This is a genomic window from Chryseobacterium lathyri, assembly GCF_003290185.1.
Lineage (GTDB): Bacteria > Bacteroidota > Bacteroidia > Flavobacteriales > Weeksellaceae > Chryseobacterium > Chryseobacterium lathyri.
The window spans coordinates 230,687-346,029 of the sequence record NZ_QNFY01000002.1; the positions used below are offsets into that span (position 1 = coordinate 230,687).

Consider the following 115,343-nt stretch of genomic DNA (forward strand, 5'->3'; position numbering starts at 1 on the left):
AAAAACATCAGAAAAATACAATTTGATGTAGAAGCCAGCCAATATGATATAGAAACCATTAAAAATGATATTTCTCTGCAGATTGCACAGCAGTATCTTACTGTCCTCCTGAACAAGGAAATTGTTAAAATCTCCCAGAGTGCGGTCGAGAATGCTCAGAAACAATATGACAGAGCCAAAATAACAACCCAGGTAGGAACAACTGCACAAACTATCCTGGCAGAGGCAGAAGCAGCCTTGGCGAGAGAAAAGCAGAATCTTAAAACAGCGGAAATAAATGTAGGAAGAGCTTTGTTTGCCATTGTTCAGCTTTTACAGCTTCCCGAATATAAAGGCTTTGATGTGGAAGATGTAACTGTTTCTGATACACTGCCGTCCCAGCTTACCTCTGTGGATGACGTTCTTACTACCGCCTATGAAAACCAACCGCAGATAAAAGCTGCCGAAAGCAGAATCAGGTCTGCTGAAGCACAGACGGAAGTAACCAAAACAGGGTTTTGGCCAACACTGACCGCGAATGCCGGTGTTTCTTCGTTCTATAATAATATGTTAAGTAAAAACTACGACCAGCTTGGAAATCTTGTTAATGATCCTTCTTTTTTCCAGCAGTATAAAGATAATTTCGGTCAGAATATAGGACTTTCTCTGAATATTCCTATTTTCAACAAAGGAATTACCAGGCTGCAGGTAGAGCAGTCTGTAATTAACCAGAGTATCGCTAAAAATACCCTGGAACAACAGAAGCAGACGGTAAGACAGAATGTGCAGAAGGCTCAGTTTGATGTGGATGCCAATTACGAAACTTTCCTTTCGGCAGTGGAAACGGAGAAAAGTACAAAGCTGGCTTTAGAATTTGCAGATAAAAGTTATGCGGCAGGAAGATCGACAATTTATGATGTGAATGTAGCCAGGAATAACTATGCCAATGCCCAGGGATCTGTTGCCCAGGCAAAATATAATTATCTTTTCAGTCTTAAACTGCTGAATTTCTATTCAGGAATTCCATTAACTTTGTAAAATGTCTATTCAGTCATTAGAAAAATATTTACCTCAAAACACCCATAAATATTTAAGAGTCTGGTTTTCGGATTATTATATTCATATAAAAGTGACGCGAGGCAGAAACTCTAAGTTGGGAGATTACAGAAAGCTTCCTGATAACTCCCATGAAATAACTGTCAATTCAACACTAACGCCACCGCTTTTTTTCTTTGTCCTTACCCACGAGCTGGCTCATCTGATTGCCTTTGAAAAATACGGACGAAGAATATCGCCGCATGGTAACGAATGGAAAGAAACATTTAGAAATATGCTTCTTGAAAGTCTTGAGATTTATGACGAAGATCTTAGGCCTATTATCATAAGATTTTCAAAATCCCCAAAGGCCAATTTCATGGCCAGCCCGGATCTTGTAAGATATTTTCATACTGAGAAACAGGATGATAGATTGCATTTCATTGAAGAGCTTCAAAAAGGAGAATTTTTTATATATCGCAACGAAAAGTATTTATTAGAAGGTCTGATTAAAAAAAACTATCTTTGTAAGAATCTGGCTACAGGAAGAAAGTATTCTTTCAAGCCTCTGGCTAGGGTTGAAAAATGTAGGCAAGAATGTTAAAATCAGATAGATACTGTGTCATCATGGCGGGAGGAATCGGGAGCCGGTTCTGGCCAATGAGTACACAGAAATTTCCAAAGCAGTTTCAGGATATTTTAGGAACAGGGCGTACCATGATTCAGCAGACTTATGACAGAATCAGCCGGATCATCCCTAAAGAACAGATATTCGTGATAACGAATAAAGAATACGTTACGCTTTCCCATCAGCAGCTTCCGGAGATTCCTGAAGAAAATATTGTGGGCGAACCCCTGATGAAAAATACAGCGGCCTGTAATCTGTACATGGCCAACAAGATTGCTGAAATTAATCCGGATGCAACCATGATTGTTCTTCCGGCAGATCACCTGATCTTAAAAGAAGATATATTTCTGGAGAAAGTGGAGCTTGCTTTTGATCTTGCTGCCCAACATGATTATTTGGTAACCTTGGGTATTACCCCTACAAGACCGGATACCGGATACGGATATATCCAGTTTGTAGAAAAGAAAGGTTCAGATTATTTTAAAGTAAAAACCTTTACGGAAAAGCCTATTCTTGAAATTGCACAGAGCTTTTTAGAAAGCGGCGATTTCCTGTGGAATGCAGGGATTTTTATCTGGAATGTAAAGAGCATTCATCATGCATTTGAGCTGTATCTTCCTGAAATGATGCAGCATTTCATGGCGTGTGAATATAATTCTGCGAAGGAAAACGGGTGTATTGAAACCATTTATCCGAAAGTTCAAAAAATTTCCATTGATAACGGAATCCTTGAAAAAGCAAAGAACGTGTATGTTATCCCTTCAGATCTTGGATGGAGCGATCTGGGCACATGGACTTCCGTATATGAAAACACTGAAAAGGATGAGAATGGAAATGCAGTAAAACTAAGGCATTTCCTGAACTATAATTCAAAGGGAAACATTATTCGTCTTAAGAACAATAATAAAGCTGTGATCATTGACGGTCTTGAAGATTTTATTGTTGTAGACACAGACAAGGCGCTGCTGATCTGCCCCAGAGACAATGACCAGCTGATCAAAGACTATGTTCTTGATCTTAAAAGTTTTAAGAAAGGAGATAAATTCATGTAATATTGCTATCTTTCTGCTGATTTTTAAAATTATGATGAAAACTGCAATACGATCAATAGTTCTTATATTTCTGCTTTTGGGATTTCTAGGATATTCCCAAAACAAGAAAAACTTTTCAGGTATTCCCAATATTTTACAACAAATTATTCCAAATGACAGGATAGATTCCTGGGTGCTGGTTTATAACAGTTACGGAAAGAACCAGGAGATCAGAACATCTGGTGGAAAAACAGACTATACACCACAGTTTACCGGTTTTAATCTATTCCCTGAAGAAGACAGCTTTTATTATATTGCATACTCAGCAGGTGGAAAAATGAATTACATTACAGATCTTGAAGGGCTGAAAAAGTTTGTTGGGAAAATTGATAATGCTGAAGAAGCCGCCATTGTTCTGACAGCTGACGGGTATATGGTGGATGAGGAGTTTAAAGATGTTGCCGGCAATTATTATGAAGATGCCGCCCATTATTATCTGGATCTTGGAAAGCTGACTTCAAAAGAATGTCCTTATCAAAAAACACATTATACGGTGACTGTCAATAAATCAACAGGTGCTGTGAGTAATGTAAAGGATAATGGAACTTATATTGAACTCTACAATAAAAAATGTGCTAATAACCCGAGACTTTTAAAAATCGAAAAAAAAGAAGAACCAAAGAAAGATGAGCCTAGAAAAACACCCAAACGCAAATAATACTTATGAGACCGAACGATTAATACTTCGTCCTATGTCTCGTGAAGACAAAGATTTTGTCTTTGAGCTTTATAACAGACCAAAATTTATTCAACATATCGGCAACCGCAATGTGAATACCATTGAAGATGCAGAAAATTATATCCTGAACAGATTTGCTCCACAGATTGAAAGACTGGGATATGGAAACTATCTTTTAGTAACTAAAGAAGGAAACGAAAAAGTAGGAGCAGTAGGAATTTTCGAAAGAGAAGGTCTTGATATTGTGGATATCGGGTATTCTCTACTGGAAGAATTTGAAGGAAAAGGATATGCCTTTGAAGCTGCTCAGAAGGTAAAATCTATCGGGATGGATGAATTTGGGTTAACAAAAATATCTGCTATCATTTCAAAAGATAATATTTCTTCCCAAAAACTGATCGAAAAATTGGGATTAAAATTCAAAAAACATGTCATTCTTCCTGGAGAAACCGAAGAATTAAACTATTACGAAACCGAATAATAAATCCATAAAAAATATTTTCACAAATAATACAGAGATGTAAATTGTATTATTTGTGAAAATAGTAGTGATATCTTTGTTTCAAAAGAAAATTATCCTTCCAGAATCTGCTCAGCAGCAGTCTTTGACGTTACTTTTTCAATCACTCTTGTACAAACGCCATTTTCATCAAAAATAAAAGTGGTTCTTACAATTCCCATATATGTTTTCCCAAACGTTTTTTTCTCCTGCCAAACCCCGAATTTTTCGATGACATCATGGTTTTCATCAGCAATAAGATCATATGGAAAAGCGAATTTACTGTGGAAATTCTTTTGCTTTTTTACCGTATCGCCGCTCACGCCCAGAAGTTGGTATCCGGCTTTTTCAAGCTTCGAATAATTGTCGCTCAGGTTACAGGCTTCCACAGTACATGTAGGAGTGTTGGCCTGAGGATAAAAGAAAAGGACTAATTTCTTTCCAAGCAATTTGGATGAGGTTATTGTTTCGCCATCCTGATTTGTTCCTTCAAATTCAGGTAATTTATCTCCTACTTTCAACATAATGAATTAATTTTGTTCAAATTTAATGGTTACATGACAAAAAAGCAAAGAGCTGAGCTTGTTCAGAGAGAACTGGATAAATTATATCCCACAACACCGATTCCTTTAGATCACACCGATCCTTATACCCTGATGGTTGCTGTAGCGCTTTCTGCACAGACGACGGATAAAAAAGTAAATCAGGTAACGCCCCATCTTTTTGAAGTCGCCGGAACTCCGCAAAGGATGGCTAAACTGGAAGAATATCAGATCAAGGAACTGATCAAAGAAATAGGACTATCCAATACCAAAGCCAAAAACCTTAAAAGAATGGCGGAACTTTTACTGGAAAGACACAACGGTATCGTTCCCCAAACCTACGAAGAACTGGAAGCACTTCCCGGAGTAGGCCATAAAACCGCCTCTGTAGTCATGAGCCAGGCCTTCGGATTCCCGGCTTTTCCGGTTGATACCCATATCCACAGACTGATGACGCAATGGAAGCTTACCTCAGGGAAAAATGTAGTGGAAACTGAAAAAGATGCCAAGGCAATATTTCCGGAAGAGGTATGGAACAAGCTTCATCTGCAGATTATTTACTACGGAAGAGAATATTCCCCAGCCAGAGGAAAAGGGGAGAAGGATTTCATTACAAAAATGATGTTCGAAAAATAGAATTTATTTCTTTTATAGAATTTTTTGTATAAAATCCCGGTTTTTGATTTGTATAGACAGCTCTCTGTAGAGCACAGAAGCCAGGTCTATGCTAATATCTGTAAAAGGATCTTCATACATCATAGAAAGAGATCCGGTGCCATTTACTGAAATAACAACATGGCAGAAATCATCCTGCATAAAATTTTGAACTTCAATATTGAATTCCTGACAAAGATTAATGAAGCCGGCATAAATATCAGTATTCTTAATTTTCTCATCAATGGTACTGATAACCAGGGTGCTGTTTCCTTCGTTTCCCTGTTTTTTCAAAATCAGTTCTTCAAAGCTTGAAGTATTAATGACAGGAGTAAATACTTTCTTCATATTTTATATATCCAGTAATCTTCTGTGATAATTGATCTGCCCCAAATGATAATCCAGATGGGTGAGCAAATGAATTAAAAAGTAGCCTGTAGTCATTGTATCTTCGAAAACAACAAGAGGATATTCCTTTTCAAGATCTTCAGCTGTTAATTTGCTGAGCACGTCATTTACCATTGTTATAGTTGCCGTTAATTTCTCAATAAGTTCAGCTTTCGGAACATCCTTTAATGAAAATTCCAGTTCCCTGTTCCTGATATAGCCGGTTTTACCAAGCTCTGCACCTATATAATTATTGAGGTTGCCCACCAGGTGAAGGCAGAGATTTCCTGCAGAATTTGAAATGTTTTTATCGGTTTTCCAAATTACGTTTTCATTCTGGTAGGACTCTATTTCTGTTTTTAATTTGTTTAAATCTCTGTTGTAGAGAGATCTTAGGTTTTCTGTGATCATGGTAATTTTTATTTACTGACTCGTTAAACTTTTTCTCAAAAAAAGATGGGACATTAAAATTAATCATCCCATCTTAATATGATATGTTTAAGGCAATTTATTTCTGTTTCTTCGCCCAAAGTTCCATCTTTCTGTTTAGTACATCAAGGGGCAGGCATCCCTGGCTTAAGATCTCATCATGGAAGCTGGCCAGATTGAATTTACTTCCAAGTTCTTTCTGATACTTTTCTCTAAGCTCCCGGATACGAAGAGAACCAATCTTGTATCCTAATGCCTGGCCCGGCATCGCCATATATCTTTCCACTTCTGCAGTTGCGCTGGCTTCATCATAAGAAATATTACTCAGGAAATATTTAATAGCTTCCTCTCTTTTCATAGTTCCCGTATGAAGTCCCGTATCCACTACCAGTCTTACCGCTCTCAGCATCTGATCGCTCAGATAGCCCATTTTCTGGTAAGGATCCGTATACAGTCCGAATTCAGGACCCAGTGTTTCGCAATAGTGTGCCCAGCCTTCGCCATAAGCGCCGAACCATCCGAATCTCATAAACTTAGGAAGCTTGGTGTTCTCCTGCTGAAGAGAAACCTGATAATGGTGCCCAGGAATAGCTTCGTGAAGGAAAAGAGATTCCATTCCAGATGTTACATTGAATTTGGCAGGATCAGGAAGCGGTATATAAAATATTCCCGGCCTTTTTCCGTCCGGAGTCCCCTGGATATATTCTGCACTGGCACTTGCTTCCCTGAATTTTTCCGTTTGTCTGATTTCAAACTTTGTTTTAGGTGTTACACCGAACATAGTCTTCAGCTTAGGTGTAATCTTCGCTAAAATACCGTTAAACCCATCCAAAACCTCTTTGGAAGTCTTATAAGGCATGGCTTTAGGATCTGTTTTTACAAAGTTGATAAACTCCTCCAGTGTTCCGGTAAAGCCTACCTGTTGCTTTACTTTTTCCATTTCTGCACGGAGCATTGCCACCTGCTGCAATCCTATTTTATTGATCTCTTCAGGAGTTTTCTTTGTCGTTGTCCAGCTTTTAGCATAATATCTGTAAATCTCATTCCCGTTCGGAAGGCTGTTGTAGCCATCTGTATCCCGTGCTTTCGGGAGATACTCCTTTTCCAGAAATGCTCCCATTTTGGTATAGGCAGGAATAATTTTTTTGGTAATAGCATCAGCATAAAGAGCCGAATACTTGTCTTTTTGAGCTTTTGTAAAGTTTTTCGGGAATTTTTTAACAGGTCCGTAGAAAATATTTTTTTCCATATCGGCTGTAGTGATTTCCTCAGCCTTCATCTGGGGAATCATTTTGACCACCAGTTTTTTAGGAAGAACAATCTTATTGTTGATTCCTTCACGGAAATTTTCTGCAGCAGCATTCATCCAGTCCGGGAATTTTTCCATTCTTTTCAGCCAGTCATCATAATCTTTTTCTGTTTTGAAAGGCTGGCTTCCCTCTCCGCTTCCATACAAAGGAAAATTCAGGGGAAGGCCCCCAAACTGTGTGAATGGAATATATTCCGGATGATAGGCATATGCTTCTATTTTATCTTTTAAAGTATAATCCAGAACATCATAAACAACCTTTTCCTCATCCGAAAGGCCTTTATAATCAACGTTTTCCAATTGCTTCTGAACAGAATTGTAAAAAGCGATCTCTCCGGAAATAAAATCCCTGTCAATATTAATGGGAAGCTGGTCATTATATCTCGTATCTCCCTGGGAAGTTGCTTCTAAAGGATACAATTTAAGATACTGCTCATAATAATTGGATGCAATAGAATCCATATTGGTAGGTGTTACTTTCGTCAGCGGAGAATCAGATTTTTTGCAGGCTGCCAGGCTGATCACCAGTCCCAGTCCCAAAATACCTTTTGATAAAATGTTTTTCATTTTCAGAATCTTTATGAAGCAAAAGTAAGTATTATTGGCATATACGGAATAATTAATCATAATGATTTAAAAAAATAATTTTCAAAATATTTTCAACTTTGAATCAATTTTTTATCTTTGTCTAAAACGTTTTAACAATCATATTATTACAGCTCTTTTTTAAGAAATAATGAAAGGGATTTTAAAAATTTACCATCCGGAGGAGACCCTAAAATACAATATTAGAAACACTTATTGTAAAGCAGTCTACAGCAACCAACAACATTTATTAGAGGTTGAAATTATAACGGATGACAGTTTGGATCATGTAGATGATGATTCATTACAGTACAACTTTCCGCAGCTTTCACTTGAAATTTTTGATTTTCCGATCGAATCGAAGGAGATTGAAGGGAAAACCATTAAAATCAATGATTCTGATGAAGAAACTTATACAGAAGTGGATTTATTTGATGATGAAGATGCATTTATCTATGATAATGAACTTCAGTTTGAAAAAAATGAAGAGGGTGAGCTTCAGGTGATCTGGAAAGGAACTATTGACGATTTCTATACAGGATCCGATACACCAATCCCATTCCGTCTAAAATGCGAATTTAAGCAGGACGGTATTGTTATAGACGAGGACTAACCGTTTTCTCATCATTTTTACAGCAGATTTCTTTTCAAAATTTTCTTTTGGAAAGAAATTTGCTGTCTTTTAATCATAACAAATTTTAAGTTGTTTTTAAACAATTTTTAAGAGAGCAATTCATAATATTCCACTACATTTGTCGTTAAAATTTTATAAAAATTCACATTAATGCTGTTAACGGAACTTACTCAGATTTTATTTGCACAGATTACTGCTCCTGCAGTTGCAACAGACGATTTAGAATTTTCATTTTGGAAGATCATGTTCCACGGAGGGGCTTTCGCTAAAATTGTAATGTTTATCGTTCTGGCTTTAGGTGTATTTTCACTCTATCTGTTCTTTGAACGTTTTTTCTTTATTAAAAGGCTGACTTCAAAGACAGATGCCAACTTCATGGAGAATATTGAAGATTTTATCAAAGAAGGGAAAATTGAATCGGCTGCGGATTACTGTAAAAGACAGAATTCTCCGGAAGGCAGAATTTTGGAAAAGGGGATTTCAAGATTGGGACGCCCTGTTTCCGATATTGTAAGCGCCATGGAATCGCAGGCTCAGGTAGAAGTAGCGAATATGGAGAAGAATCTGAATCTTTTGGCTGTGGTACCGAGTATTGCACCGATGTTGGGGCTTTTAGGAACGGTTATCGGGATGATCATCGCTTTCTTTAACCTTTCTCATGCTACAGGATCTTTCTCGCCTAAAACATTGTCTGAAGGTATTTATACGGCATTGGGACAAACGGCAGTAGGTTTGGCTGTAGCTATTCCTGCTAACTTTTTTTACAATATACTTTTAACGAGAATTGATAAGTTTGTATTGAAAGCGCAGAATATGTCGGGAGAGTTTTTAGACCTTATCAACAAACCTTTATAAATCTTTCTTATGAAATTGCTTACAAAACATCTATCTTTAAAATAATAATGTATTAAGCGATTCCATCTGACCATTAAAAAAGTAAAAAGAAACAGATGAAAATTCAGAGAAGAAATAAAGCGAACCCCGAATTCAGTTTGGCAGCGATGACAGATGTTATCTTGCTGATGCTGATATTCTTTATGATAACTTCGTCAGCCGCCAATCAAAGCGCGATTGATGTAAAGTTACCAAAAGCGGGTGCGGTAGAAGATAATATTCCTAATCCTTTAACGGTAAGTATTAAACCGGACGGCTCTTATTTTGTTGATGATAATCCCGTTACAAGGGAACAACTGGAATCAGTAATTGTCAGTAAATTAACGGGGCAGGCGAATAAATCATTTACCATTCGTGCAGATGAAAATACCATGCATAAAGATGTTGTTTTTGTGATGGAAATTGCTGAAAAGAATAAATTTAATATTGCTATTGCAACCGTTAAAGATAAATAATACCTCCGGAAAGCCGGAAAGATCATTTAAAATGAGAAGTTACATTGTAAACAAAAACGAGCAAAACAGAGACAGGATAAAGAGTGCTATACTTTCCATCCTTATCTGGTCTGCGATTTTGCTTTTTGTTTTTCTTTATAAACTGAAGCCGGAGTTGGATAAACAACCGGATGAGGTGATGACAACAATGCTTGTTAATTTCGGAGACAACAGGAATGGAAACGGAATTGAAGAGCCTGCCGATCAGCCGGGAAGTTTGGCTGCGGCCACAGAAGAAGTAACTCCCGAGCCTGCTGAAACGCCCGTACCGGAAACAAAAACGGTCATAAAGCCAGAACCTGCACCTGAATCTAAAAAAACGGAGGTAAAGGAAAAGGTAATTACAGGAAACAATTCTAAGGTGAGCATTCCAAAAAAAGAAGAATCAAAAAAGACAGATAAAAAGACGTCAACAAGTTCAAGCGCCTCAAAGAATACTAAAAAGACGGGAGCAACAACGGCGAATTCCAAAACCGGAAGCGGTGACGGAAAAGGAAATGCAGCCATCGGAAACCTGATCAGGGGGAGAGGAACAAAAGCCGGAAGCCAGGGTACAGGCAGCGGAATAGGAAATGCGGGAGATCCTTTAGGCGGTGACGGAAACGGAGACAGCAAAGTGGGGATTGACAGAAAACTAATCGGATACATCCCCGGAACTATGGGAAGGGGTGGAGAACAGCCTGCAAACAGCTGTAAAGCAAGTGGAACCATTACAGTTGCTTATACTGTGGATAAAGCCGGGAATGTGGTTTCAGCAAAAAGATCAGGCGGAACATCCGATCCCTGCATTACATCGAACGCGGTGGCATGGGTTAAGAAATATGTCAAAGCTGAAAAAGCAAGTACTTCCTCTACCGGAACTTATAAAATCACATTCTAAAATACAAAAGCACTTTATTCAAGTGCTTTTTTTATTTCATTGATCCTGTTTATCACAGGAAGGGCGAAAATTCCACTGGTCTGGAGATAAAGTTCATAAAATGTTTTTGACTTGTCTAAAAAGTCTTTATTATTCTCCTGTTTACCTTTAAAGTAAAAAAGATTCCCCAGCATTTCATAATAATCTTTATGGTCTCTTTCCTGTCTTTCATTGACAATTGCAATGATGTCTTCTTTTGTTTTTGAAGAAATTTCCGTAAAATCTATCTTGAAAATATCTTTCATCAAAGAATCAAAGTCTAATTCTTTCTGCATTAAGCTTTCTTCAGGTTTATCCAGAATCAGTTTTTCCAACGCTTGAGTTAACTGACGTATTAATCTTAATGTGAATTCTTTATCTGTGATCATAATGAATTTAAAATTTATAATTTAAAGTTATTGGTGGTTCAACCACCATTGCCTATTACGCAAAAAACAAATATGCCAGTGCAATTGCAGTAATTACCCCAACCAAATCTGCCAGAAGCATCGCAATTACCGTATATCTCGTATTCTTTACAGCTACGGCTCCAAAATAAACAGCAATGACGTAAAACGTCGTATCTGAGCTTCCCTGAAGAACCGCTGCCAATTTCCCCTGGAAGCTGTCTGCTCCGAACGTGGCCATAGTGTCTACCATCATTCCTCTGGCTCCTGATCCGGAAAGAGGTTTGATCAGTGCAGTCGGGAGTCCGTCCACAAATCTTGGATCAAAGCCGGCTGTGTTAGCTACCCATTTCATTCCGTCTATTATGACATCAAAAACGCCTGAAGTTCTTAAAAGTGAAATTGCGATCAACATTCCAACTAAATAAGGAATGATCTTGACGCAGGTCGTGAAGCCTTCTTTCGCACCCTCGATAAATGCATCAAAAACATTAATTTTTTTATAAACAGCCCCAAGAACAATTGCCAGGAAAATGAAGAGAATCAGCCCGTTACTTAATACTTTACTGAACGTATCCAATTCGTCTTTACTTAATTGAACCAAATAAACAACCAGAAGTGCAATAAGAGCTGAAATTCCACCTACATAAGCAAGAACGACTGGTTTTAATAAATTGATTTTCTGATATAAAGAAACAATAATCATCGCTGCCAATGTTGCTGCAAAAGTGGCGATCATGCAGGGAAGGAAAATATCAGTTGGAGTTTTCGATCCCATTGATGCTCTGATTGCGATGATAGAGACAGGGATAAGCGTCATTCCACCTGCGTGGAGACACAGAAACATAATCTGCGAATTGCTGGCGGTGTCTTTATTAGGATTTAAGGTCTGGAGGCTTTCCATCGCTTTTAAACCAAATGGGGTAGCGGCGTTATCCAGTCCGAGAAGGTTGGCGCTGAAATTCATCAGCATATGTCCGAAAGCCGGATGGTTTTTAGGAATATCAGGAAATAGTTTCGAGAAAAAAGGCTGGATAAAACGGCTTAAAAGATTAATTCCGCCTGCTTTTTCAGCAATACTCATGAATCCCATGAACAGGGTCATGATCCCAATCAGGCCAATGCAGATCTTTACTGCGGTTTCAGAAGTTCCGATAACGCCGTCTGCTTCCTGAACTCTGTAAACTTTTACGTCCTGTTTTAGAGAGTCTGTCTTATAATGGATCCTGCTGTCTGCAAAATCATTTTTTTTCATCAGGCTGTCTCTGACAATCGGGGTGAGCGTATTCATTGGCTGTGAGGCAATCTGAACCGTGTCACCGCCTTTTCCTACCACCATATCATTGAAGATGGTTTTGTAGTGGCTAGACGAAACGTATTTTATACTGGCAATGGCAATGGCAATGATAATGAAAGCCGACCAAATTCTGCTGAGGACCATTTTAGTTTATTTTGGTCTTAAATGTAGCGAAAATTTGAGAAAAATGAATAAATCTAAAATGAAGCGGTTGGTTCACATTAATATACTGATCCGTAAACATATATGCAAAACTACGGAAGGCAATGTATTAAAAGAATAATACATATGCGGAATATAGTATTGATAATAAGCCCAGTAAGCAAATTACAAACCCCACTAATGTTAAGATTTTGGGAATATCACCTAATGTTTCACTTTTTTGCTTTTCCATGTTATTCTCCTAATTCTAGCTGATTTTTAATTAAAGAAAAATATTTTCCTTTTAAATTGATTAGTTCATCATGAGAGCCTGCCTCAATGATCGTTCCATTATCCAGAACGATTATTTGATCTGCATTTATAACGGTAGACAATCGGTGAGCAACCACTATCATTGTCCTGTTCCTGAAGAAACTATTTATATTATCTACAATTATTCTTTCATTTTCCGCATCCAGGGAATTGGTGGCTTCATCAAAAAAAATATAGTCGGGGTTTTTATAAATCGTTCTTGCAATTAATAAGCGCTGGCGTTGCCCGTGGCTGATGCCGATCCCCTCGGCTCCAATAATTGTGTTTTCTTTTAGTAATAAAGAATTGACAAAGGTTTTTATATTGGCGAGTTCTAAAGCCTTATCCAGCATTTCAATATTGGGGTTATCCTCCAATGATACATTGTACTTGATGGTGTCTGAAAAAATTACACTATCCTGTAATATAACACCACATTTATTTCTCCATAACTGATTGTTAATAGTATCAATCTGATGATCCCCAACCTCAATAGTTCCCATTTGAGGAGTGTAAAATTTTAAAATCAATTTTAATAAAGATGTTTTACCGCTTCCGCTTACTCCTACAATTGCGGTGGTCTTATTTTTAGGGATGAGCAAATCAATATTTTTTAGAACGAAATTTTTATGATCATAAGAAAAACTTACGTTATTGAATTTGATATTCTCAGTTTCATGAAGACTATTAACGGTGCTTATGTTATCCTCATCTTTTTTGTTATGAATTTCGTTTAATCTTTCAAAACTGATTTTAACCAGTTGGTATTGCATCACAAAACTGATCAGTTGATTGATAGGCGCACTGATGCCGCCCAGAATAAACATTACGGATAACATTCCCCCAATTGTCATTTTAGAGTCTATAACCGCCATAGATGCAAAAAATATAACTAATATTGTCTGAAAGAAGCTTACAAAACGATAACTCTGATATTTCTGATCTATTTTAAGTTTTTCCAGTCTGTTATAATATATGTTTTTCTGGATAGATTGCCATTGTCTTGTTTTTGATTCTTCAAGATTATTTAATTTTATTTCCTGAATGGAGTTGATCATTTCGTACATCTTGTTCTGATCCTTCGAAAGAAGTGAAAAATCCTTGTGATCATTTACTCTTATTTTTTCCAGGAAGCTAAAGATCCAGAGGAGTTCAACGATGGAGCATATGAGTACGGTTAAGAAAATATTAAGACTGAAATAAAGCAGTATTGCCGAGTATACAACGACACTGAAAATGGCAAATACAGTTTGAATCAATTGCTGAGACAGAAAACCTTCGACTCTTTTATGATCGTTAATCCGTTGTGTAAGATCACCGATGTTCTTGGAATTAAAATACTGAAAAGGCAACCTTGTCAGTTTTATCAGAAAATCTGAAATGATGGAAAAGCTGATCCGGCTGCTTATATGCATGAACAACCAGGAGCGGTAATATTCCAGCGATATTTTGCTTAAGAAAAGGATGATTTGTGCACTCAGTACAAGATATATGAAATTAATGTTTTTATGGATAATTCCTTTATCAACCACTTTTTGGGTGAAAAAAGGAAAAATAAGTTCTATAAAGGAAGACAATAAAAGGGTTAAAGCAATAAGAAAAAACTGTATTTTATGTTTTTTGAGGTACTGGGTAACATAATTCAGATTAATTGTTTTTGCCTTACCGTTATTTTTTTTAACTGACATTAATGATTCTGTCGGCTCCAAAACAAGTATAATTCCATCGTCTCCATTTTGTGTCCATCCTTTTATGAACTCTTCTTTTTTATATACTGTTTTTCCGAATCCGGGGTCTGCAACAAAAATTTTGGATTTTGTGATTTTGTATACAACAACATAATGATTTTGATTCCAAAAAAAAATAGAAGGCAGTTGAACATTCTTTATCATTTTTTGGAAATCCAATTTTACGGGAATAGGATTGAATCCCACTTCCTTTGAAATGGTTTTCAGGTCAGAAATAGATAAACCCTGTCTTGAAATATTGGAGTTGGTAATGATTTCATTTTCAAGATAAAAATTGTCATTGTAATATTTACCGATCATCCTCAAACAAGCGAAACCACAATCCTGACTGTCTAATTGCTTTATAAATGGAAAGTTTTTTTTAAGCATATTCAGTTTTTCGGAAGCTTTCTAAAAATTCTGTGTATTCAGGTTCCTGAATGGTAGGCAGGGTTTCATTGATGATTTCTAAGGCGTGCTCATAAGTCAGTTTCTGGACATTAGATCTTTCTCTTATTTCCGGAATCATGGCATCGACGACTTTATTCTGAAGATGGGTAATGAACTTTAGCATGTCATTGCAATATATGGTAGGATTATTAAATCCATTTTCTGCACTGTATCTATGGGGTATATATCCGCCTCCGCATATATCCTGAACCGGACATGCAAGACATTTTTTAGGAAGAAAAAAATTGGAATGATAGTAGAGCCTGATCAGTTCTGAATCAAAAATATCATCAAGATCATTATCTATGATATTAAGGTTGTTTTTAGTGAAGCTTTCTCCACAGATCTTTAGTACATCCAGCGTTTCAATACTTCCGTTTGTTTCAATAATAATAGTTTTGTTATATCCTTTTCCATAAGCATCGGATTTTATATCTAATCCATAAATGCCATTAAGCATATTTACAAAGTAATTGATTGCGATGCCTTCCTTATTCGGATACCATTCATCAAAAATACTGATCAGCCAGTCGGCGGTTTCGAATTCTGCAGAATCATGGGCATCATGGTTTTTATCTAATAGCAATAAATCGTATCCCAAGATGCCAAGACTAGAGAAATGTTTATAAGACTCTATTGGATTCAGTTTTGAATTGACAACGGACAGAATACCAAAATCCACAGAATGTTCAAGACATTTATTAACGCCATGAATTACTTTGTCGTAAGTCCCTTTTCCTTTAAAATCTATTCTGTTTTGATCATTAATTTCTTTTACTCCATCAAGGCTTATTCCAATGCCCATTTTATATTTATTGAAAATCTCGCACCATTCATCATCTATTAATATGGCATTCGTCTGCAGACCTATAACGATTTTAAGGTTGTCATTCTCTATAGATTTTAGAATTTCTATGATCCGGATCATTTTAGCTTTCCCATAGAGTAAAGGTTCTCCTCCATGAAAAGTAATACTGAATTTTCTGAGATCATGCTGAATACAGTGCTTTTTTATTCTCTCCGCCAGAATTTGTACATTTTCAATACTTATAAACTTAGGCTGATGAATATATGAACTATCTCCCATGTTGTACATGTAACAGTAGGTACAGTTGATATTACATCTGCTGCAAATTTTTAATACTATTTGATCAATATTTCTCATGCTTTAATGGTTTTTATGGTTATTTACTACAAATGAAGCAGAACTGTTTTAAGCATCAGTTGAAAGCGTGTAATAAAGAGACTGTTTAAAAGTCTGATGGTAATTTTATAAGAGACTGTCTTTTAAAGACAGTCTCTTAATGAGATTTTACAAATGTGTTAAGGTAACATCAATTTGTCTGGAGTATGACTGTCCGTAGTGTTCAGTATAGGATTGCGAATAAGACTGAGCATAGCCTATTGTACCTGTTCCACCAACAACATCCTCATTTAAGATGTTCTCTAATAAAACTGCTTTTGAAGATAATTCTTCGTTCTCAGATGATTTGCAGATGTCTAGCAATTCGTCTTTTTTTAGAAAAAACTTTTCCATTGTTTTTAGTTTTTAAAATATTAAACAAGTAAATCATAGTTTAAAGAGATTAATTTTTTATTTGCTCTTTGCTTGCAAGCGTTTATCTAAAAACTGTTCCTGCTGATAATTGCGAAAATTATAAGCATAGAAAGCTGTTAAATCTTAATTTATTCTTTGTTTTTCCTCGGTATTTACCTCCTTTTTTCTGTATAGATCCAGTTTCTGCCCGAAGCCATAAACCAGAGTGAGGTTTATCCGTCTAATGTCTGCATAGTCATAATTACTCTGTCTGATATTATTGACGGTTTGGGTAAAAGTTTGTTTGTTGGTTTTTAAAACATCAACAGCTTCAATAGTTACATTGAGTCTCTGTTTAAATAAACTTGCTTTAAACCCAAGATTTAATTGGCTAAAACTTGATAGCTCATAACTTCCTGCCAAAGAAGGCAATCTATATAAGAAAGAAGCCTCTGCCCGGTATTTTTTATCCTTATCCAGAATCACAGAGTTAACTGTTTTAAAACTGCCGGAGAAGGCACTGCTGCTCTTCAATTCCGGAATATTAGAACGGGATCTTGTATAATAAACCGAAAGATTATTATTACTTTCCCATCGGTTCAGGCTAAAACTATAACCTTGGTAAATCCCTACATTATACTGGTTATAGGCGTTGGTAGGAATCACACGCTGGATGGGAGACTCCGGACTTACAAACGTAACCTGGTCTATCGCATCATTAATAAAACTTGCATACAGCATGGTATACGAATTCTTATACAAATAAGAGAGTTCTATATTATCGGTTGTATAGGCATTTAGAAACGGATTACCCTCAGCATAGTTAAAAGATGTACTATAAAATCTGAAAGGATTCAGGTTATTATATGTAGGTCTGTTAATTCTCCTGTTATAATTGAGGCCAACAGACTTATCCTCTTTAAAAGAATAACTTATGTTGAATGTGGGAAACAGCATAAAATATTTATTTTTATTTTTTTGAGAGAGAGTAACCGAATTTCCCTCTGTTTGCGTATTCTCTCCACGGAATCCCAGCTGAACTTCTACTTTGTCATTGAGCTTTTTTGACCCGGATATATACAATGCCTGTGTATTTTCTTTGTATTCAAAACTATTGGATTTTAAAGGATCTGGTTCAGAAATGCCACGCGTGGTATTGAAAAAAGAAACATTACTTTCGTTATTAATAAAAGTGAGTTTTGCTCCAAAATTCAGCTTGACCCATTGCGTCGGGTAATCAAAATCCAATCTGGATGTAATGATATTTACATCAAGGTTACTGCTGTTCCTGGCTGAAAAATAGTTTTCCGGCTTCAATGTATTATCTGAGAAGTAAGAATTACTACTGAAATTATTCAATGAACTTGTGCTAAAATCCAGGTAATCAAAATCATAACTTATTTTACGGCCTATTGTATCCAATTTGATAACAGAATATAGATTAAATGCATTTGAATGTCGATTAATCTCGATTCTTGAATTGTTTTGAATCAAAGAGTCCAATATCTGAGAATTATTAAAGATGGACGAATTGTTTTGTGATTTAATCAGTGGATTACTGATAGAACCTGAATATTCGCCTCCTATTCTTATTTTATTATTGATCTTATAATCAATTGTAAATCGGCCGCCAAAATTATTTATATAATTTCTTTTAGTGTTTTCTTCTTTCCATGTATAGTTTGGATATTCAAGAGTGTACCTTTGATAGGGCTCCTGGCTGCCGTTTCCATAGTTCACACTTGATGTAAATGTAAGCTTGCCTCTGTTATAATTAAATCCCGTCCCTATATTTGAACTTAACCTTTTAGATTGTGTTAATGTGAATCTTACATTCCCATTATAAGAATCTGTCTTTACATTTTTTGTAATAATATTAATAAGTCCGCTGTTTCCCTGTGCATCATACTTAGAGGGTGGGCTTGTTATTACTTCTATTGATTTGATATCTTCGGTCCGGATATTTTTCAGGAAATTGGCAAGATCATCACCCGAAAGATTAAGCATTCGGTCATTAACCATTATAGACATACTGCTTTTTCCAATCATTGAAATCTGATTATTTTGAACAAACAAGCCGGGGGTTATGTTTAAAGCATCCATGGCGTCTCCACCTGTAGCCGAAATTGAATTTTCTACATTGAAAACAAGTCTGTCAACTTTTCTTTCAATCAGTTTTTTCTTTTTCAAAATGTTAATTTCCTGGATCGAAATCTCTTTATTGTCAATTGTTATTTTTTCTTTAGTATCATTTATAATTTCCAGGTTTTTTTCATAGATTAATTTTCCATCTTTCAACACGGATAGTTTATAATTTCCATTTTGAGGAACTTTAATGAAGAAATTTCCTTTCTCATCACTAATAGCGGAGAATCGTGTTTTTTCTTGGCTCACAGAAACTTCAGCATAATCAATGCCGGTCTGTTGAGAACTCATCAGCCTTCCCGTTATACTTTGCCCATTTATAATTATTCCAGTAAAGAGAATAATGATCTTAAAAAGAATTGATATATTTTTCATCCTTAAAACCAAAGATAAAAAGCCGTTTTTTTTTTGATGCTACACAAAAGTGTAGTATTGTTGGTGATTAACTAAAACTACACCTTGGTGTAGTTGTTGGCTCTTACTGCATAAAAGATGTCTGTGTTTATCAAGGAAATTTTTTAATCCCCCATAAGGAAGAATTACCGGCACTGTTTCAGAGCCTAAATAATGGATAGATTCAGTAATAGCAAAAGCCTCAATACCCAATATTTTAAGAGTTCTTAATAGTTTTATGTCACATTCTGCGACTGCAACAACATTACTGTGCATGCAGACCTCGTTAATGGCACAAGCCATCAATGTTTTGAACAAACGAATGCCTGTCTCGTTGGGATTTTTTTTTATGGCAAATCTTCCAATATGCCAGACCTTATATTGGTTAATATCAATGAGCTCCTTAAGGTTTATGGAAAACATTCTTTCAATAGGAAGTTTATCACGATAGTTCCATCGTAGAGTTCTTATAGATCCAATGATTTCGTCGTCATAATTTTTTGCAACCAGAATCTTCGAATTGGAAAAACATAATTCTTCATCATGAATGTACTTTATTTCTTTATCCATAATGTTTTGAATATCAGGTGTTTTTTCATCGTGGTGTGAAAAATTTTCTTCTACAACAAACTTCGCAAGCTCCTCTAAATCAGTCTTTTTTAAAACAGATAGTTTAATGTTTTTCATGGTTTTAGTTATTTTAAACTAAATTTATTTTGAATTTAATAGGATGTTGCTACACTTTTGTGTAGATTTGTTATTAAATGTTTAAAACTACACTTTTGTGTAGTGGGACGTTTTTTTACTAATAAACATGGATGATATTGATAAATTTTTTTCCGAAAAAAATACTGTACACAAATTATCACAAAACGAACTGTTGCAGGCTTTTGATTATCTCGAGCCTGTAAAGACATTTGCAAGAATAACCTATAAAAGCATTTATATTATAGATTATCAGAAAAAAACATTTGAGTATGTTTCAGATAATCCTCTATTCTTGTGTGGACATTCCCCAAGTGAAGTTCAACAGCTGGGGTATGCTTTTTATTTTAAACATGTGAAACCTGACGATTTGGAACTGCTGCTCAAAATAAACGAGGTAGGGTTTAATTTTTATGAGAATATCCCTGTTGAAGAAAGAAAGCAATACATTATTTCGTATGATTTTCATTTGGTAAAAGACAATAAAAAAAACATTTTGATCAATCACAAACTTACCCCCCTTTTTTTAACAAACGAAGGGAAAATCTGGAAAGCAATGTGTATTGTATCTCTTTCTCAAAATAATAAATCCGGAAATATTGAAATATTGAAAGATGGGAGTGATGAGATATGGAAATTTAACCTTTCACAAAATGAATGGGTAAAGAGTGCCAAAATAAAGCTTACAGACAGAGAAAAAGAAATTTTATTTCTGTATGCCCAAGGCCTAACGATTAATGAAATAGCAGAAAAGATATATTTGACTCCAGATACTGTTAAATTTCATAGGAGAAAACTCTTTGATAAGATCAGTGTTCAGAACATAACAGAAGCACTGGCATATGCCACCAATAACAAATTACTGTAAACTATTCCATAATAGATGTGAAATAAAATTCAGGGAATTGTCTGAAACTTTTACCTGTAGCAATTTTATATAAAAGAGTAGTGCATATTCCAGCGACAAGCCACGAGCCAATAGCAAGCTGTGGAGGAGGTAGAAGCTCTTCTTCCTCTTTGTAACTCATTATTATTTTATCAAGCCAGTCCACATTTTGACCAGTTTTTTTTAAGTATTGAGAGGCGAATATAACAACATTCAATTCATTCATGCTGTTTTCGTCTCCCAGAGTTTCTAAATTTTGGCTATCTGGTGTTATTGTCGTAACCAAACCGGCCCATCCTAAATTATAAGGGTGTAAAACTGTGATTTTCTTTTCCTGGCAGGCCCTATCAAATAAAACAGGAATAGTGGAAGTAAAATCGAGCGCATTAAAAGCAACAGAAACATTTTCAAGAATCCGGTCTAAGTTTTCTTTAGTTATAAACTCATTAATGTATCGGATACTAGCTTCAGGATTAATGTTTTTAAGACGATTATATAAAGACTCAGCCTTATACATAGAAACCTCCTGATCAGTATAATTTTGCCGATTAAGGTTCGAAACGTCTATAATATCACCATCTATAAGGGTAATATTTTCAAATCCGAAACGTAAAGCACATTCGGCAATATTACTTCCGATTCCATTTCCAGCCAATAGTATAGGGTAATTTTTGATAATATGTTGCTCTTCAGGACTTACGTAAATCCTGTTTCTTGAATATCTATCGTTCATGATGTATTAGTTTTATGCAAATTATGATCCGGCAGCTCTATTTTTCACTCTCGGAATTACAAAATACACTCACAATATAATCATATCAATCCAAATAAACCAGATATCCCTCAAAATCATCATCCAGGCTTTTCAAAACTTTTGCATCAGCCATCTTCTTTTCCAGACTATCAATAAAAAAGCCTTTCTCAAAAAACTGCCGGTGGATTCCCGGAAGCAGCTCCATGAAATAATCCATCCCGATTTTATTGTTATGAAGGTCCATTTTGGTTTCCAAAGGTTCATTGGGGAAAAGTTCCTCATGCATATCCGTTAATCTTTTGCAGAAATCCAATGCTTTTTGGGGTGAGGAGACCTTGCAGCAGTACATCATGATGAAACAGCACCATAATGCATGTCTGTAGGCATTTCCAATGCCATTGTTGGAGGCTGTTTCCGGGAATTTTTTCTGAGCAATGCTAAATGTTTGTACCGTTGCATGAAAGCTTAATAAGGCAAAAAGAGGATGGGGAAGAAGGAGCGCTAAAAGCCGCATGACCTTTTTCAGGCTCATGCTGCGGATGGCATTAAAAAATATCTTAAAAGTCCTCATAAATAAAAATCTCTCCCTAATTAGAGAGAGATTGTATAGTGTTTGTTACAGATCTTAAGCATTCACAGCTAATAAATTGACTGTTTTAGCTACCGTGTCTTTAATTTCTGTTCTTTTTACGATAAAATCTACAAATCCTTTTTCCTGTAAGAATTCAGAAGTCTGGAAACCTTCAGGAAGATCTCTTCCGATCGTCTCACGGATTACTCTAGGACCGGCAAAACCAATCAGTGCTCCCGGTTCAGCCATGATAATATCTGCTGTCATAGCGAAAGAAGCCGTAATTCCTCCAAAAGTAGGGTCACAAAGGTAAGCGATGTATAAAAGTCCTGCTTCAGAAAGCTGCGCAAGTTTGGCCTGTACTTTGGCAAGCTGCATCAGTGAGTAAGTAGCTTCCTGCATTCTTGCTCCCCCGGACTGGCAGATGATCATGTATGGAAGTTTGTTGGCGATACAGTAATCTACCGCTCTTCTGATCTTTTCACCCATTACAGAACCTAAAGATCCGCCGATAAAAGCAAAATCCATACAGGAAACTACCATTTCAGTTCCTTTTACGGTTCCTACTGCATTTCTGATGGAATCTGTAAGCTTTGTTTTTGCTTTTACTTCTTTTAAACGGTCTTTATAAGGTTTTGTATCCTTGAAATTTAAGATGTCAATACTTTCAACATTGGCATCCAGTTCAGTGAACTTACCTTCGTCAAAAAGGATCTCAAAAAATTCTGCACTTCCTATTCTTACATGAAATCCGTCTTCAGGAGAAACATAGTTATTTCTTCTCAGTTCATCATGCTCCACTACTTTTCCTGATGGAGTCTGATGCCAAAGGCCTTTGGGAACGTCCTTTTTTTCATCAGTAGAGGTGGTAATGTTTTTTGCTTTTCTTTTAAACCAGTCGAATGCCATTTTGATTGTATTAATGTATCATGTAAAAGGTAAAATGTATAAAGACAAAAGCATTAAATCTACTTTGTACTTTATACATCCTACTTTTACAAAAAATTATTTTAAAGTATTTACGTTATTTAAGTCTTCAAACGCTTTAACCAGTCTTGTTGAGAAAGTTTCTTCACCTTTTCTTACCCAAACTCTTGGGTCATAGAATTTCTTATTAGGTTTTTCTTCTCCTTCAGGATTTCCAATTTGAGATCTTAAATAATCAATATTGTTAACCATATAGTCTCTAACCCCTTCCGTGTAAGCGAACTGAAGGTCAGTGTCGATATTCATTTTGATAACTCCGTAGTCGATAGCTTCTCTGATTTCTTCTAAAGTAGACCCTGAACCTCCGTGGAATACAAAATTAACAGGTTTGGCAGCTGTTCCGAATTTCTCCTGAACATATTTCTGAGAGTTATCAAGGATTTTAGGCGTAAGAACCACGTTTCCTGGCTTGTAAACTCCGTGTACGTTACCAAAAGCAGCAGCAATGGTAAAGTTGTCAGAAATCGCTTTTAATTTTTCATAAGTATACGCTATATCTTCAGGTTGAGTATATAATTTAGAGTTGTCTACATCAGAATTGTCTACACCATCTTCCTCACCACCTGTAACACCGATCTCAACTTCTAAAGTCATCTGCATTTTAGCCATTCTTTCGAAATATTTAGCAGAGATTTCCAAGTTTTCCTCTAAAGGTTCTTCAGACAGATCCAGCATGTGAGAAGAATAAAGAGACTTTCCTGTCTGCTTGTAATGCTCTTCACTTGCATCTAATAATCCGTCGATCCAAGGCAATAATTTCTTTGCACAGTGGTCTGTATGTAAAATTACAGTAGCTCCGTAAGCTTCTGCAAGAGTATGAATATGTTTGGCGCCGGCAATAGATCCTAAAATTGCAGCTCTCTGACCGTCATTGTTTAGTCCTTTTCCTGCGTTGAACGCAGCTCCGCCGTTTGAAAACTGGATAATTACAGGAGAGTTTAATTTCGCTGCAGTTTCCATAACAGCATTTACATTGCTTGAACCAATTACGTTTACTGCAGGCAGTGCAAATTTGTTTTCTTTGGCATACTGAAAAATATCAGTAACTAATTGACCTGTGGCAACTCCTGCCGGAAAAATTCTGCTCATGTTTTACTTTTTATTTTAAATTATTAGGCGTTTTTAAAATTCCTGTAAAGGTAATCATTTTTGAGGAATTACTAATTTCTTTTGTCCCTGCCCCAAAGCAGCTTCTGACGGATTGTTTCGTAGAAACTTAAATGGTTCGGCTGTACCAGAAGGATTTGAAAATCTGCCTTTTTGATGATGATTTCTTTGTCGGTTTCTATATGGACCAGTCTGGAGTCCAGAGAAAGGGAATACTGTGGCACTCTGCTTTCCACTTTAAATTTTATTTCCACTCTGTCATTTACAACCAAAGGTCTTACGTTGAGATTGTGCGGAGCGATAGGGGTAATGACAAAATTTTCGTTATTGGGAGAGATAATCGGCCCTCCGCAGCTTAAAGAATAAGCGGTAGATCCTGTAGGAGTGGAAACAATGACTCCATCACCCCAGAATACATTCAAAAACTCGTCATTGATATAAGAATCTACCGTAATCATGGAGGTGGTTTCTTTTCTGGACACGGTAACGTCATTCAGTGCATATGGGAAAAAATCACCGGATTTTGGGGAAACAACCTCAATTACAGCACGGCGGCTTGTCTTCACATCACCTTTCAAGATGGCATCAAGTTCTTTAAAAGCCTCTTCTTTTGTAAAGCTGGCTAAAAACCCTAATCTTCCGGTATTCACCCCAACAATCGGGATCTCCAGGTCTTCAATAAAGGTGAGGGAGTTCACAATAGTTCCGTCACCTCCGAAAGTAAAGAAAAGGTCTACTTCTTTGTCCAGAAGGTCCTGCTTGCTGTTAAATGTTTCAAATATCTTTGAGAACTGAAGTGCTTCAGCCATTTCGTCATACAGAACAGATTTTACGCCTCTGGTTTCAAGTTCTGAAATAAACTTGCTTAAATATAAAAAAGTATCGAGGTCTTTTTTCTGAGAATATATGGCTGCCTTCATGTTATATTTCTATGAATTTTTGGAAAAACCCGAATCTGTCCTTAAACAGGTCCGATTTTTCATCAGAATAGTATTTTTCAACAATTCTATAATCGTACCGGTCAAAAGTAGCGTCTATCGAAGACAGGTTTTCGTTGCTGATTTTAATGGTTACCTGGATTACTTCATCAGACATAAAAGAGATGAATCCGCCATAGAATTTTGAGTTGTTGCTTTCCACAATGTTGGCGATCTCCGTCATCGAATACTTTCTGGCCGGCGTTTCTATGGTAAGAATAGCTCCTGTTTCTGAAAACAGCGGATAGCGGGAAAGATTCTGGAAAATATCTTCACAGGTGATATACCCAAGATATTTTTCATTTTTATTGATCACAGGAATCACATTGGCACTGAACGTATAGAAAAGACGGATGCTGTCCATGATATTATTGTCTTCCAGGATGGCAAAGCGCTCGATCTGATGTTCGAGGTCCTTCAATATCCCGTCATCTTCATAAAGAAAGTCTTCCGCAATAGCTCCGTAGAAATGATGGGATTTTTTAATGAAAATGTGGGAATATCCAAAATCCTCTAACATATTTCTTGCTGATTCTATTGAGTCAGTAAGGCTAAAACACGGAAAGTCTTTTGAGATATAATCCTTGATAAACATTGTGCTAATTTATAAAAAATTAAATGAAACTTTTTCTCAAAACATCACTTTTTTTCTGGGAAAATTAAAAAAATGATGTTAAAATTTGTTCGTAAAGAAAAAAAAAGTATCTTTGTCGCCTTTCATTTTTACTTTTTATTAGATTTATTTCAAACTGCACTGTCTTTTAAGGACATATGCAGTTTTTTTATTTAAGGGCTTTTGCAAACTCCCACATCACAATTCCGCCGCATACACTTACATTCAGAGAGTGCTTGGTTCCGAGCTGTGGAATTTCAAGAAATGTATCAATATTGGGGAGTGCTTCATCACTTATTCCTTCCACTTCGTTTCCTAAGATCAACGCGTATTTTTTTGATTTATCGATGCTGAAATCGGTGATCATAACGCTGTCTGTTGTCTGTTCGATCCCTATAATTTGATATCCACGACTTTTATAATCGTTTATCGCTGTGTTAATGTCACTTTCGTGGGCCCAGTCCACACTTTCCGTAGCTCCAAGTGCGGCTTTGTGGATCTCACGGTGTGGCGGCTGCGGAGTAATACCACAAAGGATTATTTTTTCGATCAGAAAAGCATCTGCTGTTCTGAAAGATGCCCCTACATTATGCATGCTCCTCAGGTTGTCTAAAATAATGACCAATGGAATTTTCTCAACCTTCTTAAATGTTTCTACATCTATTCTGTTAAGTTCTTCCAGTTTTAATTTCTGTACCAATTGTTTTATTTTGTTGAGATTAATTTTCCTTCTCTGTATATTTCTGTTTTTTCAACGCTTCCGTCTTCACGGTAATGAACCCGGCTTCCATTCCATTTATCGTTGGCAAATTCTGTTTCACGTTGCAGTTTGCCTGATGGATAAAATGATTTCCATTTTCCGACAGCAAGCCCGTTCTCATACTGACCGATCTGTTTTACAGATTTTCCGTTTTCGTAGAAAACTTTGCTTTCACCGTGTAATTTAGCAAATTTATAATTGGAAATTTCCGCCACGACTCCCGAAGGGGTGTAAAAAGTAGCCGTAAAGCTGTTATCATAAATGTTTTTATCACCATTCCTAAAAACTTCTTTTGAAGTAAGAACACCATTTTTATCGTAATAAGCCCATTCTTTTACTTTATAGTCTTTCTTGTATTCTCCTTTAGCCTGAACTTTTCCGTTGTCATGATAATAAATGGCATCGCCTTCCACTTTTCCCTTCTTCCATTCAAGAATCTGTTTTACCTGTCCGTTATCATAGAAAGCTTTGCACGATCCCTCCTGAAGTCCGTCTTTGAATCCGCATGGTTTTTGTGCTATTGCCCACGATGATGCGGCCATTAACAGCAGAAAAAAGTATTTCATAGATATTTTTATTTCAAAAATAGCAAAATACTTATATTTGATTTAAAATATTAACATGAAAAAAATATCCACTTTACTGCTGTTGGTATTCGCTTTTCTATTTTCACAGGCACAGAACACCTATTATCCTCAGGCTTTTTTTGATAAAAAGCTAGCCAGGGAGATGCTTAGCTTTGGAAATTCTACGATAGAAGGAGTGGCTTCCACGAAACAGAAAAACAACTGGGGAATTAAACCCCTGCTTGGGGCAAAGCACTATGCTCCTAAAGGAACCGTAGTGATGCTTTTTCCTGTGACTCCTTATTTTGATGAGTTTTACAGCATGAGAAGAAAGTACGAGAGCAAGAAAACAACAGTCTACATGTCCGAAGATGCATTTAAATATAGGCTGGAAGCATTAACGGACGATCACGGGCGATTTAAGTTTGAAAAGTTAAAACCCGGAAAATATTACCTGGAAACGATTGTTAATTTTACAGCTACTGCAAGCTATCAGGAGCAGACAGGAAGATCAGATGCTTATAATGCCTATGGGGGTTATCTGTATTCTACTCCCATATACCAGACCTTTTTTTATGGTTATTCTGCAGCGAACCGCGAAAGTAAATTCGTAGAGATAAAAGCAGACGGAGAAATCAAAGAAATCAACCTTTAAGGTTGATTTTTAATTTTTAAGCCCCATAATCTGGTGTACACTCCTCTCAATATTTTGTGCCAATGCTTCCATAGGAATATCATTTTCATCATTATTGAAAGGGTCTTCAATTTCCTCAGCAATCAGTTCCAGACTCATCAGAACATAATAGACGAACACGGTAAGCGGGATCATCAGAAGTCCGATCGTTATTACATAGGCAACAGGCAACGCAAGGACATATAAGATGATAAATTTCTTAACAAACGAAGAATAAGAGTAGGGAATAGGGGTGTTTTTAATTCTCTCACAGCCTCCACAGACATCCAGAAATCCGGAAAGCTGGGTGTCAAGATACAACATCTCGATATCTGATATCTTTCCTTCTTTTTTCAGTTGATTCAGTTTATAGGTCAAAAGAATGACAATTTCACTGGGCCCATGATGTTTAAGGGATTTTTCAATTTCTGTATAATCTTCGTCTAAAGCCAGTCTTGTAGATTCTTGTGAAAGATGCTTGGCCAGAAAATGCGGAAAGTACTTTAAATATCTTGAAATTTGCTCTGCGTCTTGCCGGTTGTCACCCAAAATAGCATTAATCTTTACGGCGAAATTCCGGGTATCATTCACCAGCTTACCCCAAAGTTTCCTGCCTTCCCACCATCTGTCATAAGCCGTATTCGTTCTGAAAACCAGCAATAGCGATAATACAAAACCCAGCAGAGAATGGATCATTCCAACATTGCTTACCCCTGATTTTGCAGTAAGATGAAGGTATTCCACCTCCAGATACTGGATCCCCCACGAATAAAGCCCCACAAGAATCATCGTCGGAAAAAGAATCTTCATGGTATCGCTTTTATGCATACTGAAAAGGATCTTCAGGAAATGTTTGGTGTTGTAGGCTCTCATAAATATGCTTAGTCTTACAAAGATAATTTTTTCATTTTATCCCTGCTTTATCATGAAGCTTAAAATAATTTTAAAAATAAAGCAAAAGGGCAAAAGACAGATTGACCACAGATTTCTCAGATTTTCACAGATGATTGCGCATAGTTTTTTTAACATTAAGATTTGTGAAGGAGATAAGGGCAGCTAGGAGAAAATCTTAGATTTTTTTAGCTCTGGTTCTTAAAGTGAAGCTCAGCTTGATGATTTTAAAATCTTCAAAGATCTTAATGTTTTAAATCCTGTTTATAAAAATCTCTGATTTTTAAACTTATGTGTACTTCTTATTCTCAATACTTTAAACTAAAAAATAACTAAAGTGTTTAAAAACTTTTGTCCTTTTGTTGTTTAAATCAGGGCCCAGAATTCCCGATACCATTTTTTAATTTTCACAGATTTCAAAAAAACACTATTTTTATTTCGCATTAAATAACAAACAAGATGATCCTCGAAAACGTAGATGTAGTCAACGATATCAGTAAAGAAGATTTTCAGAAGAATTATTTCAAAAAACATAAGCCGCTTTTGATCAAAAATTTTGCGGCCAGATGGGATGCCTTCGACAAATGGAATCTTGCCTATATCCGTGAGAAAGCAGGTGATCAGATCGTGCCGTTGTATGATAATAAACCGGCTGATGCTTCCAAAAGCTCAGATGCTCCTGTCACGAATATGAAAATGAAGGATTATATCGACCGGATTAAAAGCGGACCATCAGATCTGCGGATCTTTTTCTATATCATTACAGACCGGCTTCCGGAACTGCTGAAAAATTTCACGTATCCCGACCTGGGGATTAAGTTTTTTAAGCGGCTGCCAACTCTTTTCTTTGGGGGAAGTGAGGCCCATGTTCTGATGCATTATGATGTAGATCTGGGAGATTTTCTTCATATTCATTTCGAGGGTAAGAAAAGAATCCTGCTATTTGATCAAAAACAATCTGCCTTTTTATATAAAGTGCCGCTCTCTGTTCATACGGTTTATGATATAGATTATGAAAATCCTGATTATGAGAAGTTTCCGGCCTTACAGTATGCCAAAGGCTATGAAATTTTTATGGAGCATGGTGATGCGCTTTTCATTCCCGGGGCATTCTGGCATTTTAACAGATATCTGGAACCGGGATTTTCCATGTCGCTCAGGGCTCTTCCCAACAAACCGAATGTTTTTGCCAATATGATGTACCATGTTTTTATCATGAGGTATACAGATAAGCTTCTTCGTAAGCTGTTTAAGGCTAAGTGGGTGAATTACAAGCAGAAATGGGCTTATGAAAAAGGGACGGAAGCTTTTGAAAAGAAAAGGAAATAGTCTTGAAGGTTGAAGAGGGAAGCTGGAGGTTAATGTATCTCCTTATAATATTTCCTGTGACGGTTATAATTGAAAGTCAATTAGGAAAGTCAGAATGTTTTAAAAAATTAATTAAAAAATATTCAGTGGTTCTGTAGAGCTTCAGAAACTTCTATCTTCCGGCATCCATCTTCCCTCTTATTCATTAATAAGACCGAAGATTTTGGCATCTACAAACCTTCCTTTTTCAAAAAAATAATCACGCAGAGTGCCCTCATCTTTAAAGTTTAAAGAGTTCAAAAGCTTTTCGGAAGAAATATTGGAAGGGTCTATGAATGCGTCTACCCGGTGAAGTTTCATACTTTCAAAGCCAAAAGTAAGAATAGAAAGAATAGCTTCTTTCATATAGGCGTTTCTCCAGAATTTAGGATTCAGTTCATAGCCGATCTCAGCACGGAAATGCTCCGGGAACCAGTTATGGTAGCCGCATGTTCCAATAACTTTCTTGTCGGATTTTAATTCCAGTGCCCATCGGAATCCTTTTCCTTTTTCAAATTCATTATTAAAATGTTGGATGATTTTTTGAGCATCTTCCTGTGTTTTAAAGGTTTCCAGATCATAATATTCCATGACTTCATCCAGAGAAAAATATTCGAAGAGGTCTTCTGCATCATCAATAGTCAGCTGTCTTAAAAGAAGTCTTTCAGTTTCTAAAACAGGGTAGATCATAGAGTTTATATTTACTGAAAAATACAACAAATATTTTATTCTGAACATATAATACAGCTTTTGATCCCCATAGCGAGATTAATTTCATCACAATTTCCAACCCTGAATTTATTTTATTTAAATTTGGGGCTCATTTTTTATTATGGCAAAAACGAAGAAGGAAACCCCGTTAATGACGCAGTATAATACCATCAAGGCGAAATACCCTGATGCACTGCTGTTATTCAGGGTTGGAGACTTTTATGAAACGTTCGGGCAGGATGCTGTGAGAACCTCCCAGATTCTGGGTATTGTTCTTACCAAAAGAGCTAATGGAGAAGGACATATAGAGCTGGCAGGATTTCCACACCATTCAGTAGACTCCTATCTTCCAAAATTGGTAAGAGCCGGAATGAGAGTTGCCATCTGTGATCAGCTGGAAGACCCAAAAATGGTCAAAGGAATTGTAAAAAGAGGCGTTACAGAGCTTGTGACACCAGGTGTTACCTTTAACGATCAGGTATTAAATTCAAAAAAGAATAATTTCCTTCTTTCTCTGCATAAAGAAAAAGAGAAGTACGGAATTGCCATGGTGGATGTTTCTACCGGCGAGTTTTTGGTGAGCGAAGGAAATCTGGAAAAGATCCTGCATATCATCAATACTTTTGATCCCAGCGAAATTGTGTACCAAAGAAGTGTTCAATTGCCGGAACAGCTCAAAAATAAAAGCGCCTTTAAGCTTGAAGACTGGGCTTTCCAGTATAATTTTGCCTACGAAAAACTGACCTCGCATTTTAAAACGAATTCTTTAAAAGGGTTTGGTACAGAAAACCTTCCACTGGCTATTACAGCAGCGGGAGCCATTTTCGCTTACCTGGTAGAAGATACACACCACAATCTGCTGGCACATATCACAAAGCTTCAGATCATTCCACAGGAAGATTACCTGATGATGGACAACTTTACCCTGAGAAATCTTGAAATTGTTTATCCAAGTAATCCACAGGGAAAATCGCTCCTGGATATTATTGACAAAACATCTACCCCGATGGGTGGAAGGTTATTGAGAAGAAGAATCATTCTTCCGTTAAAATCGGTGGACGAAATTATGAGGAGACTTTCTCTGATTGATTTTCTGAACGAAAATGATCAACTGAAATACGAGATTTGTCAGTTGTTGAAATCGATCTCGGACCTTGACAGGCTGATGGGGAAACTGGCTGCAGAAAAGATATCTCCGAAAGAACTTGGCTATCTGCGCCAGAGTCTGATCAACATTCATCAGATTAAAGCGTTGCTTCATCCTCATGCAGATGTTCTGGCCTGGCTGGAGCCGTTATTTGATATGGATGAACTGATCAAATTTTTGCAGAATCATCTCAATGAAGAGCTTCCGGTGAATATCTCCAAAGGAAATATTATCAAAGAAAGCATCTCGGAAGAGCTTGACCGATTGAGAAATCTACAAAGTAAAGGCCGTGGTTTCCTGGATGAGATGTGCCAGAGAGAAATAGAAAGAACGGGAATTTCAAGCCTTAAAATCGATTTTAATAATGTTTTCGGATATTATATAGAAGTAAGGAATGCCCATAAAGATAAAGTTCCCGCTGATTGGTTGAGAAAACAAACGCTTGTCAATGCAGAGCGTTACATCACCGAAGAGCTGAAAGAATATGAAAGCCAGATTCTTGGTGCCGAAGAAAAAATAGGGGTGTTAGAAAATGAGCTGTATAGAAATGTGTGTGCCGAAACAATGGTCTATATGGATCAGATCCAGGGAAATTCCAATATTATTGCACAGCTTGATGTAGCGGTGGGACTTTCGGAACTGGCTGTTTCTGAAAGCTATACGAAGCCCGTTCTTAATCAGGGATATGCCATTGACCTTAAAGAGGCAAGACACCCGATTATTGAAAATGCACTTCCTTTGGGAGAAAAGTACATTCCGAATGATATATTTTTAGACAAAGATTCCCAGCAGATCATCATGGTGACCGGACCTAACATGGCCGGTAAATCAGCGATCCTGCGTCAGACAGCAATTGTATGCCTTTTGGCTCAGATTGGAAGTTTTGTTCCCGCAAAACATGCTGAAATTGGGGTTTTGGATAAAATTTTTACAAGGGTAGGAGCGACCGATAATATCTCTGCCGGTGAATCTACTTTTATGGTAGAAATGAACGAAGCCGCCAATATCCTGAACAATATTTCGGAACGCAGTCTTATCCTGCTGGACGAAATAGGACGTGGAACATCTACCTACGACGGAGTTTCTATCGCATGGGCTATTGCAGAATACCTTCATCAGCATCCTACGCAGGCAAAAACTTTATTTGCAACCCATTATCATGAATTGAATGAAATGACGGTGAATTTTGAAAGAGTGAAGAACTTCCACGTTTCCATCCAGGAAAATAAAGGAAATATCATTTTCTTAAGAAAGCTGATTCCGGGAGGCAGTGAGCACAGTTTCGGTATCCATGTGGCTAAACTGGCGGGAATGCCGGCAAAAGTGGTCAACAGAGCCAATGAAATCCTTAAAACCCTTGAAGCGAGCCGTACACAAAACACCAGCACTTCTGAAAGCATCAAAAGAGTAACAGAAGAAAATATGCAGCTCTCGTTCTTCCAGCTGGATGATCCGGTTCTGGAAAATATCCGTGAGGAACTCACAAAAATAGATATCAATACCTTGACACCTATTGAAGCTTTAATGAAGCTTAATTCAATAAAAAAAATGATTGGAGGCTAATCCAATCATTTTTTTATTTGTATTGATTAGCAACAAACTCCCTTTGTATCACATGCCCCTATGTACAACTCTCCATCATTGTTACAAAAACAGGTTGTAACACAGGTAGGTCCGTTACCACCATTAATTTCTTTTAATTCATTTTTCGTTAATTTTCTTTTTTGAAGATTTGTTTTCATGTTAAATATTTTAGTTAGGTTTTAAAATGGTCTTTTGTAAAGTTCTGTCAATTAGCAGCAGTATCCGTCACTGCCTCTTGGTCCAATGATCATGAAATGGCTGGGTACACCTCTGAGCTTGCACAGGCCTTCAGCACATGAAGCTCCTCCGTTGATCTCTTTTAACTCTTTTTTTGAAAGTTTTCTGCTTTGAAAGTTTGATTTTTTCATACCAATTATTTTGTAGTTAACTTAAATCCTTAACAGCAGTATCCGTCCTGAATACCATAAACGCCATACAATTCTACTCCGGTCACCGGATCAATACAGCTCACGACTCTTGGACATACAGGTCTGAAGCCTCCACTGATTTCTTTCAATTCTTTTTTTGAAAGCTTTCTTGGTTGAAGATTTGATTTTTTCATAATAATTTTAATTTAGGTATAGCTAATTTACATTTTATTTTATATAATTCTATAGTTGGTGATAAAAAATAAATATCATTAACAAAGTTTAACAGATTGATACTTAAAGAAAAGGATAGCATTCGTTAACTTTAAGCATGAAGAATTTATTAAGTATACTCCTCCTTTTTTTATCCTTTGCTGGTTTGAGTGCTCAGCAGAAAGAAGTTTCCATTATGAAATACGAAGATTTTGAAAAACGTATTCAGAAGGATAATGATAAGTTGTTGGTTGTCAATTTCTGGGCGACTACCTGCGCTCCTTGTGTGAAAGAACTTCCTCATTTTATGGAGATTAATAATAAATTTAAGGATCACTCAAACTTTAAAATGATTTTGGTTTCGCTGGACAGGCTTGTAGATAAAGAAAGAGTATTGAAATTTATCAAAAATAAAAACCTTACTGCTGAAGTGATTCTACTGGATGATATTAAAAGAATGAATACCTGGATTCCAAGGTTTGAAAAAGACTGGGACGGAAATATTCCGGTGACAATCTTCTATAAAAATGGTGAAAAAGTGTATTTCAACGATGGCGAAATGAGCAAAGAAGACCTGGAAAAGACCATCAACAATAATTTAAAATAAAAAAATATCATATGAAAAATCTGAAAATTTTAATGGCTGCATTTATTGTTGGGTTTGGAGTGCTGAGCTTTACAACAACAGATCATAAAGCTGACGCTTCTCAAAATACATCTGTAAATTCTGCTGTAAAAGGGTATGAAGTTGGAGATGAAGCCGCTGATTTTAAGTTGAAGAATATTGACGGTAAAATGGTTTCTTTAAGCGATTTTAAAAGCTCGAAAGGATTTATAGTAATATTTACCTGCAACCATTGTCCGTACGCAAAAAAATACGAAGACAGGATTGTAGAATTAGATAAAAAGTTCAAGGATCAGGGTTATCCGGTTATTGCTGTTAATCCTAATGATCCCAATGTACAGCCGGAAGACGGGTACCAGCAGATGATCGAAAGGGCAAAACAAAAGGGGTTTACTTTCCCATATTTGGTAGATGAAGGACAAAAGATATATCCGCTTTACGGAGCTACAAAAACACCTCATGTTTTTGTCCTTCAGAAAGAAAACGGAAAAAATATCGTGAAATATATCGGAGCTATTGACAACAATTATGAAAATCCAGACGATGTATCCGAATATTATGTTCAGGATGCTGTAAATGCCCTGATCAAAGGTGAACCCATAAAAATGACAAAAACAGTAGCTATAGGATGTACAATCAAAGTAAAGAAATAATATATTTGTATTAATATTATAAAAAATCGGTGTTCATTGAATGCCGATTTTTTATGACCGAAATTGAATGAGGTTTTATCTACTTAATAGGGGTGGGCTTTAGCCTGCACAAACAGAAATCAGCCATAAAGGCTTTATCCAAAATTTAAGCACAGCATGGAATTTAAATTCAGCCTGAAATATCTTCTTCTTACCATTGTTATCTTTCTTGCAGAAGTTCTGATCGCCACAAAACTGGCCCATATTTTCTTTGTAAGAGCTTATCTTGGTGACGTGATAGTCGTTATGCTTCTATACACATTTGTTAAAACCTTTGTGAAGATCAATAATGAAAAGCTTATCCTTGGAATTTTAATTTTTTCCTGTATGGTAGAATTTGCACAATACTTTACTGTTGCAGAAAAATTAGGCTTTCGCCCTGGAAGCCTGATGTATATTGTAATCGGAAATTCTTTCTCTTGGATAGATATTCTATGTTATGCTGCAGGATGCCTGCTGCTTTTCCTTGGGTTGAAGTTTAGCCAATTGAAGAAAGAAAAGCAAACTATTGCAGGCTAAATACCAAAGGCTGTCTCATGATGCTCCGGACTTTTTTGCCATTCTCTTCTGCAGGAATCCATTGTATTTTGATCATTTTCAAAGCTCTTAGAAATTCATCTTTTACCATTTTATATTCGTAGGATTCTATTTTAATATCCACCATATTTCCTTCTGTGTCTACAATAAAAGTAGCAACGGCTTTAGCTTTCATAATCTCCGCTTTTACTAATGGAGAGGTCCGGAAATTCTTTAAAACTTCCTTTACAAATGCCTGGTGCCCGCCAGGAAACGCCGCAATCTGGGATGGTCGGGGTTCTGCATCTACCGATGGCTTCGGACCTGGAATTACAGTTGAATCTTTTTGGGCGGCAATAGAAACAGCCCAGAATAACAGAATAAAAAACAAATATTTTTTCATAGGTAAATCTTATCTTCCAAAGCTGTCATATTTATCTTCTGCATATTTTATAAAGCGGTTAAGCAAAGCTACATTCTCCTTTTCCATTGGAGAAAGTTCCTTATCAACATTATTTGAAACAGGAATATACCAGTCCGTCTGTTCAAAGAAATACCTGTAAGTCTCTTTTTTGAAAGAATAACCATGTCTTGCAAAAACAGAATTTTTGATGATTTCAAGATCTATTTTCCGTAAGTTTTTCAGGTCTTTTTCAGATAGCTTTTGCTTTGATGCATTCAAATTAAAAATCGCTTCAGAAGCTACCCTGTTTTTAGAAGTCGTATAGCTTTCCGTCTTTCCGGTTTCTTCGTCTGTATATTTTTCCACAAAATCCTTTGGATTGGACCAGTCAACCAGATCAGAATCCTTATCCAGCATAAAATTAGGATTGTATACAAATTCCTTTTTTGAAAGTTTAATCGTTTTTAAAGGTGATTTTACTGCAGTTTTATTAAAAGCATTCCATTTTCCGGTGATGCTGTCACCACTTAATTTTACTTCAAATCTACCGTCTGTTTTATCATTGCCAGGCTCATCCAGTACAAAAGATTTAGTGCTTTCATTAAAAATACCCCTGAATGGACGCTGATTTCCATTGACGATGCTTTGTCCATAGACACTGTCTTTAGTTATTCTGTTAATTTTCAGTGAAATTCTCTTATTGATGCTGCCCTCATATTCAGAGCCGTCGGTTTCATCTACCATTTTTTCCATCCCGGCAAAATCACCGGTATAAATTCCGTAATATTCTTTGTAGATTTCAGGAACTGCTACAGAATCTTTTTTGGCGATCACCGAATCTTTTCCTGTTTCGTTTACTTTTCCATCTTTCTTACAGCTCAGAAGAGAGACTGCCAGCATGGAAGCTAGGGTGTAATTTAGAATTTTCATATATGTTTTTTTGTAATTAAATATTCAATCAAAAGGATATTGGGAATCCAGCCAAGCCATGCAATGATTTGGTAGACATCCATTGGGTTTGGGTGGAATAAATATACAATAATAACTTTCCAGATCCGTAAGGTAAGCGCAGATAAAGTAAGGGCAAAACTTCGCCACATCCACTTCTTGTGTTCTTTAAACCTTTTCCTTCTTGCCGATTGATAGGCTTTATACGTAGTAAACCACCAAAGAGATCCTAGAATAACGAACGAAATTTTAGATAAAAAGCCTCCGTTGGCAAAAAATCCCATATAGATTCCGGAAGGTGCCGCCAGAATCAGAATTAAAAAAATATAGACTTTGCCAATATTCCTGTGAAAATTTTCAATCCCGAAATTTTTTCTGAGAATAGCCAGAAATCCAGAAAATAGCACAAAAATACTGGTATACACATGGGTGTAGAAAAAAGAAAGATATTCCGGTCTGTCATGAACTTCCGTCTGCTTGATCATCAGAAAGCTTACATTAGGATCGAAGGGAAAATATTCTAGCGTAATTTTAAGCATTAACCAAAAGAAATATCCAAACCCAAACATTAAAAGGGTTTTTAATAAGAGAGGAATATTTTTTTTAATGGCAAGCATTTATTAAAATTTGCTGATCTTTAAATACTTATACCCATAGGGATTTCATACCAGGTCTTAATGGGTTGGCCGTTACGCATGGCAGGCTTCCATTTTGTTTTAATCCTCCTAATCACACGGGTCATTTCTTTATTCATGGAAGGGTCATCACCTGTTGTTGAAACGGAACTCATGCTGCCATCAGTATGAATTAAAAATTTTGTAACAGATTTCAGTGTTCCTGAGCCATTAAGCTTGGAATGGTCAAATTCAGATGAGATATGTCTTCTCAATGCTGTCATTCCACCAGGAAATTCAGCAGGAATGTCTGTTTCAAGAAGTGGAGAGATAACAGAATCAACAGCGTTCGGCTGCTCCGGTGTCTTTTCTTTTGTTGAGACTTGTGAAAAGACCAATTGTGCTCCTAAAAGCAAAAATAATATTGATATTTTTTTCATCATGATAAATGATTTAAATGTTGTGCAATAAGCCACGCCTCACTCCAGCATGCTTGGAAATTAAATCCTCCCGTCACAGCATCAATATTCAAAACTTCTCCGGCAATATAAAAATTCGGGAGTAGTTTTGAAGACATATTTTTAAAGTTAATTTCCTTTAAATCAACGCCTCCGGCGGTTACAAACTCGTCTTTAAAAGTAGACTTTCCCGTAACCTTCAGCTTTTTTCTACAAAGGTTTTCAAGGATCTTCTGTATTTCTTTCCCTGAAATATTGGAGATTTGTTTATTAAGATCAACCTGTGAAACATCCAATATTTTCTGCCAGAACCGGTTGGTAATGTCAAAGATTTTCGCCTGTCCAATTGTCTTTTTCGGATTAGACTGTTTAAAGTTATGGAAACTTTCTTCAGCCTCATCCACAGATTTTGAAATAAAATTCACTTCAATTTCAAAATGGTACTTTGATTTCGCAAGACTTATCGCTTCCCATGCTGAAATTTTCAGAACAGCTGGTCCTGAAAGGCCCCAGTGTGTAATCAGTAAAGGCCCGCTTTCCTCAGTTTTTAAGGAAGGAATTGAGATTTCAGCATTTTCAAAGCTGGTTCCGGGAATATCGTGTAGCAATTCATCTTTAATATTGAAGGTAAAAAGTGATGGGACGAGATCTATGATCTTGTGACCCAGATTTTCAACGATTTTCAGTGATTTCGGAGAACTTCCGGTCGTATAAACGACATAATCCGCCTGAAAATCTCCCAAACTGGTCTTGACAAGATATTTTTCATCCTGTTTTTCAATTTCTTTTACAGAACATTTTGTTTTGACCTCAACCTTTTTATTCTGAATTTCATTCAGGAAAGTATTGATAATGGTCTGTGAAGAATTGCTTTCCGGAAAAACCCGGTTATCATTCTCAATTTTCAATGGTACATTGCGTTGGTCAAACCAATCCATAGTATCTCCCGGCTGAAATTTGGTAAAAACACTTAGCAGTTCCTTATTTCCCCTTGGATAAAACTGAACCAGTTCCCTTGGATCAAAACAGGCATGCGTAACATTGCAACGTCCGCCACCTGAGATTTTTACCTTCTGAAGTACATCCGAGTTCTGTTCAAGGATGGTAATTTTATATTTTTTTTCGTCAAGATTCGATGCGCAGAAAAAGCCTGCGGCGCCACCTCCGATAATAATGATCTGTTTCATGTAATGGTAATCCTATGCTGAAGATTATTTTTTCAAAAGTACAATTTTTATAAACCATCTTATTTGAGTAATTTTGAAGATTATAATTTAATCATACTAAAAACAACTTTTACATGATTTTTTACCATAAATTCGAAGTACGCTGGAGTGACCTTGATGCCAACAAGCACTTAGCCAATTCATCATATGTACAGTACTGTGCCCAGTCCAGAATGGCCTTTATGACCAAAGAAAAAATGGGAGTAACCCAGTTGAGCCGATGGGGAATAGGACCTGTGATTCTGCATGAAAGATATTCTTTCTTCAAAGAGATTTACGCCGACCAGACGGTTATCGTAAGCCTTGAGATCGATGGATGCTCGGAAGACTCTTCCATCTACAGATTTCTCCATAAATTCTATACGCCGGACGGGGTACATTGTGCCACTGCAGAGGCTACAGGAGTGTGGATCGATATGATGCTGAGAAAAATGACAACCCCGCCGGATGATGTGGTTGAAGCAATGAACAAATACAAAAGCCCTGAAACAATAGTGATGAGTAGGGAAGATTTCAAAAAGCTTCCTTTCCAGCCAAATAATGTGGATCCGGCAGAATTTAGCTAATTCGAAGTTTAAAGTTCACAGTTCAATGTTGAATGTCTTTAATACATTTTACACTGAACATTAATACAAAAGAAATTATGTTTGAAGATAAATCACAGGAACTTACTCCCATTTCCAAATTAGGAGAATTTGGTCTTATAAAGCATTTGACGCAATATTTTCCACTATCCAATGAGTCTTCGGAACTTGGAGTAGGAGATGATGGGGCAGTTATCAATCCTGGAAATAAAAAAGTTGTTCTTACAACGGACGTCCTTGCAGAAGGAGTTCACTTTAATTTAGGCTACGTCCCATTAAAGCATTTAGGCTACAAAGCTGTTGTCGTAAACCTCAGCGATATTGCAGCAATGAATGCTGTGCCGACGCAGATTTTGGTTTCTATGGCCGTGTCCAGCCGTTTTCCGGTAGAAGCTTTAGAAGAAATTTATTCCGGAATTCAGGCTGCTTGTGCAAGATATAAAGTTGATCTTATTGGTGGAGATACCACAAGCTCTAATTCCGGACTTGTTATGAGTATTACTGCTGTAGGAATTGAGGATGAAGAGAATATTGTAAAAAGAAGCGGGGCAAAACCTAATGACCTTCTGGTTGTAAGTGGAGATTTGGGTGGTGCTTACATGGGATTGCAGATCCTTGAAAGAGAACATGCTGTTTTCCTCGCCGACCCAAATATGCAGCCCGAAATGGAGGGCTATGACTATATTCTTGAAAGACAGCTTAAACCTGAAGCAAGAACAGACGTTAAAGCAATTTTGGAAGAGTTGGATATCAAACCGACTTCCATGATCGATATTTCTGACGGTCTGGCTTCTGAGATCCTTCACCTTTCTGACCAGTCTAAAACCGGTTTCAGGTTATATGAAGAGAAGATCCCAATGGACAGCCTTACGATTTCCACGGCGGATGAAATGAACCTTAACCCGGTCATGACTGCATTAAGCGGTGGTGAAGATTATGAACTGCTGTTCACTATTTCACCAAATGATTTTGATAAGATTAAAAACCATCCTGACTTTACGATCATTGGTCATGCTGTAGACAATGAAGAAGGTAACTATATGGTAGCAAGAGGCTCTAAGCAGCTTGTTCCCCTTACGGCACAGGGCTGGGATGCTTTTTTAAACAGCCAGCAAAAATAAATAGAATTATATTTAATTTGAATATTGTAGAAAACCGCAGCATTTTTTGCTGTGGTTTTTGTTTAGTTGAATAATATTAAAAAATTGATTAATGCCTCCATCAGAAAAAAACATTCCCACTCACCATCTCACCTCCGAACAGTTTCAGCTGATGACTCTTGATACAGGACATCCGGAAAATTTTAATGATGTTCACCGTCACAATTTCTTTGAGATTATCTGGTTCCAAAAAGTAAGTGAAAATAGCAGCCTGGAATTGGATTTTGAAAGTTATAGCCTTGAAAATAACCAGATCTGTATCATCGCACCCGGACAGGTATTCAATATGAAGTTAAGAGGGGAAAAGGGGTTTGTAATTGCCGTTAGCAGAGAAATATTTAAAGAAGCGTGTGAAATTGAATCCATCTTGACCGGAGGAACAATTCCGTTCTTATTGGATGAAGAAAATAAGGCAATTTGCAGTACGATCATTTCGCTTATAGAAAAAGAATATAACGGTACATCGAGGATCGATTTATTAAAAACCTATCTGAGAGCATTCTGTATCATTATAACAGAACAGATCAGCTTCCAGGACCCTTCTGTTAATGACAGGCTACGTATCTGTCAGCTGGTAAGCCTGATCGAAGAACATTATACCATTGAAAAAGATACTGGTTTCTATGCGAATCAAATCAAAATAAGTGCACACCACCTCAATGACATTGTCCGTCATTCAAGAGGAACTACCGTAAAAAAAATGATCGCCCAGCGTCTTTTGCTGGAGGCTAAAAGAGAGCTCAGCTTTGGAGCATTAACCATTAAAGAAATTGCTTTTAAGCTTGGCTTTAATGATGCGTCTTATTTCTCCCGTTTTTTCAGAAAACAGGCGGGTCAGAATCCTGAAAGCTTTAAAACCGGGAAAGAATAACCTCCATATTGTTCTTTTAAAATCATTTTTGAATAAAGGAATTTCAAAAAATTGTAAAACATTATCCTCAGTTTGTACCGGTCTTCCTTCAGTTCCTGTATTGAGTGGCTTTACTTTTTAAAGGAATTTTGCCGGAAGAAAAACCGCCTCTGCGGATTGTTTTTACTGACTTACCCTTTATGAGAAACTTAAGTATCGTAGTGTTTATTCTGGCACTGCTCAACACCCTGGAATCACTGAGTATAGATCTTTATCTGCCTGCTTTTCCAAGCATGGCCCAGATTTTTCAAACTGATATCGGACATATTCAGATCTCAATTTCTGTGTTTTTTGCAGGATTTGCTTTCGGGCAATTACTTTGGGGACCTTTGTCTGACAGGACAGGACGTAAACCCATGCTGTACTGTGGACTTTTCCTTTTTATTGCAGGTGCTACAGCCATATTTTTTACAGAAAACATTTATATATTATGGGCGATGCGTTTTCTGCAGGCATTCGGTGGAAGTGCTGGAATTGTGATCGGGAGAGCAATCGTCATCGACCTTTATGACAGGCAGAAATCTGTAGCCATATTTTCGCAGCAGTCTCAGATCAGCGGAATTGCTCCTATTGTTGCACCGCTTCTGGGAAGTGTATTTCTTAAATTTTGGGGATGGAACAGTTCGTTTGCTTTTTTAGGAATAATGGGGCTAATTACCTTTTTTATGGTTTATAAATACGTTCCTGAGACCAATTCAAGAACATCTCTTTCTGATCTTCCCGAAGCCGAAAAAGGATTAAAGAACCATTTAAAAACAATTATTTCCAATAAAGAATTCATCAACAGCACGATGATTGGAAGTATTGCCTTCGCTTCCCTGATCATTTATATTTCCAATGCACCGTTTTTATTTATGAAACTTCATGGGTTCTCCAGCGGCGTTTTCAGCCTGATATTTGGTTTTAATTCATTAGCCTTAATAACCGCTGCATATATTACACCTAAATTAATAAAGAGAATAAGCGATACAAAGCTTTTACTAGCAGCTACCCTTATGCTGTTGATCGTATGCAGCCTGCATATCCTCATCGCTGCCGGAAATCTTTCGGTAGCACTGGAAATTATGATGTTGTATTTATCATTACTTGCTATCGGAATTTTATTTCCTATTACTTCCGCTCATGCTTTGTCTCCTTTTAAAGAAGGGCGAGGGACAGCTGCTGCTGTAATGGGTTTTATGCAGCTGATGGTTACTTTTTTACTTTCAGGACTGGCTGGACTTTTAGAAGCAGATTCCATTATGCCAATGGTTATTTTGCGTACAGGCATTGCATTCATTGCGGTTTGGTTTGCTTACCGCTCATTTAAGAATAAAAAAGCCTCAGTATAATGAAATTCTAGTAGGTTTGAACTCAAGTTGAGTGAAGTACTATTTGTATATTATCATACTGTTTTTCCGTTTGGTCATACTATTTGAGCACTTAATCAAGTAATTTTTGTAACCGCCTTCTAAAAGTATCTCTTTGCATAAAATTTAAATTATGAAGAGAAATCTTTTGGCAGCTGCCTGCTGTCTGCTCGGATATTGGGTCAGTGCACAATCCGGAATATCAGGGGAGCTTAAGACTGAATATATACCTTTTTCCAGCTATATACGTCCGGAAGACAGTGTGAAAACCAATTCTAAAAGTAACTTTAAAAGAGCAGATCTTAACCTCAGCATTCCATTGTCAATGAAAAAAGACAGCAGCGGAAAGATAAAAGCCTGGTCACTTTTACTTAGCGGATCATATGCAAAAATAACCCATAAAGACTATGAAAAACAGCTGTTTCCTGATCAGATGCTGAATGCGCAGGCCGGAATCCAGCACATAAGGCCATTAGGAAAAAAATGGAGCATGATGATGACAGCTACAGTTGGAGTTTACACCGATATGGAGCAGATAAGTTCTGACGATATTCTCGGACAGGGAGGAGTATTATTTATCAGACACTTCAATCCCAATCTGGCTTTGGGAGGAGGACCTGTATTGACAACTGCCTTTGGAGTTCCTATGATATTACCGTGGATCTATTTCGACTGGAAAACAAATGGTAAAATTAAATTCAACATCAACTTTCCGGAAGGAATGGAAGCAGGCTACCTGTTTTCGGACAGATTTGCTTTAAAAGCTGTGGTCAACCTCAGCGGAATGACTGTAGAAAGAAGTAAAGACGGAAAATCCATGTTGTTGGGCTACCAACAGATCACAGCCGGAATCAGGCCAGAGCTGAAGCTCAATGACAAGCTAAGCCTTCGTCTTACAGGAGGAACAGCACTGTTGAGAAGTTTCAATGAAAACGACAGAAAGATCAAAAGTATTTTCAAAGACAAAAAAATAGCAGATCCCAAATTTGCCACCACATTTTATGCAGCCGTATCGCTGAGGTGGAATTTGCCTTAAGTGATTAAGATGGAAGATGGGGGTGGGGAGATGGGAGTGACTATCCAACGATTATTAACTTGTTGTCAATTGATTAGACACGATTCACCAAAGTGTATAAATAAAAGATCGATTTTCTTAACGGCTTCAATAACTTCTCGCTCCAATCTCCCATCCTTATTCATATAATTTGATGAGATAGGTTTAAATAGAAAAGTAGAACATTTAATTTTCGAGAATAATAACTTCCATCATCCAGCCTCCCTCTTCCTTTCCAAATCTACTTACTAATAAGCTTCTTATACACCACCTGATTAAGCAGTTCTTCTTTTCGGGTGCGGGAAATAGGAAGCTCTGTTTTATTGATGTAAAGACGTCCGCCTGAGATCATGTCGATATGGATGATATTGATCAGGAAAGATTTGTGGATCCTGAAAAAATGTTCGGATGGCAGAGACTCTTCAACGGCTTTCATTGTTTGATGAATGACCAGAGACTTGTCTTTAAAGTGCAGTTTCGTATAGTTCTGCATGCTTTCAATATACAGGATATCTACCCAGGAAACTTTTATGAAGGTATCAGATTGTCTTACATACAGAAAAGGATCATCAAAAGGGGAGTTCTTCTTCATCTTTTCAGAAACAATAAACTGCTGTTGTGCTTTGTTCACGGCCTGATAGAAACGGTTAAAGGCAATAGGTTTCAGAAGATAATCCACAACCTGCAGCCGGTAACCTTCCAGGGCATATTCGGAATAGGCGGTTGTGAGAATGCATAAAGGAGGATTTTCAAGCTGTTCCAGAAACTCAAGACCGCTTAAGTAAGGCATATTAATATCCAGAAAAAGAAGGTCAATTTCTTTTTCCTTCACTATGGCATCGGCTTCCAGTGCTGTGGCACAGGTGCCTTCAACGGATAAAAAATCAATCTGATCCGCCAGCTCTTTCAGGTGAAATCTGGCCAAAGGCTCATCATCGATGATCAGACATTTTATTTTAGGGATATTACTGCTCATTATTGTCAGATAATTGTAAGGTTAGAGTTACTTTGTATACATTATCGGCTGTCACAATCGTAAGTTCGTGAGCATTCGGATACTGTAATTTTAAACGTTTTTGTACATTTTGAAGTCCAATCCCGCCGGAGCCGTCCTTCTTTTTATAGGTTGCTGGTTCCAAACAAGAGTTTTCGGCATAAAACAAAAGAAAACCGTCCTTCTCTATACAGGAAATCTTTACATAACCTTTATGACCGGGCAGTCTGCAGACATACTTAAATGCATTTTCGATAAATGGAACCAGAAGAAGAGGAGCAATAAACGACCTGTTATTTCCGGTACTCCAGTCTGCATTCACTTCCAGTTCATTTCCCCATCTTAGCTTTTCAACTTCTACCAGATTCTGCAGGTGTTCAATATCCTTATCCAGAGGAACAAGGTTCTGACTGCAGTGATAGAGCTGATAACGGAGAATATCTGAAAATTTGAGCAGCAGATAATCAGCAAGTTTTGTATCCGTTTTCATCAGAATATGAATATGATTCAAAATATTGAAAACCACATGAGGGTTGATCTGGTCCTGCAGCAGTTTGAGCTGATTTTCTAAATGAGCCTGCTGAAGAAGAATATGATCCCGTTCTATTTTTCCGTGTTCCTGATAAAACTTGATGCCGCAAGTAGATCCATTGATGAGAAATGAAGCGGGTAGCGCGAGATAAAAACCCTTCCATAAGAAAGGAAGATGATCGGTAAAGTCGGCTGGAAGCTGATTTTTTGAGCCTATTTCAATATAAGTGAAGATCAGAGAATAGATGAAGCTCAATAAAAGGATGACTCCTGTAGCCTGGATCAGAAATAATTTCATTTTTTTTAACCGCAATGCTTTTGGAAGGAGTTTGGTAGTAAGAAAATGAGTGAAAAAGAATGAAGAGACCACCAGGGCAATTGTTTGGAGTACGGATGAAACCTTGTCAGAACTAGCCTGAAAGTTGATATACACTGCAGCTGCAAAAACGAGCCAGAAAATAGCAACAAAAAAATATTTTTTTAAAATTAAAGGTTGTGTCATGGATAAGATAACGTAGGTTATAAAAAATTAGAAACTGCAGGGCGCAGTTTCTAATAGGTAAAGGTACTTTAAGTTTTTAGAATAAGAAATATCCTATCCCGAGTGTAAAGCTGTTGGGTTTAGATTTAAACTCCTTACTGATGCTCGTAAGTCCTGTTTCATACCTGAGGTCTGCGGTAAAGTTTTTATAATCTACTCCGATACCTCCTGTAATTCCGATGTTAGATTTATCAAAGCTTTTAAAACCTTCCTGCAATGCTTTGGATGTCGACAGATTATTTTTAAATGCATAGCTGTAAACTCCTCCGGCAAAGGCTCTTACATTGAAATCCTGGGTGTTGATCAATTTATAACCGATTACTATCGGAATGTCAATAGAGTTCCAGGTAAGCTTTGGAGTGCTTCCGTCTTTGTAGTTGTAAGAGGTCTTCCTCTTGTTGAATAAAGCTTCCCCCTGCACATATAGGCTTCCAATATCCATTCTTGTCATAATTCCTCCCTGATATCCAAAACCGTATTTTCCTTCCAGTGCAGAAGACTCTGTTGAGGTTTTTGTATAGGTTGCCCCACCCTTTATCCCGATGTGGAAAGCCGGAGTCTGCTGTGCTTTAGTCTCAACCGAGCATGTGATACATAATAAAAGTGAGCTTAGTGCTAAAATCTGCTGTTTCATAAATTGTTGTTAATAATCTGGTGCAAAACAACAACTATGAAGAATGAGATAAAACTTTATTTGATGAACGGCAGGGATGCTTGGATGAGGTTCGTTTTTTGGCTGAAAAGAATATAAAAAAAATCGGAAGGGTTTGGCTTCCGATAAGTATGGGTTAAAAAGGTTCTTCTTCGCAGATCGTTGGAGGAATGCATCCGCCTGTTCCGCCGCCGCCCGGGTTTCCACCACCTCCTACGGCAATACAGCTTCCCGGATTTCCATCATCGTACATCTCACGGGCTTTTCCGAAGGTACATTCACAGTCTGTCCAGCAGAACACAGAATCGCCATTCATGTGGCAGCCGTCCATTCAACTTCCAAGAATTATGGAAAGATCTTTCTCAAAATTTTTTTCATTTTATCATAATAAATTAATTTTTAAGTTAATAGTCTGATGTATAAGTTAATATAATCAAAAAAAATAAATATTTTTCATCAATATGAGAAATAATGAGTGGAAATTTTACACAAGACAAAAGAAACAACCCACTGCATCTGCAATGGGTTGATCTGTTTTATTTACTGAAATTTAATTGTAAAGGAAGGTTCACTACAGAAAGTACCGGCCGTCCATTCGATTCTGCGGGCTTCCATTTGCCCTTATCTTTAATACGGTAAAAAGCTGCTTCTATAAATGCGTTTACATCTTCGTTATTGCCTTTTACTTTCACATGATATGCATTCCCTTTAGAGTCTAAAGTGAATTTTAAAGTTATTTTATAAGGATTAACGGCAAAATTCAGGAAACTGAGGTCTACTGCTTCATTTAAAAGCTTTTGAAACGAAGCTTTTCCGGTTGCATACTCGGCTTCCTTGGTGATCTTCGGAGCCACAGGAGGCGGAACATCCGTTACTGCTTTGTTTTCCTCTTCATAAATTTTATCTAAAGCATTTTTATATGCCGATATTTTCTCCTCAGTAATAAGCCACTCCTGCTTAGTTTTTAAATCATTAGGCTTAGGGTATTTTTTATACAGAGCCTTTTTCTTTCTTTCATAACGGGAATCGGCTTTATCAAATTCAGAGATCTGTGCCTGGCTGAAAACAAAAGATATAATGAATACTAATGCTAAGAGTCTTTTCATAATCTATTAAGCTTTAACAATATTAATGATCACCTCAACTGCCTTCTCCATGCTTTCCAAAGCAACATATTCGTAAGGACCGTGGAAGTTCATTCCCCCTGCGAAAATATTCGGACATGGCAGCCCCATATAAGAGAGCTGAGCTCCGTCTGTTCCACCTCTGATTGCTTTTATTTTAGGCTCAATATCCGCTTCTTTCATAGCTTTTGCAGCAAGATCGATGATGTGCATTTTTCCTTCAAACTGCTGCTTCATGTTTCTGTACTGTTCTTTTATTTCCACCTCGGCAGTGCCTGCACCGTATTTTTGGTTGAATTCAGTTACTTTTTCCTCCATGAATTTTTTTCTGGCTTCATACTTTTCCTCATCATGATCACGGATGATATATTGAAGCTTAGCCTCAGAAATATCAGCTGTAATATCCATTAAATGATAGAATCCGTCAAAACCTTTAGTCGTAGCCGGAGTTTCATTCTCTGGAAGCATCTGGATAAATTCAGCGGCTAAAAGGCTTGCATTCACCATTTTTCCATAAGCATAACCCGGGTGAACGCTTAATCCGTGGATTTTTACCACAGCTCCGGCAGCATTGAAGTTTTCATATTCCAATTCTCCCACTTCACTTCCATCCATAGTATAGGCCCATTCTGCACCGAATTTAGCTACATCAAATTTATGCGCTCCTCTGCCGATCTCTTCATCAGGAGTAAATCCTACAGCAACTCTTCCGTGCTTAATTTCCGGATGTGCAATAAGATATTCCGCAGCAGTTACAATTTCTGCACAGCCAGCCTTATCATCAGCTCCTAAAAGCGTATTCCCGTCAGTCGTGATCAGGGTTTGTCCGATATATTTTTTTAAGCTTTCAAATTTTGAAGCGGATAGTGTAAATCCTGTGGCCTGATTCAGAACAAGATCACTTCCGTCATAGTTTTTCCAAATCTGTGGTTTTACATTTTCACCACTGAAATCCGGTGAAGTGTCATAATGTGAAATAAAACCAATCGTAGGCCTGTTATCATCTTCTAGGTTAGAAGGAATATACCCCATAATATAGCCATTGTCATCAAGAGAAACATCTTCCAGACCAATAGTTTTCAGTTCCTCAGTAATATATTTTGCAATGTCCCACTGGCGTGGAGTAGAAGGAGTCGTTTCGCTTTCTGCATCACTGGTTGAATATATTTTTACATAAGCGAGAAAACGGTTCAGTAATTTCTCTTTCCACAATGGGTTGAATTCTATTATACTCATCGATCATAAATTTCCAACAAATATACAATGTAAATTTTTCAAATTTAAAATTTAGGCCATCTTTCTGGCATCTTTCAACCCGTAAAAGTGTTTCATTTTTTCAATTCCAAACAGTGATTTCGATAATCAAATAAATTATCATAACTTGCATCAATTATGATGTCCAAACGTTGCAAATATGCATTGAAAGCAATGGTAAGATTGGCAAGAAACTACAACCAGGGGTTTTTGTCAACTGCTATTATTGCACAGGATGAAAATATTTCAAAAAAGTTTTTAGAACAGATTCTTCTTGAACTTAAAAGAGCCAAGCTGGTCAACAGCAAGCAGGGAACAGCGGGCGGCTACTACCTCCTGAAGTCACCTGATGATATTTCATTGGCAGATATCTACCGGATTTTTGAAGGACCGATTGCCTTAACTCCCTGTATTTCAATAAATTTCTATGAACCTTGTGACGACTGTGTCGATGAAGCAACATGCTATCTCAGAAATGAACTGATCATAGTAAGAGAAAAAACAAGAAAAAGTATGATGGAAGCTACCCTTACTTCCTTTATAAAAAACAGCTGAAAATTTTTTTAATTTTTATATCCTAGTAATTTGGTAGGATAAATAGGATTTATATATATTTGCAGAAGTTAATTTCAATTTAAAAATGGAAAACGCTCTGAAAATAGAATTCAATAACCTTCTCGAAAAGGCCTCTACAGGTGTTTTGAGTGCCGATTTTTTGCAGGTTCTGGCAGAAAAATTTCCGGAAGAAGTTATATTTTCTACCAGCTTCAGCTATGAAGACCAGGTTGTGAATCATCTGATAAAAAATCTTGATATTGATATTTTTACTCTGGATACAGGAAGACTTTTTGAACAGACCTACGAAACCTGGACCTCATCCAGAGCATTCTTTAAAAAAAATATAAAAGCCTATTATCCGGATCCGGAAGCCCTGCAGAAATTTGTCTCAGAAAACGGACCGGATTCCTTTTATCAGTCCGTGGAAAATAGAAAAGCTTGCTGTAATATCCGAAAGGTTCAGCCTCTGAAAAAGGCCCTTCAGGGATATAAGGTCTGGATTACAGGCTTAAGGTCTCAGCATTCTGCGGGCAGGAAAGAAATGCCGCAGCTGGAATGGGATCCAGATCATCAGATCATTAAGTTTCATCCTATCCTTCACTGGACCACGGAACAGGTGGCAGACTATGTAAAAACACATCAGCTTCCTTATAATCACCTTCACAAAAAAGGGTTTGTAAGCATCGGATGTGAACCCTGTACCAGAGCGATCAAAGAGGGCGAAGATTTCAGAGCCGGCCGATGGTGGTGGGAAGATGTTGATAAGAAAGAATGCGGCTTACATGTTCATCAATAAAAATATACTATGTCATTATATAAATTAAACTATTTAGATCAGCTAGAATCTGAGTCCATTTATATCCTCAGAGAGGTTGCAGGACAGTTTGATCGTCCGGCATTACTGTTCAGTGGCGGAAAAGACAGTATTGTTCTGGCTCATCTGGCAGCAAAAGCATTTCCTCACGGAAAGATCCCTTTTACATTCGTCCATATTGATACCGGACACAATTTTCAGGAGGTTTTAGATTTCAGAGATCAGCTGGCCGGAGAACTGAATGTGGATTTGGTTGTACGGAAAGTGGAAGATACCATTCAGAAAAGAAAACTTACAGAACCTAAAGGTAAATTCCCGAGCCGCAACTGGCTGCAAACCTTTACATTGTTGGATGTAATTGAAGAGTTTGAGTTCGACGCATGCATAGGAGGAGCAAGGAGGGATGAAGAAAAGGCCCGTGCAAAAGAGAGAATATTTTCTGTAAGAGATGAATTCGGACAATGGGACCCCAAGCTCCAACGTCCCGAGCTTTGGAATATTTTTAACGGAAAAATCCATAAAGGGGAGAATGTAAGAGTATTCCCAATAAGCAACTGGACCGAATTGGATGTATGGAACTACATCCGTAGAGAGCATATAGACCTGCCATCTATTTACTTTTCGCATGAAAGAGAAGTCGTAGACCTTAATGGGCAGTGGGTCGCTAATTCTGAGTTTGCCGTACTGGAAGAAAGTGACATTGTAACAACAAAACGGATCCGTTACCGCACCGTAGGTGATATGACCTGTACAGCAGCCGTAGAATCTGAAGCGGCAACCGTTGACAGGGTAATTGAAGAAATTGTAGCCACCAGAATCTCAGAAAGAGGAGAGACCAGAATTGACGACCGTGTTACAGAAGCGGCCATGGAAGACCGGAAAAAAGGAGGCTATTTCTAATAGGTAATCAATCAGACATTACTTATCATGTATCACTCATAAATAAAAAATCGTGGATATATTAAGATTAATAACAGCAGGAAGTGTAGATGACGGTAAAAGTACCCTCATTGGAAGACTGCTTTACGATAGCAAAAGCATTTTACAGGATCAGCTGGAAGTACTTGAAAAACACTCTAAAAACAAAAATGATGATGGGGTAGACCTTGCTCTTTTAACGGATGGGCTCCGTGCAGAAAGAGAGCAGGGAATCACCATTGATGTCGCTTACCGGTATTTTTCGACATCAAAAAGAAAATTTATTATTGCAGATGCTCCGGGGCATGTTCAGTATACCCGAAACATGATTACCGGAGCTTCTAATTCAGATCTTATGGTGATTCTCATTGATGCCCGTAAAGGAGTCATTGAGCAGACGAGGAGACATTCCATTATTGCTTCATTACTTAAACTGAAAAAAGTAGCTGTTGCGATCAATAAAATGGATATGGTAGATTATTCGGAAGATGTTTTTGAAACTATTAAAGCAGATTATTCCAAGATCGCAGAAGGCTTAGGTTTAAATAATGTTACCTATTTCCCGATTTCAGCATTGAAAGGGGATAATATCGTTTCCTTATCTCCTGTTACAGGCTGGTATAAAGGAAGTTCCCTTCTTGAATATCTGGAAGAAGTGCAGCTTGATCAGGAGCTGAACAGTGGCAGCCGTTTTCAGGTGCAGTATGTCATCCGTCCGCAGACTGAAGAATTACATGATTACCGCGGTTATGCCGGGCAAGTTGTCAGTGGAAGCTTTCAGAAAGGAAATAAAATAGCCATACTTCCGGCTGGAATAATCACTGAAATTACAGCAATAGAAGTGAATGGTGCTGAGGTTCAGGAGGCTTTTGAAGGACAGCCTGTTGTTATTCAGATTAAAGAAGATATAGATATCAGCAGAGGAGATTTCTTTACTTCGGCAGAAGAGCTTCCCAATGTGGAAAAGGAAATAGAAGTATTGCTGTGCTGGCTTGATCATAAAGCCCTGCAGCCGGGAAATAAATACCTGCTGCAACATCACAGCAGGCAGTTGAAAGCTGTGGTAAAAAAGGTTGACTACAAAATCAATGTCAATACACTGGAAAAAGAAACGGCAGAAGAAGACATCAGGCTCAATGAAATTGCAAAAGTAACCATACGTACAGCGCAGCCTTTAGTATTTGATGATTTTATAAGCAATAAAAAAACAGGGTCCGCTATTCTGGTAGATGAAACGTCCAATGCTACCGTTGCAGCCTGTATAATTCAGTAGAAATGAAAATATCAGATCATTTTATTAAGAAGATTCTTGAAAAAAAGCAAATCAGTTCCACCCGGTTCTTTGATCAGAACAAAATGGAAAATTTTGTCACAGAGCTGTACAATCTCCTGTTTCTTCTCAAACAGGTAAACACGGGTGATCAGCTTTACAATGATTTTGAAATACTGAGTAAACTTCTTTTTGATTTAATAGGAAGTACAGAGATTGATGAGGTTTCCGTTGAAAATCAAACCAATGCTTTTTTTCTGGCATTGCCTGATATTTATGATAAACTGATTCTCGATGCTGAATCTATCCTGGAGTTTGATCCCGCAACAGAGTCTTTGGAAGAGATACTTCTCTCTTATCCCGGCTTTTTTGCGACCTATGTCTATAGAATTTCGCATCAGCTTTGGATTCAAAAAGTAAAAACACTGCCACGCATAATCTCAGAATATGCGCACAGCAGGACAGGAATAGATATTCATCCGGGGGCGGTTATTGGAGAACATTTCTTTATTGACCACGGAACCGGGATTGTGGTTGGAGAAACAACGGTTATTGGCAATCATGTGAAGCTATATCAGGGAGTAACATTGGGAGCCTTACATGTTTCAAAAGATAAAGCCAATGAGAAAAGGCATCCCAATATTGAAGATCACGTGATTATTTACTCAGGGGCAACCATTTTAGGAGGAGATACAACCATCGGCAGAGATAGCATCATAGGTGGAAATGTGTGGATTACCCAAAATGTACCTTCCAATTCCTTAGTCTATAATAAAAGTGAAATAAAAATAAAAGATAACGGACCGCTTCCTGAATCTTTAACATTTGTGATATAAACAACAAAACAACATAAAATTGAATCGGTATGAAGTTCCAAAACACATTAGAAACCATCGGAAATACCCCGGTTGTAAAAATTAATCAGCTTTTCGGTGCCGGACATGAAGTTTGGATCAAGCTGGAAAAAGCAAATCCGGGCGGAAGTATCAAAGACAGAATTGCTTTGTCAATGATCGAAGATGCTGAATCTAAAGGTCTTCTGAATAAAGACAGCATCATTATAGAGCCTACAAGCGGAAACACAGGAATAGGACTTGCCCTGGTAGCTGCTGTAAAAAATTATAAGCTGATTCTCGTGATGCCGGAAAGTATGAGTTTGGAACGCCGTAAAATTATGGAATCATACGGAGCAGAATTCGTTTTGACTCCCAGAGAAAAGGGAATGAAAGGAGCCATTGAAAAAGCAGAAGAACTGGCAAAGGAAACCCCGAATTCATGGATCCCGAGGCAATTTGATAACCCGGCTAATGTAAAAGTGCATGTTGAAACCACCGCCCAGGAAATCCTCAAAGACTTTCCGGAAGGGCTCGATTACCTTATCACCGGAGTAGGAACCGGAGGACATATTACCGGAATTGCACAGGTTCTTAAACAGAAGTTTCCCAATATTAAAGTAATTGCTGTTGAGCCCGAGCTGTCTCCCGTACTCAGCGGAGGTGCTCCCGCTCCACATCCTTTGCAGGGTCTGGGTGCAGGATTCATTCCTTCCATACTTGATACAGCTCTATTAGATGAAATTGTTCAGATTAATAAAGACGAAGCTTTTGAATACACAAAAAATGCCGCCAAAAAAGAAGGTCTTTTCGTTGGGATTTCCACAGGAGCAGCTTTAGCAGCGGTAGCAAAGAAACTGCCTGAAATCCCGGACGGATCTACCATTCTTACGGTAAACTATGATACAGGCGAAAGATACCTGTCCATTGAAGGACTGTTCTAGAACCCACCAATAAAAAGATTAAAAATGAAATATACTAGTAGTTCACCACAGGTTTTCCTTGTCGGTGCAGGACCCGGCGACCCTGATCTGATCACTGTGAAAGCGGTAAAAGCTATTGCTGCTGCCGACGTTATCTTATGCGATCGTCTTGTAAGCCCGGAAATATTATCCCGTTACGCCAATAAAAAAGCCGAAATTATTTATGTCGGAAAAGAATGCAGTAAAAATGCTTCTACACCGCAGTCCCGCATCAATACATTAATTGTGGACTATGCTTCCCTGGGAAAAACCGTGGTAAGGCTTAAAGGAGGGGATATATCCTTTTTTTCCAATGTTCTGGATGAATTGAAAGCTTTGAAAGAGCATCATATACCATTTGAAATCATCCCTGGAATTACAGCAGCTTCAGGAGCAGCAGCCTATGCCGGAATACCTTTAACGGCAAGAGGGTATGCCACATCCGTACGCTTTCTGACCTATTATAAAACAGAAATTCTCAGTGATGAGTACTGGAAAGAACTGGGAACATCAGAAGATACTCTTGTTTTTTATATGTCTAAAGGAAACCTGAATGGACTGGTAGATAAATTCTTAGCACTAGGCAAGACTGATGAGAAGAAGATTGCGGTTATTGAACAGGCTACCACCCCTTATCAGAAAGTATATACCTCATCCATAGAGGATTTTCATGCAAAATTCGGGAATAAAGATTTTATATCTCCATCATTGGTCGTGATAGGGAAAGTAGTTAACCTGCACGATGAGTTTTCCTGGCTAAAAACACCTATACAGGAAGGGATTTACTTTAAATCTGTAACAAACGGAACTCTGGTGTCAAACCATCAAAACCTATTCGAATATGCTGTCTGAAATTAAATTAAAAGCCCTTAAAGAAATATCCGGCGATTTTTCAAGGGATGAAGCGGTCTGGGCCAGCGGTTTTCTGGCAGGCCTTGCAGGATCGTACGCTACAGTACAGGAAAATTTTACACTTGCAGCTCATACCGAAACAGTTTCTGCAAAGAAAATTACCCTTGCCTATGGTACTGAAACCGGAAACAGTAAGAAGCTCGCGGTAGAACTTGCGGGAATCATCAAGAAGAAAGGTATTCAGGTAAAGCTGGCAGACCTTTCCCAATACAAACCGAAAGATCTTGCTAAAGAAGATTTGTTCTTCATTATTATCAGTACTCAGGGAGAGGGTGATCCACCTATTCTTGCCAAAAAGTTTTATGATCATATTCATGAAAATGACTTGAATATCAGTAATTTGAAATTCGGAGTCCTTGCTTTGGGAGATAGCAGTTACCCTCTGTTCTGCAAAACCGGGGAGGACATCGATTCCCGTTTTGAAATACTGGGAGCACAGCGTATTCTTCCTTTAAAAAAATGTGATATTGATTACGAAGAGGAAGCTCATAACTGGGCAGAACATATTCTGGATGTTGCTGATAAAACGAAAGAAAGCAGTCATAAAAGCACTGTTACTCCCAAAATATCAACCGGAAGAAAAAAGTACCAGGGGAAAATTTCAACAATCATCAATTTAAATGACATTGGGTCTGATAAAGAAACCTATCACATTGAAATAGAAACAGAAGAACCTTTAGTCTATAGCCCAGGGGATGCATTGGGCGTTATTGCCTTCAACCCGAAACATGAAGTGGATGAGATCATTGCCCTAACCGGGATTGATCCTCAGAAACAGATTACAACCGCCAAAATTACAGCCGGCGCAGAAGAACTTCTCTACAAACATCTTAATATCAGCTACCTGCTTAAAACAACAGTAGCTCAATATGCACAGACCACTGGGCATCATATCCCTGAAGTGAGGTTAAGCCTTCTCGATTTGCTGAGGATTTATCCTGTAAAAAATGCCGATGAATTTGAACAGGTACTTAAGTTTTTAACCGGGCAGTCACCACGTTTATATTCCATTTCTTCATCGCTGGAAGCTCATGGTGATGCAGAAATTCACATCACGGTAACAAAATCCGAGTTTTTTATTAATGATAAAAAGCAGAACGGACTCTGCAGTAGTTTCCTTGCTGAATTTAAGGAAGGAGAAAACCTTGAATTCTATATTCAGGAAGCCAAACATTTCAGATTACCCAAGCCGGATAAAGATATCATTATGATTGGTCCCGGAACCGGCATTGCGCCTTTCAGGTCTTTTCTGTACGAGCGCGATGCCCTTGGAGCAGAAGGCAGAAACTGGCTTTTCTTTGGTGACCGGACATTCGTTTCAGATTTTCTTTATCAGGCAGAAATTCAGGATTTTCTGAAAACCGGAACATTAACTCATCTAGACCTGGCCTTTTCCAGAGATACAGCCGAAAAAATATACGTTCAGCACAGGCTGGAGCAAAAAGCACAGGAGGTCTATCACTGGTTGGAAAGCGGAGCATCACTCTACGTATGCGGAACAAGAGATCCTATGAGCAAGGATGTTGAAAAAACCATTCTAAACATTATTCAGGATAAAGGAAAACATAGTGTGGAAGAAGCTCAGGCTTACCTGGAAGAACTGGAACTCAGCGGCAGATATGTAAAAGATGTGTACTAAATCATAAACGGATCAATATGACAGATAAGAATAACCTTTCCCCTGTAGAAAGGATCAAGACCAGCAGTAACGGACTTAGAGGAACTTTAAAAGAAAGCCTTTTGGACGATTTTACGGGAGCCATCAGAGAAGATGACCAAACACTCATCAAGTTTCACGGGATGTATCAGCAGGATGATCGGGACAGACGTGAAGAAAGAGTCGCCAAAAAACTGGAATGGCTGTACTCCTATATGATTCGTTTGAGGCTTCCGGGAGGTTTTTTAACTTCTGAACAATGGGCAGGACTTCATGAAATTGCAGAAAATCATTCCACAGGAGTGATTAAAATTACCACCCGCCAGACCATTCAGCTGCACGGAATTTTAAAATCTCATGTAAAACCGACCATTCAGAGCTTCAATTTGCGGCATCTGGATTCCATTGCAGCATGTGGTGATGTGAACAGGAATGTGACCTGTACCTCAAATCCTTCCGAATCGCCCTTGCATCAGGAGGCTTATGAATTAGCGGGGAAAATAAGCGAAATGTGTCTGCCCAAAACAAAATCATATTATGATCTGTGGATCGATGACGAATTGGTTGTTGACAGAAAAGCAGAGGAAGATCCTTTATACCAGGACAGATATCTGCCCAGAAAATTGAAAATTGGAATTGCCGTTCCTCCCAATAACGATGTAGATGTTTTTATTAATGACATAGCGCTGATTGCTGTCATTGAAGATCATAAAATTGTCGGTTATAATATTGCGGCAGGCGGAGGATTGGGGGCCACACATGGAAATGATGCAACCTATGCACGCCTTGCATCTCTCCTGGGTTTTGTAGATACAGAAGAAAAAGTATTGAAAGCGGTGTATGAAATTATCACAGTACAGCGTGACTTCGGGAACAGAAGCGACAGGAAATTATCAAGGTTAAAATATACAATAGACAAACTGGGTATCGACGGATATAGAACTGAAGTAGAAAAAAGATGTGGTTTCAGTTTTGAACCTGCCAGGGAATTTAAGTTTGAGCAGAGAAAAGACCGTTACGGCTGGGTACAGAACCATGAAGGAAAATGGTTTTACACTTTATTCGTAGAGCACGGACGTGTACTTGATACAGATGAATATCCTTTAAAATCAGGACTGTTAAAAATTGCTGAAACCGGGAAAGTCAATTTCCGCTTTACCTGCAATCAAAACCTGATTCTGTCTGATATTTCGGAAAATGATAAAGCTGAAATTGAGGCTCTTCTGAAAGAATCAGGAATTTCAACCTATACTGATGAAGCCAGCGCACTTCGTAAAAATTCCGTTGCCTGCGTAGCATTGAATACATGTTCATTGGCTTTGGCAGAAGCTCAGCGCTATTTACCCTCTTTAGTCACCAAAATAGAGCCTGTCCTTGAAAAATATGGCCTTCAAAACGAAGATATTACCATCAGGATGACGGGGTGTCCCAATGGGTGCGGAAGATCACCCAATGCCGAAATTGGATTCGTGGGTACAGCATATGGCAAATATAATCTTCATATCGGAGGGGACAGACTGGGTACGCGCCTGAATACAAAATTTAAAGAAAACGTCGGTGAAGAAGAAATCATAGAAACCCTTGACCAGCTTTTCGGGATCTATTCACAACAGAGAAACGCAGAAGAAACATTTGGTGATTTCTCCTACCGTTATTTACAAACCGCAAAATAAAAAATATGATCAACCTCTTTTACAGACAGACAAAAGCTAGACAACATGATCAGAATCTTTTAGGGATCCGAATGTGTATGTGCTGTTCATTAATTGACAACGCATAAAATCATTTTTCAACCCTAAAATTAAAAACAAGTGAAATCCATACACCACCCATATTTTAAACATAAAATCCATCTTATACTGTTTACCCTTTCCTTCACTGGCTTTGTACAGGCGCAGCAGCTTATCGAAGTAAGCGGTACGATCAGGCATACAGACTCCCAAAAAGGAATTGCCGGAGCAAACATCCGGGTAGAACATACCCAGGATGCAGCAGTAACCGATCAGGATGGAAACTTTCAGCTGAGAACAAGGGTGAAAATACCCTTCAGAATTGCCATTGCCAAAGAAGGCTTTGCCACTCAGACTACTGAAATATTGTCATTGTCCAGTAAAATTGCAGTAGAATTGAATCCTCAGAACACCATCATCAATGAAGTGGTGATTTCCGCTTCACGTGTTCCCGAAAAGATACTGAGATCTCCGATTGCTATTGAAAAAATTGATATTAAAACCATCAGGGAAAGTCCGGCCGCTTCATTTTACGAAACATTGGAAAATGTAAAAGGGCTACAGCTTTTGACCTCAAGCCTTACTTTAAAAGTTCCCAATTCCAGAGGATTCAATTCTCCGAATAACTTTCGGTTTATGCAGCTGGTTGATGGTGTCGATGTGCAGTCTGCCACGCTCGGAGTTCCGCTGGGAAATGCAATAGGGCCTACAGAATTGGATATCCAGTCTATGGAAATTACTCCCGGAGCCGCTTCCGCTTTGTATGGAATGAATGCTGTGAACGGATTGGCGAGTCTTCAGACAAAAGATCCGTTTACCTCGGAAGGAGTAAGTCTTTATTTCAGAGGCGGAGTGAATCATGTGGACAATGTGAATCATAAAACCGCTTCCTTAGGAGAAAGCGCCGTCAGAATTGCAAAAGTTTTTAATAAAAATTTTGCTGTAAAGATCAATGCCTCTTATTTCAGCGGAATTGACTGGATCTCAGATAACCGCACAGATCAGAACCCCAATTCACTGATTACTGCCAATCCAAACTTTTCCCTGGCGAATAACCCGGCTGAAGATCTCTGGAATAAATACGGTGATGAAAGAAACAACAGGACATCGGTAAAAGTGAATTATAATGGAAAGCCAACCACCTTTAATGTTTCAAGGACAGGATATGATGAAAAAGATCTGATAAGTCCTGAAGTGAAAAATGTAAAATTCGATGCCGGATTGTACTACCGTTTTGGAGATCAGTGGAAAACTTCTTACGTGTACCGTTACGGATTACTCGATGGTACTTTTCAGAGAGGAAACAAGATCCGCCTTCAGAATGCAACGGTTCAGAACCATAAAGTAGAATTGACAGGTAAGGAATTGACATTCAGGGCATACATGTCCATAGAAAATACCGGAGATTCTTATAATCTTAAGCCATTAGCTGATAATCTGGACCTTACCAATCTTTCCAATACCAACTGGAAAAATATCTTTCAGAATACTTTGCAGGACAGGCTTAATTCAGGAGTAAATCTGAATGATGCTTTTATTTTGGCAAGACAGGAAGCTGATAAAAACCGGGCTATTCCAGGGTCGGCAGCTTTTGAACAGCTGAAAAATACAATCATTGGGATCAATAACTGGGATTCAGCCAATTCCGGAATTGCAGGAGCACCCGCCACCGGAGGCGCAAAGCTTGAACAGAAATCCCGATTTTACCAGGGCGAAATTACTTACGACTTTACAAAATTTGTAAAGGTTTTTAATCTTCTTGTCGGCGCAGATTACCGTCTTTACAGCATCACTCCCGACGGAAATAATTTTGTTGATTTCGACAGGCCGGTCAGTGAACGGAATATTCCTTTATCAGACGGGACTTTTGGAAACAATGTCATTTACCAGAAATATGGTGCTTTTGCCCAACTTACCAAGCTTTTTTTCGATGATAAGTTAAAAGTAAATCTGGCTCTTCGCGCCGATAGAAATCCTGAGTTTGAGACCAAATTAAATCCAAGGGTAAGCGTGGTTTATTCTCCGGTTAATCAACATAATTTCCGGGTTTCTTTTCAAAATGGTTACCGTTTTCCTTCTTTGTTTGAAGCCCTTTCATTCGTTAATAACGGAAATGTAAGAAGAGTGGGTGGACTGTCGAAAGCCAATGACGGATTGGGTTATCTTGAAAATTCATATACGCTGGCTTCTATTGACCAATTCATTTCTGCAGTTAATAAAGATATAGACGGAGGGCTCAATCAGAACCAGGCTGCACTGAAAAATAAAAGCTTATTGTCCGCGGCCAATCTCCCGAAATTACAGCCTGAAAAGGTAACCTCTTTTGAAATAGGCTATAAATCAGCGTTATTCAACAGCAGGCTTATCATCGACTGGGACTTTTATTACAATGTCTATGAAGGTTTTCTGGGACAGGTAGAAGTGGCGGTGCCTAAAAATGAAAGTATAGGCAGTGATAATGCAGTTTTAGCAATGCTGGACAGAAGTAAGCAGGACCGGTACAGAGTGTATACCAATAGCAACAGTAAATATAAAAGTCTTGGAACATCTTTGGGAATCCGATATAATCTGGTGAAAAACTATAATGTAAATGTGAACATTTCATATAATGATCTGGTTTCAACCAATACCTCGGATCTTTTCATTACTGCTTTCAATACTCCTAAATGGGCAGTTAATTTAAGTGTTGGAAATAGGGAGATTATTAAAAATATAGGATTTACGGTTGCGGCGAGATGGCAGGATAGTTTCTTATGGGAAAGTCCGTTAGCTTCCGGAAATATTCCGGCCTATTATACCATCGATGCTCAGGCAACATGGAGAATTCCGGACATTAAAACGAGTGTGAAAATCGGAGCAACGAATCTGCTTAACCGCCGGTATTATCAGTATGCGGCAGGGCCCGAGATCGGAGGACTGTATTATGTCGCATTTACCTATGATCTAAACTTTAAATAAGATGAGTAACTTTTTATATCCCATATTCTTAAAACTTGAAGAATTATCACTGCTCATCATTGGTGGAGGCAACATTGCTCTGGAGAAGCTGGAGTCTGTTCTCGCCAATTCTCCGGGAGCGCGCATTAAGCTGGTAGCACTGGAAATAAGTGATCAGGTTAAAGAACTAAAAAAGAATTATCCCAACCTTACCCTGCATGAAAGGTCTTTTACGGATAATGATTTTAACAGTGCCGATCTTGCGATTGTGGCGGTTAATGATATTTTCGTTGCAGAGCAGATCCGTGACAGGGCTCATCAAAATAATACACTGGTGAATATTGCCGATAAACCAGATCTATGTGATTTTTATCTGGGTTCCATTGTAAGAAAAGGACATCTTAAAATTGCAGTTTCTACCAACGGAAAATCTCCGACGGTAGCGAAACGGGTACGTGAGATTTTAACGGAAACAATTCCCGATGAAGAAATGGATGGGCTCTTAGACAATATGCAGGACATCCGCAATCAGTTAAAGGGAGACTTTAGTTACAAGGTAAAAGAACTTAACAGGCTTACAACGCAATACCTGGATGAGAAAAAGGACCCGCCTGCTGAAGCGAAACTGGAGATGGAAAAATTAATCAACATCACTAAAACAGTACAGAGAAGAGCTAATATTTATCTTGGAATCATTGGTGTTCTGATACTTATTGGTGTATTGGCGCTGATTATTTATCAGTTTAACCTGTCCGGGGATATTCAGAGCTTTCTCAGTAAAGACGGACATATTTTTTACTGGATGCTGCTGGCCGGATTTCTGGCAGAAATTGTCGCCGGATCTATGGGCATGGGATATGGAGTAATCTGTACAACAATTCTTTTGCTTCTGAATGTTCCGCCTCCTGTGGTAAGCGCTAGCATCCATTCTGCGGAATCTTTCACTTCGGCTGCGGGAAGTATCAGTCATTACAAGCTGGGAAATGTCAATAAAAAAATGGTTTGGGTCTTATTTCCTGTCGCGGCTGTAGGTGCTTTTATCGGGGCATTTGCATTATCTCATTTCGGCGAATATTATGCCCATATTGTAAAACCGGTCATCGCTTGTTATACCTTGTATCTGGGACTGAATATTCTCAGAAATGCATTTAAAGGAAAAGAAAAAAAATCAGGAGGAAGACAGCGTAAAAAAAGAACAAATCTCAGAATACTTGGTCTGGCAGGTGGATTTATTGATTCTTTTGCCGGAGGAGGCTGGGGACCACTGGTGACCGGGACCCTGATTAAAGAGGGAAGAACGCCCAGGTATGTAGTGGGGAGCTCTACTATGGCTAAATTCTTACTGACCGTAGTCAGTGCGCTAACCTTTATTTTCACCATCGGGATACATCACTGGAATATTGTGCTTGGTCTTCTTTTGGGAGGTGTTTTTACAGCCCCTTTTTCAGCGATGTTTGCCTCGCGTCTTCCTGCTAAAAAAATGTTTGCGGTAGTAGGTGTGGTGGTGATTGTGATGAGTCTGATTACGATTGTAAAATCATTAATCTAGCTGTTTTTTTTGAATCATAATATAGGAGATCAACAAAGGTTTCCGTGTCTGGTCTGGTTTATCCGGAGCTGCATATCAGTTATCGAAATTTTAAATTGAATATAAATATTTGAAAATCAAAATAATGTTAGATTTGTATGCCTCATCTATAAACTTGTTTAGTTTTATTATATTTGAGAAAATCAAAAAGTAAAAATGTTTCTTACTGAATGTCCTAGAGATGCCATGCAGGGTTGGGGAGAATTTATCCCTACCGGCAAAAAAATAGATTACATCAACTCTCTGATGGAGGTTGGCTTTGATGTATTGGACTGTCTGAGCTTTGTTTCCCCGAAAGCAATTCCACAGATGGCCGATTCAGATGAGGTAGCCGAAAATATTGATAAATCCTTATCCAATACAAAAGTTTCTGCAATCATTGGGAATTACAGAGGTGCTGAAAAAGCGTTAAAACATCAGAGCGTAGATATTTTAGGCTTTCCGTTCTCTATTTCGGAAACATTCCAGCACAGGAATACCAACAAAAACCAGGAAGAGGCTTTTGATGAGATCATCAGGATGCTTGAGCTCGTAAAAAGTGAAGGAAAACAGCTGAATATCTATTTTTCTATGGCCTTTGGAAATCCTTACGGAGAAATGTGGAAATGGGAAGACGTAGATTTCTGGGCCAAAAGGTTTTCAGACATTGGAATTAAAGATGTTCTTCTGTCTGATACGACAGGGGTTGCAACTCCTGAAACGATTGCTCTTTTATTCGAAAAAATTCCTTCAAAATACCCTGAGATCAATTTCGGAGGGCATTTCCATAACCGATATGAAGATTCTTATTCAAAACTAAAGGCCGCTTACGATAAAGGCTGCAGAAGATTCGACAGTGCCATCAAAGGAATAGGAGGCTGTCCTATGGCCAAAGATGATCTGGTAGGAAATATGCCGACAGAACAGGTAATCAACTTTATGAGCGTAGAAAAAGTGGAGCATAAGTTGAATTTATTAAATTTTGAAAGTTCATATAATAAAGCGAAGGATATCTTTCATTTTTAATTAAAATATCATCTTGCAAATCGGACAGATGGAGCAGGTGAAATTGCTTTTAAAGCATAAAAAATCTGCGTAATCTGTAAAATCTACGGAATAAAACAAATATTAATAGGAGCGGGTTTTAATCCGCTCTCCTATATTAAAAACTCGCTCGGCTTTAACTAAAACTTATCATTTAACCCCAAAATCACCAAAAATGTCACCCATAATCTCATCATCCCAGCTAAAAAACCTTTCACCAGAAAACCTCATCATTCTTGATGCCAGAGTAGGAAAAGACGTACATCAAACTTATCTTGAGAAACACATCAAAAGTGCCCGTTTTATAGATCTGGATAAAGATCTGGCAGAGATCGGAGAAAATGCTGCTTTTGGAGGAAGGCATCCACTCCCTGATATTACAAAATTTGCAGAAACACTTTCCAGGCTTGGGATTTCTGAAGATTCACATGTTGTGATTTATGATGATAAAAATGGAGCTAATGCAGCGGCAAGAGCCTGGTGGATGCTGAGATCTTTCGGATTACAAAACGTTCAGGTTCTGGATGGAGGCATACAGTCTGCCGAGAAAGAGGGTATCGAATTTTCATCTGTTGAGGAAACTTTTGAAAAAACTTCTGTCATTAAAAAAGAAGGTTGGCTTCTTCCGGTTAAGACGTTGGAAGATGTTGAAAATGAGATCATAAACCATTATTCGACTGTTGTTGATGTAAGAGATGCTTACCGTTATAAAGGTGAATCTGAACCTATTGATCTTGTAGCCGGACACATACCGGGAGCCGTTAATATTCCTTTTTCAGAAAATATCGATGAGAATGGCAATTTCCTAAAACCTGAAGTTTTAAAAGAAAAATATAAGGAGCTTTTAAAAGATCAACCTCAACATCTGATCATTCATTGCGGATCTGGTGTTACGGCTTGCCATACTATTTTGGCACTGGATTATGCAGGTTTTCCAATTCCTGATCTATATGTAGGTTCATGGAGCGAATGGAGCCGGAGAGAAGGAAAAGAGATTGCGAAAGAGATTTAAAGGCTGGAAGCTGAAAGAGGGAAGGCGGAAGTTAGTGTTAGCCTTACTACTTTCTGAAAATTAACCTCAGTAATTTTCTTCTTCGAACTCATCGTATTGAAAATAGAAAAACCCGGAAATTTCCGGGTTTTTATTGTATTAGTGTAAAAAAGGAGTTTATATGGGAAGAAAGTGGCTTATGAACACTAAAAACTTCCATCCTCCTGCTTCCGTCTTCCTTACCTTAAAGCATTCCCAATTCAAACTTCGCTTCTTCACTCATCATATCCTTGTTCCAGCTAGGTTCGAAAGTGAGCTCTAAATCTACGCTTTTCACCCCTTCCACTTCTCCTACCTTGTCTTTTACTTCCTGAGGCAGACTTTCTGCAACCGGACAGTTCGGGGTAGTAAGGGTCATTATAATTTTTACATCGCCATCCTCGGAGATCTGTACATCATATATCAGTCCTAATTCGTAAATATCTACCGGAATTTCCGGGTCGTATACGGATTTTAAGACGCTGATGATTTCCTCACCAATGTCAGCAATTTGATCGTCTGTAAATTTCATTTTTTAATCTAGATTGATATTCCTTTTCAACAAATCTTCCTGACGCATCCGCCGGAAAACATTTGCCAAAGTTAAGACATCTTTTTCACAATAGTCAACAATTCGTTGCAAGTCTTTTTCTATGTAGTAGATTGATGAAACCATTGAACCGTCTATATCATCTTTGGGAGTAGGAATTCCGAACACATGAGCTAGCAGTTCCAGGGAAACAAAACTTTTATAATCTCCGAATTTCCAAAGCTCCATCGTATCAATATGAGGAATTTCCCAGGGCTTTTTTCCAAACATCTGGAAAGGGACCGGAGGTTGGATTCCATTAATAAGATACCTTCTCGCAATCCATGGAAAATCAAATTCTTTTCCGTTGTGGGCGCAGAGAATTACGTTATTCAGTCTTGGGCTGTTGAAGATCTCTCCGAATTCCTGAAGCAGCTTCTTCTCATCGTGACCTGAAAAGCTTTTGATTTTTAAGGTTTCATTCTTTTCGACCATTCCGATGGTAATGCAGATGATCTTTCCAAACTCGGCCATAATGCCGGCACGGTCATAAAATTCTGCGGCAGTAACATCTTCTTTTCTCTGGAACCTTGTTTTCTTGTCCCAGAGTTTCTGTTCTGTTTCAGGAAGCTCTTCCCATGATCCTGATCCGGGAACGGTCTCAATATCAAGGAATAAGATCTTTTCTAATGGAATGTGCTGTATCATATGTGTTTGTAATTTATCCTACCGGCATTCCGTTTTTTACGGGCAGTGAAGGGGTTAAAAGAGTAACTTCTTTTTTATCTTCACCATAAACTCCCATCACAAGACACTCACTGAAGAAATTGGCGATCTGTTTTTTGGGGAAATTCACTACAGCCATCACCTGTTTTCCTATGAGCTCTTCTTTTTGATAAAAGGAAGTGATCTGGGCAGAGGATTTTTTAATTCCAAGATCCCCGAAATCAATTTCCAGTTGGTAAGAAGGGTTTCTTGCTTTCTCAAAATCAGCAACTGAAATTATCGTTCCGCATCGCATGTCAATTTTTTCAAAGTCTGTCCAGGATATTTCCGGTTTTATAGTCATGATAATGAATTGATTAAGTGTTCTATTTCTGCTTTTTCTGCTTCATATTTCTGCTGCAGTTCCGATCCTTCGCCCATTCTCCTGTAATATTCTAAGGCCTGGCCTCCAAAGAATTTCTTATAATGATCCGAGACTTCCGGGATCTGTGGAAAGACTTTATGGAAAAGCATTTCATAGTAGGCCTGAAATTCCCGTTCATTTTTGTCTTCGATGACCTGTCCGGGAGCTTTCTGCCGTACATGAAGCATTTCGTGGGCAACCATATTCAGAACGAGATTCAGATCAAAATCAAATAAATTCTTCGGGATCATTACGGTCTGAGGGCCACCCAGTACTCCTTCTGCAGTTAAAAGCATAGAAGTGGGAGAGAGCTCATCCCTGAACCCGAAACCTGCAAAATTTTCATGTTCCAGGTCGAAAGAATGGATTAAAAATTTAGCGGCATCCAGAATCTGGTCGTGTTCTTTGTAAGCCTCAAGGTGTAAATTGATCTGCTCGAAATTCATTCAGAATATGTTTTAAACAAATGTATTAAAATATTGAAAATTTTGGTAGTGTTTTGGGATGAAAATAGAGGATTGAATATGCTGATGATTCTGTATTATTTTGATACTTTAGACTTCTTAGTGTTCAAAGTTTTCTGTTTTATCCATTGAATTGAAAGAGAAAAAGGTTCTGTAATGTTAAATGCAGTATTGTGTCCCAATGTTGAAAATAAAGTATATTCAAAAGGTTTGCCCTGAACTTTGAGTGAATTTAATTGCTCTATGCACAACTTTACGGGAATTTGTATATCCTTCTCTCCAAAAAGCCAAAGTCCGGGAATTGAAAGACTTTTAAGAGAAGTTTTTGGGTCAGTTGCCACAAATTGATACCGGTCTGGGTCATTTTTAGTGTGCTCAAGAGCATCTGCTTCTGTATGATTTTCCCAAAATTGATTGTTTCCATTAGTATAAAACTGAAATCGGAGTTGTTCTAAAGTAGTAATTGTAGGGCAACTAAATAATACCATAAATTCTATTTGTGGATTTTTGCTCGCAGCAATTGGAATGATCCATCCTGCCTGACTGAAGCCAACTAATCCAATAGGAGTCTTTTTATCTTTCAAATACTTTCGAAATGTATTTACCGCTGCATTTGCATCTTGAGATAGTAAATTAAGATTAGCAGTGTCAATATTATTAGTGCCAACAGATGGTCCTACATACACACCACCAGATTCTCCAACGCCACGTTTGTCATATGTAAGTACAGCAATGCCTTCTTTAGCAAGACGCTTGGCAAACTCCATTTCTCTTTTTACCGGATCAGACCCATGAACAATTACAACTGCGGCAAATGGATCCTTAGGTTTTAAAATTGAGCCTGCAAGAGTAATGCCCTGACTTTCAAACTTTACATCTTGAATGACAAAGTCGGTCGATTGCGAAAATACAGTTATAGGCAAGGTGATTAATAATAACCACAGAAATAAGTTATAAAAAAAGTTGATTTTCATTTTTGGAATTATATAAAAATTTATTTTGAACGGTTTTAGTTAGCATTCCCTACAACATCTGAATTTACGCGTTGCGTGAACAAAAATTTGAAAAATTAGTTTACCACTCGCTGAACGGCTATCTATGCTCTCTGCAATAGATTTAAAATGTATTCTTTTTACGCTGAGTTCGGTTATAAGCTGAATTAAACCAACGGTTTTTGCGTCTTATTATATCGAATCCAAAAAGTCAAAGTATCATCTTTTCTTATAATTAAGAAGTTCATTTAGTACACTTTCTCATTTACGTCAAATATAATCTAATTTGTTTTTGTACAACGAAAATGTACAAAAAAGAAAATAAAAAAGCTTTGATAAATAAATACCAAAACGAGTACAGGAAGCGGGCTGTAAAAAAAGAGCCCAACTAAAAGTCAGGCTCTTCATATAAAGAAAAAAAATTGGTTATGGATGCTCGTTGCGGGCTCTTATCACGAGATTGACGAGATCTGAGCCACCACTTGCAAAATTTTCACTTGGGTTATGAGCACTTTGTGTTGCTACAGCATAAGGAGCTCCGTCCCAATATCCCCAGAACGGACCACCACTTTGCCCTGGCCAGATATCTGCTTTGTGGGTCATGCTTTCATTATCATCGGCGCTCCAGAAGTCTCCGTCTAAAGCAATACCGGTCTGATAAGTGGGTCTCTGGGTTCCTGTTAAATCTCCGGGATAACCTGCATGTGTCCAGTAAGCCCCGCCATCCCATGAATCTGAATAAGATTTGGCACCCAGCCAGCCTGTGCTGTTTCCAATAGGTCTGTCCAGGACAATCACTACATAATCATATTGAATTTCTGTAGAATCAATCGTAGGTCCGGCTACTTTGTACTTATAATAGGTTAATGTACCCCAGGCGCTTCCGTAAGGAGCACTTCCGTTATAATACATTGGAGTAAATTTTAACCAGCCCGTGGTGTTATTTGGCTGCCAGTCTACAATGTGGGCACAGGTAAGAAGGTGTCTCGGGCCTATCATTACCCCGCTTCCTGAGCCCAAAGCGCTTTCTACTCTCCCTACGCATCGCCACGGATACGCAGTAGAATTATATACTTTTCTCTGATCGGGACCGAATATAGTTTTTACCCCTTCTGCGGTTAAGAAAGATTCTCTGTCAATGAATTTTGGTTTACGGTCCTTTTTAGCTTCCAGTTTAGGCTGATATTCAAAATCTGAATGGGTAGGATAGAAATGATCGGTCTCGAGTACTTTTCCTTCTGCAGCTTTTTCACCTGCAGGCATTCCGATCGATTTCATTCCTTTCGGGAAAGATCTGCCGTCAATGGTTTCCATGGCAGGTCCCTGGTGGGTTAGTTTTTCGGCATTTGCCAATTTTTCAGTTGATTTTGCTTTAACGGTTTTAAGTCTTGATACTTCTTCCGTTGTCATTGGTTTGTTATGGTCAGTTTTAGACATGATTATTGGTTTTTAATCAGTTTTTTCCTACTCTTTGGATGGCTTTTCGGATTCCGCCAGTGATTTGATTTTTATGAAAATATTTTTTGAGAAAATTCTGCTGTAATGCTTTCTGTTTGGTTAATTTGTGCAGCTCCCATCGCAGCTAAAGCAATCGCGATCTGTTTATCAAGTGTTTTTCTGACAATATTGCCGTTGGTTGCCCGTAGTATTTTACAGAAGTGATACGTGAAATAACCTCTTATCTGGCCACTCATATTTCCTTCCATAGATACCTGGTTGTCTTTGGAAGCCGCCCATAACGTATGATTCATTCCGGCAACGGGAACTAAAGCTTTGGTCATAGAGGTTGATTTTTTAGAAGTTTTAGAGGATTGCATTTCGCTGGCGTAGGTCATATAAAATTCATCTTCCAGCATAGGTGGAATGAAACGGGGCGTTTCATAGGAAAGCTCTAAATCCAGTCCGAGCTCCATCTTTCTGGTTCCTGTTCCTGAATGGCAACAGTCGAAAATAACTTCCAGATTCACGCCTGCTTTCAGCTTACTGAGAACAGCTTTGAAATCATCATCACGAATCACGCCTGCACTTGCATAATCGTGTGGACAAATTGCTTCATCCAATCCGTCTATTTCCAGATCTGCTCCGATATTGGCTACTCTGGTTCCGTGTCCGGAATAATAGAAGACCAGAGAATCTCCTTTCACACTGCTATTCACTAATGCTTTCAGATAATTCAGTATATTGGCTCTTGTGGCGTTCTGATTGGTGAGGATTTTAATCTTTGCCGGATTAAATCCGCAAATCACCAACGTATTTGCCATATCCCTTGCATCGTTCACACAGCCGTTTAAGTCCGGGCCGCCTGATCCTATAGGTGCATAGTCATTGATTCCTATTACGAGTGCTTTTTTCATTTCTATTAGTTTTTAAAATTTTCCCTACTCTATTTTGGCTTTTCGGGTTCTGCCTTTGTGGATTAGTTTTATATGACAAAATTCCATTATTCAACAGAGCAAAAACAGAGGGAAAGGCCTGATTGTGTGGCAGGTAAAACACCTTTTTTGAGGTTTGAAAGAGTTTTTAACCCCGGATTGTACAGATTTGCACGGATGATTGGGTATTTGGAAGATAAATTCTTTTTTAACGCAAAGGTTCATTTAGGAAGCGCATAATTTTGAGGAAGGCAAAAATTTAACCACAGATTGCACGGATTTACATGAATGATTGCGGATATTTGGAGGGAAAAATAAGTATCGTGTTTTTAAAGCTGAACTATTTTATGGATGATTAGAATAAAGAGGAAACAAAAAAATCCGGTATATTGTAAAAATCTACCGGATGAGTGATTGAGTTATAATGGTTTGGACTGTGTTGATTTAAAAGGAAAAATCACATCAGCATAAGTCATGTTTTAAGGCAAAAAGAACCAGGCCGACCCTGTTTTTTATTTCTAATTTTGTGAAAACAGAATCTCTGTAGCCATCAATAGTTTTTGGACTGAGGAACATTTTGTCCGCTATTTCCTTGTAGGTAAGTTCGCTGCAGGCCCATTTTATAAATTCTTTTTCCCTGCCTTTTAACTCGGAAAGGAGAGACGCATTTTTGATGTCTTCTGTTTTTACCTTTAACAATTTCTGGGCAACGAAATCGGTATAAAAACTGCCTTTGTCAAATACGGTATCTATCGCCTGAAAGAGGATAGCAGGCTGCATATCTTTCAGCAGATAGCCTTTCGCTCCCGCCTTCAGCATTTTGATAAGTACTTTTTCATCATCTTCCATAGTTAAAGCTATTACTTTTATGTCGGGATGATGCTCGGTGAGCCATTCTGTGGTTTCTATACCATTTTTATAAGGCATATTGATGTCCATCAGTACTACAGCGGGTAATTCTGAAGCTTTTTCTATGGCGGCAATAAAATCTTCGCCGTTGGGATGATTCATGATCACACTGTACTGAGGATTTTCCATAATCATATTTTCCAATGCCTTGGACATTAATGTATGGTCATCAACGATAGCGATGGGAATAGTTTTCATATGAAGTGTTTGTAATAAATTATCGAGGTTTGTGTTCCTTTATCAAGTTCCGACTGGATGGAAAATTCTGCATGGATCAGCTTAGCTCTCAGTTCCATATTCTTCAGTCCCGAACCATCCTGTATCTTGTCGGTATTAAAACCTTTTCCATTATCAGAGATATTGATTCGTAAGGTATTGTGATCATCTTCCAGTTTTATAGATACATTTTTAGCCCTGGAATGTTTTAAGATATTATTGATGCTTTCCTGAATGATCCGGAAAAGAATCAGCCCATGCTTGGGAGAAATATCAATATCCTGTTTTTGGGTGATGAATTCTATTTTTAATAATTTTAATTTCTGTATTCTTTTTACTTCTCTTTCAATAGATTCTGTCAATCCGAAATGAATGATTTGTTCCGTAATCAGGGTTTTAGATAGGTTTCTGATATCCTGGATACATTCGCCCAACAACTCACTCAGCTCGCTCAGTTCTTCTTTTTCTGCATTTTTCAGTTTGGAAATCAGCTGATTTTGTCTCAAACGGACCACAGAGAGCTTTTGTCCTACATCATCGTGTAATTCCTGTCCGATGTAATTCAGTGTCTGTTCCTTTATTTCCACCTGCGAAGTTGCCAGTTCTTTTTCAAACCGCATGTCTTTTTCTTTCTGCTCGATCAGAAGGGTTGTTTTCTTTTTGATAAAGACCACATAGATGAAGATCATCATCAGAACGACAATAAGTAAGGTAATGGTGAAGGTAATAACCAAATTATTTTCTTCCATACTTTAGATCTTATCTTGGTTTATCCTGTCTGTTCCAAATCAATCCCAGTATGAGTATCCCGTTACTGATAAGATTCAGCATAAATAAAATAAAAAAATAGATATGCTCTGAAACGGTAGTCCTGAAATAAAGGATCGGAATACTCCCAATAAAAAGAATCAGTAAAGAGACTGAAACCCAAAATGGTAAATAATTATTAAGCTCCAGTATTTTATCAGAATTAAAGGTCTGGTATAAAAATAAAATAATGGAAAACAGTAACAAAAGGATATTAGTATACAGCATATTAAAGGAGAAATGATGCAGCAGATCATCTTCTGTATAAAACATCACAATAATATTGACTGCAAACAGAATCAAAAGAATCAGCTGTAGTTTTTTTAAAATGGGCCAATACAGTAATTGAAAATAATACAGCAAATACAGGAAAAACACAATCATTAAAAAGCCAATCACGAAAAATATTTCAGTAGACCGGTGAGTAGATTTGAAATAGAAATAGCAAAAAATATCAATCAGGGAAAATAATATATACCCTGCAATAAAAAATAAATTCTCTTTTCTGATTTTCCTGTATTTGATAATCATCAAAGCCATTACCATAAGGGATATCATCATAGATATTTGTTTCCCTATTTCTATGTTCCAGTTCATGGCTTTATTTTTTACGGCATATCTGCGGTGGACACTTTAGGTGGGGGAGCAAGATTAGTCATATTTAGAACTTCCATCTCACTTACATTTATATTCTCACCTGTAGACCTCATCGCTTTGGACATTGTTCCTGAGCTATCTCTTTTCAGATTCTGAGCGGTAGGAACTAAGAAGATAGTCTGGTAGCCGGCGTATTCCGGTTTTGCCATTTTGTTTTTAGGATGATTCATAGGATATTTTCCCATATAAATTCTGATCCCCGGATTTTTAAGGTGTTGTTTTTTGGCGGTTTCTTTTACATAGTTAAGGTATCCTTCCATATCTTCTACAGAAAACCAGTACCAGCGTGAATCCGGTTCTCCGTTTCTGTATTTTGTAAGAATTACATTATTGGTTCTGGAATATTCATCATAAAGTATCCTGCCTTCACGGTAACTGATCAGTTTCTTTTTATAACTATCACTTACAGGTTCTTTTGGCGGTTCGGAGCAGCGTGTGCAGCTTAGCATACAAAAACTTAAAATAAGCAGAGCAAGAAGCGCGCTTAGACTTTTGAATAAAAAAGGAGTTTTCATTTTTATGGTTTTTAATTTTATAATACAAAATTAGGTAACTGCTCAACTCTATAAAAGGGGGAAAACACTGTTTTTATGAGTAATAAATTTACGACATTTTGTTTTGGAATTCAGGGAGATATGAATTTATTTGATCATAGCTTCTAAATATTTTCTTTTAGACTTCCATATCTAATATTTAAAACAAAAAATATTTGCAATACCCAGTACAATGGTTTGAAACGAATTCAAAAGCACTTTCTCTTGAATATAGATATTTTGGTTATTCTAAGAAGGACTCCACACTTATCTTTTCTGCTTTTCAATCCCAATAACTAAATATTTAGTTTTTAAATTTCAACGAGCAGAGTGTTTTTTGAATTGATATAAAATAAATTCAAAAGTTTATTCACAGTAAACCAGTGCTTTACAATATAATTTCATCCTTTTTTCAAAATTCCATGCAAGATTTCCCAAAAACCGGATTTTATAGATGAGTACTCAATACAATTAATGTTTAATGTAAAAAAATAATGAAATGAAGAATTCAATAGTACTTAAGGTTATTACAACCGCTTTAATTTTATCAATCATCTTCTCCCTGTTCTCGTGTATGAACGAGGACAGGATAGAAGTACCTCCCGTAAAGCTGGAAGATATTAACGGGAATTATAAAGGAAGGCTTATCACAGTGCAGGGAGAGTTGAGGTCGGAAAAAGTTGTAGATTTTAAAATAAAAAAAGATACCCTCACATTTCCGGAATTTCCTTTAAAAGAAATTGTAATGGCGGTAGTAAAAGATCCGGTGAAAACACAGAGTGCCATAGCAGCGATGGGAAAAGTGAAATATAATCTGAATTATACAACAGTATTAAATGCTGATAAAAACTGGGTAGAACTCACTTTTGTACCAAAAGTTCTTCAGCTTCAGATCCCGGTAGACGGAGCGATCAAAAACACAGTCGTAACGGTCGTAGCAAAACAAAAAGGATACTTTGTGGGGCTGGATTACACGCTGAGATTTGCCTTGGTAGCAGAAAAAATAACGGTAAATGGAACGGAATTGAGTCCTTTCGAGGCGATTAACTACAATTTCCCGTACTGCATAAAAACTAATTGATAAGATAATATAAACAATAGATTGTGGTTTGCCGGATGCGGTCTATTTTTGCGTTAAAATTTTAATCGGTGCTAAACCGGACCTTAGTCATACATGGAAGAAAACAAGGAGCAGATTTTAATAAAACGCCTTCTCACGAAGGAAGAAGCTGCCTGGAAAGAACTTTTCGGAAACTATTCCGGAAACCTTGCCGGGGTCTGTTCCCGTTATCTTTCAGGAAAAGATGATGTTCATGACGTTCTTCAGAACAGCTTTATCAAAATGTTTCGCTCCATAGCAACATTTGAATACAGAGGCAACGGTTCTTTGAAAGCATGGATGATCCGTATCACCGTAAACGAAGCTTTAAAGCATATAAAGCAGCATTCCGGCATAACAACAAATGAAGACCTTACAGAGCTTCCCGACACCCCCAATGATGAGGAACCGGATCTCGAGGAAATTCCCCAGGCAGCTATTATGAAAATGATACGCTCGCTTCCTGATGGGTACAGAACCGTTTTTAACCTGTTTGTATTTGAGAAAAAAAGCCATAAAGAGATTGCCGGGCTTTTAGGAATCGCAGAAAATTCTTCCGCCTCACAGTTTCACAGGGCAAAAGGACTGCTGATCCAGAAAATTAAAGAATTTAAAATGTCAAAAAAAGCACAATATGAATAATCGGTGGCTCAATGATCTGCACAGGAAAATGGAAGACCACGAAGAGGATGTTCCGAATGGGCTGTGGGAAGATATTAAAGATGAACTTTTTTCCGAAGGAGAAGAAAACGGAATGGCCGGAGGAATGATGCTTGAAGCTGATGATAAAAAAGAAAGTAAAACTATTTCTGTAAATAAAAAAAGCACTCTGTTCTACCGTATTGTTGGAATGGCTGCTGCCGTTACCATGCTGTTCTTTACAGGAAAGTTTTTACTGGAAATGAATGCAGAAACAGAACCTAAAATAGCGGTAAACTCTGAAAATGCTGATAACATTAAAAAAGATGGCAAAAAAATCAAAGAATCAGTAAAGGCAAGTACAAATGAGCAGGGCAACACCAAATCAGGTGAAAAATATAGTGACCAGGGAAATATATTAATAGGGAATGCTCATTCACGCACTATTTTAGAAAATATATTTAATAAAGAAACCATTGATCATAATAGGATAGTAACTGGGCCTGTGGAAAAGCAAAATAATTTAATTCCATTGGCAAAAAAAGAATTACCTCTATACAATATATCTCCTTCATTTAGTGAGAGTCCGGAATTGAAAGAGAAACAGGATGACGGGGAGATTTTTAACAATTATGAAAATAAACTTCCGGAAAAGTATGCCGGTACCGATAAATCTAAAATTTTAGGTCGTCCTTCCAAAAAATGGATGCTGAGCATGCTTACAGGAAATGTTTCCTCAAATTCTTCCGAACAGAAGTTCCCTGGCTACACCTCTATGAGCGGAAGCCCTATGACTTTCAATGATTTCTGGATCACCGGAACAGAACCTGATCCGCTTACAGAAGTCCTGCTGGCTAATCAAAGCAAAGAAGTTGAAGCAAGGATAAGACATAAAATTCCTGTTACATTTGGTGTTTCCGTGTATTATAACCTTGGGAAAAAATGGGGCATAGGAACAGGTGTCAATTACACAAAACTTACTTCAGAACTTCACTCCGGAAGCAATTCAAATTATATAAAAGGGGATCAGAGCATTCATTATATAGGTATTCCGGTACAGGTAAATTACAATGTCATTCAGAAAGGACGCTTTACAGGATATGTTACCGGCGGAGTGCTTGCCGAAAAAGCTGTAGCAGGGAAGCTTAAGACAAAATATATTGTAAATGATGAAGTTCAGGACGAACAGGAGGAACGGCTTGATGTGAAACCCGTACAGCTTTCAGTGAATTCGGCGATAGGGCTGCAGGTGAAAATTATTGATAAAATCGGGATATATGCAGAACCCGGAATAGGATATCACTTTAAAAATGATAATCAGCTCAATACCATTTACAAAGAAAAACCATTAAACTTTAATATGAAGTTCGGAATCAGGCTGTTACTGGATTGATATATTGAGTAAGACTAAAACAAACCATTAAATATTTAAATATGAAACCAAAACTGATTTTTTTGGCTTTTCTGTTCATGACCCTTCTGAATATAAAAGCACAGTGTAATCCAACCATCACAAGCCCGAGGCTGGGCGTAAAATTCCCGGATAAAATCCTGTTCTGTAACACCGAAACAGAGACACTTTCTACACAAACATTCGGAAGCTACCAGTGGTACAAACAGCAATGGACCTGGCAAACGCCTAATACCAATCCCTGGACACCAATTCCCGGGGCTGTTTCACAGACGTTAACCATCAATGGGAATGATGACCAGCTTTATTATTTTAAAGTGGCAGTTACACAAGGAGACTGTGTGGCAGAAAGCCCGGCTATTATGGCAGATGGATTCATGTATGCGCTTCCTGCAATGATGAGCACCTTTACACCCGGAACTTTTTCTCAGGTAGGACTTGGAGAATATAATATCTGTGCCGGAGCATCCATAAAATTTGATGATGCCTTTCCAGATCTCTATGGCAGCCATGTATGGTATAAATGCATTCCAGCCAGTGCGCCACCTTCCAATGGAGATCCTTGTGTTATAAATGGTGCAACTGGCGATACCTATATGGCAACAGAATCCGGAGAATATGGATTTTATGCCTGTACAGAGTACTGCCCGGATCAGTGTGAATTTTTAGGGACAGGAAATTTTGTAAAGCTGAATTTTGGTAACTGGGAGTTTTGCAGCCTGGGAACAGATGAAACAAAAGGCAAGGAAAAAGACCTGAGAATATACCCAAATCCTACAGCCCAGTTCCTTTATATCGGAAAAGAGTCCGATAAAACGTACAAAGCGGTTTCCATTATTGATATGTCAGGAAAAGTAGTTCTTCAGAAAAATGATCACCGTTTTAATGAGGCTATTGATGTGAGCAGGCTCGTACCCGGAAACTATATTATTCTTTCCAAAGACTCACAGGGAAATACCTATAAGAATAAATTCATAAAGAAATAACAGCATATGATCAATCCTTAGTTAGTTTTTTTTAATCATGATAAAGCCGGTACAGAGATGGTCTGTATCGGCTTATCTTTTTTAAGAATAAATTTTTTTAAATGCATTTTCAATCCAAAAACTATTCATGAAAAAGCTGATTTTTTAAAATATTATATTATTTATTTTTACAAAAAACGCCAATCATGTTAGTTAAAATTTATGGAAGTGCCATCTTCGGAGTAGCAGCACAAACCATTACTATCGAAGTAAATGTAGACACGGGAGGAGTAGGATACCATCTCGTTGGGCTTCCCGATAACGCCATTAAAGAAAGCAGTTACAGAATCTCTGCTGCCCTGAAAAATGTAGGATACAAAATTCCCGGTAAGAAAATCACGATTAATATGGCGCCTGCAGATCTTAGAAAAGAAGGTGCTGCTTACGACCTCTCCATTGCAATAGGGATTCTTGCCGCTTCAGATCAGATTCTTGCCGAAAATATCCATCAGTATGTTATTATGGGTGAGCTTTCCCTTGATGGAAGCCTGCAGCCCATAAAAGGAGTGTTGCCAATAGCAATTCAGGCACGTGAAGAAGGTTTTAAAGGAATTATACTTCCTATGCAAAACACCCGTGAAGCAGCAATTGTAGACAACCTGGAAGTTTATGGAGTAGAAAATATCAAAGAAGTAATTGATTTTTTTAACGAAGGAAAGCCTATTGAAAGAGTAATACTGGACACCAGAAAAGAATTTCAGGAAAAAATGAATGATTTTCCATTTGATTTTTCCGAAGTTAAAGGTCAGGAAACAGCAAAAAGAGCGATGGAAATAGCCGCTGCAGGTGGGCACAATATTATTCTCATTGGCCCTCCGGGAAGTGGAAAGACAATGCTTGCCAAAAGAGTACCGGGTATTCTTCCTCCATTAACCCTGAAAGAAGCTTTAGAAACAACAAAAATACATTCTGTAGCCGGTAAAATGGGCGCCGAAACGTCTCTCATGACTGTGAGACCCTTTAGGTCGCCACATCACACCATTTCAGACGTTGCATTAGTAGGAGGAGGCAGTTATCCCCAGCCTGGAGAGATCTCGCTTGCACACAATGGCGTTTTGTTTCTTGATGAGATGCCTGAGTTTAAAAGAACCGTTTTAGAAGTGATGAGACAGCCTCTTGAAGACCGTGAAGTAACAATTTCCAGAGCCCGGTTTACCGTAAACTATCCTGCCAGCTTTATGCTGGTGGCTTCTATGAATCCAAGTCCCAGTGGTTTTTTTCCGGACGATCCGGGAAACACCTCATCCGTTTACGAAATGCAGCGGTATATGAATAAACTTTCAGGTCCATTATTAGATAGAATAGATATTCATATAGAAGTACAGAAAGTTGAGTTTGAACAGCTGGCAGAGAAAAGAAAAGGAGAAAAAAGTTCAGATATTCGGGAACGGGTACTTAAGGCACGTAACATTCAGAATGAACGCTATAAAAACCTAAATATCAGCTACAATGCTCAGATTGGTCCTAAGGAAATTGAAGCATTTTGTAGCTTGGATGAAACATCCCTGCATCTCATTAAGCTCGCTATGGAAAAGCTGAATCTTTCAGCAAGAGCTTATGACCGTATCCTGAAAGTGGCCCGAACTGCAGCCGACCTGGAGGGGGTTGAAAATATATTATCCCATCATATTTCAGAAGCCATACAGTACAGAAGTCTGGACAGGGAATTTTGGAATGTGTAATCATGAAATTCTTAATATGGTTTCGTAAAATACATTCTGGCTTATTGAATGTTTCCTCCATTTTTGTTGATCAGGAAATGCTATTTCTCCTGTTTTCTTGATTTGATTTTACTAGATTTTGGCTTAAATCACGTATTGTAATGCTTAAATCCCTGTTTGGAGAAAGTTTATGATTATTTATTTCTTTATTTTAAATATTATGTTAAATTTGATTACCAAATTTTTAAAAATATTGCATTATGAAATAGAAATTAATAAACTGGATTTAAGTCAATCAATTCTGACTAACAATAGGCAAAGAATGTATAGCATTTTTTGTAGCTAATATGTACTAGGCTGTTTTATACAGGCTTAAAGCTCTGCCATAATGCAGTTCATCTGAAACTATTATCACCAAACAAAACAAAAACTAATATGCCGAATACACTATCAACGCCGTCGGGGCAGCCCGCTGGTGTACCGATTCTTTTATCCTCTGAAGACAGAGAAAGACTTCTCAACGATTTCAACAAAACAAATTGGGACTATCATAAAGAAGAAACACTGGTCTCTCTTTTCAACAACCAGGCACTCCTTCATCCCGAAAATCTTGCAGCTGTTTATCAGGACAGCTGGATCAGTTACCGTGAGCTCGATCAGAAAAGCAACCAACTTGCAAATGTACTGTTAGAGAAAGGAATACAAGAAGGAATGTTTGTCCCCGTATGGCTGGACCGTTCTCTCGAGTGGCTGGTTGCCATTCTGGGCATTTTGAAGACAGGAGCAGCTTATGTGCCTATTGATCCTGCTTATCCTGTAAAACGTGTAGAATACATCCTTGCAGATACCTCAGCGGGAATACTTATTACAGATACTCAGCGGGGAAATTCACTGGTGAAAGGAATTAACGCTGAAATTTTTTATCTGGATAATGCAGAAAGCCTGTCACATTTACCTGCTGAACTGCCTGATCTTACTATATCTCAGGATACATTAGCCTATACCATCTATACATCCGGATCAACAGGCAACCCTAAAGGGGTCATGATTTCTCACCATAGTATTCAACATTTGGTTACATGGCACAACCAGTACTTTCATGTTGATGACACATCACACCTTACCCTTGTTGCCGGATTGGCATTCGACATCTCCGTATGGGAAACTTGGTCAGCGCTTATTGCCGGTGCCGTATTGTATATTACCGGCAATGAAGATAGAGTAGAAGCTTCAGAGCTTGTGAATTTTTACCGTAGAAACAGCATTACCCATGGATTTGTCCCTTCTGTTCTTGCTCCTTCCGTTGTTGAAGAAACACGAAAGTATAATGACCTTGACCTTAAATATCTTTTCACAGGAGGAGAAAAACTTAAGCCTGTACTTACCAGCGAATTAAGTTATGAGTTAATTGATTATTACGGTCCTACCGAATGCACGGTTTATGCCACTTTCAAAAAAGTTAAAGATATGAATGGGCAATATGTTTCTTCAATAGGAAGGCCAATCGCCAATGCACAAGCTTACATTTTAGGAGAAAACAGCGAACTTTTGCCAGTAGGAGCCGTAGGAGAGCTACATATAGGAGGAAATCTTTTGGCTAAGGGTTATCTTAATAATGAAGAGCTCACATCTTCAAAATTCATTAACAGCCCATTCAGGGAGAACGAAAAGCTATACCGTACCGGTGATCTTGCCCGCTGGAAGTCAGATGGAGATATTGAATTTTTAGGAAGAATAGACAATCAGGTGAAAATTAGGGGCTTCCGTGTGGAATTGGGCGAAATTGAACGCTGCCTTGCCCGTTTGGAAGGAATACAGGAAGCAGCAGTCATTACAAAAGACCATGGAAATAATAAATATATTGTAGCCTTTGTCATAGTAAAGCCCGGTGCAAAAGCAGACGCTGCATGGGTAAGACAACAGCTGAAAGAAGAGCTGCCCGGTTATATGATTCCGGCTCAGATCATCAATGTTGATAAAATACCACTCACGGCCAACGGAAAAACAGATGCCAATTTGTTAAAAGAACTCGCAGATAAAGAGGCAAAAGAACTGATTTCTACAGAACCTCCTACCAATGAAACCGAAAGAATTATAGCAGATATCTGGGCTGAAGAACTTGAGCGTCCGGTGATTAATATGACAGATAATTTCTTTGATATCGGTGGAAATTCACTCCTTGTCGCTATAGTTGCAACCGCCCTGAATTCAAGATTGGATACCAAGGTTTATATGAGAGATATTTACCAGTTTCCGGTCCTTAGGCAGCTTGCCAATGAATTGATCACCAGAGCCAATGAAGCCTGTGAAGCCATTCCGAAAGAAGATGTAGAGCCTTATGTAGCCCTTCAGCAGGATGTTTACCTGGCTCCGGAAACTGTTTTTGCAGGCGGTTTCGATCCTAAACAACTGGAAAATCCTAAAACCATATTCCTGACCGGGGTTACCGGATTTGTCGGTATACATTTGCTTCAGGAACTTTTGGATACCACATCAGCAGATATTTACTGTCTGGTAAGGGCTCAGGATGAATTTCATGCAATGGAAAAAATTGACAGCTGCTATAAACAGTATCATATCGATAGAAAAGAAGAGCAGAAATCGAGAATCATACCTGTAATAGGAGATCTGTCCCTTCCGTTATTAGGGTTTTCTGAAGACCAGTTCAAAAAACTTGCAGGAATACTGGATCTTATTTACCACTCTGGCAGCTCCGTTAATTTTATAGAACCTTATTCTTACATGAAAGCTCCGAACGTAGAAGGATTAAGAGAAATCATAAAACTTGCCGGTGCCGAAAGAACTAAGTGTCTTGCCCTGCTATCTACTATTTCGGTCTACAGTTGGGGACATGTTTTTACCGGGAAAACCGTGATGATGGAAAGCGATGATATTGCTCAGAACCTAATGTCTGTAAGTAAAGATATCGGGTATGTAAGAAGCAAATGGGTAATGGAGGCGGTTGCAGATCTTGCCGCTAAAGAAGGTCTTCCTTTAATTACCTACCGTCTTGGCTATGCCATGTGCCACAGCGAAACGGGTGCCAGTGCTCCTTACCAGTGGTGGTCAGGTCTTGTGAAAAACTGTGTTGAATTTAAATCTTATCCTTTACTTACTGAACTAAGAGAAGGTCTGATCACGGTAGACTATATGACCAGGTCCATGGCTCATATCACAAAAAATAAAGATGCGATTGGTAAAAAATTTAACCTGATCGCAAGACCGGAAACCAATCTTACCCTGGAAAGCTTCTTTAACCTCCTGAAGAAATATTATCCGCTTACTCTTGAAGGCCTTCCCTACAAAGAGTGGAGAAAACAGTGGGAAGATGACAGCCGGAACCGTTTGTATCCGCTTACCAGTCTGTTTAAGGATAATATGCATGAAGGGCTTTCTACGGTAGAGCTTTATCAGAATACCTATATCTGGGACTGTTCCAATGTTATTCAGTTTTTGGAAGGATCTGGTATTGAGGAGCCTGCATTTGATAAGAAGATGCTGGATGCTTATCTCAAATATTTAGGAATTCCGGTGTAGAAATCTTTGAAATAATAGGGCCGGGATGTATGCCCGGCTTTATTTATATGCCCTTTTTTCCACTCAAAATCATTTCAATCATCCTGATCTTTCTGGTTTCTCTGGTTTCAGGCTTTTTCGCTTCCTCTATCCAGCGGATGTATTCTTTCCGGTGAGTATAGCTCATTTTGTCGAACAGGTTCTTTGCATCGGGATTTTCATTAAAAACAACGGCGATGTCATTTGCAATTTCAACAATTCTTTCCTCCTGATCTTCAATAAGGCTTACAACAATCTCATCGCCAAATGTTTTCCCCAACTTCTTTCGGATTTCCTGGGTCAAGCCTAAAATATGACAGTCAGATTTCATTTTAGCAAGGCTTCCACGGTATTCGACCTTATTGTCAAATATTGCTTTAATTTTAACCTGTCCTTTTTTGCCAAACAGTTTTTCCGCAGAAAAAGGAAACTCTACAAAAGCAGCATTCAGATTACCATTCTGTTTTATAATTCCGGTAAATTCTATTTCTTTTTTCATCATAGGTATTTAAAATTCAAAAATAAAAAAACCGTGAACGCAAATTCACGGTTTTAAAAATTTATCAGAAAAAGATTATTTTACCTTTTTTGTTTTCTTAGGCATTTGAGTAGTTCCTGAATTTTTAGACTTCGTATCAGGAGGTGTATTTTCTCCTCTTACAAGCTTTAATTCATCGATCAGCCTTCTTGCTCCTGCATATTTGTCGATTGTCCAAAGAACAAAACGTACGTCTACGTTAATTGTTTTCTGCCAGTCCTGTTCAAATACAATATCACCGCTTAATGCTTCGCTGTTTCCATCGAATGCAATACCGATAAGGTTTCCGTCTCCGTCAATAACAGGAGAACCTGAGTTACCACCTGTAATATCATTGTTAGAAAGGAAGTTTACAGGCATATATCCAGCAGCATCAGCATACTGTCCGAAATCCTTAAGATTATAAAGGTCGATCACTCTTTGAGGAAGATCGAATTCTTCATCACCTTTCTTGTATTTTCCTACAAGACCGGTCATATCAGTATAATAGTTGTCAGTAACTCCAAAGTAGTTTCTGTCATTTCTTACAGGAAGTTTATCTACTGTTCCGTAAGTTAATCTCATGGTAGAGTTAGCATCAGGATAGAATTTTTTCTCAGGCATAGCCTTCATTAATCCAGCTAAGAATAGACGGTTGTTCTTGTTGAAGTTATCGTCAACTTTAGAATACTTCTCCATGCTCATTTTCTGGTCAGCAACAATTCCGTTCGCGATTTTCCAAAGCGGATCAGCATCAAGTTTCAATGCATCTGGGTTTAATAAGAAATTCGTAGCAGAAGTCTTATTGGCAAAAATTGAAGAATAGGCTACATTAGAAAGAGTCTTAGAATCCAATCCTAAAATAGTAGCAGATGCCACCTCTTTATTGGTCACTCTTGATTGGTAAAGTCCAGCCATAGAAGCTAGCATTTCTCCCTCCAGAGAAGGATTGAAGTTTTCATAAGCTTCTTTGATTGCAGTTTCAGTTTTAGCTTTCATCGCTAATCTTCCTTGCATATCCTGAGCAGAATAAGCTTTAAGAACAGATCCTACCTGTAAAGCAAGAGTGATATATTTTGCATTTCTTGAGAACTGAGAAGCGTAGTTTCTTTCAACATTTCTGTCGGAGACCTGCTTGTAATAAGCGCCGATATCTTCTAAAATACCATCATATTCTGCGTTTCCTGGCAGTGCAGACCATTTTCTGTAAGTATCCTCAATCTTTTGTTTGTCGGCTATCGTTCCGTTTTTATCTACCGCATCAATAGTTCCCTGTCTGTTTTTCCAGTAGTTGGCTACAGAAGCATATTGAGACGCATAGTTAAGCTGAGTCGCTTTATCCTTGTCCATATACTTTTTCATAACATCCATAGCAAGCTTGGAAGCTTCCACCCAAGCCGGATAGTCTTTGTTTACCATCTGCTGAATTCCGTAAGATGTAAGGTAACGGTTGGTTCTTCCAGGATATCCTAAGATCATAGAGAAATCTCCAGGTTTGATCCCTTTAAGAGAAACAGGAAGGAAATGCTTAGGCTTCAAAGGAACATTGCTTGGTGCAAATTCTGCAGGGTTACCTGCTGCATCCCCGTATACTCTGAATACCGTGAAGTCAGCAGTATGTCTTGGCCATTCCCAGTTATCTGTATCACCTCCGAATTTACCCAATGATGAAGGTGGTGCACCTACCAATCTGATATCTTTATAATCCTGGTATACAAAATAGTAGAATTCATTTCCATTGAAGAAATCTCTTACCACTACTGTATATTTTCCGTTTTCAGAGTTTTCAGTCTGGATTGCTTTTGTTTCAGCATCAATAACTGCTTTTCTCTCTGCTCCGGTCATATTGTTGTTTAGCTTGGAAGTGATTCTCTGCGTAGCATCATCCATTCTAACTAAAAACCTTACATAAAGATCTTTTGCATTAAATTCGTCCTTCTGCTTCATAGCCCAGAATCCGTTTTTAAGATAATCTTTCTCCGGAGTAGAAGCGGCAGCTACGGCACCATAACCACAGTGGTGGTTAGTGAAAATAAGTCCTTTGTCAGAAACAATTTCCCCGGTACAAAAACCCCCGAAGCTTACGATAGCATCCTTTAAGCTTGAATTGTTTACTGAATAAATTTCTTCAGGTGTCAAATGCAGTCCCTCTTTTTGCATGTCGACCCCGTTAAGTCTTTTGATGAGCATTAACAGCCACATCCCCTCATCCGCCCTCATCTGAGCAAAGCCCAATAAGAAAGTGAACAGTAGAAATAGTCTTTTCATTTTATAAAATAATTTTTGTGTCGCTAATTTACTAATTTTTACGATATTCTGTCCCGGAATGGTATGAAAATGGAAGGATAATCCCCATGAAAAAAATACTTGTATCATTTTTTGCCATTTTGCTATTAGGAGCTGTGGTCAGCTGCTCTTCAGTCCCGCAAAAAAATCCGAGCCTTCAAAGACAGTGGATGCTTGTTTCTTTTGATCAATTTTCTAAATTTTCTAAAGAGGAATTAGTCAGAAATAAGGCAGAAATCAACCTCACAGGCATAATGGAAAAAGGAAAAATAAAAGGAGGAGCCAATATGGGGTGCAACAGCATGTTCTTTACGTCAGAATTTAAAACTAATGGGAAAGTGAAGATCTCAGGAGTAGGGAGCACATTGAAGGCCTGTCAGAATATGGAACTGGAAAACGCTTTTATCCAGAAATTTGATAAAATGACCAATTATTCCATAGAAGGGCATTTCCTTACTTTATCCGATGACAATGGAAACTCTATGAAATTTTTGGCCGCAGATTGGGATTAAGAATATGGTTTGAGTGATCAAGCTTAAATTTTGAAGATTTTAAATAAACCATAGATCTGAAATATAAAAAGTCCGCGCTGGAGCGGACTTTTGCTTGAAATCTGGTTATGGGTTATCAGTTTTTTGGAATTGTTTTCTTTATTTCTTCTAAGGTCGCCGTATTGGGCAGACCTATGACATTACTATTTGTGTTCCTGGAATTCACGGTACTGGTTCGGGATGCCTGCCTGTTGGGAATAGAGGCTTTTATTTCTGCTAAAGTGGCCGTGTTAGGTAGTAATTTCCCCGAAGTATTGTTTGAATTGTATGGCTGGGATTTTACTTCCTGGCTTTTCGCTTCAAGACCCTGTTCTGAAGCCAATACGGATACGTTTTGCTTTTTAGGAGCATTTTCCTGAGACGCTTTTGCCAGCTGGGCTTCCCGTTCTCTGAGCTGTTTCACAATCTGGGCCTGATCTTCAGATTCAGAAGCTTTCTTATTTTCCTGAGCATAAACGGATACGCTTAATGCTAAAAATGCAGTGATATATAGTAATTTCATGATAATTTATTTAATATTAACCAATACCTGGATTTTTCCTGTTTCATTCTGATTGTAATCCTGGAGAGCCTTTCCGATCACCTGTCCTATTTTTACCTTTTTAGGATTGGCCTTCATGGCTGTTCCTGATTTTGATGACGTTACCAAAAGATCGCCTCTTTTAATTTTTCCGCCTTCCAGACATACTTTGGTCGGAATAACTCCAATCACACCCATTGGTACTTTACCGGAAATGTCAGAATCAATATGTTCTTCAGTAAGAAGTACTCCCGGTTTTGTCGCATATACTCCTGCTACAAGTGTAGAATAAGGCTTAGAAGATCTTTCAACGGTTCGGTCCGTATCTGTAGAAATTACAAGAATATCCCCGGTTTCATACTCAGAAATACTCCCTTCCACATCAAAGACTTCGGCAACGTCTGCGCCACTACTTTGGGTACCGCCATTAAAAAAACCTTTTCCGGTTTTATCGATACGGGCTACGTTTACTGAGGCACTTTGGAATACAGAAAGATTTCCCGACGGCCCCTGATGGTTGACAAGCAGGGTAGATCCGGTACCAGTTGTCGTTACATGAACCACCGGCTGCCCGTTGGCATTATTAAAGTTGGCGAATCTTCCTGCTTTACCCGTACCGAAATTAGGAATAAAGCCTGAAATTGCATTGCCATTTCCATCACATGATGCTTCCACACCATCGCCTGTACCTCCGGCATTGGCGGTAATACCATTCCCGCTGCCTTCTGTGATTGCCAATAAAGCCGGTCCACTGCCGCCTGCGTTAGAGGAATAAAATAAACCTCCATACCCTCCGGTACCTGAAGAAATACCATAAATACCGGCAGTTCCGAAATTAGCAAACTGCGAATTTACTTCCCCTTTCACGGCGGGAGAGGTACCCGTTACCTTGTCTACTTTAAAATTTCCAGCAGTACCATTACCTACTGTGGTTACCGTTATTACATCGCTTGTATTGGCATCATTAAAGATGTTAAATCTTCCTGCACGCCCGGTTGAAAAAGTAGGAACCCATGCATACAGAGCGTTTCCTGCTCCATCAATATTGGTTTCAACACCGTTTCCGTCCTTACCCGCGTTGGCGGTGATGGCATTTCCGTTCCCATCAGTTAAAGCAATTAATGCAGCGCCGTTTCCTGCAGGATTTGACGCATAAAATAACCCTGCACGTCCTCCTGTTCCTGAGGAAACCCCAAAAATACCTGCTGCACCAAAGTTTCCGAAAATAGTATTCACTTCACCCCTTACTGCCGCTCCTACACTGTTTGTATTATCAACTAAGAAAGAAGCTGCATTACCCTGGGTATTATCCGGAATATTTCCATTACCGTTGGTTTCTACCTCAAATACATTATTGATTTCGTTGGTGGCATTAAAATTTTCAAAACGTCCTGCACGTCCTTTACTGTTGTTTAATCCTACCTGTCCTAAAACTCCGACAGCCGTTCCGGTTGTGTTGGTCGCAACAAAACCCCTTACACCGTAACCTCCACCATCATTACGTCCTACTACAGCCCCGGCAATATCACTGGTTGTCCTGCCGACTACCGCTTCACCGGCTCCGTTATTATCACCTATTATACCTGCAGAGGTCTGTGCACTTGTAATGCCGTGCAACGCGAATCCGGCACCTGTAGAACTGCGTACTCCGGCCCCGTTTCCGGTAGTGGTTACATTCACCACTGTTCCGTTTCCGACACTGGAAACATTGAGGGCGTTGTTATTATTGGCATTGTTGAATATTGATATACTTGCAGGGATTCCGTTATTACTGGTTGCTGTAAGCCCGGTTCCTGTATTACTGTTGGCATATACTCCGGTTCCGTTGGCACTTGCATTTCCATAGACCCCTAATCCGTTAGGCGTAACACCGTAAACTCCCCAGCCGCTTCCATTCTGGCTTCCCCAGACACCAACTCCGAGCCCTCCGGTTCCATTGTTGATACCCCGGACACCACTGGAAAATCCGCCTGGTGCCACGTTGTTTACAATACCCCGAACTGAAGCAATGCTGGAAGTAGTTGTATTGTTGATGCCTTCCACGGAAGTTCCGTCTCCGTCATTGATCAGCGAAAATAGAGTAGATGCATTATTTATTGTATTGGTATAAGGAATTGTGAAACTTCCGCCTGTTCCGCCAGCAGACTTAGCGTACATAGCATAAGGTACGCTTAATAGCTGGCTTGTTCCTGTTATCGTGTAATTGGTACCTCCGGCGGGATCGGTTTCTGTTTTCAGATAATAGTTCCCCGTTGGCCAGTCTATGGTAGAAAAAGTTCCCGAAAGCACGGTTCCTGTCCCTATTTCCATGCTGATAAGTCCATTGGCGTTTGTGTTTCCGGTCAGTCTTTCGGAATAGACCAGTGTTCCGGCAGGAGAGCCCTGCAGTACACTTACTTTAACAGCGATGCTTTGATTGATCAGCAGCTGACCGGATCCGTTTCTCATAATGGCCTGGTAGCTCATTTTTTCCGGAGCCTGGGCATGCCCTAAAAAGAGGCCGAGCATGATCCCCAGAGAAAGTAATATTTTTTTCATGGCTTATTTTTTTATGACTTTAAAGGTTTTTAAATTTTCTCCATTCTGATTGATTCTGATAATGTAAACCGCAGAAGGAAGAGAAGAAAGATTAAGTTCGGACTTTGGCTGTGAGATCACGTCCTTTATGATCAGTTTGCCCTGAGCGTCGAACAGCTGATACTCCGATCCCTTATACGGAACAGAAGAAAAATCTATGTACAGATAATCTCTGGTAGGATTCGGATAGAGTAAAATGCCTTCTTGCTTTGTTGTGGTTTCGCTGGCAGAAAGTGTCGTGATTTCATAAGCCTGCTGTACGCCTTCCAACACCTGAGAGCCTGCTCCCTTGTACATATAAGCTATCTGACCGACACTGTAAGAAACCGAGCCGTTGCCTCCTGATGCATTTGTTCCTGTGGCCAGAACTGCCGATTGGGCACTCAAAATACTGACGGAAAAGGTGAACAGAATGAGAAAGAAGCAGTGAATAGATGTTCTTTTCATGTTAAATATTTTTGTGGTTATTAATTGGTTATCCAAGTTTTCAAGAGAAAATTTGTGAACACTAAATTACCACATATCGCAACCGGATTGAAGGAAAATAGACTAACGGTCAAAAAAATCGACCAACGGCATTTTATAGTAAAAATGTTGGTATTCAGTCGTTAATGGTTAAGGAAGGACAGACTTTCTTTGTAAGTTCTGCCTATGGGAAGCCTGATCTGATGGATCAGTTCTATTTCATGGCTGTTTTTTCCGCGGATGAAATGACGAGGTACGGCATAGCTGCGATGGATTCTTATAAAAGAATCGAAGAAGCTATTATGAAGGAGGTTTCCCAGGGAATCTAGAACACAGTGTTTCTTTTCATGCGTAACAAGCCGGGTATAGTCTTTTAAAGCTTCGAGGTAAAGAATATCGGTAAGTCTGACTTGAGAAATGTTACCGTTTTCTTTTATCTTAATACAGTTTTCACCGAGAATAGCATCAAAGCATTCGCATTTTTTTTTCATTTCAAAAAAATTGAAGACTTTTTCTATGGAATGCTGGAAACGTTCTGCTTTAAGGGGCTTTGTTACAAAATCCAGGGCATCAATTTCAAATGCTTCTGCTGCCAGCTCCGGTTGGGAACTTACGAAGATGCAGACGGGAATCTTATAGGCCAGTTTCCTGAATTCCAATCCGCTCATTCCGCTAAGCCTAGTTTCGCAGATCAACAGGTCGATTGGGAATTCCAGATGGGGAACTGCCTTTTCCGTCGAATTAAAAGACGCAACAATCTCTATATTATCGTACTGCCTGACATGATGCTGGAGAACCAGTCTGTCCAGTTCATCATCATCAATAATCATACATTTAATATGGGAATTCATGATCTTGGTGTTAGTTTTTACAATATTTGTAATTTTAATGGATTATTAATTACAAATCAGCGTTATAAAGGTATTAATTTTTTACAAATGAATGATATTATAAACTTAAATTAACATTAAAAAAGAAGGAAATTTAAAAAATGATTTTGTTTTTTTTCCTGAAATTGGTATCTTGTAAAAATCATAAACATAGACAGAAATTAATGCTAGATAAGAAACAACATAATTACGAGAGAGCAGTTTTGGTGGGGGTTATTACCCAAAATCAGGATGAAGATAAGCTAACGGAATATATGGATGAACTTGAGTTTTTAGCCTTCACAGCAGGTGCAACGGTTCAAAAACGTTTTACTCAAAAATTAACTCAACCGGATTCTAAAACCTTTATTGGAAGCGGAAAAGCACAGGAAATAAAAGAATATGTAAAAGAAAACGAGATAGGAACCATTATTTTCGATGATGAATTGTCTCCTTCTCAGCTTAAAAATCTCGAAAGAGAAATAGAGGTGAAAATTCTTGACAGAACCAACCTTATCCTTGATATTTTTGCACAGAGAGCACAGACTTCCTACGCAAGAACACAAGTAGAATTGGCACAATATCAATATCTTTTACCACGTCTGACAAGAATGTGGACTCACCTTGAACGTCAGAAAGGAGGAATCGGGATGAGAGGTCCCGGGGAAACAGAGATTGAAACTGACCGCCGTATCATCCGTGACAGAATTTCCCTGTTAAAAGATAAACTGAAAACCATCGACAGGCAAATGGCTACCCAGCGTAACAACCGCGGAAAGGTGGTACGTGCTGCTTTGGTGGGATATACCAATGTTGGAAAATCTACGCTGATGAATGCGCTTTCCAAATCTGAGGTTTTTGCAGAAAATAAATTGTTTGCAACCTTAGACACAACGGTAAGAAAGGTGGTTATTGGTAATTTACCGTTTTTGCTTACTGATACGGTAGGATTCATCAGAAAGCTTCCTACGCAGCTTGTGGAATCTTTTAAATCTACGCTGGATGAGGTGCGTGAAGCAGATCTGCTTATTCATGTGGTAGATATTTCCCATGAAAGCTTTGAAGATCAGGTAGAATCTGTTAATCAGACGTTAATGGAGATCAATGCCCATCAGAAGCCTATGATCATGGTCTTTAATAAAATTGATGACTTCAGTTACGATAAAAAAGATGAGGATGATCTTACGCCGTCTACAAAAAAGAATGTTTCTCTGGAGGAGTGGAAAAAAACATGGATGGCTAAATCTAAGTATCCGACAGTATTTATTTCTGCGCTGACGAAAGAAAATTTCCCGGAAATGAAGAAAATGATCTACGATGAGGTGATGAAGATCCATATCTCCAGATTCCCATACAATGATTTCCTTTTCGAGTATTTTGACAACGATGAGGAAGAAGAAAACAACGATTAATGAAATATCACTTTTTCCTGTTATTGATTTTCTTTTCTGTTTTTGGTTTCAGCCAGAAATCAGAAATTGATTTGAAAAATATTGAGAAGAATCTTAAAAATCCGGATTCTCCCTACAATTATGAAAAGCTGATTTTTAAATATAAAGGATATCCTAAATCCCTGGATAGTATTGAAGCTCAGTATCTTTATTACGGCCGAAATTTCAGGGATGATAAAGTTTCATCGAGTGATGAAAGTTTCAAGAGTCTTACAGATGCTTTTAAACAAAGTAATTTCGATGAATGCATCAGGCTGGGCAAAGTCCTCTACGGTAAAGATCCTACCAATCTGGATATACTTCTGGTTCTTCTGAGAGCTTATGATTTCCGAAAAGACGGAAATAATTTTGTACATCATCTGAGCCAGTTCAGATTGCTTACCGGAGGGATAAAGAATTCCGGTAACGGGACCTCTGAAAAAACAGCCTATTTAGTCAACTCTGTAGGAGATGAATATATCCTGCTTAATATTCTGAATATCGGAAAAGACTATACAAGGGCATCACAGCCGGCCAAAGACGGAACATTTGATATCTGGGAAAAAGACGGGCGCAAGCTCTATATTAAAATACTTTATTCAGACCTTAATTAAAAAAAACACTTTAGTGGAGTTATATTATTCATTTTCAGCCTTAATAGTATTAGCATCAATTTTTGCCTATCTCAATTACAGATTTCTGAAGCTTCCCAGCACCATCGGGATTATGGTCATTGCCATTGTAGTTTCTATTTTTCTGGTAATGTTTGGAGAGACAGTGCTTCCGAGAACTTTTGGGCATCTTAATAAGTTAATGAACAGTATAGACTTTACAGAAGTTCTGATGGGCGCAATGCTTAATTTCCTTCTCTTTGCGGGAGGGATCCATATTAATATTAACGATCTTAAGGAGCAGTTCAGGCCGGTCTTGATATTTTCTACGGCCGGAGTGGTTATTTCCACATTTGTAGTGGGATTCGGGATGTTTTATTTACTGCCTTTTTTAGGGATTCATCTCCCGTTTATCTATTGTTTGCTTTTTGGTGCACTTATTTCGCCTACTGACCCGGTGGCTGTTTTAAGTATTCTGAAACAGGCCAATGTGTCCAAATCTCTGGAAACTAAAGTGGCTGGAGAATCTCTTTTCAATGATGGTATGGCCGTAGTGGTGTTTACAGTCGTTATGCAGCTTGCCATCGGGAAAGAAGTAGATCTGGGTGTCGAAAGTATAGGATTACTTCTGATGAAAGAAGCCGGCGGAGGAATTCTGCTTGGTGTTTTGCTGGGGTGGATCACTTCCAGGCTGATGCGTGAGGTGGACGACTATATTATTTCTGTTCTGGTAACGCTTTCCGTAGTAATGGGAGGCTATCTTGTTGCAAGACAGATGCATATTTCCGGACCTCTGACGATGGTTGCCGCAGGTTTATTCATGGGTAATTTTAATGTAAGGTTCAAAATGAAATCCATTACCCAGGATTACCTCATCAAATTCTGGGAGCTGATCGACGAAATTCTTAATGCTGTTCTATTCCTGTTCATCGGTTTTGAACTACTGATGATCAAGGATTTAAAGCACTTTATGGTTCCTGGTTTACTGGCAATTGCAGTCGTTTTAATTGCCCGTTTCATTTCGATCTGGGTACCTACGAAATTTATGTCCCTGCGAACAAGATTTAGTCCGCAAACGGTAAAAGTTCTCGTCTGGGGAGGAATCCGGGGCGGAGTTTCCATAGCATTAGCCATGTCTATTCCAAAAAGCGAATACAGCGAAATTATATTAAGTATCACTTACTGTGTAGTTGTGTTCTCGATTATCGTTCAGGGACTTACCATTGCAAAAGTAGCCAATCCGAAAGCCATTGCAAAAGAAGAGGAAGCGCAGGGTATTGTGACAGATGAGCATGCTTAATTAAAAACACGAATTGAGATGAATAAATTATTTCAAATTATTTTTATTCTGTGCTTTGGTTTATACTTTTCTCAGGTCAATGTTGAGGAGATTAAAAAGAACGTGGCTGAAAATCCACAGAAGTATTATTATGATGTTGTAGAGATTTTCAAAAGAGATCCTAAAAGCCTGAATCAGGAGCAGCTTAATTATGTTTACTATGGAAATAATTATGTCGATTATGGATACAAAAGGATTCAGTTTAATGAACAATTAAACGAAATTACAAAATTTACAGGAAGGAAAATATCTCCTAAAAAAGTTTCAGAAGTTTTAGAAAAAGCAATGTCTCTTTATCAGAAAAATCCTCTCAATAAGGAACTCCTTACAGATTTATCAAATTTATATAAAAAGACAGGAAATCTTGTAAAAAGTGAATTGTATTCCACCCAGCTGCAGCTTTTATACAGAACAATAAGTAATAGTGGTACCGGAAAATTAGATAATTCTCCTATTGTGGTTACTAATTTTTCAGATCAATGGTATGCAGTTGAAAATTTTTCAGGAATTTTTTCACGAGGTTTAGATTTTGATACAAAGGTTTTACCTGATGGTTCTTGGCTCAATATATTTAAAAATGGCACTCATTTATTTTTCGTAAAGACAGTACATCATAAAGATTTGTATAAAGATGAAGAACAATATAATTAAAGAAATAGAAGAAGCATTAGCAGTTTTGTCCATTCCCGAAAAAGCTGAATTCTTCCCGAGGTTCTTCAAAACAGGAAAAGGAGAATATGGTGAGGGAGATCTGTTTTTAGGTGTGAAAGTACCGGATCAGAGATCTGTTGCTAAAGAATATTACTCAAAGATAAGCCTGCAGGACCTCAGTGTTCTGTTATCTTCAAAATATCATGAGCACAGGCTAACTGCACTCTTCATGCTGATCTCTAAATTTGAAAAAACAAAGGATAAGACTGTGAAAGAAGAAATTGTCCAGTTTTATCTGGATCATCTTCCGCATGTCAATAACTGGGATCTGGTGGATTCAAGCTGCTACAAAATTTTAGGGAGATATGCTTTTGAAAACGGAAAGGAAGAACTGTTGAGAAATCTTTCGGATTCTGAAGAAATGTGGCATAAGAGAATTGCTGTAGTAGGTACAATGCATTATGTGAAAAAGGGTTCTTTTGAATTGACTAAAGAATTTGTGACCAAAAACCTTAAACATACTCATGACCTGATGCATAAGGCAAACGGATGGCTGCTTAGAGAAATGGGTCAGAAAAATGAAATAGAGCTCATCAGCTTCCTGAATAAACATTATCAGAAAATGCCGAGAACCTGTCTGAGATATGCCATTGAAAAGTTGGATGAGGAAGTAAGACAGGATTATTTGAAAGGCAGAATTTGAAAAAATGGCTGTTTTCAGTGAAATAACAGAGTCCATAAAGTATTTTCAAACGGAATTGAGTAGTTTTGTGTTTTAAAACTCAATTATGAAAAATTTTCTGAAGCTTTTTTTACTGCTTTTTCCTTTATTATTGCTGACAAGTTGTTTTGATATTTTGGATAAAGTGAATGTCAAAGCCGACGGAACAGGAGAGTATACCATTATTCTGAATGCCAGCAAAAGCAAAACAAGGCTGGCTTCCATTTCTAAAATGGAGACAATTAACGGAAAAAAAGTTCCTAAAAAAAGTGAAATTGAAAATAAAATCAATGAAGCGGCCAGAATTTTTAAAGCAACTCCGGGGATCAGCAATGTAAAAACTTCAATGGATTTTGATAACTACATCATCAAGCTGAGCTGTAATTTTAAAAAGATTGAAAATATCAATGCAGGGCTGGAGCAGCTGAAAGCCAAAAATATCCTTGGTAAAATGATTCCTACCCAAATTTACAGTCAGAATCTTCAGAAAAAATTATTGACCAGAAACAAAGTCAATACTTTCAAGGAGGACTACGACAAAATGGGAAAGGCAGATAAAGAAATCTTCAATAATGCCCGATATACCTCTGTAATGCAGTTTGAAAATGCCGTAAAATCCCAGACGAACAACGCATATCTGTTGGCTCCGAATAAGAAAGCATTAAAATTGGAAGCGGATATTCTAGACCTGATCTTTCAAAAAAAACAATTACAAAACACGATATTATTTCAATAAATATTAACACTCAACCATGAAATCTCTATTATTAAAAACACAAATAATCACTTTCGTACTTTTTGGTTTTATGCTCCTTTTTTCGCAAAAAAGCATGAAACTTCCTACTGATGCTGTATTTTATATGGAAATCAACGGGAAACAGCTGAACCAGAAAATCAACTGGCAAAAGCTTAATCCTTTACTACATGAATTAAGCAAAAAAAGCAAAGAAAAATCTTCGTGGAATGATTATTCCAAGACGGGCATTAAATATGATGCCACCCAATATCATTATGCCAGTTTTAATGATTCGATACAGACGTATACCACTCATTTTATTGTAGATAACAAAGAAAAGTTCCAGGAATTCATCAATTCTACCAAGAAAAAAGGATTGGAGATCTCAAAGAAAAAGAATTATTCTTATGTGGATGTAGATGATCATATTTTTGTTGCCTGGAATAATGACCGTGCTGTTTTGAGTATGGTAAACTATACCAAACCGTATAAAGATACCTGGTCTTCTAGTATTGTACTGGATAGTGCTGCAACCGCTGCAGACAGTGTGGCTGTTGCTGTGGACAGCGCTTATACCATAGAACCGGAAAAGCCTTTCGATTATAAGGAAGAAATAATAAGTCTGAAACAAGATATTAAATATTTAAAAGACAATATCAGGGAGAATAACAAGGAAATTACCAGAATTCAGAAAGATATCAAGTACCTGGAAAAGAATCACAAATATCCTAAGGAAAATGTAGATACCCAGCATTCTGAAGGTGAAACTGAAGTGTATCCAAAAGAAGAGGAATATGCAGAAGCTGAAATAGATTCGGCATACCAGAAAGAACTGGATTCTGTGCGTATTGAAAACTTCAAGATTGTAAAGAAAATTGCGGAAGAGCGTTTCGACCAATACTTCAGCTCAAACTTAGAAATTGAAGTTCCGAAAGCCATGCTTACGTTCAGAGATCCTAATTCCGATGCCTATGTTTATACAGATTACGGAAGAATGGTCAATGATGGGGTTTATGGAAAAATGATGGAGCGTTTTAAATTTGGACAGTTTTTAAGAAATGCATACGATTCAAACTCCTATTACAATTTGTATTTTGACAAAGATAAAGTAAAGCTTGTCAATAATTATCAGCATAAAAATCCGGAAATACAGAAAACCATTTCCTCTGTTTATAAAGGAAAGAAAAACAAAAAGCTGGCAGCACTGATCAACGAAAAAAGCATTGGTTACTATGTAATTAACGTCAACGGAGCCAAGTCTTTTGATATGATGTATGACCTTCTTCAGGATACCGGAGACGGCGAATATAAAAAAGAAATGGAGCTGATGATGGAAACCATGAAAATTGTTCTGGATGAAGAAGCCATCACTAAAATAGCCCCGGGAAACGGAATCTTTGTTCTGAATGAATTAAAGTCCAAAAAAGTAGACTATACCGATTACGAATATGATGATGATTACAATGAAAAAGAAGTAAAGAAAACCAAAGAAGTGGCCGTTCCCAATTTTACCTTTGCTTTTGCAACAGAAAACGAAGGCTATTGGAACCGTGTTTTTAACGTATTGTCCACCAATAAGCATTTGTCTAAGAAATTCTCAAAAACCGGAAATATATACTCTTTTAAGGATGAGAAAGGCGACGGATATATGGATCAGCTGTACTTCGTTGTAAAAGAAGGTATCGTTTATCTTACGAGTTCTACAGAAAATCTTACCCCTCAAGGCCAGTCCGATACCTCAAAGCAATGGGCAAAAGATTCTTCCAAATATCCTTTATCCGGAAGATTGGATGTTCAGAAACTTTTAATTGGTTTGGAAAAAGAATTTAAAACTCCTTCGGAAAGAAAATCATTGGATCTTTTCAGAAAAAATGTGGGTGAAATGTATTATAAAACAGAGGTGAAAGGAGAAAGCGTAGAAACGGAAATAGACTACAATATTAAAAATTCTTCAGAAAACAGCTTAATGTACTTCTTTGACCTGTTCGATGAGATCTTTAAAATGAATGAAGAAGAAAAAAAGCCTCAAATATTATAAATGAAGAAGAAAAAAATTATTGTCCCGTTAACCCTTTTACTCGCTGCTGCGCTCTATTTTGTATTTTTCTATAAAAACAAAACATTAAAATTTGTTCCTGAAAATGCAGATGTCGTTATTTTGATCGATGTAAAAAGATTAACAGGGCAATATATTTCAAGCTTCATTGCCCATCCCTCAAAATGGACAGAGAGTAAAAAGAAAGATAAAAAAACGATTTCATTAAAGGATTCAGGAATCAAAACCCCGGATTTTTTGCAGATTTTCCATTTCAAGGGCACCAGATTCTCAGAATGGTACAGTGTGGTTGAATTAAAAGACCCACAAAAATTCTTGACTTATTTAAAGAATCATCAGTTTATCAGCAAAGGAAAAAACGTCTTTCAAAAAGATCAGATTTTTGTAAGAATAGAAGACGAAAACGGATTCATAGGAAGTTCCGCTTCAGGTTTTGAAAATATTAGCCAGCAGCTTCATTCCTCCGAAAAAAGGACACTGAATGCAGATGAGTTGATCAATAATGCTTTAGGAAGTGTTTCTTTCATTTCAGGAAAAACAATTCAGAATTTTTCCATTGAATTAAAATCCGATGAAATTGAAATAAAAAACACATCGGAAACCGGATCTTTAGCTTCCATTGTGGAAGATCTTCAGAAGAAAAATCATTTTTTAGAGATAGAGCTGGATGGCCGTAATGTGAAGAATTACGCTCGTCTTTTTGATAAAACGATCGCGGATTCTGCCCAAATCAGTTATTTTAAAGCAACTGCTGATCTCGAGCAGGTGAATGATACCATCATCAGCTACGGCTACGACGATAATTTTAATGAAATAGAGAAAAAGACCTTTCAGAAAATTATTCAGCCTAATTATGTGATCAATCTTCAAAGTTCTTCTCCTGAAAGGACATGGGCATATTTTCAGCATCAAAAATGGCTCAATGCCCAGGATCAGTTTACTGCGATCCCTTTTCAGCCTAATCAGATAGAGAGAAGGGAAGGAAATTTTATCATAAAATCTACCAGAAAACCGATCGTGTTATCCCCAAAGCTCAAAGAAAACTATATCTTCGTCAGAAACAGTCCGATGCTGATCTCTTCATTAAGTATTTTCTCACCAGCAGAGAAAAAAATACTTTCTGATATAGACTATATTTTTTACGGGAATAAAGCAAACGGTTATTGGCTGAAAATCAAAGCGAAGAAGGCAGAGCTACCATTAATTTTAAGATGGTAGGAATCTATAATCCTAAAAAACTGACTGATTATTAATGACTTTATCTGACACTGTATTACTTAAAACATTCACACACTACTTTTTACATTTGGTTTTTCCGGTTTTTATAGCCCTTATCTTTTTCCGCAAAAACTGGAAGAAAGCTTATCTTATTATGTTGGCTACCATGCTCGTAGATCTGGACCATATTTTTGCCAATCCTGTTTTTGATCCGTCAAGAAATAGTATAGGTTTTCACATTTTACATTCTTATTATGCTATTGCGGTGTATTTTTTGCTGCTCTTTTTTAAAGGTAATATCAGAATTGTAGGCATAGGTCTTTTGTTTCATATGCTGACAGATTTTCTGGATTTTAACCTGTGGATGCACTAAGAGGAAGGAAAGTGGAAGAGAGAGGCTGGAAGTTAAGGAGGTAGTGGTCATCCTTTTTGACCTCAATAACTTCGCGCTTCCAACTTCAGACTTCTTACGTATTAGATTAAAATATGATTAATATTTTCTTTTGATATTTCAAATTTCATAGATTTTTTGTATTTTGTAGACACTTTATGAGATTGAAAGAATTTTTACATTATACGTATATTTTCCCTGTCCTTGCTGTAGGGTATTACTTTTCCGGACTGATGGGAACCGGAATTTTATATGATGTTCTTGCAGGAATCCTGCTTACCGGAAGTGTCTTATCCGCAGTACATCACGCAGAAGTGGTGGCTCATAAAGTAGGGGAGCCTTTTGGAACAATTATTCTGGCACTCTGTATCACCATTATTGAAGTTGCGCTCATCATCTCGCTGATGGTCGCCGGCGGAGATCAGGCGATCACGCTGGCCAGAGATACCGTTTTTGCTGCCGTAATGATTATTCTTAACGGAATTCTGGGAATTTGTATCCTTATAGGTGGCGTAAAATATCATGAACAGTTTTTTGCAAGAACTTCAGCTACGACCTATCTGGTAAGTATTGTTTCAATTCTTGTTCTTACCCTTGTCCTTCCCAACTTTACCTCAAGTGTCAACGGACCTTTCTACAACGAAGCACAACTTATTTTTATTTCCATTGCCTGTCTCGTGATCTACGGAATTTTCCTGATGGTACAGACCGTACGCCACAGAAGCTATTTTATTGTTCCTGATGAGCATCCGGAAGAACATTATATTCCGTCGTTGAAAAAGACACTTATAAGCTTTGTTTTTCTGGTAGTTTGTCTGGTAATTGTTGTGTTGATGGCCAAAGGGCTTTCCGGAACCATCGAAGGAATGGTACAAAGTATCGGCGCTCCGAAATCTTTGGTAGGGGTAATTATTGCAGGGGTTGTACTTCTTCCTGAGGGAGTGGCTGCCATACGTGCGGCAAGAAGCAACCAAATACAGTCCAGCTTAAATTTGGCATTAGGATCTGCTTTGGCAAGTATTGGCTTAACAATTCCGGCTGTATCTACCGTTTGTATCGTCTATGACATACCGTTGGTATTGGGGCTCGATAAAAAGGATATTATCCTGCTGTCGTTATCTGTATTTATTGTAATGCTTTCCTTAAGCCGTGGAAAAACGAATATTCTGTACGGAACTGTTTTATTGGTGAATCTCGCAGCTTATATTTTTACGGTTATCGTCCCATAATCAATTTTCACCTCCAAACGCTCTGATTCTCGACCGTGTCACAGTCTCCTGGCGAGTTCCATTTTATAAGCCATCAGCCTGGCGATATTTTCAGATTTGTAAATGGCCATATCTGCATTTTCCCCGGCAAAATTCTCTTCAATGGTCTCTTTCCAAAGCTTCAGCCACTGATCAAAGTGTCTCTGCTCCATAGACTGAATTTCATTGATTGGAAAATGAACAGCCATAGGATTTCCTTTATAGCTCATCTGTCCAAAAAGAATAGACTCCCAGAATGAATACATTTTCGGAAGGTGCTTGTCCCAGTCTACTTTGGCTACATCATTAAAGAAAAAACCAATCGTTTCATCTTTAACGACTTTGGCATAAAATGAATTGACAAGATGCTCAATATCCTCTCTTGATTCCAGTTTTTTCATAGTTCAAATGTACTGCAAAATCAAATTAAAAAATCAATCAGCAGCTTGATAAATTTCATGAAAACAATATTTTATCTTTGCATTGTAAAAGGGGAGAATGGGTAAAAGTGAATTTGCTCATTTGCAGTTACCTCAACAAATAAAATAATATATGGCTAGAGGCTTCAGACAGAAAATCCGTCAGAAAAATACTGAAAACAGTGGCTTTGGTAGCAATGCTTCCGGCAGATTCATCAATAAGGACGGGCTTCCGAATGTAAAACGGAGAGGCGTGAATGTATTCAATAGGCTTAGCTGGTATCATACCATGCTGAACCTGTCTACTTTCCGTTTCTTATCCTATCTGGTGATTGCTTATGTCCTGATTAATCTTGTATTCGCAATGATTTATTATCTTATTGGGGTAGAGCATCTTACCGGAATTGATAAAAGCGATCCACTGAACGAGTTCATTGATGTATTTTTCTTCAGCTCGCAGACCTTTACCACAGTAGGATATGGGAGGATTGCTCCTGTAGGCTTTATGGCAAGCTTGGTGGCTACTTTTGAAGCCTTTCTGGGATTGCTTACCTTTGCTATTGCAACTGGGCTTTTTTACGGAAGATTTTCAAGGCCGAGAGCTTACCTCCGGTTTTCAGATATAGCCGTTATTGCTCCGTTTAAAGAATCAAGGGCTTTAATGTTCAGGCTGGCTCCTTATAAAAATAATGCTCTGACGGATGCTGATGTTATTGTTTCAGCGGCTATTGAAGTGATCGAAGAGGGAACTCCGAAAAGTAATTTTTATTCTTTAAAGACCCATCTGAGCAAAATCAATACTTTGGCGCTAAACTGGACCGTTGTGCATGAGATCAAGGAAGATTCGCCGTTTTACGGGTTTTCTGAAGAAGATTTTAAGAACACGGATATTGAGATCATTGTTCAGGTCCGCGCATTTGATGAAGTCTTTTCCAATACAGTGGTCCAGAGATCTTCCTATGTGTCGGCAGAAATTGTTTACGGAGCAAGATTTACCCTGATGTATTATCCGGACAATAATGATCTTACAACAATATTGGACCTTGATAAAATTAATGACCATCAAAAAGCAGATCTTCCGCCTATAGCAGGAGATAAAGAATAAATGAATTTAGACTTCTATAAAAAGCAGGCTTTACAAAAGCAGAAAGAGCATAAAAAATTTCTGGACGGACTGAAAAAGAAACCGCCCAAGAATCTTGATTATATTGTTCAGGAAACCCATGATGAAGTCTTTGATGAAGTGAATTGCCTTCAGTGCGCTAATTGCTGTAAAACAACCGGACCTTTATATACGGAAAAAGACATAGAGCGTATTTCAAAACATCTGCGAATGAAGCAGGCTGATTTTGAAGCTAAGTTTTTAAGGGTGGATGAAGATAATGATAAGGTACTCCAGAATCTTCCCTGCTTTTTCCTTAATAATGACAATACCTGCTCCATCTATGAAGTAAGGCCCAAAGCCTGCCGGGAATATCCGCACACAGACCGTAAAAAGATCTACCAGATCAATAATTTAATGCTGAAAAACACCGTCATATGTCCGGCTGCATTTGAGTTTGTGGAAAAAATGATGAAGAATATTGCAAAGTAAACCTTCTGTTGTAAAATATCTTAAATAATGATAAAGTACGTTAAATAAGAACTTTACACATAATTTAATAAAAAGAGTGTCGTTTAAGTTAAACAATCATTTAAAATATTACATTATGAAAAAATTAGTTTTAACTGCAGCGTTTACTTTAGTCGGTGTAATCGCAGTATCGGCACAAACACAGACACAACCACAAAAACCAGCCGATACGTCTAATAACCAGACCACTCAGACTCAACAGCAGAACACCCAGACAAGTACTACTACTGATGCCAGTGCTCAACCACAAAATACCACAGCAACGGCTACGGTAGATGCAGCAGCAACTCCGGCTGCCACAGCTGATGCTACGGCAACAGTAAGTGCAGAAACAGCAACAGATGCTACGAAACCTTCAGAAACAACTAAAGCAGAAAGAAAAGCTAAGAAAAAAGCAAAGTCATCTAAGTAGTAATATTGAGCAAAGTAGAAAGGGAATCCTGGGACAAATGTCTCAGGATTTTTTTGTTATCCATTAATTGAAGTAATCAACCCGTATATTATTTACGTATATTTCAGATGTAATTATAGATCCGGATCATTCGGGCCAAGCTGATTTATTCAATGAAAAGATTAAACCCTTCCCTTAAGCATCACTTACTGATAGGAGCTTTCCTGAGTATGTGGCTTTTCATTTTTGCTTTTTTTATCAGACCGTTTGACGACGGAACCATTAGTTTTAAGGTATGGATTATTATTAGTATTGGATTTAGCATCATTGCATTTCTGTGTTATGGGGTTATTGCTTTGCTGCAGAAAAAGGTTTACGGGAAACTGGCAAAATGGAACATTGGGTTTGAATTAATAAGCATTGTTTTTTTTCAATTTCTTTTTTGGATAGGCACATATTGTTTTTATAAGAGCCCTATTTTGAATGGAGGATATGGGTTTATCAAATTTTTAGAGACCATCATTCTTAAATCAGCTTTGATTTCAACGCCCATCATAGTTTTGGCAAGAATATATGTAGTTTCATTAATTCCTGCACAGGATGACACCATCATCATTAGGGGAGACAATAAGCTGGATATTTTAAAAATTAAAAGGGATGAGCTGATTTGTGTTTCCAATGCTCAGAATTATGTTGAGATTTTCTTTGTAGAAGGAAATGAAGTTAAGGTAAAACTCATTCGCAGCACGCTTAAAAAGATTCAGAATGATTTTGATTTTTTGATTCAGGTTCATCGTTCACACCTCATCAATCCTTCTCATTTTAAGGCCTGGAAAAATGCGGATACCATTTCGCTTACTCAAATTGAACTTCCTGTCTCTAAAAATTACAGAGAACATTTGTTGTCCTTATAATTTCCGTACCTAAAACCGCGTATTTCATCCCTAATCCTTCATATCACCTTGTTGAACGGTGTTTTTGTTTTTATTTTGCCTTCCAGATTAAGAATAAATATTGTATGAAAAAGCTTTGGATCAGGAGAATTGTATGGTTATCTGCAATAGGATTGTGCATGATGGGCTGTATTTTTTTATGGGCAGATCATGAACTCAATAAAGTCCTGGGTAAATCTACCCGGGTTATTAACTTTTCTTCATTTATTAAGCCATCACCATTAGTACAAATTAGAAATGTTAATGTCCTTTCAGAAGATTGTACTCATTTTATTAAAAATCAGAATGTCCTTATGAAAGATGGACTCATTCTTCAGCTTGACGCCAATCAACCCGTGAATAAGGAAGCTACCCTCATTGACGGTACAGGAAAGTATCTTATTCCGGGTCTTGTGGACAGCCATGTTCATGTAAAAGAAAGTAAAAATGATTTGTTTTTGTATCTGACGAATGGGGTTACCTACATCAGGGAAATGGCCGGGAATCCGGAGATTTTAGAATGGCGGAAATCAATACGGAAAAACGGTTTGGGGCCGAGGATGTTTGTTGCTTCACCACCTATATTTAGTGAGGCTGGTCTGGCGGGTTATTATTATGGATGGACAAGACAGTCCGTCAATTATTCCAATAAAAAAGATGCGGAAAAAGCCATAAAGGAAATAAAGGAGCAGGGCTATGATGCCATCAAAATGTACGGTTTTGTGAATCCGGAAATGTTTAAAACAACAATAGAGAGGGCTAAAGAAAATAAGATACCGGTTATTGGGCACATACCGTTGGTTGATTTAGAAACCTTTTCTCACTCAGGACAGCAGGAAGTCGCTCATATTGAAGAGATAACCGTTAAAACAATTGATGAATTCGGAAAATCAATTTCTAAAAATCCCGAAGAATATCTCCGTTTTTTAAAAACACGGTCACATCAGATCGCCAAAAAACTAAAAGAAAATAAGATAAGTGTTACTTCAACCGTTTGGTTGTGCAAAAGCTTTTTAGCCCAGCGGTTTGACTTAAAATCTAAGCTTAAAGCAATAGAATTAAAATATGCTAATCCCAAAATTATTGAAGGAACGCCATTGTACAAAATGGGCTGGTTACCCGGTAAAAATGGCTATGAATATGATGGAAAAGATACACCTGAAGCAAAAAAAATATCACTGACGTTTTGGAAGACCTATGTGGAAGCGATTCACATCATGACCAAAGCATTGGTAGATCATCATGTCCCTGTTATGGCCGGAACTGATGCTAATGTTGCCACGGTTGTTCCCGGGTTTGCTCTTCACGATGAATTAGAGTCTTTATCTCAATCCGGAATGACCAATTCACAGGCCATCTATTCTGCTACGGCGGAGCCTGGTGAATGGATGAAAAGCAAGACCGGGAAGATAAAAGCAGGCTACTATTCAGATTTGGTGCTCCTTTCTAAAAATCCATTGGAAGATATCAGAAATACAAAGGCTATCGAGTATGTGTTTTTTAATAAACATGTAATTGGTAAAGCTCAAATTAAAATGATTCTGAAAGCTATCGAAGATGGCAACAATGAAAACAGGAATATAGAAATTGATGAATACCTGAAAATCCATTAATGTTTTAATTTTTTACATCTGATACAATAAAAAAAGCGCTGTAACATGTACTGCGCTTTCTCCTTTCACTTTTTACTTTTTTCCCATTATCCCGGGAACAGGCTATATCAAAAAAGGCTGGGAATTTTCCCAACCTTTATTTATTTTTATACCACTCCCTGAGCCAGCATTGCTTCCGCAACTTTCACGAAGCCGGCAATATTTGCCCCTTTCACGTAGTTTACGTAGCCATCTTCATCTTTTCCGTAGTCTCTGCAAGCTTTGTGGATTCCGATCATAATTTCCTTCAGTCTTGCATCAACCTCTTCAGATGTCCAGTTAAGACGGATAGAGTTCTGCGTCATCTCAAGACCTGAGGTAGCAACACCTCCGGCATTGGAAGCCTTACCAGGCGAGAACAATATTTTATTATCCAAGAAATAGTTGATGGCGTCTAAAGTAGAAGGCATGTTTGCGGCTTCAGTAACGCAAAGGCATCCGTTTTCTACCAAAACTTTAGCATCTTCAAGATCCAATTCGTTTTGGGTTGCAGAAGGAAATGCTACATCACATTTCACTTCCCAAGGACGTTTTCCTGCGTGGAATTCAGCAGAAGGATATTTCTTAGCATAATCTTCAGCTCTGTTGTTACCGGAAGATCTAAGTTCTAATAAATAATCGATTTTTTCTCCGCTGATACCGTCTTTATCATAGATATAACCGTCCGGGCCAGAAATTGTTACCACTTTAGCATCAAGCTCAGTTGCCTTTTTGATTACTCCCCAGGCTACGTTACCAAAACCTGATACACTTACCGTTTTATCCTTGAAAGTCTCGTTGATTGTTTTAAGCATCTGCTCCGCGAAGTATACCACACCGTATCCCGTAGCTTCAGGACGGATAAGTGAACCTCCGTAAGCAAGACCTTTCCCTGTAAGGACTCCTGTAAATTCGTTTCTTATTTTTTTGTATTGTCCAAAAAGATATCCAATTTCTCTTGCTCCTACACCAATGTCTCCTGCAGGTACATCTGTTTCAGGACCGATATGCTTGCATAGCTCAGTCATGAAAGCCTGGCAGAAACGCATTACTTCCATATCAGATTTTCCTTGCGGATCGAAATCCGAACCTCCTTTACCTCCTCCCATTGGAAGAGTCGTCAGTGAGTTTTTAAATACCTGCTCGAAAGCTAAAAATTTAAGAACTGAAAGGTTTACAGTAGGATGGAAACGGATTCCCCCTTTGTATGGTCCGATCGCAGAGTTCATCTGGATTCTGAAACCTCTGTTTACCTGGATCTCTCCTTTGTCATCAACCCATGGAACTCTGAAGATAATGATTCTTTCAGCTTCAGCCATTCTCTCCAGCAGCTTCATTCCTGTATATTCCTTCTTGGTCATAATAAACGGAATTACAGTCACAGCTACTTCCTTTACGGCTTGTAAAAACTCTGGCTCATTAGGATTTTTTGCTTCAATCTTGGCAATAAACTCCTGGATTTTCTGGTCAATATTATATTGTTCCATATATTAGGGTTGAATATTATTGTCAACAAATTTAATTTTTTTTTCAAGATTCACAATACTGTATTTCAACATTGTTAAAAATTAAATAATAATGTTTCGAAATATTATTAAATTGATAATTTGTGATCAAATTTTATTAAAAATTAAAAGTTACGTCTCAAATAATGCAATATTAAGAAATCGTTAATTCTCAAATTGCTAGGAATTGCCTCCCGGAAAATGATTTTACTTTCCCCAAAAGCTCCAATTCTAAAATTATAGGAAGAATTTTATAAGACGGGACCGAAATCATCTGTGCAAGATCGTCCAGAGATACCTGAGGGTGGGCTTTTATTGACTGATATATGCTTTCCTGACTGTCAGTAAGTTGTATATCTGTTTCACTATAGGGAAACAGTTCTGCGACTTTCTCTTTTGAATGATTAAGTCCAACTGAATCTATGAGACTCTTAACGGTGGAAATGGATGCAGCTTTATTCTGGAAAATCAGCTGGTTACACCCTTGGCTGTATAGATCCGTAATCTTTCCGGGAAGGGCGAAAACTTCACGGTTATAGTCGTTGGCAAAAGATGCAGTACTTATTGACCCGCCACCAAATCCAGTTTCTACTACTATCGTTGAAGGAGAAATTCCGGCTATGATTCTGTTTCTTTGAATGAAATTTTCCCGGTCCGGTTTTCGTGAAGAATTAAATTCTGTTACTAAAGTACCACCTTCCTGCAGGATTTTTTCAGACAGTTTCCTGTTTTTTGGAGGGTACAGCGTATGAAAGCCATGAGCAAGAACGGCCATGGTAGGGATTTTAAACTGAATAGACTGCTCATGAACCTCTTTATCAATACCAAGAGCTAATCCACTGACGGATATATATTTAGATGACTTTGATGCTTCGAAGAAATCTCCGATGAACTCCTTGCCGTAAGAAGTCATATTCCGTGTTCCTACAATGCTGATCTTCTGTAAGGAATCGTCAAAATTTCCTTTTTGATAGAGAATTGCAGGAGCATCATCGCATTCATTAAGCAGATAAGGAAGCTCTTTAAGATGTCGCAGCCTGATTTGGATATTGTTCTTTTCGCAGAATTTAATCTCGTTTTCTGCAAATTTCAGATATTCTTCATTTCCGATATCGGCTACAGTCTTTTTTCCTACGCCATCTGTTTTGCTGAATTCTCTTTTTGCCTTCTTCCAAACTTCTCCAGCACTTCCAAAGGTCCGGATAAGTTTTTGAAAATTAATGTCTCCTATCAGGCTGCATTCGCGTAGGGCGATTGCATACAGATGCTCTTCAGTGATCATGTGTGTTTTTTTTCAAATGTAATAAAATAACCTGAGTTGAATATTGTCAGGAAGCCTGAAGTTTGAACAGGAAAGTTATTGATTACCTAATGAATAGCCACAGGCCAGTTTTTATTACTTTTTTAATAGAGCTCACCAGAACTTTCGATAACTTTCAGAAATACTAAGTCTAATAGTAACTTCCAACCTCCCTCTCCGAGCTTCCAGTTCCATTTTATTTTTTTCTTAATTCATCCAGATGATCCCAGATATCATCTCTTTTTTTATAAGGCAGTTCCATAAAGTCCTCCGGATGATTTTCTTTGTACTCCTGCCATAGTTTATCGTCTTTTTCGCTGTAATAGTTTGGGAATTCCCAGATATATTTCTTTTTCTTGTCGCCCACATTTTTAAAGGCAAAAGCGATAATACTCCCCACAACAGCTCCTGAAAGGTGGGCCTGCCAAGATATTTTACTCGGTTCCTGAAGATTGTAGAATAATTCCTCCGGAAACATACCCCAGATTAAACTGCCGTAATACAGAACTACAAGCAGCGAGATAGTAAGAAGTTTCATATTCCATTTGAAAACTCCGCTGAAGAAGAGGAAGAAGGCAAGGACATATACTACACCGCTGGCTCCAATGGTACAGGTATACATATAATCGCCGGTGAGGATATCTATTGGTGGTAGCAGCCATACCAGCAATCCTGTAGCCAGCCAGCCGATAATAAAGACCTTGTTGGCGACTAAAGGGTAGAACTGGTATAAAAGAAACAGAAGAACAGCTACCGGGATAGAATTGCTTATGATATGATCAATATTTCCATGCAGAAGGGGGGACGTAACGATTCCCAGTAAGCCTTCCGGCAATAGAGGTATTATGGCTCCAAAGCAGCTTTGAAAAAAGCCCTGCATCTGCAGAAAGTAGCCGAACCACATGGCCGAAAGCATCAGCAAGGGGGTTATAACAGCTCTTTTGGAAATTATATTTTTAAACATGTCGATGGTACGTCAAATCAAAAGCCAATGATAAATTTCGGAAATTTTGTCGATGTATTTCAACGAGTAGTGTTTATTTTAAGACAAAAGGTTTGTATTTTAATATTCTAAACCTAATATTTTGACATTGAATGTATTAAACTGGCCTGTTTTTGGATGTTGAAGAGATTTTAATTTGTTTAAGGCTTTTTTAGGCCAATATTCACGTTTAAAAATTATATTAATATTTTTGTAATGAAAATCATGTAAAATAATGAAGAAGTTTTTATTGATTCTTTCCTTTTCTATGGGGATTTATGCAAGTGCACAAGAAGAATTGAAAAAAGATTCAGTAGTCGTAGATACGGTAAAATACTGGTCGGTACTAGGGAAAAATACTCTGATGATCAATCAGGCTGCTTTTTCAAACTGGGTTGGTGGAGGAGCCAACAATGTGGGATGGCTGGCCGGAGTAAATTACAATATAACTTATGAAAAAGATAATGACCTCTGGGAAAATATTATTGCCCTGGATTATGGACAGAATGATACTAAGGGGCTTGGCGTAAGGAAAACACAGGATGTAATGAATGTTTCCACCAATTATGGGCGGAAATTCTCGAATAGCTGGTATTTTTCTGCAGGGGCGGGATTACAGTCACAATTTTATAAAGGATATGAAGACGGGAATAACCCGGCGGCTAAAAAAATATCCAATTTTATGGCTCCCGGTTATCTGAACCTCGGTATGGGTATCACGTACAGGCCTAATGACAATCTTACGGTAACCATGCGTCCTATCAACGCCAGATGGACTTTCGTTCTGGATAAAGACTTGCAGTTTGCAGGAAGTTATGGTTTGAAAAATGACGGAGATACTTCACTTTTGCAGTTCGGTTTTCTGGGAACAGCTTTATACAAAGTAAAACTGATGGAGAATATTAATATAACCAATACTGCCTCTGTATTCTCCAATTATCTGGACCATCCGGAACGGTTGGTTCTTGCTTATGGAGCTGTTGTAAACTTCAAAGTCAATAAATTCATATCATCTAATGTCACATTGGATCTGCTGTACGATCATAACCAGATCCAGAAAACGCAGCTGAAGCAAACGCTTGGGATTGGATTTGCCTATACTCTGAATAATGGTGTAAAACGCTCTGACCGTAAAGACAGTCAGTGGTGGATAAAAAAATAGATTATTAAATTCATTCAATAGGAAAGCGCTTCAATATGAGGCGCTTTTTTTGCAGAAAAATATAATTTTAAGTAGAGATAAGTTCATTTTTGCTTTTCACGTCTATTTCCAAGATGTATTTTGCTGTTTTCTAATGCAATAAATACTAATTTAATATTTCAAATAGGAGTGATTAGTTTTTTAACAAAAATTATATGTATATTTTTGTAACGAAAATCCTTATCTATGAAAAAACTTTTATTGGCCGTTTCCATTTCTGCCGGAATCACCACAATGGCTCAGGAAGTCAGAACTGATGCTGCTAAAACAGATACCGTAAAAGCGTGGTCTGTCCAGGGACAAAATACATTAATGCTCAATCAGGCTGCATTCTCAAACTGGGTTGGTGGAGGAGCCAACAATGTCGGATGGCTTGCCGGAGTTAATTATAACCTTACTTATGAAAAAGGGAAGGATCTCTGGGAAAATATCATCATCCTGGGATACGGGCAGAATAACACAAAAGGCATCGGAACCAGAAAAACACAGGATGTGATTAATCTGTCAACCAATTACGGACGTGAGTTTGCCAAGAACTGGTATCTTTCAGGAGGTATAGGCCTTCAGACGCAATTTGCCGGAGGTTATGAAGACGGAAATAATCCTGATGCCAAAAAGATCTCCAATTTTATGGCTCCGGGATATCTCAATATTGGTGCCGGTGTTACCTATCGACCCAATGACAACTTTACCATGACACTTCGCCCTGCCAATGCAAGATGGACATTTGTATTGGACGAAGATCTCCAGACCGCAGGAACTTATGGACTTAAGAATGACGGAGATTCTTCTCTGTTCCAGTTCGGTTTCCTGGGTACGGCTATCTATAAGATCAAGATCATGGAGAATATTAACCTGACCAATACAGCGTCAGTATTTTCAAACTATCTTGACCATCCTGATCATCTGGTCCTTGGGTACAGCGGAATCCTTAATATGAAGATCAACAAGTTTATTTCGACGAATATTACGCTGGATCTGTTATATGACCACAACCAAATCCAAAAAACGCAGCTTAAGCAGACTTTAGGAGTAGGATTTGCGTATAATATCGATAATGGAAAGAAACGTTCCGATAAGAAAGATAATCAGTCCTGGCTGAAATAAATAAGACGGTAGGAAGACAAAGGAGGGAAGCCGGAAGTTACTAGTAGGCTTATAGTTTCTGACAATATAATAAATGAATTATCTCTTGAAAAGAACAAGAGCTTAGATTCGACTTGAATAACCTCCATCTTCAAGCTTCAAACTCTCATCTTACCTAATAAAAAAGCACTTCGGTTCGAAGTGCTTTTTGGTATCAATTTATATTAGTCTTAAAATTCTATATCAACCTGAAGCTTTTCAGCTAAAAGTTTTGAGATTTTTTCTTTAAGCGGTTCAATGTCGATGTTCTGCATGGCATCATTGGCAAAAGCATATAAAAGCAATGCCTGAGCTTCTTTCTTGGAAATTCCTCTTGCTCTTAAATAAAATAATGCATCTTCATTAAGCTGGCCTACTGTACAGCCGTGAGAACATTTCACATCATCTGCGAAGATCTCCAATTGAGGTTTGGTATCAATGGTTGCTCCTTCACTTAGCAATACATTATTGTTCTGCTGATAGGCATTGGTTTTCTGGGCAATTTTATCTACGAAAACCTTTCCGTTGAAAACACCGTGCGCATTTCCGTCGAAAATACCTTTATAGTTCTGGTAGCTTTCACAGTTCGGGAAATTATGGTGAACTGCTGTATGGTGGTCCACCAGCTGATCTTTTCCAATAATCGTAATCCCGTTCATAAACGAATTGATATTGCTTCCGTTATGAATGAAATCCAGGTTGTTTCTTACCAGTTTTCCTCCGAAAGAGAAAGTATTTACAGTAGTTAAACTGTCTTTTTCCTGTCTTGCAAAAGTGCTGTCGATCAGATAAGATGTATTGTTGTCATTCTGAAGCTTATGCCAGTCTGCTTTTGCATTGGGATACGTAAAGATTTCCGTCACAGAATTCGTCAGTACATACGTACTGTCAAAATTATGGTGACTTTCTATAACCTCAACTTTTGCTCCTTCTTCTACAATCAGTAAGTTTCTTGTATTGTAGAATGTGTTTTCTTCCTGATTTTGAGAGATGTAGAAAATATGGATCGGTTTTTCGATCACTACATTTTTCGGAACTTTTAGGAAGAAACCATATTTGCAATAGGCAAGATTTAAGTTCGTAAAAGCAGTGTCTTTAGAAGCAATGGTATTGAAATACCTATCAAATACTTCCTTATGTTTTTCATCATTCAACGCATAGTTGAATGAAAGAAATTCTACATTCTCAATAGAAACTTTTGAAAGTTCTTTATGAAGTTTACCATTTACAAAAACGATCCAGTCAAAATTCTCTTCACCTAAATGCAGCTGATCCAGCTGTTCTTTGGTAATATTATGACTTTCCTTAGGGAAAAAATTATAGTTTTTCTCTGTGATCTCTTTGATGCTGGTATATTTATATTCTTCGTCTTTTTTTGTCGGAAAACCTAAGTTTTCGAAATTCTGAAGAGCAGTTTTTCTATCTTCATCCAGAAATCTGTGACGAAGGCTCTCCAAAAATTCACCGTGATTGTCAATAATCTGATCGTATAAAGCCATTACTGATATTTCGGCCATCACACCTTATTTTATATATTTGAAATAATACTATTTACTGCGGTTTTTCCGCATCTTCAGAAAGGATTGATAAAATCCCTGCTGAAAAGAGTTGCTTCTTAGTTAAGAAGCCAATCGTACCCTTTTTCTTCAAGTTCTAAAGCAAGAGATTTATCACCGGTTTTGATGATTTTTCCATTGGCAAGAACGTGAACAAAGTCAGGCTGGATATAGTTAAGCAATCTCTGATAGTGAGTGATCAGAAGAACTGCATTTCCTTCGTTTTTAAAAGTGTTTACACCGTCTGCAACAATTCTTAATGCATCAATGTCTAATCCTGAATCTGTTTCATCAAGGATAGCCAGTTTAGGATTAAGCATCATCATCTGGAAGATCTCATTTCTTTTCTTTTCACCTCCGGAGAAACCTTCGTTCAGTGATCTTGAAAGGAAATCTTTTTTTATACCTAATTGTTCGGATTTTTCACGGATAAGGGCAAGCATTTCTTTTGCCGGCATTTCCTCCAGTCCGTTTGCTTTTCTTGTTTCGTTTAAAGCAGCTTTAATGAAGTTCGTTACAGAAACTCCCGGAATTTCCACTGGATACTGGAAAGAAAGGAAGATCCCCTTATGCGCTCTGTCTTCAGGAGCATCTTCGCCGATGTTTTCTCCC

The 115,343-nt window shown here is 37.9% G+C and carries 117 protein-coding genes (2 of these 117 running past the window's edge); 59 read left to right on the plus strand and 58 right to left on the minus strand.

What is annotated here, in order from left to right; translation table 11 throughout:
* The 5 genes in view from DRF61_RS03325 to DRF61_RS03345 are tightly spaced (at most 31 nt apart) and all read left to right on the plus strand, a layout consistent with a single transcriptional unit that may run on beyond the window.
* Positions 1-1,017, plus strand: the 3' portion of a protein-coding gene (locus DRF61_RS03325) for a TolC family protein (protein WP_111954031.1). The gene continues 321 nt to the left of window position 1, outside the view; the window shows 1,017 of its 1,338 coding nt (coding positions 322-1,338); its start codon lies off the left edge, out of view; the stop codon is at positions 1,015-1,017.
* A 1-nt stretch (position 1,018) separates the two neighbouring features.
* Entirely contained in the window at positions 1,019-1,618 is a 600-nt protein-coding gene (locus DRF61_RS03330) for a SprT-like domain-containing protein (RefSeq protein WP_111954033.1), read from the plus strand.
* Positions 1,612-2,694, plus strand: a complete 1,083-nt coding sequence (locus DRF61_RS03335; RefSeq protein WP_223557932.1) for a mannose-1-phosphate guanylyltransferase — start codon at positions 1,612-1,614, stop codon at positions 2,692-2,694. Before DRF61_RS03330 ends, DRF61_RS03335 begins: the two co-directional genes overlap by 7 nt.
* 31 nt (positions 2,695-2,725) lie before the next feature.
* Positions 2,726-3,391: a hypothetical protein gene (locus DRF61_RS03340; protein ID WP_111954400.1), complete on the plus strand. Its 666-nt coding sequence runs from the start codon at positions 2,726-2,728 to the stop codon at positions 3,389-3,391.
* The gene (locus tag DRF61_RS03345) at positions 3,360-3,893 is read left to right on the plus strand and encodes a GNAT family N-acetyltransferase (RefSeq protein ID WP_111954035.1); all 534 of its coding nucleotides are present in this window, start codon (positions 3,360-3,362) and stop codon (positions 3,891-3,893) included. The genes DRF61_RS03340 and DRF61_RS03345 overlap by 32 nt, the downstream gene beginning before the upstream one ends.
* A 92-nt stretch (positions 3,894-3,985) precedes the next feature.
* Here the strand turns inward: DRF61_RS03345 and bcp are convergent, their stop codons facing one another.
* Entirely contained in the window at positions 3,986-4,435 is a 450-nt protein-coding gene (gene bcp / locus DRF61_RS03350; protein WP_111954037.1) for a thioredoxin-dependent thiol peroxidase, read from the minus strand.
* Positions 4,436-4,468: 33 nt separating this feature from the next.
* Here bcp and nth point away from each other — a divergent pair, with 33 nt between their 5' ends.
* Entirely contained in the window at positions 4,469-5,089 is a 621-nt protein-coding gene (gene nth / locus DRF61_RS03355; protein ID WP_111954039.1) for an endonuclease III, read from the plus strand.
* 12 nt (positions 5,090-5,101) lie between these two features.
* Here the strand turns inward: nth and DRF61_RS03360 are convergent, their stop codons facing one another.
* The 3 genes from DRF61_RS03360 to DRF61_RS03370 all read right to left on the minus strand — a co-directional run bounded on the left by DRF61_RS03360 (position 5,102) and on the right by DRF61_RS03370 (position 7,799).
* A complete protein-coding gene (locus tag DRF61_RS03360; protein ID WP_111954041.1) occupies positions 5,102-5,455 on the minus strand; it encodes a hypothetical protein in 354 nt (117 codons plus the stop codon).
* Positions 5,456-5,458: 3 nt separating this feature from the next.
* A complete protein-coding gene (locus DRF61_RS03365) occupies positions 5,459-5,905 on the minus strand; it encodes a DinB family protein (RefSeq protein WP_111954043.1) in 447 nt (148 codons plus the stop codon).
* A 97-nt stretch (positions 5,906-6,002) separates the two neighbouring features.
* The gene (locus DRF61_RS03370) at positions 6,003-7,799 is read right to left on the minus strand and encodes a DUF885 domain-containing protein (protein WP_111954402.1); all 1,797 of its coding nucleotides are present in this window, start codon (positions 7,797-7,799) and stop codon (positions 6,003-6,005) included.
* Positions 7,800-7,968: 169 nt separating this feature from the next.
* Here DRF61_RS03370 and DRF61_RS03375 point away from each other — a divergent pair, with 169 nt between their 5' ends.
* The 4 genes from DRF61_RS03375 to DRF61_RS03390 all read left to right on the plus strand — a co-directional run bounded on the left by DRF61_RS03375 (position 7,969) and on the right by DRF61_RS03390 (position 10,719).
* Positions 7,969-8,430 carry a hypothetical protein gene (locus DRF61_RS03375; protein WP_111954045.1) on the plus strand — a complete coding sequence of 154 codons (462 nt, stop codon included), beginning with the start codon at positions 7,969-7,971 and terminating at the stop codon, positions 8,428-8,430.
* Between the two features lie 171 nt (positions 8,431-8,601).
* The gene (locus DRF61_RS03380; RefSeq protein WP_111954047.1) at positions 8,602-9,306 is read left to right on the plus strand and encodes a MotA/TolQ/ExbB proton channel family protein; all 705 of its coding nucleotides are present in this window, start codon (positions 8,602-8,604) and stop codon (positions 9,304-9,306) included.
* A gap of 95 nt (positions 9,307-9,401) precedes the next feature.
* On the plus strand, positions 9,402-9,800 hold the full coding sequence (locus tag DRF61_RS03385) for an ExbD/TolR family protein (protein ID WP_111954049.1): 399 nt from the start codon (positions 9,402-9,404) through the stop codon (positions 9,798-9,800).
* Positions 9,801-9,831: 31 nt separating this feature from the next.
* Positions 9,832-10,719: an energy transducer TonB gene (locus tag DRF61_RS03390; RefSeq protein WP_111954404.1), complete on the plus strand. Its 888-nt coding sequence runs from the start codon at positions 9,832-9,834 to the stop codon at positions 10,717-10,719.
* A gap of 14 nt (positions 10,720-10,733) precedes the next feature.
* Here DRF61_RS03390 and DRF61_RS03395 read toward each other — a convergent pair whose 3' ends face one another.
* The 7 genes from DRF61_RS03395 to DRF61_RS03425 form a co-directional block, all read right to left on the minus strand.
* Positions 10,734-11,126 (minus strand): hypothetical protein, encoded by a 393-nt coding sequence (locus DRF61_RS03395; RefSeq protein WP_111954051.1) that lies wholly within the window; start codon positions 11,124-11,126, stop codon positions 10,734-10,736.
* Between the two features lie 55 nt (positions 11,127-11,181).
* A complete protein-coding gene (locus DRF61_RS03400; RefSeq protein WP_111954053.1) occupies positions 11,182-12,585 on the minus strand; it encodes a nucleoside recognition domain-containing protein in 1,404 nt (467 codons plus the stop codon).
* A gap of 251 nt (positions 12,586-12,836) precedes the next feature.
* Positions 12,837-15,011: a peptidase domain-containing ABC transporter gene (locus DRF61_RS03405; protein WP_111954055.1), complete on the minus strand. Its 2,175-nt coding sequence runs from the start codon at positions 15,009-15,011 to the stop codon at positions 12,837-12,839.
* Positions 15,004-16,236, minus strand: a complete 1,233-nt coding sequence (locus DRF61_RS03410) for a radical SAM protein (RefSeq protein ID WP_111954057.1) — start codon at positions 16,234-16,236, stop codon at positions 15,004-15,006. Before DRF61_RS03410 ends, DRF61_RS03405 begins: the two co-directional genes overlap by 8 nt.
* A gap of 147 nt (positions 16,237-16,383) precedes the next feature.
* A complete protein-coding gene (locus DRF61_RS03415) occupies positions 16,384-16,608 on the minus strand; it encodes a hypothetical protein (RefSeq protein WP_111954059.1) in 225 nt (74 codons plus the stop codon).
* A 144-nt stretch (positions 16,609-16,752) separates the two neighbouring features.
* Positions 16,753-19,044 (minus strand): TonB-dependent receptor, encoded by a 2,292-nt coding sequence (locus DRF61_RS03420; protein WP_167409394.1) that lies wholly within the window; start codon positions 19,042-19,044, stop codon positions 16,753-16,755.
* Between the two features lie 123 nt (positions 19,045-19,167).
* Positions 19,168-19,833 carry an N-acyl amino acid synthase FeeM domain-containing protein gene (locus DRF61_RS03425; protein ID WP_111954063.1) on the minus strand — a complete coding sequence of 222 codons (666 nt, stop codon included), beginning with the start codon at positions 19,831-19,833 and terminating at the stop codon, positions 19,168-19,170.
* Between the two features lie 127 nt (positions 19,834-19,960).
* Here DRF61_RS03425 and DRF61_RS03430 point away from each other — a divergent pair, with 127 nt between their 5' ends.
* Positions 19,961-20,719 carry a response regulator transcription factor gene (locus DRF61_RS03430; RefSeq protein WP_111954065.1) on the plus strand — a complete coding sequence of 253 codons (759 nt, stop codon included), beginning with the start codon at positions 19,961-19,963 and terminating at the stop codon, positions 20,717-20,719.
* A 1-nt stretch (position 20,720) separates the two neighbouring features.
* Here the strand turns inward: DRF61_RS03430 and DRF61_RS03435 are convergent, their stop codons facing one another.
* The 8 genes from DRF61_RS03435 to DRF61_RS03470 all read right to left on the minus strand — a co-directional run bounded on the left by DRF61_RS03435 (position 20,721) and on the right by DRF61_RS03470 (position 27,072).
* Complete coding sequence (locus DRF61_RS03435; protein ID WP_111954067.1) at positions 20,721-21,470, minus strand: ThiF family adenylyltransferase; 750 nt, start codon at positions 21,468-21,470, stop codon at positions 20,721-20,723.
* Positions 21,471-21,555: 85 nt separating this feature from the next.
* Positions 21,556-22,062 carry a DUF6973 domain-containing protein gene (locus DRF61_RS03440; RefSeq protein WP_111954069.1) on the minus strand — a complete coding sequence of 169 codons (507 nt, stop codon included), beginning with the start codon at positions 22,060-22,062 and terminating at the stop codon, positions 21,556-21,558.
* Between the two features lie 54 nt (positions 22,063-22,116).
* On the minus strand, positions 22,117-22,971 hold the full coding sequence (gene accD, locus DRF61_RS03445) for an acetyl-CoA carboxylase, carboxyltransferase subunit beta (RefSeq protein WP_111954071.1): 855 nt from the start codon (positions 22,969-22,971) through the stop codon (positions 22,117-22,119).
* Positions 22,972-23,067: 96 nt separating this feature from the next.
* Positions 23,068-24,138 (minus strand): class II fructose-bisphosphate aldolase, encoded by a 1,071-nt coding sequence (fbaA, locus tag DRF61_RS03450; protein ID WP_111954073.1) that lies wholly within the window; start codon positions 24,136-24,138, stop codon positions 23,068-23,070.
* Positions 24,139-24,209: 71 nt separating this feature from the next.
* Positions 24,210-25,076, minus strand: coding sequence for an NAD kinase (locus DRF61_RS03455; protein WP_111954075.1), 867 nt, complete (start codon positions 25,074-25,076; stop codon positions 24,210-24,212).
* 1 nt (position 25,077) lies between these two features.
* Positions 25,078-25,728 carry a CBS domain-containing protein gene (locus tag DRF61_RS03460; RefSeq protein WP_111954077.1) on the minus strand — a complete coding sequence of 217 codons (651 nt, stop codon included), beginning with the start codon at positions 25,726-25,728 and terminating at the stop codon, positions 25,078-25,080.
* Positions 25,729-25,915: 187 nt separating this feature from the next.
* Positions 25,916-26,446, minus strand: a complete 531-nt coding sequence (locus DRF61_RS03465) for an RNA methyltransferase (protein ID WP_111954079.1) — start codon at positions 26,444-26,446, stop codon at positions 25,916-25,918.
* Positions 26,447-26,451: 5 nt separating this feature from the next.
* Positions 26,452-27,072, minus strand: coding sequence for a toxin-antitoxin system YwqK family antitoxin (locus DRF61_RS03470; protein WP_111954081.1), 621 nt, complete (start codon positions 27,070-27,072; stop codon positions 26,452-26,454).
* 55 nt (positions 27,073-27,127) lie between these two features.
* On the opposite strand from DRF61_RS03470, the gene DRF61_RS03475 reads away from it, so the two are divergent.
* The gene (locus tag DRF61_RS03475) at positions 27,128-27,727 is read left to right on the plus strand and encodes a hypothetical protein (RefSeq protein ID WP_111954083.1); all 600 of its coding nucleotides are present in this window, start codon (positions 27,128-27,130) and stop codon (positions 27,725-27,727) included.
* 9 nt (positions 27,728-27,736) lie between these two features.
* On the opposite strand, the gene DRF61_RS03480 is transcribed toward DRF61_RS03475, so the two are convergent.
* Positions 27,737-28,618 (minus strand): bestrophin family protein, encoded by an 882-nt coding sequence (locus DRF61_RS03480; protein WP_111954085.1) that lies wholly within the window; start codon positions 28,616-28,618, stop codon positions 27,737-27,739.
* Between the two features lie 477 nt (positions 28,619-29,095).
* Between DRF61_RS03480 and DRF61_RS03485 the strand changes: the two genes are divergently transcribed.
* Positions 29,096-29,965, plus strand: coding sequence for a cupin-like domain-containing protein (locus DRF61_RS03485; protein ID WP_111954087.1), 870 nt, complete (start codon positions 29,096-29,098; stop codon positions 29,963-29,965).
* 177 nt (positions 29,966-30,142) lie between these two features.
* Here DRF61_RS03485 and DRF61_RS03490 read toward each other — a convergent pair whose 3' ends face one another.
* Positions 30,143-30,673, minus strand: coding sequence for a GNAT family N-acetyltransferase (locus DRF61_RS03490; RefSeq protein ID WP_111954089.1), 531 nt, complete (start codon positions 30,671-30,673; stop codon positions 30,143-30,145).
* Positions 30,674-30,815: 142 nt separating this feature from the next.
* On the opposite strand from DRF61_RS03490, the gene mutS reads away from it, so the two are divergent.
* Positions 30,816-33,404, plus strand: coding sequence for a DNA mismatch repair protein MutS (mutS, locus tag DRF61_RS03495; RefSeq protein ID WP_111954091.1), 2,589 nt, complete (start codon positions 30,816-30,818; stop codon positions 33,402-33,404).
* 26 nt (positions 33,405-33,430) lie between these two features.
* Here the strand turns inward: mutS and DRF61_RS03500 are convergent, their stop codons facing one another.
* From DRF61_RS03500 to DRF61_RS03505, 3 genes are read right to left on the minus strand one after another with little or no spacing between them, the layout of a single operon-like run.
* Positions 33,431-33,583: a bacteriocin gene (locus tag DRF61_RS03500; RefSeq protein ID WP_111954093.1), complete on the minus strand. Its 153-nt coding sequence runs from the start codon at positions 33,581-33,583 to the stop codon at positions 33,431-33,433.
* Positions 33,584-33,634: 51 nt separating this feature from the next.
* Complete coding sequence (locus DRF61_RS22530) at positions 33,635-33,793, minus strand: bacteriocin (protein WP_146897043.1); 159 nt, start codon at positions 33,791-33,793, stop codon at positions 33,635-33,637.
* Between the two features lie 29 nt (positions 33,794-33,822).
* A complete protein-coding gene (locus DRF61_RS03505) occupies positions 33,823-33,987 on the minus strand; it encodes a bacteriocin (RefSeq protein WP_111954095.1) in 165 nt (54 codons plus the stop codon).
* Between the two features lie 137 nt (positions 33,988-34,124).
* Here DRF61_RS03505 and DRF61_RS03510 point away from each other — a divergent pair, with 137 nt between their 5' ends.
* From DRF61_RS03510 to DRF61_RS03520, 3 genes are all read left to right on the plus strand, one after another.
* Positions 34,125-34,613 carry a TlpA family protein disulfide reductase gene (locus DRF61_RS03510; protein ID WP_111954097.1) on the plus strand — a complete coding sequence of 163 codons (489 nt, stop codon included), beginning with the start codon at positions 34,125-34,127 and terminating at the stop codon, positions 34,611-34,613.
* Between the two features lie 11 nt (positions 34,614-34,624).
* On the plus strand, positions 34,625-35,284 hold the full coding sequence (locus tag DRF61_RS03515; protein ID WP_111954099.1) for a thioredoxin family protein: 660 nt from the start codon (positions 34,625-34,627) through the stop codon (positions 35,282-35,284).
* A gap of 156 nt (positions 35,285-35,440) precedes the next feature.
* Positions 35,441-35,842 carry a ribosomal maturation YjgA family protein gene (locus DRF61_RS03520; RefSeq protein ID WP_111954101.1) on the plus strand — a complete coding sequence of 134 codons (402 nt, stop codon included), beginning with the start codon at positions 35,441-35,443 and terminating at the stop codon, positions 35,840-35,842.
* On the opposite strand, the gene DRF61_RS03525 is transcribed toward DRF61_RS03520, so the two are convergent.
* Genes DRF61_RS03525 through DRF61_RS03545 form a run of 5 tightly spaced genes read right to left on the minus strand, consistent with a single transcriptional unit; the run spans position 35,829 to position 39,449 of the window.
* Positions 35,829-36,242 (minus strand): energy transducer TonB, encoded by a 414-nt coding sequence (locus DRF61_RS03525; protein ID WP_111954103.1) that lies wholly within the window; start codon positions 36,240-36,242, stop codon positions 35,829-35,831. The two genes, DRF61_RS03520 and DRF61_RS03525, sit on opposite strands and share 14 nt — an antisense overlap.
* A gap of 9 nt (positions 36,243-36,251) precedes the next feature.
* Entirely contained in the window at positions 36,252-37,172 is a 921-nt protein-coding gene (locus DRF61_RS03530) for a YARHG domain-containing protein (protein WP_111954105.1), read from the minus strand.
* Complete coding sequence (locus DRF61_RS03535) at positions 37,169-37,807, minus strand: DUF2306 domain-containing protein (RefSeq protein ID WP_111954107.1); 639 nt, start codon at positions 37,805-37,807, stop codon at positions 37,169-37,171. The genes DRF61_RS03530 and DRF61_RS03535 overlap by 4 nt, the downstream gene beginning before the upstream one ends.
* 20 nt (positions 37,808-37,827) lie before the next feature.
* Positions 37,828-38,247: an energy transducer TonB gene (locus DRF61_RS03540; RefSeq protein ID WP_111954109.1), complete on the minus strand. Its 420-nt coding sequence runs from the start codon at positions 38,245-38,247 to the stop codon at positions 37,828-37,830.
* Positions 38,244-39,449 (minus strand): BaiN/RdsA family NAD(P)/FAD-dependent oxidoreductase, encoded by a 1,206-nt coding sequence (locus tag DRF61_RS03545; RefSeq protein WP_111954111.1) that lies wholly within the window; start codon positions 39,447-39,449, stop codon positions 38,244-38,246. Before DRF61_RS03545 ends, DRF61_RS03540 begins: the two co-directional genes overlap by 4 nt.
* Before the next feature lie 113 nt (positions 39,450-39,562).
* Between DRF61_RS03545 and DRF61_RS03550 the strand changes: the two genes are divergently transcribed.
* The 5 genes from DRF61_RS03550 to DRF61_RS03570 all read left to right on the plus strand — a co-directional run bounded on the left by DRF61_RS03550 (position 39,563) and on the right by DRF61_RS03570 (position 44,527).
* Complete coding sequence (locus DRF61_RS03550) at positions 39,563-40,054, plus strand: acyl-CoA thioesterase (RefSeq protein ID WP_111954113.1); 492 nt, start codon at positions 39,563-39,565, stop codon at positions 40,052-40,054.
* 77 nt (positions 40,055-40,131) lie between these two features.
* Positions 40,132-41,193 carry a thiamine-phosphate kinase gene (gene thiL / locus DRF61_RS03555; RefSeq protein ID WP_111954406.1) on the plus strand — a complete coding sequence of 354 codons (1,062 nt, stop codon included), beginning with the start codon at positions 40,132-40,134 and terminating at the stop codon, positions 41,191-41,193.
* 91 nt (positions 41,194-41,284) lie between these two features.
* The gene (locus DRF61_RS03560) at positions 41,285-42,103 is read left to right on the plus strand and encodes a helix-turn-helix domain-containing protein (protein ID WP_111954115.1); all 819 of its coding nucleotides are present in this window, start codon (positions 41,285-41,287) and stop codon (positions 42,101-42,103) included.
* A 179-nt stretch (positions 42,104-42,282) separates the two neighbouring features.
* Positions 42,283-43,473, plus strand: coding sequence for a multidrug effflux MFS transporter (locus DRF61_RS03565; protein ID WP_146897046.1), 1,191 nt, complete (start codon positions 42,283-42,285; stop codon positions 43,471-43,473).
* Positions 43,474-43,624: 151 nt separating this feature from the next.
* Positions 43,625-44,527 carry a DUF6268 family outer membrane beta-barrel protein gene (locus DRF61_RS03570; protein ID WP_111954119.1) on the plus strand — a complete coding sequence of 301 codons (903 nt, stop codon included), beginning with the start codon at positions 43,625-43,627 and terminating at the stop codon, positions 44,525-44,527.
* Between the two features lie 259 nt (positions 44,528-44,786).
* On the opposite strand, the gene DRF61_RS03575 is transcribed toward DRF61_RS03570, so the two are convergent.
* The 6 genes from DRF61_RS03575 to pepT form a co-directional block, all read right to left on the minus strand.
* Complete coding sequence (locus DRF61_RS03575; RefSeq protein ID WP_111954121.1) at positions 44,787-45,521, minus strand: LytR/AlgR family response regulator transcription factor; 735 nt, start codon at positions 45,519-45,521, stop codon at positions 44,787-44,789.
* A complete protein-coding gene (locus DRF61_RS03580) occupies positions 45,511-46,572 on the minus strand; it encodes a sensor histidine kinase (protein ID WP_111954123.1) in 1,062 nt (353 codons plus the stop codon). The genes DRF61_RS03575 and DRF61_RS03580 overlap by 11 nt, the downstream gene beginning before the upstream one ends.
* Positions 46,573-46,648: 76 nt before the next feature.
* On the minus strand, positions 46,649-47,245 hold the full coding sequence (locus DRF61_RS03585) for a porin family protein (protein ID WP_111954125.1): 597 nt from the start codon (positions 47,243-47,245) through the stop codon (positions 46,649-46,651).
* A gap of 154 nt (positions 47,246-47,399) precedes the next feature.
* The gene (locus DRF61_RS03590; RefSeq protein ID WP_111954127.1) at positions 47,400-47,594 is read right to left on the minus strand and encodes a hypothetical protein; all 195 of its coding nucleotides are present in this window, start codon (positions 47,592-47,594) and stop codon (positions 47,400-47,402) included.
* A gap of 205 nt (positions 47,595-47,799) precedes the next feature.
* Positions 47,800-48,369, minus strand: coding sequence for a hypothetical protein (locus DRF61_RS03595; protein WP_111954129.1), 570 nt, complete (start codon positions 48,367-48,369; stop codon positions 47,800-47,802).
* Positions 48,370-48,375: 6 nt separating this feature from the next.
* Positions 48,376-49,623: a peptidase T gene (gene pepT, locus DRF61_RS03600; protein ID WP_111954131.1), complete on the minus strand. Its 1,248-nt coding sequence runs from the start codon at positions 49,621-49,623 to the stop codon at positions 48,376-48,378.
* Positions 49,624-49,779: 156 nt separating this feature from the next.
* Here pepT and DRF61_RS03605 point away from each other — a divergent pair, with 156 nt between their 5' ends.
* The 13 genes from DRF61_RS03605 to DRF61_RS03665 all read left to right on the plus strand — a co-directional run bounded on the left by DRF61_RS03605 (position 49,780) and on the right by DRF61_RS03665 (position 65,855).
* Positions 49,780-50,196 (plus strand): RrF2 family transcriptional regulator, encoded by a 417-nt coding sequence (locus DRF61_RS03605; protein WP_083996783.1) that lies wholly within the window; start codon positions 49,780-49,782, stop codon positions 50,194-50,196.
* A gap of 85 nt (positions 50,197-50,281) precedes the next feature.
* Positions 50,282-50,995 carry a phosphoadenylyl-sulfate reductase gene (locus DRF61_RS03610; RefSeq protein WP_111954133.1) on the plus strand — a complete coding sequence of 238 codons (714 nt, stop codon included), beginning with the start codon at positions 50,282-50,284 and terminating at the stop codon, positions 50,993-50,995.
* Positions 50,996-51,004: 9 nt separating this feature from the next.
* Positions 51,005-51,913 carry a sulfate adenylyltransferase subunit CysD gene (gene cysD, locus DRF61_RS03615; RefSeq protein WP_111954135.1) on the plus strand — a complete coding sequence of 303 codons (909 nt, stop codon included), beginning with the start codon at positions 51,005-51,007 and terminating at the stop codon, positions 51,911-51,913.
* A 52-nt stretch (positions 51,914-51,965) separates the two neighbouring features.
* Entirely contained in the window at positions 51,966-53,204 is a 1,239-nt protein-coding gene (locus tag DRF61_RS03620) for a sulfate adenylyltransferase subunit 1 (RefSeq protein ID WP_111954137.1), read from the plus strand.
* 2 nt (positions 53,205-53,206) lie between these two features.
* Entirely contained in the window at positions 53,207-54,037 is an 831-nt protein-coding gene (epsC, locus tag DRF61_RS03625) for a serine O-acetyltransferase EpsC (protein WP_111954139.1), read from the plus strand.
* 29 nt (positions 54,038-54,066) lie between these two features.
* Positions 54,067-54,978, plus strand: coding sequence for a cysteine synthase A (cysK, locus tag DRF61_RS03630; RefSeq protein WP_111954141.1), 912 nt, complete (start codon positions 54,067-54,069; stop codon positions 54,976-54,978).
* 24 nt (positions 54,979-55,002) lie between these two features.
* Complete coding sequence (gene cobA / locus DRF61_RS03635) at positions 55,003-55,848, plus strand: uroporphyrinogen-III C-methyltransferase (RefSeq protein ID WP_111954143.1); 846 nt, start codon at positions 55,003-55,005, stop codon at positions 55,846-55,848.
* Complete coding sequence (locus tag DRF61_RS03640; protein ID WP_111954145.1) at positions 55,838-57,547, plus strand: diflavin oxidoreductase; 1,710 nt, start codon at positions 55,838-55,840, stop codon at positions 57,545-57,547. Before cobA ends, DRF61_RS03640 begins: the two co-directional genes overlap by 11 nt.
* A gap of 17 nt (positions 57,548-57,564) precedes the next feature.
* The gene (locus DRF61_RS03645; RefSeq protein WP_111954147.1) at positions 57,565-59,238 is read left to right on the plus strand and encodes an NADPH-dependent assimilatory sulfite reductase hemoprotein subunit; all 1,674 of its coding nucleotides are present in this window, start codon (positions 57,565-57,567) and stop codon (positions 59,236-59,238) included.
* A 138-nt stretch (positions 59,239-59,376) separates the two neighbouring features.
* On the plus strand, positions 59,377-62,253 hold the full coding sequence (locus tag DRF61_RS03650) for a TonB-dependent receptor (protein ID WP_111954149.1): 2,877 nt from the start codon (positions 59,377-59,379) through the stop codon (positions 62,251-62,253).
* A gap of 1 nt (position 62,254) precedes the next feature.
* Positions 62,255-63,781: a TSUP family transporter gene (locus DRF61_RS03655; protein WP_111954151.1), complete on the plus strand. Its 1,527-nt coding sequence runs from the start codon at positions 62,255-62,257 to the stop codon at positions 63,779-63,781.
* Positions 63,782-63,976: 195 nt separating this feature from the next.
* The gene (locus tag DRF61_RS03660; protein ID WP_111954153.1) at positions 63,977-64,825 is read left to right on the plus strand and encodes a hydroxymethylglutaryl-CoA lyase; all 849 of its coding nucleotides are present in this window, start codon (positions 63,977-63,979) and stop codon (positions 64,823-64,825) included.
* A gap of 193 nt (positions 64,826-65,018) precedes the next feature.
* Complete coding sequence (locus DRF61_RS03665; RefSeq protein WP_111954155.1) at positions 65,019-65,855, plus strand: sulfurtransferase; 837 nt, start codon at positions 65,019-65,021, stop codon at positions 65,853-65,855.
* A gap of 223 nt (positions 65,856-66,078) precedes the next feature.
* Here the strand turns inward: DRF61_RS03665 and DRF61_RS03670 are convergent, their stop codons facing one another.
* The 11 genes from DRF61_RS03670 to DRF61_RS03725 form a co-directional block, all read right to left on the minus strand.
* Positions 66,079-66,405, minus strand: coding sequence for an SUF system Fe-S cluster assembly protein (locus DRF61_RS03670; RefSeq protein ID WP_111954157.1), 327 nt, complete (start codon positions 66,403-66,405; stop codon positions 66,079-66,081).
* 3 nt (positions 66,406-66,408) lie between these two features.
* Positions 66,409-67,110: a 3'-5' exonuclease gene (locus DRF61_RS03675; RefSeq protein WP_111954159.1), complete on the minus strand. Its 702-nt coding sequence runs from the start codon at positions 67,108-67,110 to the stop codon at positions 66,409-66,411.
* A 13-nt stretch (positions 67,111-67,123) separates the two neighbouring features.
* Positions 67,124-67,471 carry a tRNA-binding protein gene (locus DRF61_RS03680; RefSeq protein WP_111954161.1) on the minus strand — a complete coding sequence of 116 codons (348 nt, stop codon included), beginning with the start codon at positions 67,469-67,471 and terminating at the stop codon, positions 67,124-67,126.
* Positions 67,468-67,977, minus strand: a complete 510-nt coding sequence (locus tag DRF61_RS03685) for a hypothetical protein (protein WP_111954163.1) — start codon at positions 67,975-67,977, stop codon at positions 67,468-67,470. The genes DRF61_RS03680 and DRF61_RS03685 overlap by 4 nt, the downstream gene beginning before the upstream one ends.
* A 95-nt stretch (positions 67,978-68,072) precedes the next feature.
* The gene (locus DRF61_RS03690; protein WP_111954165.1) at positions 68,073-68,969 is read right to left on the minus strand and encodes an alpha/beta hydrolase family protein; all 897 of its coding nucleotides are present in this window, start codon (positions 68,967-68,969) and stop codon (positions 68,073-68,075) included.
* Between the two features lie 444 nt (positions 68,970-69,413).
* Positions 69,414-70,424 (minus strand): trypsin-like serine peptidase, encoded by a 1,011-nt coding sequence (locus tag DRF61_RS03695; protein WP_111954167.1) that lies wholly within the window; start codon positions 70,422-70,424, stop codon positions 69,414-69,416.
* Positions 70,425-70,495: 71 nt separating this feature from the next.
* Positions 70,496-71,341, minus strand: coding sequence for a caspase family protein (locus tag DRF61_RS03700; RefSeq protein WP_111954169.1), 846 nt, complete (start codon positions 71,339-71,341; stop codon positions 70,496-70,498).
* Positions 71,342-71,821: 480 nt separating this feature from the next.
* The gene (locus DRF61_RS03710) at positions 71,822-72,466 is read right to left on the minus strand and encodes a response regulator transcription factor (protein ID WP_111954173.1); all 645 of its coding nucleotides are present in this window, start codon (positions 72,464-72,466) and stop codon (positions 71,822-71,824) included.
* Entirely contained in the window at positions 72,463-73,233 is a 771-nt protein-coding gene (locus DRF61_RS03715) for a sensor histidine kinase (RefSeq protein WP_111954175.1), read from the minus strand. Before DRF61_RS03715 ends, DRF61_RS03710 begins: the two co-directional genes overlap by 4 nt.
* Positions 73,234-73,243: 10 nt before the next feature.
* Positions 73,244-73,888 (minus strand): hypothetical protein, encoded by a 645-nt coding sequence (locus DRF61_RS03720; RefSeq protein WP_146897049.1) that lies wholly within the window; start codon positions 73,886-73,888, stop codon positions 73,244-73,246.
* An 11-nt stretch (positions 73,889-73,899) separates the two neighbouring features.
* On the minus strand, positions 73,900-74,463 hold the full coding sequence (locus tag DRF61_RS03725; RefSeq protein ID WP_111954179.1) for a hypothetical protein: 564 nt from the start codon (positions 74,461-74,463) through the stop codon (positions 73,900-73,902).
* Between the two features lie 517 nt (positions 74,464-74,980).
* Here DRF61_RS03725 and DRF61_RS03730 point away from each other — a divergent pair.
* The 6 genes from DRF61_RS03730 to DRF61_RS03755 all read left to right on the plus strand — a co-directional run bounded on the left by DRF61_RS03730 (position 74,981) and on the right by DRF61_RS03755 (position 83,853).
* Positions 74,981-75,562 carry a DUF4840 domain-containing protein gene (locus DRF61_RS03730; RefSeq protein WP_111954181.1) on the plus strand — a complete coding sequence of 194 codons (582 nt, stop codon included), beginning with the start codon at positions 74,981-74,983 and terminating at the stop codon, positions 75,560-75,562.
* A 93-nt stretch (positions 75,563-75,655) separates the two neighbouring features.
* Complete coding sequence (locus DRF61_RS03735) at positions 75,656-76,222, plus strand: RNA polymerase sigma factor (RefSeq protein WP_111954183.1); 567 nt, start codon at positions 75,656-75,658, stop codon at positions 76,220-76,222.
* Complete coding sequence (locus tag DRF61_RS03740; protein WP_111954185.1) at positions 76,215-77,612, plus strand: outer membrane beta-barrel protein; 1,398 nt, start codon at positions 76,215-76,217, stop codon at positions 77,610-77,612. The genes DRF61_RS03735 and DRF61_RS03740 overlap by 8 nt, the downstream gene beginning before the upstream one ends.
* A 41-nt stretch (positions 77,613-77,653) precedes the next feature.
* A complete protein-coding gene (locus DRF61_RS03745; protein ID WP_111954187.1) occupies positions 77,654-78,616 on the plus strand; it encodes a T9SS type A sorting domain-containing protein in 963 nt (320 codons plus the stop codon).
* Between the two features lie 185 nt (positions 78,617-78,801).
* Positions 78,802-80,337 (plus strand): YifB family Mg chelatase-like AAA ATPase, encoded by a 1,536-nt coding sequence (locus tag DRF61_RS03750; protein ID WP_111954189.1) that lies wholly within the window; start codon positions 78,802-78,804, stop codon positions 80,335-80,337.
* Between the two features lie 414 nt (positions 80,338-80,751).
* Positions 80,752-83,853, plus strand: coding sequence for a non-ribosomal peptide synthetase family protein (locus DRF61_RS03755; protein WP_111954191.1), 3,102 nt, complete (start codon positions 80,752-80,754; stop codon positions 83,851-83,853).
* Positions 83,854-83,896: 43 nt separating this feature from the next.
* On the opposite strand, the gene DRF61_RS03760 is transcribed toward DRF61_RS03755, so the two are convergent.
* Together DRF61_RS03760 and DRF61_RS03765 are read right to left on the minus strand one after the other, a co-directional pair.
* Complete coding sequence (locus DRF61_RS03760; RefSeq protein WP_167409395.1) at positions 83,897-84,373, minus strand: YdeI/OmpD-associated family protein; 477 nt, start codon at positions 84,371-84,373, stop codon at positions 83,897-83,899.
* A gap of 72 nt (positions 84,374-84,445) precedes the next feature.
* Positions 84,446-86,656 (minus strand): S46 family peptidase, encoded by a 2,211-nt coding sequence (locus DRF61_RS03765; RefSeq protein WP_111954408.1) that lies wholly within the window; start codon positions 86,654-86,656, stop codon positions 84,446-84,448.
* 86 nt (positions 86,657-86,742) lie between these two features.
* Here DRF61_RS03765 and DRF61_RS03770 point away from each other — a divergent pair, with 86 nt between their 5' ends.
* Positions 86,743-87,186 (plus strand): META domain-containing protein, encoded by a 444-nt coding sequence (locus tag DRF61_RS03770; protein ID WP_111954195.1) that lies wholly within the window; start codon positions 86,743-86,745, stop codon positions 87,184-87,186.
* Positions 87,187-87,301: 115 nt separating this feature from the next.
* Here the strand turns inward: DRF61_RS03770 and DRF61_RS03775 are convergent, their stop codons facing one another.
* The 4 genes from DRF61_RS03775 to DRF61_RS03790 form a co-directional block, all read right to left on the minus strand.
* Positions 87,302-87,727 carry a hypothetical protein gene (locus DRF61_RS03775; RefSeq protein WP_111954197.1) on the minus strand — a complete coding sequence of 142 codons (426 nt, stop codon included), beginning with the start codon at positions 87,725-87,727 and terminating at the stop codon, positions 87,302-87,304.
* Between the two features lie 6 nt (positions 87,728-87,733).
* Positions 87,734-90,283 carry a beta strand repeat-containing protein gene (locus DRF61_RS03780; protein ID WP_111954199.1) on the minus strand — a complete coding sequence of 850 codons (2,550 nt, stop codon included), beginning with the start codon at positions 90,281-90,283 and terminating at the stop codon, positions 87,734-87,736.
* 3 nt (positions 90,284-90,286) lie between these two features.
* On the minus strand, positions 90,287-90,769 hold the full coding sequence (locus DRF61_RS03785) for a T9SS type A sorting domain-containing protein (protein ID WP_111954201.1): 483 nt from the start codon (positions 90,767-90,769) through the stop codon (positions 90,287-90,289).
* A 161-nt stretch (positions 90,770-90,930) separates the two neighbouring features.
* On the minus strand, positions 90,931-91,638 hold the full coding sequence (locus DRF61_RS03790) for a LytR/AlgR family response regulator transcription factor (protein WP_111954203.1): 708 nt from the start codon (positions 91,636-91,638) through the stop codon (positions 90,931-90,933).
* A gap of 203 nt (positions 91,639-91,841) precedes the next feature.
* On the opposite strand from DRF61_RS03790, the gene hflX reads away from it, so the two are divergent.
* The 10 genes from hflX to DRF61_RS03840 all read left to right on the plus strand — a co-directional run bounded on the left by hflX (position 91,842) and on the right by DRF61_RS03840 (position 102,038).
* The gene (hflX, locus tag DRF61_RS03795) at positions 91,842-93,068 is read left to right on the plus strand and encodes a GTPase HflX (RefSeq protein WP_111954410.1); all 1,227 of its coding nucleotides are present in this window, start codon (positions 91,842-91,844) and stop codon (positions 93,066-93,068) included.
* A complete protein-coding gene (locus DRF61_RS03800; RefSeq protein ID WP_111954205.1) occupies positions 93,068-93,700 on the plus strand; it encodes a DUF4919 domain-containing protein in 633 nt (210 codons plus the stop codon). The genes hflX and DRF61_RS03800 overlap by 1 nt, the downstream gene beginning before the upstream one ends.
* Before the next feature lie 13 nt (positions 93,701-93,713).
* Positions 93,714-94,997 (plus strand): cation:proton antiporter, encoded by a 1,284-nt coding sequence (locus DRF61_RS03805; protein WP_111954207.1) that lies wholly within the window; start codon positions 93,714-93,716, stop codon positions 94,995-94,997.
* Positions 94,998-95,015: 18 nt separating this feature from the next.
* The gene (locus DRF61_RS03810) at positions 95,016-95,687 is read left to right on the plus strand and encodes a DUF4919 domain-containing protein (RefSeq protein WP_111954209.1); all 672 of its coding nucleotides are present in this window, start codon (positions 95,016-95,018) and stop codon (positions 95,685-95,687) included.
* On the plus strand, positions 95,668-96,390 hold the full coding sequence (locus DRF61_RS03815) for a DNA alkylation repair protein (RefSeq protein ID WP_111954211.1): 723 nt from the start codon (positions 95,668-95,670) through the stop codon (positions 96,388-96,390). Before DRF61_RS03810 ends, DRF61_RS03815 begins: the two co-directional genes overlap by 20 nt.
* Positions 96,391-96,475: 85 nt before the next feature.
* Positions 96,476-97,144 (plus strand): hypothetical protein, encoded by a 669-nt coding sequence (locus DRF61_RS03820; protein ID WP_111954213.1) that lies wholly within the window; start codon positions 96,476-96,478, stop codon positions 97,142-97,144.
* Positions 97,145-97,238: 94 nt separating this feature from the next.
* Positions 97,239-99,182: a hypothetical protein gene (locus tag DRF61_RS03825; RefSeq protein WP_228452623.1), complete on the plus strand. Its 1,944-nt coding sequence runs from the start codon at positions 97,239-97,241 to the stop codon at positions 99,180-99,182.
* Positions 99,183-100,418, plus strand: coding sequence for a hypothetical protein (locus DRF61_RS03830; protein ID WP_111954217.1), 1,236 nt, complete (start codon positions 99,183-99,185; stop codon positions 100,416-100,418).
* A 34-nt stretch (positions 100,419-100,452) separates the two neighbouring features.
* On the plus strand, positions 100,453-100,791 hold the full coding sequence (locus DRF61_RS03835; RefSeq protein WP_111954219.1) for a DUF6122 family protein: 339 nt from the start codon (positions 100,453-100,455) through the stop codon (positions 100,789-100,791).
* Between the two features lie 176 nt (positions 100,792-100,967).
* Positions 100,968-102,038, plus strand: coding sequence for a calcium:cation antiporter (locus DRF61_RS03840; RefSeq protein ID WP_111954221.1), 1,071 nt, complete (start codon positions 100,968-100,970; stop codon positions 102,036-102,038).
* A 38-nt stretch (positions 102,039-102,076) separates the two neighbouring features.
* On the opposite strand, the gene DRF61_RS03845 is transcribed toward DRF61_RS03840, so the two are convergent.
* A complete protein-coding gene (locus DRF61_RS03845; protein ID WP_111954223.1) occupies positions 102,077-102,457 on the minus strand; it encodes a group III truncated hemoglobin in 381 nt (126 codons plus the stop codon).
* 151 nt (positions 102,458-102,608) lie between these two features.
* On the opposite strand from DRF61_RS03845, the gene DRF61_RS03850 reads away from it, so the two are divergent.
* The 5 genes from DRF61_RS03850 to DRF61_RS03870 all read left to right on the plus strand — a co-directional run bounded on the left by DRF61_RS03850 (position 102,609) and on the right by DRF61_RS03870 (position 107,044).
* Positions 102,609-103,580, plus strand: coding sequence for an ion channel (locus tag DRF61_RS03850; RefSeq protein ID WP_111954225.1), 972 nt, complete (start codon positions 102,609-102,611; stop codon positions 103,578-103,580).
* The gene (locus DRF61_RS03855) at positions 103,581-104,069 is read left to right on the plus strand and encodes a YkgJ family cysteine cluster protein (protein ID WP_111954227.1); all 489 of its coding nucleotides are present in this window, start codon (positions 103,581-103,583) and stop codon (positions 104,067-104,069) included.
* Positions 104,070-104,184: 115 nt separating this feature from the next.
* A complete protein-coding gene (locus DRF61_RS03860) occupies positions 104,185-104,520 on the plus strand; it encodes a hypothetical protein (RefSeq protein WP_111954229.1) in 336 nt (111 codons plus the stop codon).
* 152 nt (positions 104,521-104,672) lie between these two features.
* Positions 104,673-105,413, plus strand: coding sequence for a LytTR family DNA-binding domain-containing protein (locus DRF61_RS03865; protein ID WP_111954231.1), 741 nt, complete (start codon positions 104,673-104,675; stop codon positions 105,411-105,413).
* A 104-nt stretch (positions 105,414-105,517) separates the two neighbouring features.
* Positions 105,518-107,044 (plus strand): amidohydrolase family protein, encoded by a 1,527-nt coding sequence (locus DRF61_RS03870; protein WP_111954233.1) that lies wholly within the window; start codon positions 105,518-105,520, stop codon positions 107,042-107,044.
* A gap of 146 nt (positions 107,045-107,190) precedes the next feature.
* Here the strand turns inward: DRF61_RS03870 and gdhA are convergent, their stop codons facing one another.
* The 3 genes from gdhA to DRF61_RS03885 form a co-directional block, all read right to left on the minus strand.
* Entirely contained in the window at positions 107,191-108,549 is a 1,359-nt protein-coding gene (gene gdhA, locus DRF61_RS03875) for an NADP-specific glutamate dehydrogenase (RefSeq protein ID WP_111954235.1), read from the minus strand.
* A gap of 190 nt (positions 108,550-108,739) precedes the next feature.
* On the minus strand, positions 108,740-109,849 hold the full coding sequence (dprA, locus tag DRF61_RS03880) for a DNA-processing protein DprA (RefSeq protein WP_111954237.1): 1,110 nt from the start codon (positions 109,847-109,849) through the stop codon (positions 108,740-108,742).
* A gap of 214 nt (positions 109,850-110,063) precedes the next feature.
* Positions 110,064-110,831 (minus strand): rhomboid family intramembrane serine protease, encoded by a 768-nt coding sequence (locus DRF61_RS03885; RefSeq protein ID WP_111954239.1) that lies wholly within the window; start codon positions 110,829-110,831, stop codon positions 110,064-110,066.
* Between the two features lie 253 nt (positions 110,832-111,084).
* Here DRF61_RS03885 and DRF61_RS03890 point away from each other — a divergent pair, with 253 nt between their 5' ends.
* The gene (locus DRF61_RS03890; protein WP_111954241.1) at positions 111,085-112,011 is read left to right on the plus strand and encodes a DUF3078 domain-containing protein; all 927 of its coding nucleotides are present in this window, start codon (positions 111,085-111,087) and stop codon (positions 112,009-112,011) included.
* A 225-nt stretch (positions 112,012-112,236) separates the two neighbouring features.
* Positions 112,237-113,157, plus strand: coding sequence for a DUF3078 domain-containing protein (locus DRF61_RS03895; RefSeq protein WP_111954243.1), 921 nt, complete (start codon positions 112,237-112,239; stop codon positions 113,155-113,157).
* Positions 113,158-113,366: 209 nt separating this feature from the next.
* On the opposite strand, the gene sufD is transcribed toward DRF61_RS03895, so the two are convergent.
* Positions 113,367-114,674, minus strand: coding sequence for a Fe-S cluster assembly protein SufD (sufD, locus tag DRF61_RS03900; protein WP_174772313.1), 1,308 nt, complete (start codon positions 114,672-114,674; stop codon positions 113,367-113,369).
* A 116-nt stretch (positions 114,675-114,790) separates the two neighbouring features.
* A protein-coding gene (gene sufC / locus DRF61_RS03905) for a Fe-S cluster assembly ATPase SufC (protein ID WP_111954245.1) crosses the window boundary here: on the minus strand, positions 114,791-115,343 show its 3' portion. 191 nt of this gene lie beyond the right edge of the window; only the last 553 of its 744 coding nucleotides appear in the window; its start codon lies beyond the right edge, outside the window — the gene reads right to left on this strand; it ends in the stop codon at positions 114,791-114,793.

Coding starts and splice junctions, on each gene's coding strand:
- DRF61_RS03685 (WP_111954163.1), bottom strand. CDS start 67,977: ATGAATTTCGAGCAGATCAATTTACACCTTGAGGCTTACAAAGAACAC.
- fbaA (WP_111954073.1), bottom strand. CDS start 24,138: ATGAGCAGAATTTTTCCGGCAGGAGTTGCCACAGGTCAATTAGTTACT.
- DRF61_RS03390 (WP_111954404.1), top strand. CDS start 9,832: ATGAGAAGTTACATTGTAAACAAAAACGAGCAAAACAGAGACAGGATA.
- DRF61_RS03585 (WP_111954125.1), bottom strand. CDS start 47,245: ATGAAACAGCAGATTTTAGCACTAAGCTCACTTTTATTATGTATCACA.
- DRF61_RS03855 (WP_111954227.1), top strand. CDS start 103,581: ATGAATTTAGACTTCTATAAAAAGCAGGCTTTACAAAAGCAGAAAGAG.
- DRF61_RS03770 (WP_111954195.1), top strand. CDS start 86,743: ATGAAAAAAATACTTGTATCATTTTTTGCCATTTTGCTATTAGGAGCT.
- DRF61_RS03735 (WP_111954183.1), top strand. CDS start 75,656: ATGGAAGAAAACAAGGAGCAGATTTTAATAAAACGCCTTCTCACGAAG.
- DRF61_RS03660 (WP_111954153.1), top strand. CDS start 63,977: ATGTTTCTTACTGAATGTCCTAGAGATGCCATGCAGGGTTGGGGAGAA.
- DRF61_RS03645 (WP_111954147.1), top strand. CDS start 57,565: ATGACAGATAAGAATAACCTTTCCCCTGTAGAAAGGATCAAGACCAGC.
- DRF61_RS03545 (WP_111954111.1), bottom strand. CDS start 39,449: ATGAAACAGATCATTATTATCGGAGGTGGCGCCGCAGGCTTTTTCTGC.
- DRF61_RS03760 (WP_167409395.1), bottom strand. CDS start 84,373: ATGATGAAAAAAGAAATAGAATTTACCGGAATTATAAAACAGAATGGT.
- DRF61_RS03815 (WP_111954211.1), top strand. CDS start 95,668: ATGAAGAACAATATAATTAAAGAAATAGAAGAAGCATTAGCAGTTTTG.
- DRF61_RS03845 (WP_111954223.1), bottom strand. CDS start 102,457: ATGAAAAAACTGGAATCAAGAGAGGATATTGAGCATCTTGTCAATTCA.
- DRF61_RS03885 (WP_111954239.1), bottom strand. CDS start 110,831: ATGTTTAAAAATATAATTTCCAAAAGAGCTGTTATAACCCCCTTGCTG.
- DRF61_RS03540 (WP_111954109.1), bottom strand. CDS start 38,247: ATGATGAAAAAAATATCAATATTATTTTTGCTTTTAGGAGCACAATTG.
- DRF61_RS03490 (WP_111954089.1), bottom strand. CDS start 30,673: ATGATCTACCCTGTTTTAGAAACTGAAAGACTTCTTTTAAGACAGCTG.
- DRF61_RS03455 (WP_111954075.1), bottom strand. CDS start 25,076: ATGAAGGCAGCCATATATTCTCAGAAAAAAGACCTCGATACTTTTTTA.
- DRF61_RS03430 (WP_111954065.1), top strand. CDS start 19,961: ATGGATGATATTGATAAATTTTTTTCCGAAAAAAATACTGTACACAAA.
- DRF61_RS03335 (WP_223557932.1), top strand. CDS start 1,612: ATGTTAAAATCAGATAGATACTGTGTCATCATGGCGGGAGGAATCGGG.
- DRF61_RS03890 (WP_111954241.1), top strand. CDS start 111,085: ATGAAGAAGTTTTTATTGATTCTTTCCTTTTCTATGGGGATTTATGCA.
- epsC (WP_111954139.1), top strand. CDS start 53,207: ATGAAAATATCAGATCATTTTATTAAGAAGATTCTTGAAAAAAAGCAA.
- DRF61_RS03360 (WP_111954041.1), bottom strand. CDS start 5,455: ATGAAGAAAGTATTTACTCCTGTCATTAATACTTCAAGCTTTGAAGAA.
- DRF61_RS03505 (WP_111954095.1), bottom strand. CDS start 33,987: ATGAAAAAATCAAATCTTCAACCAAGAAAGCTTTCAAAAAAAGAATTG.
- DRF61_RS03825 (WP_228452623.1), top strand. CDS start 97,239: ATGAAACTTCCTACTGATGCTGTATTTTATATGGAAATCAACGGGAAA.
- DRF61_RS03575 (WP_111954121.1), bottom strand. CDS start 45,521: ATGAGCAGTAATATCCCTAAAATAAAATGTCTGATCATCGATGATGAG.
- DRF61_RS03525 (WP_111954103.1), bottom strand. CDS start 36,242: ATGAAAAAATATTTGTTTTTTATTCTGTTATTCTGGGCTGTTTCTATT.
- DRF61_RS03340 (WP_111954400.1), top strand. CDS start 2,726: ATGATGAAAACTGCAATACGATCAATAGTTCTTATATTTCTGCTTTTG.
- DRF61_RS03520 (WP_111954101.1), top strand. CDS start 35,441: ATGGAATTTAAATTCAGCCTGAAATATCTTCTTCTTACCATTGTTATC.
- DRF61_RS03565 (WP_146897046.1), top strand. CDS start 42,283: ATGAGAAACTTAAGTATCGTAGTGTTTATTCTGGCACTGCTCAACACC.
- DRF61_RS03710 (WP_111954173.1), bottom strand. CDS start 72,466: ATGAAAACTATTCCCATCGCTATCGTTGATGACCATACATTAATGTCC.
- DRF61_RS03365 (WP_111954043.1), bottom strand. CDS start 5,905: ATGATCACAGAAAACCTAAGATCTCTCTACAACAGAGATTTAAACAAA.
- DRF61_RS03500 (WP_111954093.1), bottom strand. CDS start 33,583: ATGAAAACAAATCTTCAAAAAAGAAAATTAACGAAAAATGAATTAAAA.
- DRF61_RS03560 (WP_111954115.1), top strand. CDS start 41,285: ATGCCTCCATCAGAAAAAAACATTCCCACTCACCATCTCACCTCCGAA.
- DRF61_RS03440 (WP_111954069.1), bottom strand. CDS start 22,062: ATGAGGACTTTTAAGATATTTTTTAATGCCATCCGCAGCATGAGCCTG.
- DRF61_RS03800 (WP_111954205.1), top strand. CDS start 93,068: ATGAAATATCACTTTTTCCTGTTATTGATTTTCTTTTCTGTTTTTGGT.
- DRF61_RS03420 (WP_167409394.1), bottom strand. CDS start 19,044: ATGAGTTCTCAACAGACCGGCATTGATTATGCTGAAGTTTCTGTGAGC.
- DRF61_RS03530 (WP_111954105.1), bottom strand. CDS start 37,172: ATGAAAATTCTAAATTACACCCTAGCTTCCATGCTGGCAGTCTCTCTT.
- DRF61_RS03515 (WP_111954099.1), top strand. CDS start 34,625: ATGAAAAATCTGAAAATTTTAATGGCTGCATTTATTGTTGGGTTTGGA.
- DRF61_RS03480 (WP_111954085.1), bottom strand. CDS start 28,618: ATGAGAGCCTACAACACCAAACATTTCCTGAAGATCCTTTTCAGTATG.
- DRF61_RS03835 (WP_111954219.1), top strand. CDS start 100,453: ATGACTTTATCTGACACTGTATTACTTAAAACATTCACACACTACTTT.
- DRF61_RS03610 (WP_111954133.1), top strand. CDS start 50,282: ATGGAAAACGCTCTGAAAATAGAATTCAATAACCTTCTCGAAAAGGCC.
- DRF61_RS03425 (WP_111954063.1), bottom strand. CDS start 19,833: ATGAAAAACATTAAACTATCTGTTTTAAAAAAGACTGATTTAGAGGAG.
- DRF61_RS03860 (WP_111954229.1), top strand. CDS start 104,185: ATGAAAAAATTAGTTTTAACTGCAGCGTTTACTTTAGTCGGTGTAATC.
- DRF61_RS03370 (WP_111954402.1), bottom strand. CDS start 7,799: ATGAAAAACATTTTATCAAAAGGTATTTTGGGACTGGGACTGGTGATC.
- cysD (WP_111954135.1), top strand. CDS start 51,005: ATGTCATTATATAAATTAAACTATTTAGATCAGCTAGAATCTGAGTCC.
- DRF61_RS03410 (WP_111954057.1), bottom strand. CDS start 16,236: ATGAGAAATATTGATCAAATAGTATTAAAAATTTGCAGCAGATGTAAT.
- DRF61_RS03790 (WP_111954203.1), bottom strand. CDS start 91,638: ATGAATTCCCATATTAAATGTATGATTATTGATGATGATGAACTGGAC.
- mutS (WP_111954091.1), top strand. CDS start 30,816: ATGGCAAAAACGAAGAAGGAAACCCCGTTAATGACGCAGTATAATACC.
- DRF61_RS03400 (WP_111954053.1), bottom strand. CDS start 12,585: ATGGTCCTCAGCAGAATTTGGTCGGCTTTCATTATCATTGCCATTGCC.
- DRF61_RS03570 (WP_111954119.1), top strand. CDS start 43,625: ATGAAGAGAAATCTTTTGGCAGCTGCCTGCTGTCTGCTCGGATATTGG.
- DRF61_RS03870 (WP_111954233.1), top strand. CDS start 105,518: ATGAAAAAGCTTTGGATCAGGAGAATTGTATGGTTATCTGCAATAGGA.
- DRF61_RS03380 (WP_111954047.1), top strand. CDS start 8,602: ATGCTGTTAACGGAACTTACTCAGATTTTATTTGCACAGATTACTGCT.
- DRF61_RS03755 (WP_111954191.1), top strand. CDS start 80,752: ATGCCGAATACACTATCAACGCCGTCGGGGCAGCCCGCTGGTGTACCG.
- DRF61_RS03475 (WP_111954083.1), top strand. CDS start 27,128: ATGAAAAAAATATCCACTTTACTGCTGTTGGTATTCGCTTTTCTATTT.
- DRF61_RS03850 (WP_111954225.1), top strand. CDS start 102,609: ATGGCTAGAGGCTTCAGACAGAAAATCCGTCAGAAAAATACTGAAAAC.
- DRF61_RS03345 (WP_111954035.1), top strand. CDS start 3,360: ATGAGCCTAGAAAAACACCCAAACGCAAATAATACTTATGAGACCGAA.
- DRF61_RS03330 (WP_111954033.1), top strand. CDS start 1,019: ATGTCTATTCAGTCATTAGAAAAATATTTACCTCAAAACACCCATAAA.
- DRF61_RS03680 (WP_111954161.1), bottom strand. CDS start 67,471: ATGACTATAAAACCGGAAATATCCTGGACAGACTTTGAAAAAATTGAC.
- DRF61_RS03405 (WP_111954055.1), bottom strand. CDS start 15,011: ATGCTTAAAAAAAACTTTCCATTTATAAAGCAATTAGACAGTCAGGAT.
- hflX (WP_111954410.1), top strand. CDS start 91,842: ATGCTAGATAAGAAACAACATAATTACGAGAGAGCAGTTTTGGTGGGG.
- DRF61_RS03460 (WP_111954077.1), bottom strand. CDS start 25,728: ATGTTTATCAAGGATTATATCTCAAAAGACTTTCCGTGTTTTAGCCTT.
- DRF61_RS03670 (WP_111954157.1), bottom strand. CDS start 66,405: ATGAAATTTACAGACGATCAAATTGCTGACATTGGTGAGGAAATCATC.
- DRF61_RS03640 (WP_111954145.1), top strand. CDS start 55,838: ATGCTGTCTGAAATTAAATTAAAAGCCCTTAAAGAAATATCCGGCGAT.
- thiL (WP_111954406.1), top strand. CDS start 40,132: ATGTTTGAAGATAAATCACAGGAACTTACTCCCATTTCCAAATTAGGA.
- DRF61_RS03720 (WP_146897049.1), bottom strand. CDS start 73,888: ATGAACTGGAACATAGAAATAGGGAAACAAATATCTATGATGATATCC.
- DRF61_RS03510 (WP_111954097.1), top strand. CDS start 34,125: ATGAAGAATTTATTAAGTATACTCCTCCTTTTTTTATCCTTTGCTGGT.
- accD (WP_111954071.1), bottom strand. CDS start 22,971: ATGGCATTCGACTGGTTTAAAAGAAAAGCAAAAAACATTACCACCTCT.
- DRF61_RS03665 (WP_111954155.1), top strand. CDS start 65,019: ATGTCACCCATAATCTCATCATCCCAGCTAAAAAACCTTTCACCAGAA.
- DRF61_RS03385 (WP_111954049.1), top strand. CDS start 9,402: ATGAAAATTCAGAGAAGAAATAAAGCGAACCCCGAATTCAGTTTGGCA.
- DRF61_RS03730 (WP_111954181.1), top strand. CDS start 74,981: ATGAAGAATTCAATAGTACTTAAGGTTATTACAACCGCTTTAATTTTA.
- DRF61_RS03435 (WP_111954067.1), bottom strand. CDS start 21,470: ATGAACGATAGATATTCAAGAAACAGGATTTACGTAAGTCCTGAAGAG.
- DRF61_RS03725 (WP_111954179.1), bottom strand. CDS start 74,463: ATGAAAACTCCTTTTTTATTCAAAAGTCTAAGCGCGCTTCTTGCTCTG.
- DRF61_RS03485 (WP_111954087.1), top strand. CDS start 29,096: ATGATCCTCGAAAACGTAGATGTAGTCAACGATATCAGTAAAGAAGAT.
- DRF61_RS03550 (WP_111954113.1), top strand. CDS start 39,563: ATGATTTTTTACCATAAATTCGAAGTACGCTGGAGTGACCTTGATGCC.
- gdhA (WP_111954235.1), bottom strand. CDS start 108,549: ATGGAACAATATAATATTGACCAGAAAATCCAGGAGTTTATTGCCAAG.
- DRF61_RS03690 (WP_111954165.1), bottom strand. CDS start 68,969: ATGAAAATCAACTTTTTTTATAACTTATTTCTGTGGTTATTATTAATC.
- DRF61_RS03605 (WP_083996783.1), top strand. CDS start 49,780: ATGATGTCCAAACGTTGCAAATATGCATTGAAAGCAATGGTAAGATTG.
- DRF61_RS03830 (WP_111954217.1), top strand. CDS start 99,183: ATGAAGAAGAAAAAAATTATTGTCCCGTTAACCCTTTTACTCGCTGCT.
- DRF61_RS03780 (WP_111954199.1), bottom strand. CDS start 90,283: ATGAAAAAAATATTACTTTCTCTGGGGATCATGCTCGGCCTCTTTTTA.
- DRF61_RS03750 (WP_111954189.1), top strand. CDS start 78,802: ATGTTAGTTAAAATTTATGGAAGTGCCATCTTCGGAGTAGCAGCACAA.
- nth (WP_111954039.1), top strand. CDS start 4,469: ATGACAAAAAAGCAAAGAGCTGAGCTTGTTCAGAGAGAACTGGATAAA.
- pepT (WP_111954131.1), bottom strand. CDS start 49,623: ATGAGTATAATAGAATTCAACCCATTGTGGAAAGAGAAATTACTGAAC.
- DRF61_RS03765 (WP_111954408.1), bottom strand. CDS start 86,656: ATGAAAAGACTATTTCTACTGTTCACTTTCTTATTGGGCTTTGCTCAG.
- DRF61_RS03395 (WP_111954051.1), bottom strand. CDS start 11,126: ATGATCACAGATAAAGAATTCACATTAAGATTAATACGTCAGTTAACT.
- DRF61_RS03820 (WP_111954213.1), top strand. CDS start 96,476: ATGAAAAATTTTCTGAAGCTTTTTTTACTGCTTTTTCCTTTATTATTG.
- DRF61_RS03655 (WP_111954151.1), top strand. CDS start 62,255: ATGAGTAACTTTTTATATCCCATATTCTTAAAACTTGAAGAATTATCA.
- DRF61_RS03895 (WP_111954243.1), top strand. CDS start 112,237: ATGAAAAAACTTTTATTGGCCGTTTCCATTTCTGCCGGAATCACCACA.
- DRF61_RS03740 (WP_111954185.1), top strand. CDS start 76,215: ATGAATAATCGGTGGCTCAATGATCTGCACAGGAAAATGGAAGACCAC.
- cysK (WP_111954141.1), top strand. CDS start 54,067: ATGAAGTTCCAAAACACATTAGAAACCATCGGAAATACCCCGGTTGTA.
- sufD (WP_174772313.1), bottom strand. CDS start 114,674: ATGGCTTTATACGATCAGATTATTGACAATCACGGTGAATTTTTGGAG.
- DRF61_RS03865 (WP_111954231.1), top strand. CDS start 104,673: ATGAAAAGATTAAACCCTTCCCTTAAGCATCACTTACTGATAGGAGCT.
- DRF61_RS03375 (WP_111954045.1), top strand. CDS start 7,969: ATGAAAGGGATTTTAAAAATTTACCATCCGGAGGAGACCCTAAAATAC.
- DRF61_RS03785 (WP_111954201.1), bottom strand. CDS start 90,769: ATGAAAAGAACATCTATTCACTGCTTCTTTCTCATTCTGTTCACCTTT.
- DRF61_RS03810 (WP_111954209.1), top strand. CDS start 95,016: ATGAATAAATTATTTCAAATTATTTTTATTCTGTGCTTTGGTTTATAC.
- dprA (WP_111954237.1), bottom strand. CDS start 109,849: ATGATCACTGAAGAGCATCTGTATGCAATCGCCCTACGCGAATGCAGC.
- cobA (WP_111954143.1), top strand. CDS start 55,003: ATGAAATATACTAGTAGTTCACCACAGGTTTTCCTTGTCGGTGCAGGA.
- DRF61_RS03535 (WP_111954107.1), bottom strand. CDS start 37,807: ATGCTTGCCATTAAAAAAAATATTCCTCTCTTATTAAAAACCCTTTTA.
- DRF61_RS03590 (WP_111954127.1), bottom strand. CDS start 47,594: ATGGACGGCTGCCACATGAATGGCGATTCTGTGTTCTGCTGGACAGAC.
- DRF61_RS03415 (WP_111954059.1), bottom strand. CDS start 16,608: ATGGAAAAGTTTTTTCTAAAAAAAGACGAATTGCTAGACATCTGCAAA.
- DRF61_RS22530 (WP_146897043.1), bottom strand. CDS start 33,793: ATGAAAAAATCAAACTTTCAAAGCAGAAAACTTTCAAAAAAAGAGTTA.
- DRF61_RS03695 (WP_111954167.1), bottom strand. CDS start 70,424: ATGTCTAAAACTGACCATAACAAACCAATGACAACGGAAGAAGTATCA.
- DRF61_RS03700 (WP_111954169.1), bottom strand. CDS start 71,341: ATGAAAAAAGCACTCGTAATAGGAATCAATGACTATGCACCTATAGGA.
- DRF61_RS03595 (WP_111954129.1), bottom strand. CDS start 48,369: ATGAAAAGACTCTTAGCATTAGTATTCATTATATCTTTTGTTTTCAGC.
- DRF61_RS03840 (WP_111954221.1), top strand. CDS start 100,968: ATGAGATTGAAAGAATTTTTACATTATACGTATATTTTCCCTGTCCTT.
- DRF61_RS03745 (WP_111954187.1), top strand. CDS start 77,654: ATGAAACCAAAACTGATTTTTTTGGCTTTTCTGTTCATGACCCTTCTG.
- DRF61_RS03675 (WP_111954159.1), bottom strand. CDS start 67,110: ATGATACAGCACATTCCATTAGAAAAGATCTTATTCCTTGATATTGAG.
- DRF61_RS03775 (WP_111954197.1), bottom strand. CDS start 87,727: ATGAAATTACTATATATCACTGCATTTTTAGCATTAAGCGTATCCGTT.
- DRF61_RS03470 (WP_111954081.1), bottom strand. CDS start 27,072: ATGAAATACTTTTTTCTGCTGTTAATGGCCGCATCATCGTGGGCAATA.
- bcp (WP_111954037.1), bottom strand. CDS start 4,435: ATGTTGAAAGTAGGAGATAAATTACCTGAATTTGAAGGAACAAATCAG.
- DRF61_RS03580 (WP_111954123.1), bottom strand. CDS start 46,572: ATGACACAACCTTTAATTTTAAAAAAATATTTTTTTGTTGCTATTTTC.
- DRF61_RS03715 (WP_111954175.1), bottom strand. CDS start 73,233: ATGGAAGAAAATAATTTGGTTATTACCTTCACCATTACCTTACTTATT.